Source organism: Paenibacillus sp. BR1-192, from assembly GCF_029542445.1.
In the GTDB taxonomy this organism is placed as follows: domain Bacteria; phylum Bacillota; class Bacilli; order Paenibacillales; family Paenibacillaceae; genus Paenibacillus_AQ; species Paenibacillus_AQ lautus_A.
Map to the genome: position 1 here is coordinate 3,978,504 of NZ_CP120718.1, position 115,343 is coordinate 4,093,846.

Sequence of the window (115,343 nt, forward strand, 5' to 3'; positions counted from 1 at the left end):
GCCGTACAGGCGGATGAAAAGCGACTCGTTCAAATTTTGCTCAATCTGATTCACAACGCCATCAAATACACGGAGAAAGGCTCCGTTACCGTCTCCGCCTTTACCAAGGGCAGTAAAATGACGATCACGATAACGGATACGGGGATCGGGATGGACCCTCAAACGCTAAACCGTATTTTTCTTCCGTACGAACAGGGGAATCAAGGGTTAAATGACGCGAAGGGGATCGGTCTAGGGCTTAGCATCAGCAAGGAGCTCGTTGAGCTGCATGACGGCGAGCTGACGGTCGAATCGGAATTAGGGAAAGGAACGACTTTTGCATTCACACTCCCGCTTGCGGACACAAACGCAGAGTACTCTGCTTCGCAGCAGGTTCCCGTACCCGCTGTAGACCCAGCTGTCTACAAAGAACTCGCAGCCAGCTGGGACGTTGCAACAGAAGGTACCCCTATGCAGGTACCAACTAGGTTATTGTCGAAAGAGCATCCCGTCAGTATCCTGGCCGTGGATGACGATCCTGTAAACCTGCGCATCCTTGCCGGCATTCTTTCAGCAGAGCCGTACAACCTGAATGTCGTTGCCTCGGCAGCCGAAGCGCTCGAGCTTCTCGGCTCGCAGCCGTGGGATCTCCTCATAGCGGATGTCATGATGCCGGAGATGTCCGGCTACGAGCTCACCCGCACCGTAAGGGAGCGCTTTAACGCCTCGGAGCTGCCCGTACTGCTGCTGACGGCTCGAGGCGAATCGGCCGATGTGTATGCCGGCTTCCAATCCGGCGCAAATGATTATGTGACGAAGCCGGTTGATCCTGTAGAATTGAGATACCGCATCCATTCCCTGATCACGCTGAAGCATACGGTGGATGATCGCATGCGCATGGAAGCAGCGTATTTGCAGGCACAGATCCACCCTCACTTTTTGTTCAACACCTTGAATTCGATTATGGCGCTTAGCGAAATGGACATCGATCGCATGCGAAGCCTTGGCGAGGCTTTCAGCTCCTATCTGCAGATCAGCTTCCATTATCGGAATCAGGATCGATTGGTACCGCTGCAGCAGGAGCTTGAGCTTATCCAAGCCTATTTATACGTAGAGAAGGAACGATACGGGGAACGCCTTAACGTGACCTGGGAAGTTGATTGGAATATCAATATCCTCATCCCGCCGCTGGCGATCCAGCCATTATTGGAGAATGCGGTTCGGCACGGCATTATGAAGAGGGCCCTTGGAGGCACGATACGGGTCAGAATTGCGATGCAAGAGGACTTTATCGTTGTTGAAGTGACGGATAACGGGCTTGGCATGGAACCCGACCAGGTTGCCCAGCTGCTGAATGCACCCGACCATCGTAAAGGCGGCATCGGTCTCTACAACACGAATCGTCGTCTGATCCAAACCTTCGGCAGCGGGCTGGTCATCAAGAGCACGATGAATCAAGGCACTACGGTTTCTTTTAAAGTTCCGATATAGCTCCCATTACATTCTTTATTAAAAAAAATCCCAACCTCAACATGTTGGGATTTTTTTATAAAGTGGGTGAGTACATTTACAGGTGAAGAGCGGCCTCTTACCGGCGCAGAGGACATTCTTCACCTTGTTCCTACGGCCTATTATCCTCCTCTGTTGCAAGAAGTTCCCTTGCCGCTTCTATGAACGACATCATGATTGGTGAAAGCCACTTGTCCTTATGCCACAACATTTGTGTATACACGTGCAAATCCGGAATTTGCCATGGAAGGGCAACCAGTTCCCCTCGTTCCACTTCGGCTTCCGCTACGATTTCAGGAAGAAAGGCAATGCCGATTCCCGAAATGGCACATTGTTTAATGGCTTCGGCACTTTGAAACTCTAAATACGTAATACTGTCAATGCCCTCTTTTTCAAAGGACCGGTCAAACATGGTTCGATAGGGACACCCCTTTTCATTCGTCAAGAACACTTCTTCGTGAAAATCTTCGAGCCGCAGCACAGTCCGTTTTGCGAGCGGGTGGTCTGGAGCGGCGAATAAGCGGAACGTTTCTTCCAGCAAGGGTTCCACGGCAAGTCCGCTTGAGCGAATGGGCTCGTCCAACATAAAGACAACGTCCGCGCTTCCTTCAAATAGTGTTTGTTTGAGCTCTTGATTGGGAACGGAGCGGAAGATGAGACGCACGCCCGGATGACGCGAACGAAATAACTGAAAGACGGCCGGAAGCCGATAGGCGCAAATCACCTCGTTGGCACTGATCGTTAGGGTGCCGCTTAGAACCTCGTTGTCATGAACGACGGTTTTAGCTTCTTCCAATTGGTCAAGAACACTCTGGACATGTGTTAAAAATCGTTTACCCGCCGTTGTGAGTACGAGCTGCTTGCCCAAACGGTCAAACAGGCGAACCCCCAGCTCATCCTCCAATGCCTTCATTTGCATCGTGACGTTGGAAGGAACGTAACTCAGCACTTCCGCAGCACGACTGAAATTTAATGTGGACGCCACCGTGCGGAACGTAATCAGTTGGCGTAATTCCATATACGATGCCCCTTTTACTTTCAATTTTATTGAATACTGTTTTGAATTCTATTCACTTTTATTGAGAGTACCATGACTCTATACTGAGTACAAGAACGACATTCTAAATATATGGATTCATTTTGAAGGGAGCAAACGATATGATGGATTATGAAATTTTTGATTTGGGTGACGTAACCTTGCAATCCGGAGTGACGTTACCGGACGCTTTTCTTGCTTATAAGACATATGGACGATTAAATGAGAAGAAAGATAATGTCATCGTCTATCCAACTGCTTTTGGAGATCAGCATATACAGAATGAATGGTTGATTGGAAACGGAAAGGCCTTAGATCCGCGTGAATATTTCATTATCGTTCCAAACCTGTTGGGTAACGGATTATCTTCCTCCCCCAGCAACACGCCTCCCCCATTCGACCGGGCTCATTTTCCGCAGGTAACCATCTATGACAACGTTAAATTTCAGCATCGGCTGGTGACCGAAAAATTCGGCATTCACAAGATCGCTCTTGTCGTTGGGTGGTCCATGGGAGGCATTCAAGCATTCCAATGGGGTGCGAGTTATCCCGACATGGTGGAGCGAATCGCCCCTTTTGCCGGCGTTGCCAAGACTTGCCCCCAAACGTACGTGGTCCTGGAAGGAATGAAAGCTCCGCTCATGGCTGCAGTCGGCTTCGATTCAAGCAAACTAAACAAGTTGACTTCCGCAGACATGCGCGCCGTCGGCCGCGTCTATGCCGGGTGGGGCGTATCGCAGGCGTTTTATAGAGAGGGACTTTATCGTGAGATGGGTTTTGACTCTTTGGCAGAATTTATGGAGGGCGTCTGGGAAGACAGCTTTATGAAGATGGATCCGCACAATGTCCTGGCCATGTTATGGACTGGTCAACATGCAGACATAAGTGCGAACCCCTCCTATGAAGGAGATTTCGATAAAGCGCTCAAAAGCATTTCGGCGCTTGCCTGCATCATGCCGGGTAGCACGGATCTCTTCTGCCCGGCCGACGACAATGAATACGAGGCTAATCTTATACCTCATGCTCTATTTAAGCCCATTGAGTCGATCTGGGGGCATTTTGCCGGACGTGGAATCAACAGCGCCGATAATCAATTTATAGATGATAACTTAAAACGCTTGTTAGCGCTTCGTACAAACGAATAGAACATCAATAGCTGAGGTCACCAGAGCTTGCTGGTCGACCTCTTTTTATCCATCGCCCTCAAGCCCGGACTAGGATGGGTAAAATCTCTCAATGCAAAGAGTCTATAAGAATATCCAGAATCGTCTTACAACGTTCCCATTCTCCTCCACATACTCCGACTCAAACTGACCACCATTCTTCAGAATCGTTTTTTCCGATGCCACATTTCCTTTATCGCAAACCAGCAGCACTTTGTTTAGTCCCATATCTCTCGTGATTTCAAGGGTTAATGCTAAGAGTACGGAAGCATAGCCCTTTCTTCTTTCCGATGGACGTATTCCGTAACCGATATGCCCGCCGCTATTCAAAAGTTTTTCATTAAGTCTGTGTCTAATATTGACTGCACCCATTACTTTTTTTGAATAGCTGTCGATAAGCCAGTACGTAGAATGTGGGACAAAGCTCTTGTTCTGTAATTTCTCCTCTGTATCCTCCGCATATAAAAATTCGATCATGGAATCAAAATCAGAAGGATCTTTCCTCACTACCCACGGGGTAATATCCTGTTCATCCGACATCCAATCTTCGTAAAAAGACAGATACTCCTTCTTATATGCAACTGAAGGTTTCACCAACTCAACGGAGTTCGACATTACACCATATCCCATCTGTTAAAATTTATGTAACTCCTAGTAAAATGCGTTTACCTTTATTGTCGTCCGACCTTTTTTATTGAAGTTTGGCTGAATAGACATGGTCAAGAAACTCGATAGAGATGCGTTCTGCTTCCGTTTTGGTTACAATTTCCGATGCCTGGCGTAAATTTTGGTACAACGCTATCGAATTCTTTAAAGCCTGGTAGCAACTATCAAAGTTGTGGAGGGAAATCGTTCCTTTAAGCTCCTCTAATTCCTGGACACCGTATTTCTCTAATTTTCGAACCCCTCGCGGTTGCTGGCCGTTACTCATGAGAACGAGCGGCCCCAAGACGGCGCTTCGCATAAATGTTAAAAGATCTATTACTTCAAACAACTCGCCTCTCCCTAGTTTTGTTGCACCGTAATGAACCCATACCCAAAAGCGGTCTTCAATCCATTGCGGATCAGGGTTAGGAAAAGACATCGTCGTTTTGTTCAGTATCGTTGTAATGTCAGAACCTCTCTCCCATAGAATTCTCGGATCTTCGATTCGAGATTCGAGCTCTTGCGGCTGTACAAATTTGAGGTCGACATGAAGCGGATCGGGGCCGTATAGGCAAATAACCAAACGAGGCTCACCAACATGCTCCCCGGTGAATGCCGACAGCAGGTTACCCAGCCCTTCCGCAATTTGAAGCCGTTGTTCCATGATCTCACTTCGGAATTCATTACGATAAACCACAATTAAATCTAAATCACTGTACTCATCCATAGCGCCGTGCACCATAGAACCGCCTGCGAGCAAACCTGCAAATCGTTGATCTTGGCGAAAATGCGCTATTGCCTGTTCAATGAATCGTTCATGCACGGGTAACCTCATACAAAACACTCCTTAAATGATGACCCATAAAATGGGTATTATTAAAAAGTAACATTGAAGCAATGCGGGTGTCAATCAAATGAAATCCAATTTACGAAATATGAAAAAAGCCGCAGTTTATGCGGCTTATCCATGTTTATCTGTTCTTGTCGTCCAACAATAGCAGTTGACAAGGTAGTTACCAGCTGGACGTCGTTATACCAGGAATTTGCCCCTTATGGGCCAGCTCCCGAAAAACAATGCGTGAAACGCCAAATTTACTGATATAACCTCTTGGCCGACCGCTGACCGCACAGCGATGATGAAGCCTGGTCGCGGAGGAGTCGCGGGGCAGTTTTTGGAGCGCTGCATAGTCGCCCTTCTCTTTCAGTTCCTTACGCTTCTGCGCGTATTTAGCAACCATCTGTTGTCTTTTCCGTTCTTTCACGACTTTCGATTTTTGTGCCACTTGGAACACACCTCCCTTCCTATTCGCGATTATTCATTCAAAGCCTGTGCTAAAGCGTCGAGATTTTGTCGCATAATGGCAATGTAATCATGGTTATCCGCGATATCTTCGTCGGTTAATCCTTCGATCGGATTAAGGACGGAAGTCGAAGCCCCGATCTCAGAGGCTATCGTCTCTGCAACGTTTGACGACACAAGCGTTTCAAAGAATATCGTTTTTACATTGTGCTCCTTGGCAAATTCGATCACTTCAGCCATTTGAGCAGCCGAGGGCTCTTGGTCCGGAGACAAGCCTGCAATCGGCACTTGAGTCAAACCGTATTCTCTGGCTAGATACCCGAACGCAGCATGCTGCGTAATGAAGTCTTTTCGTTTGGCATTTTTCAGTCCGTCTCGAAACTCCTTGTCCAATGCCTCCAGTTTACTAACATAAGCATCTGCATTTGCTTTGAATGCCTCTTGATGTTCCGGAGCAGCTTTGGCCAAACCTGCCTCGATGTTGCGCACTTGTTTGACAGCCATGGCCGGCGAGAGCCATACATGCGGATCCAGTCCACCGTGGTCATGGTGATGCCCCTCATCCTCATGATCATGGGCATGCTCATCGTGGCTGTGATCCCCCTCTTCACCATGATCATGGGCATGCTCATCGTGGCCGTGATCGCCCTCTTCAGCATGATCATGGGCATGCTCATCGTGGCCGTGATCGCCCTCTTCAGCATGATCATGGGCATGCTCATAATGGCTGTGATCGCCCTCTTCAGCATGATCATGGGCATGCTCATCGTGGCCGTGATCGCCCTCTTCACCATGATCATGAGAATGACCGGTACCTTCCATGATCTCTATTCCCTTACTGGCCTCAATGGCAAATACCCCGGTGCCTTGGATGCTCTCCAGAACCTGATCCACCCAGCCTTCCATGCCGGCGCCATTATACACCAGCACATCGGCATCGGAAATTCCCGCCATGTCCTGGGGTGTCGGCTCCCAATCATGCGCTTCAATACCCGGAGGAATTAAATTCTCCACATCTGCCAGATCGCCCGCTACCTGTCTAGTAAATTCATACATGGGATAGAAGCTGGTTTTAACTTTCAGCTTTGTAGTTTCCGTTGTGGAGGCATCTGTCGCTTGGTTATTGGCGGAGGAAACGTTTCCCTCATGAGTAACCGTCGATTTTTCCCGAGCCGCAGCCTGCAATAGCCAATACTGCGGATAGGGATAGTATGGTTAATACTCGCTTAAATCTCTTCATAATTCTTATGACTCCTATTTCTATTTATTTTTTGTATCGATCTTCGATTTTGTAACCGAAGTAATTTTTGAAAGATTACGGCCATGATTAGAAATCCTAATAGAATCAGGGCAATGGTACCTCCCGGCGGCGTATTGAGATAGTATGAAGCTGCAAGGCCCGAAAAAACACCACTCAACCCAACAACGACGGCGATCCCCATGGCTGCTAAAAAACCTGTTGCCATCCGCAGTGCGATCGAGGCCGGCAGCACAATTAACGCCGAAACCAACAGCACGCCGACTACCGGCATGGCGGCGGCAACCGTCATTCCCGTAAACACGGCGAATAAAAAAGACAGGAGAGAGACACGCATACCGGATGCCGCAGCGGTCTCCTCATCAAAAGCAAAGTTATAAAGCGGCCGGCGCAGTCCAACAAAAAAGATCATTCCCACTGCTGCTACCACCGCAATAAGCCGAAGCTGCGTATCGCTAACCGCAACAATCGATCCGAACAAATAGGAGCTGAAGCTCTTGCTCAGATTTTGATTCAAGCTCATCAGGACCACCGATAGAGCAAGCCCAGAGGTCATAATAATGGCAACCGGAACCTCGGTGTATGTACGATACACTCTTCTAAGCTGTTCAATCACAAGTGCCCCGATCATAGCCATTGCAAAACCGCTGAGTGCGGGATTCAGTTTCAAGAAAGAACCCAATGCGACTCCCGCCAAGGATACATGAGAGAGTGTGTCCGCCATGAGAACCTGGCGCCGGAGCATTAAAAACACGCCCAGAACGGGACCGATCACGCCGATCAGGCCTCCTGCCCAAAACGCGCGCTGCATAAATTCGTAACCGAGCATCGCCATCCCTCATTCTCCTTTCGCTCCAATTGGACGACCTGGTCCAGATATGGACCGATTTCATCAAGCGAATGGGTGACCATAATGACCGTGTTGCCTTTGTCCTTGACATAATCGTTTAATAGTCGGTACAGATCCGTACGACTCGACACATCCATCCCTGTCGTAGGCTCGTCTAGAATCAACACCTGCGGCTCCTGGGCCAACGCTCTGGCAACGCAAATTCGCTGCTTCTGCCCTCCCGATAACTCGCCGATCCTCCGATAACGATATTCCCACATCCCTACTTCCTTCAGGCTTCGCTCAACGATCTCATGATCTGCGGATGTGAAACGCTTGAACAATCCAAGTCGTCCGTAGCGGCCCGATCGTACAAGCTCAATCACTTTACTGGGAAAACCAGCGTTGAACGAGGCCACTTGCTGCGGAACATATCCAACAGATATCCTGGATCCGTCCTCCAATACTCGCTTGAAAACGATGGACCCGCTCCAGGGCTTTATCAAACCAAGCATCAATTTCAGCAAAGTTGATTTTGCGGCGCCATTTGGACCGGATATACCGATGAATTGTCCGCCATGAATGTCGAGCGACAAATTCTCAACGACAGCTTGATCCCCGTATCCAAACATAACGTCGCGCATGGAAGACAATAACATATCCCCATCTCTTCCTTCCTTGTGACAGAAAAACTGTTTTATTCAGCATGAAACCCGGTGTATCCTAAATCTAATCCCTTTTCCAACTCGGCAGCATGACAGCCGTCCCCCTTAAACCTTTGCCAGATCAGGGTTATATTCATCATAGGAATCTTTTATATGGCTTCTTAGCAGCGGCTGCCGTTCAATAATGGCTTTTCGCTTTGCTTTCAATACAATTTGCTCCATGTCGGCAAAGCTGCACCCTTCAAGCAGGTCGCATGCCTCCGTCAACGCTGACGCCTCACACCGGAAATCTCCGAGAAGAATTTCGATATAATGCTGCCTTCTGCCAAAGTCCGGCAGGGAATACGTCATCTTCGTGTCGAACCTGCGCCATATTGCCTAATCCAATTCCTTCTCCAAATTGGTCGCCGCCATCATGATGCTTTTGTCCCCAAAATCATCCAGACACTGCAGCAATGTATTTACGGCACGGGCCATCTCCTTCACTTCATCGTTGCTGTCCCTCGTCCTGGCAATGGCATCGAACTCATCAAGGAAAAGAACGCTGGGAAATGTGTCTGCATAATCGAAGATTTTGCGAATATTGCTCCCCGTTTCGCCCAGATGACTATGGATGATAGCATCCAGTCGAGTCAGAACGAGTGGAAGCTCCAGTAGGTTGGCCATATAAAAGGCCGTTAAGGTTTTACCTGTTCCCGGAGGACCGTACATGACGATCTTGTTAGGTATCGGTACGTGATGCTCCTCGAATTCCTCCCTCATCCCCAAAATGGCTATAAACTCATCCACAATTCTCTGATTGAAATCCGGCAAAATCAGGTGCCTCGCTTTTTTGCCGCACTCCTTAGGTGAATACACGGTTGCCATATCGATCCCTTTGGCACGCGGAATACGCTGGCTTGCATTGCTTTTGCTCATGATCAACTGCTGCTCCTTCACTGCATAAATCGAGTATCATGACGTGACCGTTCTTTCTCTGATTCGGTACGTTAACCTCTCTACCGTTTATAACTTAATCGTTTCTTGAACTTATCGACACGCCCGCCGATTTCGGTATTTTTCTGCTTGCCCGTGAAGAAAGGGTGTGAAGCCGAACTGGAATCTACGCGAATCACGGGGTAGGTTTGACCGTCTTCCCACTCCATCGTTTCTGTCGAAGTCTTGGTGGAGGCACTGAGAAATGAATAGCCCACGCTCGCGTCTAGGAATATGACTTTTTGAAATGTTGGATGTATCCCTTTTTGCATGGTAATGTTCTCTTCTTTCCGAGCCGATCGACTCTGTATTATTTGTTATTCGTAATATTTACGATTAACGTCATGGATGAATATTAAAATATAAAATCATTTCTGTCAACTCTCGGCTCCATACTGAAAAAACCGCATACCACGAATGGAATGCGGTCGGACTATGCAATCATAAAGGCTTTTTAAACATTTCTATTAAGCTGGTAAAGCTATCGTCAAGGTCAATAGATACTGAAAAAACTGGGAAGCCGTCAGCTTCGGAGGCGAAGGTTGTTATCAGAGCAGCGTGATTATTACGGAAAAGATGTTGGAATCGGAAGATAACGAGTGAAAATAAAAAAACAACGCGTCCACTCACTTCGAGCGGTCCTCGCTGTTTTTTTGTAATGTGGGTCTTACGTGTGGTCTAAAGCGCTCGCCGCCTGATTTCCGAAAGTGTGTGGGTCATGATAAGATCGGTTTGCACTTCATCCCCCATATAGAAAGCATGGGTCCCCGTCTGAACAAACCCCATTTTATTATAAAAGGTAATGGCATTCTCATTTTTTTCCCAAACCCCTAGCCAGATCTTCCTTAGATTGCGTTCCAACGCGATCTCTACGGCTTGATTCATTAGATATTTGCCAAGCCCCTGTTTATGAAAGCTTTGCTTGATATAGATCCGCTCGATCTCTAGGCAATCATCGCCCATTGCTTCAGACTGAGCATGCTGGGTGTTAATTTTTAAATATCCTGCAATTTCCCTGCCAGCATAAATAAAATAGAATTCCGAGAAGATATTCGATAATTCTTTTTCCAATTGATTCAAATGGAAAGCTTTATCTAAGTAGGCTTTCATATTTTCAGGCGAATTTTGATCCTTAAAAGTCTCGTTAAATGTTTTAATGCTTATTTCTTGAAGCAAGCCCAGATCTTTAATCGTGCACTTTTCTATAGTTATGGTCACTTTGCTTCGTCCTCCTTCGAATACATCAATAGTGTCGCTTGTTACCCTTTTTAACAAACTCCCAGTCTTTTTCCACATTGTGTCGGATTCTTTGGAGAAGCTCGAACATGACTTCTACTTCGCTTGCAGAGAATCCGGATAGTGCAACCAAATTGGAATAATCGTTCTCCCTTTTTATTAATGGATACACATGGCTCCCTTTCTCCGTAGGAAACAGTTTTTTGATTTTTTTGTTATATTGATCTTCTCTCTTATCAATAAACCCATTCATCTCAAGCTTCTTTATAGCCCGGGCCGTTGTTGTTCGGTCGACCTTTATCATTTCAGATAATTTTTCTTGAATAATTCCTGGGTGTTCACATATTCGCACGAGGTACAAATACTGTCCTTTTGTAAGGTCGTATTGCTTAAACTCAATATTGCTTATCGAATCCAATGACCTGGCGATCATACCAATCTCACGTAGTACGTCCTTCATATATGCAACTCACGCTCTTCTCGAATTTATTCAAATGAAGCAGTAAGAGAATAGTACACTATTTTTGTTGCATTTACAACATAAAATAAGCGCTCGTAGGTCCTGATCAAACACCAAGCCCTGCAGGATAACCATCAACCAAGGATAAGGCAAACAAATGGAACGATCATATGGTTATATTCTCCTGTAATGACCGGCAGTCAGAAATCATCGGGTTGCCGTTACTTTACATGTTCTGGCATAACTTTCTGGCCGAAAAACAAATACTGAAGGAGGGTCAACATGGTTAATATCAACCCTCTCTTTCAGCCCCTCCCTATCCGTTTGGGCATCGCCGATGCCCGTTTGCGTTTGCTTTAACGGCCGCCATCAACTTGGTGGATTGGGGCAATAATTCGCGGATAGTCGCAGGCATCCTACACCAAACCATCCTGCGCCATTTAAAATGGACTTTGCAAAAAAAGCGCCGATGGACTCGGTAAGATCCTCTAACCAAGCTCATCGGCGCTTCTCATTTCGCTGTTTATCTCTACAGCCTAACATATCTAATACGGATGATCTTACGAAGCTCTTACAGGATCCATTCGGTTACCCTTCTACGATATCCGCCCGCAAATTAGTTGCAATTTCGATCATGAGAGGCACAAGCTCTTGATGGGAAACGGCGACATACAGCTCTCCCATGTAGTGCCTGAATGGAATCAAGGCTTCCCCATGTTTCCACATAAAGAAATCGCCTTCTACCGACATGGTGCTCTCTTCCCCTCTCACAGTGAGCTCCGTTTGATAAATAAAATCAGCTTTGGATGAAAAATATTGTTGGCATTCTTCCAATGAAATCTCCTGATCGCCAGCGTTGGGTTGCATGGATCTCGTGATCCGAAAACGTTGATTCATTATTGATCCTCCAAAATAAAATAACTTGTATCTTCGATTGCTTTCATTGTCCGGCCCTTCTCTAACGGTGGTGGTGTCGAAGCGCCACCGACTTAGCCAATACTATTCATACCACGATTGGTGAACCTCGTCTACACTGCCTTAGACTTTCCATGCCGTTCAATTAAAATCCGATTGGTATGCGAAAATTTCTTTGATATGCTGAAATCAAACATATGAAACTGGAGATGAAGCATGTATGCATAAGATACTAATCGTGGACGATGAGGCGGATCTTCGAAAGCTGCTGGCCGATTACTTTGAAATCAATGGATATTTTGTCATGACGGCCAAGGACAGCCGGGAAGCTATGCGAAAAGTGGAACTAGGACCCGATCTCGTATTGCTCGATATCAACATGCCTGAGGAGAACGGCCTTGAAGTATGCGAAAGAATTAGAGGCTTTGTCTCGTGCCCCATCTTATTTTTGACCGCTCGAATCGAAGATGCCGATAAAATAGCCGGCTTTCGGGCGGGAGGTGATGACTATATCCTGAAACCTTTCAGTATTCGCGAGCTTGGCGCCAGAGTAGAAGCGCATTTGCGCAGGGAACAGCGAGTCCTAACCAAAGCCTCGGTGAGGTTTAACCATGATTTGGTCATTAATTATACGGCCCGGGAGCTCTATTTCCAGGATAAACGAATACCTCTGGCCAAAAAAGAGTTCGACATTATCGAATTACTGTCCATGAATCCCGGCATGGTATTCGAGAAGGAGCGCATTTACGAGAAAATTTGGGGCCTGGACGAAGAAGGCGATAGCAGCGTCATCGCGGAGCATATTCGGCGAATTCGCAACAAATTCAAGGAATACGGCTGCAGCGATCGAATCGAGACGGTGTGGGGAGTAGGATACAAATGGCTAAACTCGTAAATAGGCTGCTGCTAGAAAGACTTAATCTGCTGCAATCGTTCATCCTGTTATGCATTCTTACGCTTTTTGCTGTACTGGCCATGATCACTTTGGAATTTGCCTGGGCGGAGATCCTGCGGGAGCGTTTTGGAGAGGCCGATTGGTTGCTGCCCTCCCTCGTCGCGGCGGTGCTGTTGACGGTAGCCGCAGGAATTGTCGCCATGGCCGTTCTATTTTACAGATGGAAGCTAAAACGACCGCTGACGATTCTGATGCAAGCATCCAAGAAGATCTCGGCCAACGATCTAGGCTTCAGCATCTCCTATGACAGCCGGGACGAGATGGGCGAGCTCATCGCCGTATTTGAAAACATGCGGTCACAATTGGAAATCAATTTAAAGGCGCTCTGGCGTTCGGTGGAGGAGCGCAAGCAGCTCAATGCAATTTTTGCCCATGATCTAAGGACGCCGCTGTCTGTGCTGAAAGGGTACGCCGAGTTTCTCGCCACCTATGTTCCCGAGAAGAAATTGTCGGAAGAGAAGATTCTGGACCTGATCCATACCATGAACCTTCACATCGTTCGCCTGGAGAACTATGCGGAGGCCATGAGCTCGATTCAGAAACTGGAGGATACCCCGGTGCATCGCGATCCCGTGGATATCATCCCGTTCACGGCTTTGTTGAACGACAGTGCCAATCAAATAGCTAGTCAATTCGGCATAAACTTTGCCTCTTCCATTGATAACGCTGATTCTGAAATCAGCCTGGATGCCCATGTCGTCATGCAGGTATTCGAGAACCTGGTAGCCAATGCGGCGCGTTACGCAACCAGTCAGGTGAACGCTCGTTTTATCATTCGGGAAGCCTCTATGGATATTGCCGTCACGGACGACGGACCTGGTTTCTCGAACGAAGCCCTAAACAAGGCTGCTCTTCCTTTTTACCGCGGGGATATGTGGGATGCAACCGAACATCGTGGACTAGGACTGTATGTTTGCAAGGTGCTTTGCGAAATACATGGCGGGAGCTTGCAGGTCGAAAACGGACCTCAAGGCGGCGGCTGCGTAACCGCAAGTTTTGGATCGTAGTTGATAAATAGTTGAAAATTATCCGATAGCATATCCTTATCTTGATTGAAGGAGTGCTATGATGCCGAAAACAATACAAAGAATGTTTACCGTAATTACCTGCCTGCTGCTAACTTGGACCGTGATGGCGGAGTCCGTAACTGCATTGGAGGACGGGGACCGCACGGAACTTTGGCGGGACATTGACGAATACATGAGCCGGAGCATGAAGGCCAACCATATCGAAGGTGCGTCCTTGTCGATCTCCTTAAACGATAAAACCTTCTATGCCAAAGGTTATGGTACGTTTGGTGAAAACCAAAGCATAACGGACGAAACCCCTCTACCCATTGCTTCGCTTAGCAAGTCCTTTACCGCATTAGCCGTTCTGCAGTTGGTGGATAAAGGCCGGATTGATCTGGAAGAGGCTTACGTTTCCTATTTTCCCGAACTGGCTCCTCAGGATCCCCGAGTTCATGACATAACGGTCCGGCATTTATTGAATCAGACCAGCGGCCTGACGGATGGCTCCAATCCCGATATGACGAGGACTCCGCAATTCCAAGCACTGCACGAGGCGAACCGGTTATTAAATGAGGTTGAACTCGCCCATAAACCTGGAACAACTTACAGCTACCACAATCCCAATTACGTGCTGTTGGCGAACCTCGTGGAAAGCATCAGTGGAGAGCGGTTTTCGGATTACCTGAATCGTCATATTTTTAAACCCCTGGGTATGAACCATACGTACAGCGTCAGCACGACGCATCAAATCAATGGGAATGAAGCTATCCCGCCGGGTCATTACTCGATTCTGGGCCGCTCCGTGAGTCGCTCAGAGCCTCTGTGGTTTATTGACGGTCCCGCAGGGATCGTTTCAACCGCGGAAGACATGTCCAGGTGGATGATTGCCCAATATAGCGGCGACCTTCTTCCCCCGGCGCTGATGAAGCAATTTCATTCAGCCGGAGAAGCTTCGCCGTACGGCATGGGTTGGCTCGCAGACCATGATCCATCGGGAGGCCGAACGATCTCCCACAGCGGTATTTTCTGGACGTACAAGTCGGAAGAAACGGTTTTTTTGGACGAGCAAATGGGGATCGCGGTGATGTTTAATTCGGGATTGAACGCATTTGTGGATTACTCGGGAATCATCGATGGGGTCGCGGCTATGATGAGGGGAGAACAGCCCAACATCTCTTTTCTTAACGATCGAAACATGTCTATGATCATGGTGGCGTTGATTCTCGCAACGCTTGTATGGGGCGGCTATGCTTCTATTCGTATTCGTCGGAAGAAAAAACGCCTTACGATCGGCATGTTCATTCTCGTATCGGTCATTAGGCTGATTCCGGTCCTCATCCTCTTGTCTCTCCCCCCATTGCTGACGTTTATCGGCGGAGGGCGCGTGCTGCCATGGTCCGGTCTTTGGACTACCCTATCGTCACCGATCATCTGGCTTGTTATATGGTCGCTCGTCAATTTCGTGCATGTGGCTTGCTATTATAGCGTCTATGCGCATTACGCCAAGAATAGCCAATCGATGGCTAACAACCCATAATGCCACAAGTTCAACACAACTAAATGAAGAAAAGGCAGCTGCATCAGCTGCCTAATTAAATCGTTTACCTATACATTCACATGCTGGAATCAGAGCTGGTTTTACCGCTGGTTAAACTTTGTCCCCCTTGAATCAGGATGAGATAGGCAGCAATAGATAATACACTGGTGGAAAAGATGACAACTCCGAAAGGAATCGCGGAATTTTCGCCCGCAATTCCTACAAGCGGAGACGTAACGGCGCCTAATGCGAATTGTAAGGAGCCGAGCACGGCTGAAGCGCTGCCTGCAATATGCCCCTGCGACTCCATTGCTAGCGTAAAAGAGATCGGCCCGATGATCCCAATGGAAAAAGCGAATAAGAAAATCGAAATAAACATGGCAGACAATGCGCCATGTACCAATACGACGAACAAGACCGCTGCAGAAGATATGAACGCAATGATTAATCCAATCCTGAATAGCCGGCTTTCCGTTACCCGGCCTGCAAACAATTTGACGAATTGAGATCCCGCAATGATCGCAAGGCCGTTCAACGCAAAGAGGATCGAGAACATTTGCGCCGACACGCCGTACATGTTCTGATAAATAAACGGGGTACCCGCCACATAGGCGAAAACGCCTGCGAACAGTATGCCGTTAACTAGTGCATATCCCATAAACGACCGCTCCCGGAACAAGCTGTTATAATTTTTTATCAATGTGCTGAAACTGCTTGGAACACGCTGCTGTACAGGTAGGCTTTCCTTTAACCCTCCTAAGGTTATCGCGGTCAGTGCTATGCCTAGCGCCCCCAAGAACAGAAATACACTTCCCCATGAGCTGTATGACATTACCGCGCTTCCGAGCGTTGGCGAAATTAACGGTGCCACATTGCTGATCATCGTTAAGAGCGCGATAAACTTCGTCATTTCAACACCATGGAACCGGTCTCGGACAATCGCTCGCGAAATCACGAGTCCGGCCGACGCTGCAACCCCTTGAATGAATCTTAAACATATGAACCACTCGATGCTTGGCGCAAAAGCGCATCCAATCGAGGAAAGGATGTACAAGATCATGGAGGTCAGCAAAGGCGGACGCCTTCCATACATGTCGCTTAAAGGCCCCATGATCAACTGTCCCAATCCTAATCCTAACAGGCTGGTGGTTAAACTCGCTTGAACCGCGGCTGCGCTTGTTCCAAAAAATACAGCGATTTGCGGAAGCGACGCCAGGTACATATCGACCGTAAACGGCCCCAATGCCGAAAATGTCGCCAAGATTAGGGCAAAACCGAAAGAACTTTGTTGAGCTTTATATTTCATTTCTCTAACTCCTATGACTGATGAGATGTTTTCTTATAAAATAACGTCTCTGCTTAAGACGATTGCGCAGGTAGCCGTTCGTTCGACCGGCTCCTCATTTAACTAAAGGGCACACCACTCGGCGTGCCCTTCTTGATTCGGGGATGCAATGAATTCTTATTCGTTCTCCATCGTGCTGATATCAATGACAAATCGATACCGGACGTCCGAAGCCAGCACGCGTTCCCAAGCCTCATCAATCCGATTTGCGGAGATGACCTCGATCTCAGGCGTTATGTGGTGTTCAGCGCAGAAATCCAGCATTTCCTGCGTTTCTCGAATGCCGCCGATTGCCGATCCGGCAAACGAACGACGATGCGGGATTAGCGAAAATACTTGAACAGGCAATGCCTCCGGAGGTGCACCGACGTTGACCAAGGTACCGTCCACCGCCAGCAGCGAGAGATAAGCATTCAAATCAATCTTCGCGCTCACCGTATTCACGATGAGATCAAACGTGCCGGCCAACTTGTTAAATGTCTCCGGATCGTTGGTAGCATAATAATGGTCTGCGCCTAACTTCAAACCGTCTTCTTTTTTCTTCAAGGTCTGTGATAAAACCGTGACTTCGACTCCCATGGCATGAGCCAGCTTTACAGCCATGTGGCCGAGCCCGCCAAGTCCAACCACTGCGATCTTCTTGCCAGGAGCGGCACCCCAATGGCGAAGCGGCGAGTAGGTTGTGATTCCGGCACATAAGAGCGGTGCAGCGGCATCAAGAGCAATGCCGTCGGGAATGCGTACGACGAAATCCTCCGTTACGACGATATGGGAGGAATAGCCTCCTTGTGTATATTGACCATATCTGTCGGTAGCTGCGTAAGTACCCGTATGTCCTTTCAGACAATATTGCTCCTCTCCTCTGCGGCAGCTCTCGCACTCTCCGCAGGAATCAACCATGCAGCCGACGCCTACTCGGTCACCAACCGTGTACTTTGTGACATCCGAGCCAACCCGGGCGACAATGCCGGCGATTTCATGTCCCGGCACGAGAGGATATTGGACCGGCCCCCAATCGCCGCGAGCGGTATGGATATCCGAGTGGCAAATCCCTGCATATTTGATTTCAATGAGCACATCATGCGGCTTAAGATCCCTTCGCTCAATAGTTGTTAGTTGAAACGGACCTTCCGGACCGAACACAGCACGTGCATTAGCATTCATCATGTATAACCTCCAGGTAATCTTATTTTTCTCAACTAGTCCTCTTTAGAAAATGGGGGTAAACAGGCCATTAGCCGTCGTTATCCACAAAAAGCGAATAAACAATTTAAGTTGTTTAATCAACTCATGTCTATTATTATAGGAGATAGATGTTGAAGTTCAATGGTTAAATCAGCGCGATTTGTTGAGATATCAACAAGATCATCAAAAGTGTTCATTAAGTTTGGAAGGTCAGGGGGTTAATACAAGATGGCAAAAGTGGATCGTAGAATCCTAAAAACGCAAGAAGCCTTAAGAAAAGCCGTCATTGAATTGATGGCCGACAAAAACTTCGATGACATAACCATTCAAGACATCGCAGACCAGGCAAATTTGAATCGCGGCACGATTTATCTGCATTATCAGGACAAGTATGATTTATTGAATCAAATCATGGAGGCACACATTCATGAATTAAAAGAGATGGATACATGGGCGTGTGAAATGGAATGGGCGGATGCTCTCGTGCCGTATTTCGAATATTTTGAAAAGAACTATGTGCTTTTTTCAACCATGTTAGCGTCCAAAGGCGCCCCTTCCTCTTTCAGAACGCGGCTGCTTACGTCTTTCATGGAAGGATTCAAAGGTGAGATCGACAAAGAAAGCGGAAAAAACGCCGAATTGCACGAAGATGTGATGCTGCAATATGCCGGGACTGCTTATGTCGGGGTCATTGAATGGTGGATCCGAAACGGAATGCCTTACCCGCCGCAAGTCATGGCCAAACAAGTGGGGACCTTGTTAGCAAGAAGCCTCTAATCGGCGTACGTGCGGCCGGGGCAGCTGATCACGTAATCGAAACGTACGTCAAGTGGGAATGACACGAACGATAGTCCTGAAAATAAAAAAAAGCCGCATGATTAACGCGACTTTCAGAAGGCAAACCTCTCATCGTTCATCGTGTCCTCATGGCTTCTGTACGCATGCAAATCTCTATCAGGCATCACCGATCTACGGAAACGCAGGTTTACAGGTGCTTCTTCGAAGCTGTTATTGTTGCTGGCCTCCCTGATAGACCGTCTCGTCCTGACGTACTTTGCTTCCCGCCGCTTTGGCTAACTCAAGCAGCTTTGCTGCGTCGTCCTGAGGTTTGTATCCGATCAATTCTTCAAGATAATCGATGTTATAATAGTTATCCGTATTGGCGGAGGTGCCGTACAAGTTCAAATACGTTAGTTTGTCATCTGCTTCAATGCAGCAAACGATCAGTTGAAGCATATCGCGTTCCGATATCCAGATATGCCCGGCGCGCTCTGAATGAGGTCGATCGTCTCCAGGGAAGTTGCCGATTCGAATATTAATCGAAGAGATTTTTCCCTGATCTGAATACAGCCGGCCCAACAGTTCGATATAGCATTTGCTGAGTCCGTAAAAGCTATCCGGGCGGTACGGATCGTCTGGCTCTACCTTTTCGTAAACCTTGTAATAACCGGTCGCATGATTGGAGCTGGCAAATATCAAACGCCGCACGCCATTCTGCACGGCTGCCTCAAACAACTTGTACGCGCCGCTCACATTTCCCTCCAGTACCTTACCGAGAAAATCCCCGTTGTCCTTAATCCAGGCAAAATGGAGCACCGTATCGACTCCTTGCGTAAGCTCTGCCAGCCGCGCCTCGTCCACGATGTCCAGCTGCACGATACCCTGCCTATCGTCCGCCTCAATATCCGCACCGATGATGTCATACCGGCTGTCTTTTTGCAGCCCCTTGTAAATTACGTTCCCTATGGTGCCCGCCGCTCCGGTTATCAATAGTTTGCGTTTCATTCGTTTCAAGCCCCTTTCCCACTGATCGTCACGTTTTTGCTGTGCTGTTAGTTATTACCCGTTGGGAGAGGGATGTATACGATAAAGTTTGGGGTTCCCTCTTGAGGAAAGCGAAAAACGGCTAATGGATCATATCTCTTGGTACCCGTTAATGATCATCAGCTTCTGCTTTGGCAATTACAAAAAGCCGCAAAGATGCGGCTATTGTAATTGTATGTTCTTCTTTACGCGATTCTGACACACGAGTAATCCTTAGAATTTCTCAGGGAATTGCTTGACAATGCCTTCTGTCAGAATATCCGCTAAATGAATCATGTGGATCTCGTTTTTATCGGTTGCAGCAATATCCGCTTTCCAATCTCCCTTGATACAGCTAACGACGATTTCCGTAATCAATTGGAGATGCGTATATAACATATCCTGGAGCTCTTTAAACTGCCAGTTCGGATTCGCTGCGCTTAAGAATTTGGCGATATCGTCAGCGTTTCTGTGCCAATCCGCCTCTAATTTGTCCCTTCCGACTGTTTGCCGGCCTTGGCCGCAGCCACAATTTTCACTGCAATCAGAATATGTTCTCTCATTAGATCAGCAAGCTTATTCCCGGCGGCTTCCCCATAGAAAGGTTTGATCACGTTGCCAATGTCCTGCTGGTTTCGTAAAAGCCGGTCCAGAACGTCCTTCTGATCAGGACGATTGGATATGGCACTCAGGATATAGCTTCTTGTCCATATCGTATGATCGATCCAAACCTTCTCCATTTCGCCTTTCAATTGGACTACTTTGGGACTTATGCAATTCGTATTCTTCTTTTCGCCCACCATGGCTTGCACAGGCGCTACGGCCTGCGTCATGCTAATTACAAACACTAAGGTTAACGCTAGCAACCATTTGTTTTTCACCACGTATCTGCTCCTCTGAATGGTTTGGAATAAAATAGGCTGTATTATTATGAAGTAAGGTTCCAATTATTATGCAGAGGATCATGTTCACGGTGCCATGGTGTTCTGCAAAGCCGCTCAATAAGTAGATTCACCCATGAGATGCTTATAATGAGCAATTTATAATTCCTTGATTTTTGTCAGATCCCCGCTGCATAACGTTTCAAGATGGTCAAAAATTTTTCGAGCAGGCCAATCCCACCATTTTATGGCAAGGAGATGGTCGATGAGTTCGTCATCAAATCTTTTCTTAATAACCCTGCAAGGATTCCCGCCTGCAATATGATAAGGGGGAACATCTTTTACAACAACCGAATTGGCTGCTATGATGGCTCCGTCGCCAATGTGTACACCGGGCATTACAGTCACGTTTTGACCAATCCATACATCGTTGCCAATGACTGTGTCGCCTTTTAGGGGTAAGTCGGCCAGTGCCGGAGTCGATTTCTCCCAACCGTTGCCCATGATGTTGAATGGATAGGTAGTAACACTGCGCATTCTATGGTTGGCGCCATTCATGACGAATTCAATCCCCTTTGCGATTGCGCAAAACTTCCCGATAATCAGCTTGTCACCAATAAATTCATAGTGGTGCGTGACATGCTCTTCGAATTTTTCGGCACCGTTTAGATCGTCATAATAGGTATAGTCGCCGACAATAATATTGGGACGTGTCACTACGTTTTTAATATAGCAAATACTTTTTATGGCCTCATTCGGGTAGATTGCATTAGGGTCGGGCCCATATGGCATATAGAATCCCTCCTTCGTTTTATATCGATCCTGATGTTGTTCAGCGTCGTGTCTATCTATCCATGAGGTGTCCGATACCAGGAGACGAACTTTTTACATTTTCAATTTCGACGTTTTAATTGTTTATCCTGTTTGAATCTGCATAAAATCACTCAAGCTCGTCCCTCAAAATGAAAACATCCCATTTCCACTTTGGTGAGAATGGGATGTTTATTTGATTTCATCCATGGATGATTTGCCAATTCATTTGCTTTCATTTGTTTTTATATGCTGCTTACTCACGGTTATTTTGTGCCTTGTTAACCCCGGAAGCATAATAACTGATCACGACAATACCCAAGAAAACAATGCCTGTAATCAAGGAAATCCGAGTTTCATCGTTAATCCACATACCGACCAGCACCATAAGCAAAAAAGCAATCGTCACATAGTTGGTCACCGGGGCGAAAGGCATTTTGAACGGATGATCATCCAAGGCACTCCCCATGGTTCTTCTGAAATTGATTTGACTGATCAAAATGACGAACCACGGCACCATACCGGGAAGCACGCTGGCGCTGTACACATGCACAAACAGATTTTCCGGTGCGATATAACTTAAAAACACCCCAAGGCCCAACCCCGTGAGTACGCCGATCGTTCCCAGCAGGGGCACGCCGTTACGGGACAGTTTCGTAAATATTTTCGGTGCCTGTCCATTGACTCCTAACGTATAAAGCATGCGTCCTGCGCTAAATATCCCGCTGTTGCAGCCCGACATGGCGGCGGTGATGACAACAAAGTTGATAATTCCGGCTGCCGCAGTAATGCCGACTTTCGCAAACGTGGCAACGAACGGACTGCCGAGGGCTTGCAGCTGATTCCAAGGGTAGACCGTAACAATCACAAAAATCGCGCCGATATAGAAGATCAAAATGCGCCAGATAATGCTTTGCGTCGCGCTCATTAACGTTTTTTGCGGGTTTTTGGCCTCACCTGCCGTAATCCCTATCAGCTCGACGCCTTGATAGGCTCCGATCACTAACGAGAGAGCAAAGAAAAAGCCTGACCATCCGCCGGTAAAAAAGCCCCCATGCTGCCACAAGTTAGAAAATCCGATCGCATTTCCTCCATTGCCTAATCCGAACAAAATCAGACCGAGCCCGGCAACAATCATCAAGACGATGGTTACGATTTTAATCATGGCAAACCAAAACTCAAATTCACCAAACGATTTCACGGAGAACAGGTTGGCTGCACCGAGAATCGCCATGGCGACGAGCCCTGGTATCCAAGCGGGCAAATCCGGAAACCAGTACTTCATGTATGTCCCAACGGCAATGATCTCCGCCATCCCGACGATCACCCACTGGAACCAGTTGCTCCAGGCCGTCACATACCCCGCCAAGGGATGAATGTACTTATGGCCAAAGGTCGCAAACGATCCCGTGCTCGGTTCTATGTACTGCATTTCTCCCATTGCGCGCATAATGAAGAATATAAAAATCCCTACAATAGCATACGCAAGCATCACCGATGGACCTGTCCATTTGATCGTGCTTGCCGAACCCATAAATAACCCGACACCGATGGTGCCGCCCAAAGCAATCATCTGAATGTGGCGAGCTTCAAGCCCCCTCTTTAGTTCATTGTTTTTCATTCCAAGTTTCCCCCTCTGTTCCTCTCTTAGCTGTCAATTTGAACAAGAGCAAAATCAAAACGCTAATATGTAAGCCTTGATCCAATTGTAGTATCTTTTTCCTGTGAAAACAATTATATTCATTTGGTAATCCTGCAGCGGAGCCGGAAAAACCCTCCATTTACTCGACAGCCCCGTTCAATCATAATGAACGGATGTCGTTGAATGGAGGGTTCTGTTGTAGGCGTTTTCAATTATTCGGATTGCTCAGGGATGTTACATTCAAACCGGACATTCTCCAGCCACTTGCCTGCAGCGAAATCCCGGCCTCTGACGATTACACGATCTGCATAAACCTCGACGAACAGACCCTGACTCCCATCTTTATGTTCGTCTTTATCCGTCCATAGGTACGCGACAGAGGATCCGTTAAACATATAAGGCAGTTGTTCCTGTCCATCGAACATGGTATGCTGCGCCTCCAGCTCCCAGTGAGTATGCCCCGTGAACAGGATGGCATGCCGGTGCTTAGCCAGAACTTTCTTGAGCGCTTCGTCCTGAGCAACGCCGAACCATCGCTGCGACTCATAAGATCCTGCAACCGTGTCTTTGAGCGGCTGATGCAGGAAGACGAAAGCCGGTTGAACCGGATTCTTGCTCTCGGTTAGCTTAGTATCGAGCCATGTCAGCTGAGTTTCGGACAAGGAAGCAAACAGTTCCAGCCCCTCCTCGGTTCCGAGGAAGATAAAGTGGTACCCGTTAACCCAATGATCGTGATAGGGTCCCCTCATCCCCGTGGCATCCAGATAAGCTCCCAAACGTGAAGGCCAATGCCCCAGACCGACATCGTGATTGCCTGCAGCAAAATAACTGACCGGCAATCCTGCGCCATGCTCCCGCCATATTCTGCGAAACTCCGCATATTCCTCCGTACTCCCTTGGTCGGTTAAATCGCCTGCGTGCATAATGCCGTCACTGTCCTGCGCCATTCGTTTAATATCTTCTAATGCCCTCGCCAAATTACAATTGTAGGTATGTCCGGGGTCCGCTTTCACGTGCGTATCGGTGATAACCTGAAATCGGAGCAGCACGTCCCCGTTCCGGTTTTCTCCTTCTTGATTCCGCTTGTTCAAACTACTCAATCCTCCTTCAAAAATGATGTCGAATATGGCCGACGCGTTATCCCCCTGTTCACCGCAGCGGTAAAATGCCGTCTGCTAATCATATGCCCAGCATGCCTACGAGTAAGATTCCGATAAAGATAATGCCGGCCGATACGAGCCGCAGCCCTCCTTGACCTTCCTTCAGCAGCAATACGCCCAGCAAGGTTCCGAATACGGTTCCAATTTCTCGAAGAGGCGCTATGTATATTAACGGGGACATACTCATGGCAAACAAGAACAACAAATATGAACCTGGAGAAAGAATCGCGCCAACTGCAAGCCATTTTCCATGTTCCCTAATCTCTCTTACCCAGCGGATTTCGCCAAAACGGATAAACGGGGCCAGCCCCAGCATAAATCCGATATTGGATATTTCCAAAAGCAGCGTTGGCGAAAAATGCTGCAGATTCACTTTGTCTACCATCACGTACGCCATCGTACAAAACCCCACGGCTGCAGTATAGAAAAGAACTTTGTGCGGGGTATGAAATCTTTGCTTCCTCATAAAGATGCCGCTTGATAGAAAGAAGCCAAATGCAATCAATCCGAGTCCCAGCCATCCCCAGACGGATAACCGCTCGTTCAGGAGAATGACTCCGCAAAGAGGCAACAAGAAAGTGGAAATCCCTCTCATCATCGGGTAGACCTGGGATAGGTCGCCATAGGTTAAGGACTTGGACAAGAAATAGGCATATCCCCCTTGAATGAACACGGACAGGAATAACAAAAGGTAAGCCGACATGGGTGGATTCGCTGTGACGATTTCGATCATAAAGCCCGGGAGCAGCATAAGCGTGGTGGGGATATAAATGATAAATAAAAACAACTGCTTATTCCCACTCGTCTTTGCCAACATATTCCATATTGCATGCGCCATGCCAGAGCCTAGAACCAATAAAACTGCAAGTGAAATTGCTACACCCCCTCTAAAAACACTAATTTACACACTCTTATGCTTATAAACACACATTTTCACAACTCGATTTTGATCGTATCATGGGATTTTCTTACTGTCAATTGATATGATGCGCAAAAAAAAAGAACCTCGTCGAAAGGCTCTTCTTGTTCCTTTGAAATTATTAGCAATCGATGTTGACCCCTGCCTCCCGATATTGTTCCAGGACATCATGCCCTAGCCCGGAGTCCGTCACAATCCGTTCAATCTGATCCAATCCGCAGACCGGTGTGAGCGAAACCGCGTTAAATTTACTGCTGTCTGCAAGCACGATGACCTTGTGTGCCCGGGCCAGCATTTTCTTCTTCAATTGAATCTCGCTTAACCCATAATCCGTCAAGCCTTCGGTCAGGGATATGCCGCTCACGCTCATAAAGAAAAGGTCGGCATGAAACTGAGTGACAAAGGATTCGGCAAAATCGCCGACCACGCAATGTTCCGAGTTACGGACCACCCCACCGACAAAGATGATCGTGAAATGAGGTTTCTCCATAAGTATCGATGCGATCTGAAAGGAATTGGTCAGTATCGTCAATCGATCAAAGCGCGTCATCAAGGCCTTGGCGAATTCGGTATTGGTGGTGCTTACATCCATGAACAAGGATTGCCCTTCTTCCACGTAGCGGAGGGCAATCTGGGCCAACTCCCGTTTCTCTTGAAGCCTCTTCATTTCCCGCACGGTAAAAGGCAGTTCTTTCTGATAGTCCGCTGCCGGCAAGGTTGCCCCGCCATGAACCCTTTTTAAGAAGCCCTCTTGTTCCAGATATTCCAGGTCTCTTCTAATCGTCTCGAAAGAAACTCCGAATTGCGCGATTAAATCCGTTGTCTTGACCGATTGGATTTCGTGAAGCAGTTTCATGATTTGTTGATGCCGATCATGTGCAAGCATTGAATATTCCTCCAATAAACGACTACCGCGTTTGAATTACTAGTACAGAATACCACAAAAACACACAATCTCACATTGTTCTCTGATATTAAGACGTGATAAGAAGCGATTTACAATTGCTGGGGACTGGACATACTAGTTACAATCTCGAAAAAAGCCGCCATTACATGGCGACTTTTTCGTAAAATATTTAAAAAATCGTATCCGGTACATAGTAAATTTTCTGCGTGTTTTTCTTGTTCTTGGGATCCGTCACGATCGTAAAGTAAACCTTCCCGTTCTTGGTCTGAACGCCCTCGATTTCATGCTTTCCCACATTCGTAATTTTCACCAGGCTCTTGTAGGCGCCCGAGCTGGTCATCATGGCGATCTGCGGGGTTTGGCCTTCGGCACCTCCCGAAGTGTAAATTTTGGAGCTCCCCAGCATATCTGCACCTTGAAACGATCCATTCGGTCTAATAATACGATTGCCGGATTGAGTGAAACTCGCTATGCTCGCTTTTACCGCTGCGGCACTATCCATTCGAACCTGCTTTTTGCTGTCCAGAAGCTTGTTCAGGGCCGCTGTGCTGTATATGGACCAGGTGACGGTCTTTTCCTTGGTTTGTACGCGGAAGAACGTATATTTGCTGTTGCCGCCGCCGTCGACCCTATAGGTTGTGCCTAATCGTTTGCCGGTCTTGTTGGCATAATTCATATAGACGAACCGGTCCAGCTTCGTATAATCGACCTTTGATCCCGCCTTATATTTTAGTCTTGCCACTTGGAGGGACCAGAATTGCTTAGTGGAAGAATCGGCTTTGGAACTGAAGTAGAAATAATGTTCCCCTTTGTACGTATACATATCAAGCGTTTGACAATGGCCGGTATTGGTGACGGTCATTTCGTCAACGTACTTCGCGTCTTTCCCGCTAATAAGCAGCCTGGAAAGATAGCATGTACCCTTAGACCGCTGCGTAACGTAAACATACTTGTCTGCAATATATGCTTTTTGAACGGCCACATTGTGCTTAAGCCCTTTAAGATTATAGGCCAGCTTAGCCGAAGCATTCACGGTTTTGCCTGGTGATGCAGCTGCAGCCGGCAGGACCGGCATGATAAGTAAAATAATGGCGAGAACGAACGATGTAAAAATCTTTAAGTTCTTACCGCTGAGAGCAAAGCGCTCCTGAAACATTAAGATACCTCCTTTGGCATGATGTCTCACTGGGGTTGATATGAAGCAGGAATTATAGCTGACGACAGCTAATCACAATCCTCCTTTCGGTTTGCGCGTAATCAGCACTTTTTACTGGAATGTGATGGTAAAATAATGTGCTGTAACTAATGATTACCCTTTTTTTAAAATAAATCAATATCATCAAGTTCCGAAACATGAAAAAAAGCCGCTGTATTTAGCGACTTTTATTGATCACTTCGTCTTGTAAGAAGCAACATTATAAAGGAAATCATGATCATGGATGCTGTCCACGCCCATGCCATCGTCGTATTGCCCGCATCAACCGCAACGAATATGGCTGTAGGAATGGTCTGTGTTTTGCCCGGAATATTGCCTGCTATCATTAACGTCGCCCCGAACTCACCAAGTCCACGAGCAAATCCAAGAATATAGGCAGTTACCAACGAGCGATAAGTCAAAGGAAGCGTTATATACCTGAAGACCTGCCATTCGTTAGCTCCATTTGATCGAGCTGCTTCCTCGACATCCCGTTGGACAGAAGAAAATCCCACCTTCATCGTTTGGTAGACGAGCGGGAAGGCTACGACGACCGAAGCGATCACGGCAGCCCACCAAGTAAAAATGACGGGCGCGTCAAAGAGCCATTCTATCCATTGCCCAAACCAGCTTTTTCGACCAAGTATGACCAACAGTACAAAACCAACCACGGTTGGCGGAAGAACTAAAGGGAGCATAAAGGCGGTCTCAAGAACCGTTTTCCCTTTAAAGGATTTGCGTGACATCCACCAGGCAGCAGCCACTCCAAGCAGGACAACCGTTAGGCTGGACAGTACGGAAACCTGTAGCGACAGTTTAATCGGTAACCAGAATTCGTTCCAATTCATATTGGCCCTAATCAATTCAGAACGGAAAATCCGTACTTCACAAAGACGTCCAGCGCTTCTTGAGTCTGTATAAAAGTGTAGAAATCCTCAGCCTCTTTTCGATGTTTCGTTGCCTTTACGATTCCAATCGGATATTCAACAGGCGTGTATGTTGCGGGATCCACAGTAAATGCAACCTTCACTTTGTCAGAGGTTAATGCGTCCGTTTTATACACAAACCCGACATCTGCATTACCCGTTTCTACATATTGAAGAACTTGACGTACGTCTTTACCTTGTACGATCTTGGATTGGAGCGAATCCCAGAAGTTCGTTTTTGTAAGGGCCTCTTTAGCGTAGCTTCCCGCAGGCACACTTTCTGGAATGCCAATGGCAATGTTCTTTAGTTCGGACTTGGACAAGTCGGCAAAGCTTGCAACCGGTACTTGTCCATCCGCAGACACGACAGCCACCAACTCATTGCTAAGTACATTTTTTTGTTGATTTGCATCAATCAGTTGTTTATCCACGAGCGCTTCCATGTTCTTGGCTGCGGCTGACAGGAACAAGTCGGCTGGTGCTCCCTGCTCAATCTGCTGCTGCAATGCGCCGGATGCGCCAAAATTAAAATTTAATGTGATATTTGGATTCTTCGTTTTATAATCCTCCTGGATTTCCTTTAGAGCATCTGTCATGCTTGCTGCCGCAGATACGGTCAATTCAACCGTCTCCGCTGCTGCCAAAGTTGTCGTACTCTTATCCGCAGCTTGAGAATCGGTATGATCTTTTGCTGCCGTACCGCAACCCGCCATTACTAATATCATGGATAATACAAGAGATAAAACCACGCTAATCTTTGCCGGTTTAATCATGGGTCCCCTCCAAAAAACTATATTTAGTTATATTCAAGCATAAACATTATACTGTCATGCGCAATTCTTTGTAAACCAAATATATCTATTTATATCTAATTCAATGATATCTATATAATCCGGAAAGGGGAGAAATCAGGAGAATCGTTTGAATTCATTCAATTGTGTTATAATTAGCCTCAAATGTTAAACCATTTATACAGTTAACCGGGAGGAACATGATATGTCCAATGACATGTCTTATACAACGGAGGAAATTGCCAAGCTCTTAAAAATATCCAAACTTACCGTGTATGATCTGATCAAAAAAGGGGAGCTGCCCTCTTATCGGGTCGGCAAACAAATGCGGGTGGATGCTGCTGACCTGGAGGCCTACAAACAAAGGACAAGAACGGTTCCGGTATCCAACCAACCTGTTGAGGCGCTTTCGCCTTCACCTATCCAACCGCCTACATTCACCAGTGGGAATCGCCCGATCGTCATTACCGGACATGACATTAGCCTAGACATTTTGGCCAAACATATGGAACAAACAATCCCCGCCATTCGGCCCTTGCGTTCATTTGTCGGCAGCCTCGACAGCTTAATCTCTATGTACAGAGGCGAGTCGGATATCGTCAGCACGCACCTCTTGGACGGAGATACAGGAGAGTACAATCTTCCATATATTCGAAAGCTGCTCGTTGGTTCTTCCTATGTGGTCGTCAATCTTCTTTCCAGAAATGCAGGGTTATATGTCCAGCCTGGGAACCCCTTCGGTCTTAAAGGGTGGTCTGATTTAGACCGTTCCGGGCTGCGATTCGTGAATCGCGAGAAGGGATCAGGCGCCCGCGTGTTGCTCGACGAACAGCTCCGCCTTCACGGAATCAATCCGCAGCAGCTTTCCGGCTATGATCATATTCAGACCAATCATCTCGGTGTGGCGACGAAAGTTGCTACCGGTGAAGCCGATGTTGGCGTAGGCATTGAGAAAGCAGCCTCAATAATCGGTCAAATTGATTTTATTCCTTTGATTCAGGAGCGTTATGATCTTGTGATACTTAAAACCACGTGGAGTCAGACTTGGATTCCCGCCCTTTTGCAAATTCTGCAATCGGACACCTTCCAAAAGGAGCTGCGTTCGATTCCGGGGTTTGATGTATCCCGTACAGGAGAAGTCCTGTTTGAGACTTGAGCACGGCAGCAATTTGCATGCTTATAAATAAAAGCCGCATACAATGCGGCTTTTATCGTCTTCATGTTCTTGTTGTCCTACACCATTCAGAAGAGTCAGGTAAATCCGTAAATTACTTCTGCACGATCTGAATAAGGTTCCCGCAGGTATCGTCAAAGACAGCTATTGTGAGTTCGCCCATTTTTGTCGGTTCCATCGTAAACTTCACGCCTTTTTCCCTTAACCGCTCGTACTCTTTGCGAATATCTTCAACGCCAAACATGGTTGCCGGGATGCCTTCGGCAAAGATCTTCTTTTGATACTCCTTTGCGGCAGGATGCTCGTTCGGTTCGAGCAAAAGCTCGGTACCGTCTTGAACATCGGGCGAAACAAGCGTTATCCACCTGAATTCTCCGACAGGAACATCTTCCTTTTTAACAAATCCGAGCTTCTCTGAATAAAACTCCAGCGCCCTGTCTTGATCCTGCACGAATATACTGGTTACAATGATTTTCATGATTTTATGGCCTCCTCCAGGATCATAAAATTAAAAATTACTCAATCCATCCTTTCAGCAAATTCTTCAGTGGTAAGCAACCTTAGAGTTTCGTGAATAAAACGTAACTTATAATAAGCTTCCTAAGTCCGCCAATCGCCCCAGCCGATTTATTTCCATGCAAGGCATCTGCTTCCTAAATGCTGTTCAATAATTGAAAAAGCCGCGAAAATCGCGGCTTCATGTTGGTATTTATTATAATATTTCCACATACCCCTCTGTTCCATTCACGCGAATGCGCTGTCCATCCTTGATCCTTTTGGTTGCGTTCTCGACGCCGACTACGGCAGGCAATCCATATTCACGCGCAATAACGGCTCCGTGGGTCATCAGTCCGCCCACTTCGGTGATCAATCCTTTAATGGATACAAACAATGGCGTCCAGCTAGGGTCCGTAAAAGCAGTGACTAAGATGTCTCCTTCCTCCAGATCAGCGTCTTCCATGTTTAAGATGACACGTGCTCTTCCCTCAATAACGCCCGAAGAAACTGGCAGCCCTACAATGGCTTCAGCAGGAATATTTTGCCGTTTGTACTCACCAACAATGATCTCGCCATCCGATGTGATCACACGCGGAGGAGTCAGTTTTTCATATAATTTGTACTCGTCTTTTCGTTTGTTGATCATTCGATAATCCAATTTATTTGTGCGTACGACATCGTGAAGTTCTTCAAAAGAGAGATAATATATATCTTCTCTGTCATGAATAACGCCCGTTTCTACGAGTTGTTCGGCTTCTTTCAGTAAAGCCTGCTTATATACGAAGTAGCGATTAACCATGCCGTATTTCGGATACTCCCGATAACCAATGAAATTCCGGATAAGGTCGATCATTCGTTTGGTTTCTGCGGCTTTTTGTTCACCATCCGGCAATCGGCTTAATCGTTCCAGGAGTTCTTGTTCTTTGTTCAGCGCTTCCTGTCGTCCTTGCTCAAACTTTCGATGGCTGGCATTAGGCTCAAAGTTTTTGATGTTACCCAGAATCAACGGGATGAGCGTAGCGGGTTTTTCGCTCCAACGTGTTCTAGTGATATCGATTTCTCCGGCACATCGCATCCCGTATTTGCTGAGAAAATCACGGATCGCGTCTCGGGCTTCACGCCCGCCATCAAACGTAACCAGCTCATCCAAAAAGTCATCATGTTTGACTTGCTGCAAATAATCAATGACTTCAGGATAAGGACGAATCGCATCTGCGACATCGAGCAGCGCCAGACCCATTTCCGAAGTAATATTATGGGGTACAGACTGAGAAAGCGTGTCTGCTGCGTTTTTTTCACCTAGCCACTCGTTCATTTTTTCATTGATCCATGATGAAGCATTCATGGCAGCCATAAAGACAGCCGAACTTTGCGGGTCGAACAGAATCTTCTTCAATTGCTGGATATCTTCCAGAATGAAATCAAATAAATCCGTCCCGGATTTCGTCCCGATGTTATGTTTTAACTCTTCGATCGATGTTTGACTTCGTTGAATCAGATCATTAACGATTGTCGGCTCGTTTTCGAATTGTGGGGGGGCACCGGCAGACGGCATAGCATTACTGCTTTTAACGGGATTCGCTTCTTTTTTATCAACGGGTAACGATTTTATAAAATCTCCTCGATCTATGATGGTCATAAGTGCGTCTTTCATGAGCGGATCGTGTTGTTCCATGCTATTTAATAAAAATTCTCTGCTGTTAGGCGATGCCAGATGATGTGTGACATCAACAAACAATCTTCCGCCGGCTTTGCGCATGGGTGCAGGAGTCGTTAGCAGGAAAAAAGACAATCCCAGCGGTTTCATGGGATCCGTCATCATTTGTTGATGACCAACAGAGATATAGACGCGATTTTCTTGATCACTCGCTTCAGGAATCGGGTATAACGTCGTGATCGGCCGGCTCTGAACGATATAAAACACGTCATCGGCCAGGCACCATTCGATATCTTGCGGCCGGCCGAAATAAGCTTCAATCTGTCTTCCGATGCGTGCCAGCCGTAAAATTTGTTGTTCGGTAAGGGTTTGGATCTTTTGCTGATCGGGGGCAATCGACTGGGTCTCCGTTCCGCCCTCCTGTCGTCCATAGATCGCCAATGTTTTGGCGGCTATCCTCTTATCGACGATGACCTCATCCTGTACTTTGTAACAATCGGCAGATACCAAACCGGAGACCAGCGCTTCTCCAAGTCCAAAGCTGGCATCGATGGACAGCAGCTTTCGATTGGATGTCATCGGGTCTGCCGTGAATAGTATCCCTGAAGCCTGCGGGAAAACCATCCTTTGAACGATCACGGATAAATAAACTTGACTGTGGTCAAATCCATTTTGCATCCGGTAGATCACGGCGCGATCCGTGAATAGGGATGCCCAGCATTTACTGATATGCTTCAAGACGGCCTCTGTCCCGATGATATTTAAATAGGTATCCTGTTGACCGGCAAAGGAGGCATGCGGTAAATCTTCAGCTGTCGCACTGGAACGCACGGCATAAGCATGTTCCTCGCCATACCGAGAGAGATAATGAGTTACGGCTTTCACGACGTCGGCAGGAATCTCTGCGTCCATAATGATTTGCCTGATCTTCCTGCCGACTTCACCAATTCGCTCCCGATCCTCTGCTTTTAGCATGGCTAGCTGTCCCAGCAAATCATGATAGGTTTCGTTTTGTTCGATGGCTTTTTGATATCCCGCGGTTGTAACACAAAATCCTTCCGGTACGTGTATTCCTTCGATTTTTGCTAATTCTCCTAGATTCATTCCTTTTCCGCCAACGAGCAACAGCTGGTTTTGTTCCATGTCTTGAAAATCGAGAACCAAAGAACGCATTCAACATCTCTCCTAACCATTAATTTGAGAAAAAAAACATTTGACAAGGGTATTTTTAGCGTGGTACAATTAAACTGTAAGATGAGATACTTATACCCTCATATCTGATTGTTTCGCATTCAGATTGTATCATCGTGTCTATGTAATTGCAATAATAAAGAACCTGAAATCAGAGGATTCAGGTTCTTTTTTGGGTTTTCGTTATTTATTTGACTGCTCACCGCTTAGTATTCCTTTTTAATTACAAAGAACGAGCCCCGAATGGTGCCGGCTAATTTGGACTTCTGCCTTGCAAACTTAAACTTCCCTTCCAACTCCTGCGGTACCTCCATCCCCTCCGAAAGCTTAAAACCGACAGCCCGCTTCTTAGGATCATCAACCGTATACATGACATTGACCGCGAGGCCATCCTCATAAAAGACGAAAGCCCACTGGATATTTTCCACTTGAAAACGCGACGTCTCCAAAGGTTTGGCCGCAAACTCAAGATCTCGTTCTTCTTTCAATATTCGGTTCACATAATCCAAAGTCTCCTGGCTATCGCCGGCTGGTACAACCGTAAATTCATGCTTATATTTGTTCATGAAGTAACGCGCCTCATTCGCTCGTAAACCAGCCAGCGCTTCCGCTGCGGGCGAAGACTCCAAACCAACCGTAGATACATTTTTAAAATCAACGATATAAGCCATGCCGCTTCTCCTTTGATCTTATTTATTTCCTTACGACGGGAATCCACAATTCGCCACATACGAAGCCGTCCCGCTCTTCCATCTCCACCGTTGCATTAGGCCCGCCGACATAGGCAAAATCCTTGGCTGACGGCAATACTTGACCAAAGGCAATGCCGGTAAGTTTATTGCTCAACTCATCCGCCGTTTTCCCTTCCCCTTTTACAACGAGGTATTCCCCTTTAGGAAATTGAATAACTCTAGTGGCCTCTGGTAACGACTCCTCCGTCATGACGCCGGCATAATACATCATCTTGTTATTGACCGCCTCGTTTACGGCAAAAATGTAATCATTCGCAGCTATGGCCTTTAAGGTATCAAGCCTTCCATCTTGCTTCACCGACTCCCAAAATTCCGTTTTTTCCTTGTTGATGCCGGCATAATCCGTGTAATCGCTTTTAAGTTCGGTTCCAATACCTAATACGATAAAGCTGTCTTTTTCCTCAAGCGTATAATTCTCCATATTCAAAACCTTCCTTTTTTAAAATTTTTCAAATGATTTGTCTTTTCACTTGATAGGTTTATAATAACCTTAAATCATGTCAAAAAATGATACTGTTTAGGAGAGTCCGATGAAAAAAGTTGAGCGGATTAATACCATCATGCGGTATATCAACAACCGCGCCCACTTTACCATTTCTGAAATAATGCGCGAATTTAACATTTCTCGCTCGACGGCGATTCGAGATATTCGAGAAATCGAAGCCATGGGGATGCCGCTTGTCGCTGAAGTTGGGAGGGATGGGGGGTATTTTGTCATGAACAACTCCGTCCTGCCCACGGTCCGCTTTACCGACACTGAAATCAAAGCTTTGTTTATCGCCTTTATGGCCACTCGAAATCAACAGCTCCCTTATCTAAAGAGTCGCCATTCTTTGGCTGAAAAATTACTCGGCCTCATCTCGGAGAACCAACAAGACGATCTTGTTCTACTAAATCAAATATTGCTGTTTGAAGGAACCAATCCTCATAATCCCGACTTGCTTGATCTGTCCGACCTGCCCCATCCGATGTTAGAAAAACTCATCCAACTCCTTCTGCTGGACAACTATTTATTGGTTTCCATCCAGGAAGAGAAGGAAATTAAATCTTATCCCATTTATCTCCTGCACCTTTATCGTGAAAAAAGCTTATGGTTAATTGAAGGCTTTGACTTAGCGGAAGAAAAGAGACGGATTATTCCTGTCGACAATCTTTCTGACATAGAACGATTCCATACGAAAAAAAGAGTTGGCAAGAAAAAGATTTTAGAGCAGCTGAGTAAACAGGAAGAGTTCATCAACCTTGTCCTTGATCTTGGTCCAAAGGCGATTGCCCAGTTCAAAAAGTACCATCCTGTAAAGTTTTCCATTGCATATACGAATCCTTACCAAACCACAGCCGTTCTTAAGGCTTTTATCGATGTGAACAAGGTGGAAGAATTGACCGAAATCACGAATTGGCTGCTATTTCTAGGTGGGGATATCAAGGTTAGGGAGATACCCGAACAAGTCGTAGAAGGTTTGAAAGAAAGATTCAGCTTGTACTGCCCATAAACACCGCCAGTGAAACGATTAATTCAGTGATAGCCTTCCCGTGGCCTTTCATCGAAATGAGCAATAGGAGCTCCATCCAAAATTTGGCCCGCGACAATTAGCATAACTTTTGTTCCAGTTCGGCCTTCTGGAGCAGGTGGTATCTTATGATTCGTCCGCGCTCGGGCCATACATCCCCGGTACCGGTATGCCGAGCAGGCGGAGATAGACCGTCAACTGGCCCCGATGATGATAAACGTGGTTGAACATCAGCGTGCGCGCCATGTCGATCCGAGGCGCTTCCAAAACGGTCTCCCCCTTGCTGACGAGCCTCCAGGTATCTCTTAGACCGTCTTCTCCCCATGCCCGAAGCTTGGTCTCGGCGAGTGACATGCTATTTTCCAGTGCATCAAGCAATTCTTGCCGGTTAGTCGGCTCGGGCAATGGTACAACCGGAACCTCGCTGACCGAATCATCCAACAATATAGCCAGCCCTCCGGGTACTCCGGCAATATGCAGGGCAAGCTGCCCCAAAGACATCGATATCGGATGCGGTCTCCAAGAAAAATTGTCTTCCGGGAGCTTTTCGAGAAGCGCCCGTGTCGATTCGGCTTCCCTTTTCAATTCGATGATCCATTCCTCAATTACGCTGATGGTGATCTCCTCCTCCGGCCTATGCCGTTCATCTCTTCCACCTTATCATCCCATGCGGGTAATCGTTTCTTACGGATTGCGGAAATCGAATTGGATCCCAGAGAACGCAAAGCTCCAAGCTGCGAGTAACGCACCTGTACGCGCATGATCAACGTGTCTTTTTTGAAAGCAGGCTATTTTACGGGATCCGGTCCGAATACCGGCGCCAATTTTGATGCAGACAATTGCTCGCTCAGTCCGAAATATTCGCAAAAATTCATAATCATCGGATTCCATTTCGCTGGATCGATATAATTGGGGTTACCAGTCACAAGAAGTTCTTCTTCAATATGGATTTTTTCTATTCGAACTTCAATGGCAACCAGCGAGCTGGGTTCTTCAAATGCATGGAGCTTCACAAGTTTGGCTTCCAGCTGCACTGGGCATTCTTTGACGCGCGGAGCCTGAACGATTAGGGATGGAAGTGGTGTTAAGCCAGCGACTCCGAATTTATCCGCCTCATACCTGTAGCCCCTCTGTGCTTTAGAATCAGGGACTGGGTTGCTGCCCGTCAACAGCGTCAGCCGATCCACAGCAGGAATCAAGTCAACCGACGGAAGACTAAGTACGCACTCCCGTTCTCGGATCAGATTTTGAACCGTCTTCGATTTTCTGCTCATACCCAGCATACACGATTGGTTGAGCCACCAGGCTGACGACATCGGAGACAGGTTGGGCGTACCGTCTTCGTTCATTGTGCTGATTAACACAACCGAAGTCCCGAAGTAAAGGATTTTGGGTTCAATTACTTTATGCATGACAGATTCACTCTCCTCGATAATAAGCTTCAAGGGTAATGTATCACAAATTTCGGGATGTTCTGGGGAATATCGAATAAGAGCACAAGATACTGAAATTATGGATACACCGCAGTTACGACTGCAAAGCTTCTGACTTAAAAACCGCTTTGGCAACCATTTATAAGTTATTAGAAAGCTGCGAACAGGACTTGTACCCTTAATCCGATACTGGACTTTAGTCGAGGTCTGTTACCTGCCGCGGTCTGTTCCGAACCACGAAGATATTCGTTACAATATAGCGAAGACGTTTAGAGGAGCGATTGATCATGAATTACGAGCATAAAGTACAGAGGGAGATCGCCGACTGGGAACACCAGATGTTCAAACCGCCGGGCTGGCTGGAAAAAACATCGAAAACCATCGGCAGCCGGATTAATCATTGGATTCCCCCGAAGGTGCACACCATTATAACGACCACCATACGATCGATCGTGCGTACGGCACTGTTCGGAGCAGAATATACGCCTAGCCGGCCGGTCCAGCGTTCTCTGGAACTGGAAGCTGCCGATCAAGAAGCGAAAGCGTTGTTTGCTCTGTACCAAAAAATCGCGGTTGCCGAAGGAGCTGGTACCGGAGCCGGCGGCATCATGTTCAGCATGGTAGACTTTCCGGCTTTAATCGCGATTAAAATGAAATTTTTGTTCGAGCTGGCGCATGTTTACGGTTATGACACCAAACACTTCTCCGAGCGGGTATTCATCCTCAAGGTATTTCAAATGACGTTTTCGGGGCCCGAAAACCGTGCCAGGCTGCTCGATTCCGTCAAGCGTTGGCATATTGAAAAGGAACAATGGCGCTCCGATACCGAATATGCCCGGAATATGGACTGGGAAACCTTTCAGGTCGAGTATCGAGACGCCATGGATTTCCGGAAAATGCTGCAGATGGTGCCCGGGATCGGCGCTTTTGCAGGCGCTTGGGCGAATTACACCATACTTGAGGAGCTGCGCGAATTCGCCATGAACGCTTACCGCCTGCGCAGATTGCACGATTTCGAGGGATTGGGTTAGCCCTATCCCTCCCCCTAAACATCTAAGGTACATGAACGAAGCATACCAAAAAGCAGCTCATCCATAGGATAGCTGCTTTTTGGTTGTTTCCATTGTCATTGCCACGCGCATACTTCCATTTCCGAAATGGCGAACCCCATCCCGAAATTCCGCTACTACTAAATTTTGGAAAACGGAATTATAATCTTTTTGTCATCGCATGGTTTGACACTTACAGTCAGCCAACTATCACGCCAAAATAAAGGAGGGATGCCGTTTCAGTCCCGATTGCGAAGTTGTTTTAATCCTAAGTCCAAAGGAGGAAATTTGATGATGCAGAAGGGAATGCGTTACCTGCTGGTTCTGTCGCTGCTGCTGACCTGTTGGTCCGTTTTCGGTACGAGAGCCGAAGCTGCGGACTATACACAGGGGGTTGAATTATCCGGCAACGCAGCCACCGTATGGTTCAAATCCGCCGTCAACACTAGCTGGGTCGATGTCCATTATCGAGTAAACGGCGGTGAACAGCAAAATTTCAGAATGTCTTACCATACCGGAAAATCCCGATTTGAGCAGGCCATCTCAGGCATTGCCGCCGGCCAAGTGATTACTTATTCGTTTACTTACAATAACGGGATCCCTGCCTATGACACAGGTGTATTTTCTTACACCGCGGGTTCCACGCCGCCTCCCTCTTCTTCCGGCTCCATATATGACATTCTTCCATCCACTATCCCCATGCCGCCAAACGGTGCCGTCTCGGTCAAGATCATGAACGGGACCCATGGCGCTTATACCGACCAGCAAATATACTGGGGCGTTCTCGGCATCAATCCCGTCAACAACCAGTGGAGCTATTTGGACCTTAACGGCAATCTGGTCCCGATCTCCAGCGCCTTGAATGATGCGCCAGGCCATTTAACCAAGAACGGCATCAACTACGCCAACATTTATCATAAGGTCAGCGATGCTTCTTGGGTCACATTGCCCCAGATCACATCGGGCCGAATGTTCCTTAGCGTCGGCACTCCTCTGTACTTGAAGACCTTTAACGATGGATTCGCCGGCCCCGATCTGAACAATCCGACCGACCCGAACCGCGATATTTATTTTGATTTCGTTGAATTCACGATTGACGCCGCCGGCTATCACGGCAATACGACACGCGTCGACGGATTCGGTTTTCCCCTTCAGCATCGTCTGGTCAATAAATCCGGTTCCTTCGACCAGACTGTAGGCGAGCTGGAATCCGAAACCCGAAACGGAATCTTCGCCAAATTCCAGGCTGAAGTTCCTGCCGCCTTCAAATCGTTGGCCACGATTCAAGCACCGTATCGCATTGTCGCGCCGATTCACGGTTCTTTTGCCCAGGGTGGCGCGAATGCCAACTATTTCGGCGGGTACGCTCCGTACAGCACCCAGGATATTTTCCGGTGCGACGGCGCTTTAACGGATGCGGCAACTTGTGCCGCCATTCAACGTCATGTTTACAAGGCCAACGACTGGAATAACGTTTCGAATTACTATCAAGCCGCCCCGGCCAATTATTACGCAAAATTCTGGCACGACCACAGCATTAACCGCTTGGCCTACGGTTTTCCGTATGACGATGTCAACGGCCAGGCCGCTTACCTTGAAGTTGGCGACCCGAAAGGCCTGATCATCCGCATCGGTTGGTAAATCCCCCATGATACCTGAGTGACTGAGATTGGAAATAGCCTACTCGCTTTATCTATCATCTTTAGTGCAAAAAAGCCGCGATTTTGGCGGCTTTTCATTCGTTTATACCCAGTAAACCGGTTAGAAACCACATAACGCCGTGGAGAACAAGACCGGCCTGCCCATTAGGGAGCCTCATAGTTTTTTAACGGCATACCTACATATTCGCGGAAGGAGGCAATCCGCTCTCCCTCGAACTCGAAGACGATGGCAAGCTCATTACTAAAAGACCGGCCATTCAACAAACCTTCTGAGCGAAATACCACCATCCCGTGGTCCACATTCTCAATCAAGACGAGCGGAATCAGCTGCATCTGAAATACGGAACGCTCGAACCTGACCAGCTCCTCGAACCGCTCTTTGCCTTGCTGCTTGTGATCCCACCCATCTAGCGGGAGCGGAACAAAGAAATGAAAACCATCTGTAACCTTATCGAGAAAATCCGCTGTATGCCCTGTTTCTAAAGCCTGCTTAAAAGCTTCAAAACTTTCAGTCGTTCGGGTTGATACGGAGTCTACGGATTTTTGCATGTAGGCTTCCTCCTTATGGTTAATCGTTAAAATGATAGCTCCATTCATGAAGCTGTCGATCATTCGCCTTTGTTTACGCTTTCCAAGCTTTGATTAGCGTGTCTGAACCTTTAGCTGGCTTGATATCGTTCCGAGGTGAATGGCTTCGTGAAGCAGCGCGAAGTTGAATAGGTCCCCAGCCGTACTGAATTGGAACGGTCCCATGACAAACGGAGTTGAAAGCTTCTCGTCCAGCATATCAGAATTCAGCCCAGATAGGCGTGAAAGCTGAGCTGTTAACATCTCGACCAGCTCTTTTTTCGATGGAGGAGCCACCTTCCATTCCGAGGGCTTGGTTCCGGAGTTAAACAGTAAAGCATACGAGTCCGGTATGTCTGATGGGGAACCAAAGCTCAGGGCAGTATACGTATCCATCCAATAAATGATATGGCCGACATTCCAACGGATGGTGTTGTTAAATCCTGCAGTTTGTATGTCGAACTGCTCCTCCGGTATAGCCTGCACCTGCTGCAGCACCACTTGACGTCCAATCTTCGCCGTATTGATTATCGCTTCGGACATGTTCATTTCCTCCTTTGTCATAAAAACGTTTGTTATGCTCCCAAGTATAGGTCGCACGGAACGTTACATCAATACAGTGGACATTACCGGAACGTTAAGTATAAGTTAACGATAATGAATTGACAGATCAGGAAGATAACGCCACAATAATCGTGAAACATCCATTCAATGAGGGAAAGCAGGTGTGCAGGATGGAGTTAAAACAACTGCAGTATTTTATGGCTATATGCGAAGAGCTTCACTTCTCGAGAGCAGCCGAAAAAATGGGAGTCAGTGCTCCCAACGTAAGCCAGCAGATCAGGAGATTGGAAGAAGAATTAGGGGTTCTGTTGTTCGATCGCGTGGGAAAAACCATTGTTCTTACGGACGCTGGAGCGATTCTTCATGAACATGCCGCCGCCGTGTTCGGGCATCTGCAGCAAGCGGGCGATGCCATTGCCGATCTGAAGCAGATGCAAGGTGGATCGCTATCGATCGGCGTCTTGCCCGGTGACGCGGATCTCATGTTTAATGCCTTGCTGCTGGATTTCCATCAGACCTATCCCACCATCTCGCTGTCCCTTCTGGAAACCATGAAGGTCACGGAACAGGTTCTGGACCGAAGCATCGATATCGGCGTAACCATCGGACCCGTTAACGATGAACGTCTTACGTCAATTCCCCTGTTTCACGAGGAATTCTCATTGGCTGTACATAGGAACGATCCTCTTGCAGGGGAGAACTTCATCCCATTGAACAGGCTGCGCTCCATGAAAATGGTCATGTTTCCACCCGATCATCAATGCCGCAAGCTGATCGACCGCTTCTGCATGGACAACGGCTTTGCAGTGCAGCCGCATATGGTGACAACAACATTATCCTCCCTCCTCCAGATGGTACAGAGCGGTGTTGGCGCGTGCGTTCTGCCGCGACTTCTACTGGATAATCTTCGCAATGCGGAGATCAAAGTCGTGCATCTGAGGAATCCTACGCCTTCTCAAGACATTTGTCTGATCTACCGCAGCGACAGATTCGTGGGATACGCCATGCGCACATTCATAAAAAATTTGAGGGCTTATATCGAGACAGCCATCCGTCATTCGAAGTCTTCATGAGATAGGGATCTTTCCGTGTTCAGTTGTGCACATAACTTTTTCAAATGATTTGCTGCGCAATCTCCCACACATGCCCTGCCGGATCTGTGAAGGCAGCGGTTCGGACACCCCATGGCCGATCCATTGGACCGTTAAGCAGGGTAACGCCGCGTGTTTTCAATTCGCTGCATACTGCATCTACATCATCCAACCGGATCGTAAACTGGAACCGAGATCCGGATTCACGGCTCGCGACTGTTCCAGGACGGATCAGACCGTGGGCTTCGGAGATATTCAGGAGGTTAATGCTCATATTTCCGAAATTGAACACCGCAGAAACATCGTCTTCATAAACGGCGGAAAAACCGAATACTTCTTGATAGAACACCTTCACATTGTGCAAATCCTCCACAAACAATGTAATTACATCGACATTCAACGACCCTAAAGAACTCATACATACACCCCTTCACACTCAAATCAACTCATATTCATCATAATAGAATTAAGGAATTGATATTTCTTTTTATTTGCTATGCCATTCCTATGAATATCTCATTGTTTCTTCATATCATATAAATTTCACTTGCGGAACTTTGTTAAGTTGCTCTTTTATTACGCGAGCTATGGTTTGGACTCCGATTTCGATGAGCTCCTCCTCTACCTGCGACACGCTTAAGCGAATCACCGAATTCTGGGCAAACTCGGGAAGATACATTTTTCGGGCATCGTCTACGTATACGTTTTCCTTCTTCAAATCCTCAATCAACATCCCGGCCTTAAGCAGACCAGGCAACCGGATTGTCGAATAGAATCCCGATTGAGAAACCGAATATGCGGCGCTTGACGGCAGCATCTCTTGATAAGCCTTTTGCAATAAGGCCGCTTTCCGTCTGTAGATGGATCTCATGCGCTGGGTATGAGTCTTGAACATGCCGCTCTTCAAGTAAATTTCCAAAGCCCCTTGCATAAGGACCGGGGTATGGAGATCGGTAGCGAATTTGGCGCTAAGGAATGAGTCACGCAGGAAGTCCGGAATAACAGCAAGCCCCAATCTTAAGCCGGGCAGCATTACTTTGGAAAAGCTTTTGATATATATGACCCTTCCTGATGGATCGTAAGCAAACATCGGATCCTGGTTCTTGTCAGGATCGAGATCGCCTAGATAATCGTCCTCGATAATGTAAACGTCGTATTTTTGGGCCAGTTCCACGATTTTTCGTCGTTCCTTATTGGAATAACTGCAGCCTGTCGGGTTATGAAACCTGGTCACGGTGTAGAAACATTTAATGTCGTTGCATTTGAACAGTTGCTCCAGCCGTTCCATGTCGATTCCTCTCTCCGTTATTTCGATTCCGTATGTCGTGGCCTGCTGAACCTTGATCGACTCGATCATACTGACATGAGTAGGCTGTTCTACGCAGATATTTTTTTTGCCATTAGGAAAGGGAAGCGAAATCAATAGATGAATCGCTTGCTGTGACCCGGATACCACGCAGATTCGGTCAGGAACCGTAAACACTTGCAGTTCACGCAGATGCCGGGTCAGTTCCTCTCTTAACGAAGGCAGCCCCTGGATCTCCGAATAGGTAAACATCTCCTCTTTATATACATCAATCGCTTGATTGATGCAGTGCTGAAAGTCCCGGTAAGGCATGGCATTCTTGTCGGGGCCAGCTGACAGAAAATCTATGACTCCCGTGTCAGCTGAACCTGAATGTCCGGAAGGCACCCGCTCTACAACATAGTAACCGCTTTTCGAGACGGCATAGATTTTATGTTTTTTTTCCAATTCGGAATATGCTTTGATGATGGTATTGACACTGCAGTCGAACTGCTTGGCCAACACCCGTATGGATGGCAGCCTCTTCCCTGGTTTCAACTCTCCATTATCGATTTGCTGTTCGATACTCTTCATGACCTCGGCATAGATCATATGGCCCCCTCTTCCTCTCCTCAATCTGTATAGGTACAAACGTTAAATAATCAGATTTACTTGCAGCACCTGTAACCATAGACTAATAGTATCAAAATGCATTTGATATGGGGAATTTGTTCTGTTCGATGGCCATCGAGACCATCCCCGAAATAAGATGTACTAGGAGTGATGCAGCCGTGTTACAGATGAATAAGAAAAACCGCCTATCCGCTTTTATCTTTATATTCCTTGCAGTCGTTTGCTTGTTCGCATACTCGCCAAGTGCCGATGCAAAGCCAAGCTCCCATCGGCTTGAACTGGAACAAACCTTCCGGAAGTCCCACGCGACGCTGGTCCTCAAGAATTTGAAGACCGATCAAGTATACACATTCAATTCTGAAAGAAGTAAACAGCGGTTTACTCCGGAATCCAGCTTTAAAGTGGCAAATGCCCTCATCGGTTTGGAAGTCAAGGCTGTTTCTGACGAATACGAAGTCAAAAGATGGGACGGTATCGTAAGAGAGTTTCCGGTTTGGAACCGGGATCACTCACTTGCTTCGGCTATGAGGGAATCAGCGATTTGGTATTACCAGGCGATGGCTCGCGATATCGGCCAAGAGCTGATGCAGAAATACGTGAATCGAATCCATTATGGTAACCGCGACATAACCGGAGGCATCGATACATTCTGGCTGAACAGCAGCTTGAAGATCTCTGCCGTAGAACAAGCGGAGTTTATCGAAAAGCTCGTTGAAGAGAATTTGCCCTTTCAGAAGAAAACGATGAAAACGGTCAAGCGGATGATGATCGACGATGAACAGGATGAATATACGATTCATGGAAAAACCGGTTCGAGGCTGTCCGATATGGGGCTTGGCTGGTATGTCGGATATGTCGAGACGGATAAAGAGACCTGGGTATTCGCAACGAATGCAGCCGGCAGCGGTGCATTCGCGAAGGAATTAACGCTGACAACATTGGAGAAGATGAAGATCTTGAATAATTAATAAAGAATTCGCGTCCCATCTGATTGATTACCTTACAACTTAAGAGATACAGAATAAAGATTGGAGATTCATGCCACCGGACATATTATGGTAACAGGGTCCTGACGAATAGATCGTCAGGACCCTGTGTTTGTTTTAAGATTTCGAGCAGTATGACAAGATCATTGCTCAGCCTTCTATGGCTGAGCAATGAATGCTTGGACGGCAGCGGCCAATCCATGTAAATCATCGATTAGCGGGGAATGCCCTGCATCCAAGGATACATATTGAACTGGCTTTCCATGACTTGCAAAGTCTTCTTTGATTTCTTCCGTCATCTGCTGCGTGGTAATCAAATCCTTAACGCCCCAAATGACGAGGACCGGACATTGAATACGCTCCAACTCTCCTGTTCCATCCGCGAGTCCGTTGGATACGGAACTGATATTGAATCGGTTTGCGGCATCGGCAGCATCCACCATGTTACGCTGCTTCATGCAGGCATCGATGTACTTCCCACGGGTGGCAGCATCAGACTCACGTTCATGAAACAAAAGGTAGTCCATCGCCTGAGCAAAGTAAGCCCGGTCCTGCCTCTGATTTGCTTGAAACGTCATGGCAAGTCCTGGGTCTTTGACTATTTCCTCTTTAGTCTTCAGACGAATGCCATCGGCATTCACGGCTGCATATCCTCTAGTCGAGATAGAGGCAAGCAGAATCAACTTTCGTACGCGATCTGGATATTCTGCCGCAAACTGCATGGCGATGCCTCCACCATTCGACCAGCCCATAACCATAACATGGCGAAGACCAAGCTGTTCTACGAATTGATGCAGATCCGAGGAAAAGTCTTTCATGTCACCAATGGGATTCTGATAGCTGGACTCGCCGTAACCACGCAAGTCTACAGCGATGAAGCGTTGGGTCATATCGGCATGCGTCAACAAGGGTTCCCACAGCTCCGAAGAAGCCATATTCCCGTGAATCAACAGCATGCAGGGTTCCGTACCTGTTCTTTCTCTATAACTCAGCGTTTCTCCATTAGGTAACAAAGCCGTTTTCACTTCAAGTGTCATGATGCCACATCCCCTCCTTACAAATCTCCTAGTTTATTCACGAATTTAACCGATAAAATGACGCTTGCCACACCCAATACGCTGAAAATGGCATATAAAAAGTCAGGGTGCAACGTAATCCGCAGCAACCCGAGAAAATTAGGGAACTGCATCAGGAAGACGGCGCAAATGACCGTTGGGATGACCGCCCTTTTCCATATTCCGAACCAAAATAGCGGAATCAATGAGGCAAGCGCGACAACGATGGAGTGTAAAATCATTCGGAACGCATAATTCGCCAGGTCAGCTGCCGTCGGCGTTCCCGGGATGACATCCATCACTTGGTTGAGCGCATAAGTTGCAACACCGCCAAGTACGAAGGACACCAGCGTACCGAAGAAAACCGCCAACACAATGAACAGTACCTTGGCCATCACGAGCCTTTTTCGGCTGAGTGGATATCCGTAGGAAAGAGCCATCGTCTTGTTCTTATATTCTTCAATGAATACATGATTGATCAGGGACGCTCCGAACAATATAAACCCCATCTGAATGGGTATCATCAGTTCCAGAGCGGCAGCATAACTTTCGCCAAAACGAATCATCGGCATATCGGCAAAAACGACCTTGAGAAAAAATACCGGCAAGAACATAAGAATGATCCAATACGTAATCGCTTCACCGATCACTTTCTTGCGATCCAGCTTCTTCCATTCCAGCTCGATTAATTTCAACATATCGGATTCATTCCTTTCCCTGAATTTGATGATAGAAATAGTCTTCCAGTGTACTGTTATATTTTTGGATCTCCTCGATTTCAATCTCATGCGCAATCAGCAGTTTGGTAATTTGACTGGTCGATACGTCCGTATCATAGACTCGGATTCGCAGATCCTGTACGATTTTGATATTGGATATACGAAGCTCATGCTCAAGTAAAAAGGCTGCTTTCTGCACATTCGAGGTCATAAGTTCAATATAATCGGTACGCTGCTTTCGAATGTCGGACAACGTGACTTCGTCGACCAATTGACCGCGTTGAATGACGCCGATCCTATCGGCTACCTGCTCAATTTCCCCTAAGATATGGCTGGACAGGACAAATGTAATCCCATATTCCTGGTTCAGTGTTCGGATCAAATCCCTCATGTTTTTAATGCCGATCGGATCCAGTCCGTTCGTGGGTTCATCCAGCACGATCAATTCCGGCTTGGTGATGGCGGCCCTGGCGATGCCAAGACGCTGCTTCATGCCGAGCGAGAAATCCTTCACTTTTTTATCTTCGATTCCTTCCAATTGGACCAGGTCCAGGGCTTGACGTATAGCTCTCTTATCATAATAGCCCAAGTATTCGCAATGAATTTGGAGATTCTCCATGGCCGTCATGTGCTCGTAAAATATCGGGTATTCAATGATGCTCCCTACCCGCTTGAGGCCTTCTTTGGAGGTTTCTGAAAAATTCTTGCCAAACAGCATGATCGCTCCGGAGGTCGGAAGAATGAGCCCCGTCAGCATTTTCATGATGGTTGTTTTACCCGCGCCGTTTGGACCCAGCAAGCCATAAATCTCGCCCTTTCTCACATTGAGATTGACACGCGTTACAATGGACATCCCTTTTACGGTTTTGCTCAGATCCGAAGTTTGAATGACGTAATCCACGAAGACCACCACCGTGTTCACAATTTGATTTCCTTTGTTATCTTTATCATAGACCTGAAAATGGACTTATTCCTTTCCCGTTCCTTACATGTTTCTTAAGAATGAATCGAAACGCGCGGCTGAAAAAAAAAGAGACGTTGAACAGAGGACAACATCTCGTGGATCAAGGTTAGTAGGTTAATTGCTTGAATTTGCATGTGAAAATGGTCTTTTTGTCAGCCTCCGAGCTGCTTAGACTGATCCGTCCGTTCATTTCTTCCGTTAGGCGTTTAGAGATACTTAGTCCCAGCCCGCTTCCTTGAAATTGCGGGTTCCGGGCATCGTCCAGGGTATAAAGTCTTTCGAATACGCGTTCCTGATGAATCTCTGCGATCCCTTTCCCCCGGTCCCACACGTCTACGGCCACGTATTCTCCTTCTTCCCGAACCGTCAGCCCGAACACGCCTCCGTCGCTTCCATAGCGGATGGAATTCGATATGAGATTGCTCAATATTCGATGCAGCGCATCCTTGTTGCCAAGGAAATAAAAGGGCAGCTCCGGAATGTCGATCTCAACCCGAAGATTTCTGGAAACCAGCAGGTCGTAAAACTCAAGCACGCTGTTCCGGCAAACCTCGCTCAATGATATTTTGCTAAGCGGGGTATCATAATCCTCCGACTCGATTTTGACAAGGTCGAAGAATTGATTAAGCAAGGCGATCAGACTGTTTACTTTTTCATTCAACCGTTGAATGACTTCCTCCTCGTCTTGCGCGGTCAACGTATTCTTCTGATTCAGCTTTTCCGTGTAGCCGAGAATGACCGTCAGCGGCGTCTTCAAATCATGGGACATGTTAGAGATCATTTTCTTTTGGCTGTCCTTCGTTCTGGCATAATCCGCAAATACCTTCTGTTTGTTATCCAGCAAACGGTTAATCTGTGTGAGCAGCTGCCTGACGGCATCGTCGCCCGTGGGCATCAACACTTTCTCCGCTGTGTCCTGGTCCAGAATATCCGAGATTTTATTCGCTATCTCGAGGATGCTTTGATTTTGTTTCTTCCCGGATATAAATAGCAAGCCGATGATTGCAACCAATACGGCAATAATGACGGACAAAAGAAGGACCATGTGCTAATCCCCCATTTTATATCCGATTCCCCAAATCGTCCGAATGTATTGCGGAGCTGACGGATCCTCTTCGATTTTTTCCCGGAGTCTCCGGATATGTACATTAATCACGTTCTCATTCCCGTAATAATCTTCTTCCCAAATGAGTTGATAGATTTGCTCCTTGGTGAATACCCTGCTGTGATGGGTTAGGAGCAGCTTCAAAATATGGAATTCCTTCGCGGTGAGCGGCACGCTTTTCCCTTTGACTTTTACGGAGAACGAATGCAAGTCCAGGACGAGATCCTTATACGTAATGACGGGGGGTTCGGCAGGTTTACTTTCCGTTTCCGCGTATAACGTTGCCCTCCGAATGGCAGCTTGAACCCTGGCTGTTAATTCGATCATGGAGAAAGGCTTGCTTATATAATCATCCGCGCCAAATCCAAGGCCCATGGCCTTGTCGAGGTCGCTGCCTTTCGCAGAAATAATCAAAACAGGAACTTTGCTGGTCTCTCGGATATGTTTGAGCAGCTCCATTCCGTTTACCTTGGGGAGCATCAAATCGAGCAAGATCAGATCGAACTTCTCTTTTTGAAAAAGCGCGAGTGCTTCCTCGCCGTCGCGTGCAGATGCAACGCTGTAATGATCCTGTTTCAGCTGGCTTTCAATCAACTGATTGATGTCGTTGTCGTCTTCAACGAGCAGAATGCGTTTTTGCATATCCTATGTCCTCCTGAGCATGCTCTGATCCATTCCACGGTTCCGATCCGAAACAGTAGTTTTTTCGATTTTAACACAAATTGGCATAATCTAGTGATCAATAGGAATGAAGCAATTACAGAAAAATCCCTTTCGCAGCAATCGGGTGCGGCTTCATGGGTGAAACAAAAAAATCCGCGTTTTCCGCGGATTAATAATGCATGTAAGTTGACAAATTGCCGCTGTTTTTGTTATTTCCACCAAACGACAGCATGATCAGGCTCCGTAGAATATGCCGATGGAGCTATTACTACCGATTCCCCAATTTGAGGAGTGAGTATGTGCACTTGTTTTTGTTTAGCAGCCATAGTCACGCGTTCGATCGGTTCATTCCAGTCATGCAAGGCCAACGTAAACCCTGCCCAATGGATCGGAATCAACCATTGCCCTTTCACATCCAGATGAGCCTGTACCGTCTCTTCAGGCATCATATGAATATTCGCCCAACGTTTGTCGTATTGACCACATTCCATGAGCGTCACATCAAATGGGCCGTATTTTTCTCCGATCTCATGAAAATGTGGACCATACCCGCTATCCCCGCTGAAATACACTCGACTCTTGTTGCTGATAATGACCCAAGACGACCATAAGGTCGAATCGCGGTCAAACAGGCTTCGCCCTGAAAAGTGTCTCGCTGGCGTGCAGATGAGTTGTAGACCGTCTAACCCGGATGCATCCCACCAATTATGTTCGGTAACGCTCGATTTTGAAATCCCCCAGCGCTCCAAGTGACCACCAAGGCCAAGCGGCACATAAAAATGCTTAGCCTTCTCCTTAAGCTTCTGAATGGAGCTGAAATCCAGATGATCATAATGATCATGTGACAAAACGACGGCATCAATGGGAGGAAGCTTGTCCAGATCAATAGGAATATCCCTGCTATAACGTTGATTCCCAAAAACAGGGATTGGGGATGGAGACGTTCCTAACATAGGGTCGAACAGCAGCGTTTTCCCCTCGATTTCCAGCATGAATGCAGAATGCCCAAACCACGTTACACGTGTTAGCGCTTGTTGTTGTATACTTGTGGGATCTACTCGCTTTATCGGTAATGGAGAAGTCGGCTTCCGATTGGGATTCCGTTTCATGTAATCGCGTAACAGTGACATGAAGTCCGTTGTTCCCATCCTCATGGAGGTATGGATTGGATTCACAAAATGATTACGGTCGAAATTCGGGAGTTTGCGAAATTCGTTTCGTTTTTCCCTAGATACTCTTTGGCCGAATGGCGGATAATATCTCAGAAACAATGCAATGGATAGGATTAAAGCAGCGCATATTAAAAAAATGGTCATAGGGTTCTACCTCGATTTGTCCAATCTAGTCTAAGATAAAAGAATCGGATTACATAAATTGTAATGCTCCTTCTTACATTTAAGCTTTCACAGCATCCCAGCTCATAACGATAGCTGCTTCCAATTCCCGATTACCAAATCGGGTTCCGTACTTCAGATGTGATTTCGCCAATTCGGCTACGGGTAAAATCGAATAAACGATCAACATATCCACATCTTCCGCTTTCAATATATTCTGCTTCTTTCCCGTTTCAAACATCTCGAAAATGGGTTGGAACAGACTTGCGGTCTCGTCCAAACACCATTTCTGGGGCAATGGAGAATTCATGATTTGCTCTAAAAATAGAAAATAGTCTTTGTGCGTATGTATAAACTCCACATACTTCCGGATGATCGATTCAAAGCGTTCTTTAACCGATCGCGTATCATCGAATCCCTGTAACATGCTCTTACTCATCTTGCCCTTCACCTTTAAGTAAGTCTTAAGCAGCAGATCCTCCTTATTCTCATGATAAATATAGATCGTTGCAGCCGATACATTAGCCTTCTTAGCTATTTTGGATATCGACGTTTCCGCAAACCCAATCTCATTCACTAATTGAATCGTCGCGTCAAAAATGGCTTCCACTTTGTTATCGTCTCTATGTCTCATGAAGCTATAATAAACGATCATTCGTTTATAATCAAGAAACCGGGCCGGGAACTCCTCCCGAAACCCGGTTTTTGATAAGTTAGTCTGCCTGCTTCCTGAGTGCATTTTCTTTTTTCATGATGGTATGTTCATATCTTGCGATTTTATCGTTCAAGCGTTCCAGTGTGTTCGTCATTTCTTCGATTTTGTCCCCCAGTCGATTGCGCTGTTCAATCAACAATCCCTTTCGTGTTTCAAGCGTGTCGTCGCCTTGTTGAAAAAGCGAAACATACTCGATCAGTACCTCGACCGGAAGCCCCGCGCTTTGACGCATGCATTTAACAAAATCAACCCATTTGATGTCTTCCTCCGAATAATCCCTGATACCATTTTTGTTCCGGTTTACTGGCGGAATCAACCCAATTCGCTCATAATAGCGCAGGGTATCCTGGGAAAGCCCGAACCTTTCGCTGATTTCTTTAATCGTCACCGTCATGTCTTGATTCACCTTCTCTGTTCAATACCGTTTCCTGAATAAGTCAGTTGTTAAAGCTACAAGGCTCCCACAACCCGGTGAGGTATGTACGGCTCTTCCAGGGAGGCCATCTCCTCCGGCGTGAGTTTGACCGTAAGCGCGGCTGCGGCATCCTCCAGGTGAGATATTTTGGTCGCGCCGACAATGGGCGCCGTGATCGGTTCTTTCTGCAGCAGCCAGGCGAGCGCAACTTGAACGCGCGGAATGCCCCGCTCATTCGCAATGCCTGCAAGCCGTTCCACAATGATCCGATCGGCATCCGCCGTGGCATCATACTTGGATTTCTGAACCATGTCCGTTTCGGAACGCTGCGTCGTCTCCGACCAGTCTCGCGTCAATCTTCCCGATGCTAGTGGGCTGTAGGGGATCACGCCGATTTTTTCGGATTGGCACAACGGCAGCATTTCGCGCTCTTCTTCGCGGTAAATGAGGTTGTAATGGTTCTGCATCGAAACGAACCGGGTCCAGCCATTCTTTTCAGCGGTATGCTGGGCCTTGAGAAACTGCCATGCATACACGGCTGAAGCTCCGATGTAGCGAACCTTTCCGGCTTTCACCACATCATGAAGGGCCTCCATCGTTTCTTCGATAGGCGTATCATAATCCCATCGATGAATCTGGTACAGATCGACATAATCGGTACCCAGCCGCTTGAGGCTCTTGTCGATTTCGCTCATGATTGCCTTCCGGGACAGCCCCATCCCATTAGGGCCCTCGTGCATACGGAAATGAACCTTTGTCGCCAGGACGATTTCGTCGCGATTCGCATATTCTTTCAAGGCGCGGCCGACAATTTCCTCGCTTGTACCGTCCGAGTAGACATTCGCCGTATCAAAGAAATTGATGCCAAGCTCCAATGCCTTTTTAATAATAGGACGGCTGCTCTCTTCATTTAACACCCATTGATGCACCCAGCGCTCTGCTACGCCAAATCCCATGCACCCAAGACAGATGCGGGAAACATCGAGACCGGTGTTCCCTAGTTTCGCATACTCCATCATAATCCCTCCTTAGACTTAAGTTTATCACTTGGAGTTAACTCCAGGTCAATACGCAATAAACACTCATGATGTTCCGTTTGACGCTAACCTGCAAAAACAAAAACTCCGCGTTCATCACGGAGTTTTTGCTGCAGGATTGTGTATTGCCAACTTATGAATCGCTTTGAACCGTGGATAACGAAACGAGGACCGGACCGGCAAAGTCCGAAGCTTCCTCGCCTTAATCGTTAATCCCTTTATCGCTTGAGGCTTGAAGGTATAGCTCGGCGGAGCCCAGCGGATGCTCGACGAGTTCTCCACATAAATCGGAAACTTCGCCGGACGCCTCCAGTTCTTTCTTTCCTGCCGACTCAAGCTGCGTCAGGTCATAATTGGCAGGCAGTGCTTCAATGGTGACCTCGTATTCCGGATTGTCGCTTAGAAACAGGCGTCCTTCGGCAGCGTCAAAATTGAACTTTTCAAATACGTATAAGGAAAAGCCATCGCCTCCGACTCTACATGGTAGAGTCGGGTTCGCGTTAGAAAGAGACGGATTTTTCGTTTTTATTCCGACCTTGCCATAGCATAACCGGGATCAGCAGCAGGGCGAGTATGCTCCCGGCAAAGGAAAGTGCGGCATAACTGGAATGAGCAACCACCATTCCTGAAAGGGCCCCACCTGATGCCCCCGCGAGGGCAATCAATACGTCAACAGACCCTTGCACTTTCGCGCGGTTTGTTGAGGTTGTTGCATCTACGATCAATGCCGTTCCGCTAATCAAGCCAAAATTCCATCCCAACCCTAGAAGAGATAGGGCGACAATCAATACGGTCATGGAATCAGCCGGTGCTATGGCGGCAATGACCCCTGCAAGCAAAAGCGTAACTCCAGAAGCCATTGCCATTGCCTTACGTCCGATTTTATCGACCAGGATACCGGTTATCAGGGATGGAAGATACATCGATCCGATATGAAAACCAATGACAAGCCCCACTTCGCTTAGTCCATGACCATGATGTCTCATATGTACGGGCGTCATGGTCATAATAGCTACCATTATAATTTGCGTTAAGATCATAACCACAGCGCCGATTGCGATTCCACGCTTTCCTGATCCTGCAGTATCCATTTCTTTTGCAGAACCGGCATGCTCATCCGAATTTCCCTGCATGGCTATAGCATTCGCTACCAGCAAAGGATCGGGGCGTAGAAAAATTAGCAAAACGATGCCTGCGAGAATATATGCCGCAGCTGCCAATAAAAAGGGTCCGGCCAAACTCGGTATCCCCACCGACAGCGCGAAATCGCCAGTGACGTTGACTAAATTCGGGCCTGCTACTGCACCAAAGGTAGTGAATACCATGGCCGTACTGGCTGCGGTTGCTCGTTGCTTAGAGTTGGCCAGGTCCGTCCCGGCATAGCGTGCCTGCAAATTCGTTGCGGTGCCTGCACCATATATCAATAGTGAGAGTAAGAGCAGAGTCAGGCTATTCAACACGGCTGCTAACACGACTCCAATCGCTCCTATGCCTCCCGCCAGAAAACCGAGTCCCAATCCCAAACTGCGTCCATATCGCTGGGAAAGACGGCCAACCAGCAAGGCCGCACCTGCTGAGCCTAACGTAAACAGTGCCGTTGGTATACCCGTAAAGTTGTCGGTTCCCAGCATATCCTGAGCCAAAAGCGCCCCTACGGTAATGCCTGCCGCAAGACCAGCGCCCCCGAAAATTTGTGAAACAACAACGATGTTTAGTGTCCGCCGGTACAATTTACGTTGTTTTTCGGGTGAATTCACATAGCCTTGCAGCGAAGCCGGCAGCTTCGTCATGCCTTTTTTCGAATACATTCAAATGACATCCTTCCGTAGGAATACGATAGTTGCCCGTCTGATTACCTTGAATCGCGGCCGGTTCCACAGACCTTAAGCTCTCGTCGTCGTATACCTTCATGATTGGGTGAATTGATAAATTGAAGGAAACTTGTTTCACGAAATGGCCTGCTCTTCGCTGTTTCGCTTATTCGCAAATGCTTCCCAGTCCTGAACCCTCTTGCTTAAGCGAGCCGCATCGATTCCTTTGGACTTTAGCATCTCGATGGCTTGGATAGACATTAAACAGTGAGGACCCCGGCAATAGGCTACGACTTTGGCCTTCGCTGGCAACGCATGTAGCTGTTCGGCCAGCTCTTCTATAGGTATCGAGATAGCGCCAGGAATATGAGCAGCTTCATATTCGTCCTTCGGACGAACATCGATCAGCGTTACTTCCCCTGCTTCCATGCGGCTCATGAGTTCTTCAAACGATACTTCCTCTATTTCCGATAGCTGACCCAGGAATTCATTTTTAATATGCTGGACTTCAATAAGTTGTTTTTCAGATAAACCATACAGAGAATCTAAAAAGTGCAAGACTGCGGGATCGGCGATTTCATAAATAACGAAATTCCCTCGTTTCTTATAATCGACTAGCTTGGCATGATGGAGGGTCTGCAAGTGTTGAGAGACATTCGCTATAGACATGGATGTGATTTTCGATATATTTTCTACGGATTTTGGTCCTTGTGTCAAAACATCCAGAATTTCTAAACGTTTTGGGCTGGAGAGGCATTTTCCAATTCGTGTATATTCCTTGTACAATTCGTCTTTAAGCTCTCTTTCGTTCATCGATTCACCCCCTGAAATAAACTATTCAATTGATATATTGAATAGTTTAAGCGGCATTCTGGTTTGCGTCAATATTCTTTTGGCAAAGAAAACAGGCTGCCGGTTGAATGAACCAGCAGCCTGCTGCCTTGTCGTGTATTCTTGTCTGGAAGAACTCCGCGCTAGCGCAGCGTGTAATCCCCAATATGTAAAAACAACTAATCGTTTAATCCCTTTCCATTCAGGATATGCGGGATATATTTTTCAACCCTGGACTCTCGTGTTTTGGCTTGCTTAGGTGCGGAGAAATGCAGAATGTACGCTCTTTGCCGACCTGGCGTCAATGCTTCAAAAGCCTCTTTTAGGTTAGGCACTTCCTCGAACTTATTTTCCAGCTCTACAGGTATGGTGTAATCCGTATTCTTTTTAAAATTTACTTGCAGACCGGCTTTCTCCACTTCAATGGCTTCCGTAATATAGGCTCTCACGATCAGTTGCATTTCATCTATATCTTGAGCATTGGTAAACCGAATCTGGCGTGCGGCCTGAACGTTCTCCGTTTGCTGGATCAGGATCCCATGGGGATCTTTTAACAATGCGCCTTTGTGAAACAGAAGGGCACAGTAATCCTTAAAACCGTGGATCAACACGATATTTTTACCGTCGAACGTGTAACAAGGATGCATCCACTTAAAATCCTCGGTCAGCCCGCAGTCCAGCGCAATTTCTCTCAATAGCCCGAACTCTTCCTTCCACTTTTTAAGCTTATTAAAATACGGATCAATCTTTGTATTCCTTTCACCTTTTGTCATCAAGGTGCCTCCTCTGCTTTTGGTGGTTCTGGCTTGCTCGTTTGCGGTTCGATATATCTGATCAGTACAATACGGATTCTAATGTACTGGCACAAGCCCCTTTGATCTAAGTAACTCTAATTTCACTAGAGGTATACTTTTTTCAAGTTCGCCATTTGTTACTTCCAAACCCTCACGGTCGACAAACACAATAAAGTCTTCAGTTAGTATGAAGTTTTCGGACCAATTCGTTTCATTTAATGAATAGGCCACTTCCTGCCACAACTTCATACCTTCCTCCCACCAATCATCTGTATTATGCCAAAACATAATAAGATTTCTAAGTTTCTGAATTAGTTCTTGATCTGTAAGTTCTTGTTGGTACTTCCCAGGATGCTCTCCCGAATTCCAGATGGTCTCATAGTCCTTTTTGTTTTCCACTAGCTCATCTCGTATATTTTGCAAGCCAGGTTGGAAAATCGGCGAGTATACCGTATGAGCTTCATCATGTAGAAAGATGGCAAGAAAACAACAGCTTCTATCTACTAATACTCGGGACACATTACCAATTATCTCTCTTAAAGCTGCTATTAATCCTTTTTTAACTTCCTCTCGGAGAAGCGCCACGTCTTCAGCCAACATCATCACATAAATTACACCTTTTGTGCCATCTAATACTCGACTGAGAATGCCTTTCTCATCATACTCAAAATAGGTTCGGACTAAGTGATCAAAATAACCTGAATTACTTTCGTATTGAGGCTGATATACTTGGATCAACCGTTCACCCTCATATATGTAATCTTCGTACTGTAAATTATCATTCCGAGCAGAATATTCTATGCATCGCTTGATAAAACCATCGTATATCAAATATTCCTTTATAGAGTCCAATATTCCACGGACATATAATCTAGTGATGATTCGGTTGTCTTCGTAGAAGGTATAAGAGTATCCATCAATTAATTCATCACAAGCCGAAATGCGAAGTCTATCATGATTATCGAATTCATAATAAGTGTCCGTCTCCTCTTCAGTAATTTCCCCTGGAACCGTACTTTGTCGCCCATACCAATACGGAGAAATATCATAACGTTTGCTTATGGTGTATTCTCTCCTACAAATTGAAGACTCAGCCTCTTCTTTATAAAATTTATAATTATCTTGCGCTTCCTTACTTAATTTCAAATAGTATTCTTTATCAACCATTTTGGGCTCCTCTTTACATTATGATTGACAAGCAATTCGACACAAAGCTAAATTTCACCTTTTTTGTCCTCTTGCCCTACAGTGATTATTCACAATCTTTTTTTGCTTGATTGTCATAACAAAAAAATAACCTTGGCCGACTTAAGGCCAAGGTTATTGACATACAAGCAATTCGGAGACGATTCACGACGAGCGGAGGCTGCATCGTCCCTTCGGCTCCGATCGGTTTGGTTTTGCGTAAAGGACTTGCGTTGCTCCCTTACCTACTTCTACTGCTCTCATCGTATTCTAGATGGACAAATAGCCTGGTTAAAGAGCAAATTATGTTGTTTTCTCATACAAATGCTCAGGCACTGCTTGCACGAACGGAGACCACTCGCCAGTCGCGTAAAGATACAGTCGGTGCATGGCCCGCGTACAGGCCGTATAAAGAAGCTTGCGTTCGTTTTCCCTGCCGTAGGCTTCTGACGAAGCATCATAGACCAAGACCGCATCGAACTCGATGCCCTTTGCGAGATATACGGGGACAACCATCACCCCGTTTTGATAGGTGACGGTCTCCTTCGTAATGAGCTGCAAGGCTTCGCATCCTTGCAACTGTAATGATTCCAATGCTTGTCGGCTCTCGGCCGCAGTCTTCGTAATGATGGCAATAGAGTCGATTCCGTCGGCTTTAAGTGCCGCGATGTCTTTCAACAACTGCGCATCACGTCTCTCTCTGCCTTCAAACCTAGCAAGAACAGGCTTCGGTCCGCTCCTCTCAAAGGGTACGATGTCCGACTCATCGATAAGTAGTTCTTTCGTGAATTCCACGATCTCCCGTGTAGAACGATAACTGCGCACTAGACGAATCAAGCTTGTATCGGCTTCACCATAAAGCCGAAGCAGAGGCGAATCGTCCCCTTGCAGCTTTGTGGACTGCATGAAGATCGCCTGCCCGAAATCGCCGAGTACCGTCATTCGGGCACGAGGGAATAGTTTCTTGAGATACTCGTATTGAAACGGCGAGTAATCCTGTCCCTCATCGACGAAGACATGCCGAATCTCTGTGTTCGTCCGAACGCCTTCGATCAATTCTTTTAAATACAAATAAGGAGTCGCATCCTCATAGAATAATTCGAGCCGATCCAGCTTTTCTTTGGTTTGCTTGCAGATTTCAGGCCACATAGCAGGGACATCGGATTCCTTCGTTTTTTCCCGATATGCAGCTACATCGCCGAATAATTGGACGTATAAGCCGTGGGCATCGATAAACGATAATTTCCTCACGGTTTGCCTCAGCGGTTTGAAGCTCTTCTTCACGATCCGCTGGCTGAGCAATTCCTCTTCCCGTCCGGCGAAATCAAAGTCGCCTTCATCTCCCCGGCGTTTATTGCTTTTTATCTCGTTCACTACGGCGTAATGCTCGGCAATGTCAAAGACTTCCCGATCCTTGTGCAGCTCGCCGAACACTTCCGCATAGAGCTCCGTATCGAGGTAACTCAGCTCCTCGACTACCCAGGACGCCTTAAGCTCCTTGCGTTCCAGTAGCGATAGCTCCTTCAGCAGCCATTTTTGTAGCTGCTCGACCCGATTGGCCAAGCTCAAGGAAGGGTCGAAGCTGTAAAATCGGGTCCTCATTTCCTCCGCCGTAATCAGATCACGCTCCCGGAATCGAATGCCTTTGAATAGCATCCCTTCCCGGCCCAGCCACTGCGCATAATTCTGCAAGGCTTTCATGAAAGACTCCGATGCCTTGTATTGAATTCCCTGAAGACGTGTCTCGTAATTCGGGGTTGATTGTGCGGTCAGCACATATTCGATCTGATCAAAGGGATCCTCCAGTCGCAAGGATGGACCCAGCCAGTATTCGAGATATTCCTGCAGCGTCGTCTGCTGCATGTTCTCCTCGCCGAGCTCGGGAAGAACAGAGGATACATAGCTGTTAAAAATCGGGTTCGGCGAGAAAAGAACAATCTGGTCAGCCTTCAGCGAATCGCGGTTTTTGTACAGCAAGTACGCCACGCGCTGCAAGGCCGCAGAGGTCTTCCCGCTGCCGGCCGCGCCCTGTACGATCAGAAGCCGGCTGCGATCGTTTCGGATGATGGCGTTTTGCTCCCGCTGAATAGTGGATACGATGCTTTTCATCTGTGAATCTGCGCCCTTGGCTAGCATTTGCTGGAGCAGCTCGTCGCCGATCGTCAGGTTCGCATCAAACATATTTCGAATTTGACCGTTGTGAATCTGATACTGACGTTTCAGCTCCATCCTTCCCGAAATCTGCCCCATCGGCGTGATGTATGAGGCCTCGCCTGGGGAGTGGTCGTAGTAAAGACTTGCGATGGGAGTACGCCAATCATACACCAGAAAGTTCATTCCATCTTCATCAATGAAGGATGATACGCCGATATAAATCTGCTCGCTCAGGTTCATGCCGTCTTCCAGAAAATCGACGCGCCCGAAATAGGGAGAAGGCAACAACTGATTGAAGTTCTTCCATTGCTGGGTCAGAAGCCGCTGCCGGCGTTCCCGTTCGGATAATATCGCGGCCTGTTGTTTGATCGTATAGAATGTTTCTTCGAATTCTTCATCCGTGCTTGTGTTGACCGTTACTTCTTCCCAGAATCGTCTGCGAATCTCAGCAGCCTGGTCGCTTAGCCCGGTAACCACAGGTTCCAACTCGCCAATCCTTGCTTTCAGCTTTTCCCGGACCCGTTCCAGCTGTTCTTGTTCTGTCTGCCATTCTTTTGCTTCCATGATGTTCTGACACACTCCTTTTACCATTTTATGGGGATAAAAAAGAGCATTGACAAATCAGAGGTCACTGGTGTACAATCAAATTAGGAATAGTAATGATAATGCCAGTTAACTTGATTTTTTTCAATTGCGCTATTGATTATAACATAGCGTCTTTTTCATGTTCAATTATTTTTTATTGTCGCTTGGCTTTTCGGCCAAGCTTTTTTTTATTTCTGCATAAACCGAACTTCTCCGCTCTCCCTCATAATTCCTTGTCCCTTCGCGTATCCACTTCTCACCAACGATCCATTCGTCCGTTTCATCGAGGGAATTTAATAGTACTTAACAAAAAAAGCAGCCGATTACGCGTCGGCTGCCTTCTCAATATGGATCTATCGGATTTCTTGCTGTTCATTCACTTGCCTGTGAATAAGTTATTATCATACCCGGTATACATATGAACAATGCGATTAGCCGGTTACGCGATTCACGATTTTCAGTACGGCATCCCTCGTTAATTTGCTTCCGCCAGCAGATATGAGATTTACTGTGGCATGAGCTAAGGATAATGGGATTTTGCAAAATTTCAATGCTGGACCATCCTTCAAATCGGCAATATATGAATCGGCAATTTGTAAATTTCGGCGTGTGTATTGCTGCATCTCCTTAAATCCCCAACCATCCGGATAGAAGTCGACGCCGCGATGAAGATCCTCTTCTCTATTGCGAAGGATATTTACCGCTTGCAGTCCTCTTCCGAAGGCAATTGCTTTGGTTGAATCAGACTGCGTCCCGTCATGCCAGAGCCAAAGCTCGGATAACATTTCTCCAACCATCCCAGCCACGCTATAAGTATATCTGTCCAAATCCTCTTCCGTGTGGATATTCCACCCGCTTTGAACCCACTGCGCCATATGTAACGACATCTTGGCGATGTAGCGATATACGATTGGGGCACATGACGACGGACAAAGAAGCGCCCAGTCATCGATCTGCATCGTAACGTCCGGTAATATTTCTTGGTAAGGTGAAAGCAAATGTTGTGTTTGGGTTACCATCATATCCTCGGATTTGAATATATCATGAATGCCCAGCAGCAGTTTCACTTTCAATTCGTCCGTGAGTTCTTTATGGTCCTCGATTTCGTCAATTGCCCTCATGCATAGATAGGCAGATGTAACAGCCTCCTTTAATCCCAGTTCCAAATAACTTATGGGTATATAAAAAGTCCGGCTCGTCTTCTTTAACATGATCATCGCTTCATTCAGGGTAACGTTACTAATGAGTATTCCCTCCAAGTATCAGGCTCAACTTTATATTAATTATTACTATGATAACATACATAGATATGGTTAAAGCAAATTTGCTGACGTCCATCGTTAAAACAAAAAAAGCCGCGGTTTTGAACTTACCCCTGTCAAGTAGACAGCCTTAAAAAGCAGCCTTAAGCAACCTTAGTTCGGTACTCGATCGGACTAAGGTTGTTTAGTTTTTGTTGAAAACGTTCGTGGTTGTAAAAATGGATATATTGTTCAATCGCCTTAATAAGCTCTTCTTCGGTCGAGAAGGTGTCGAGTCGAAGACATTCCGACTTGAGGTGTCCAAAGAAGCTCTCGATACAAGCGTTATCCCAGCAGTTTCCCTTACGCGACATACTCACTTTCATTTTCTTGCGCTTCAACAAGGCATGGTACTCCTTGTGGGTATACTGGAAGCCTTGGTCGCTGTGGAGCAGTAGGTTGGTTACTTTGCGTTGATGTACAGCTGCTTGTACGGTCTCCAGCACAAGCTTTAAATTGTTGTGGCGTCCGATCCGAAAGGCAACCACCTCGTTGTTATACAGGTCAAAAATAACCGACAGGTACAGAAAGCGAGAACCGATTGGCAGATAGGTCACATCGGTGACCCATTTCGTATTAGGTGCCGTGGCGTTGAAATCCCGATTTAGCACATTGGTTGAGGTAATCCCAGCTTCCCGTCGGCCAAAGTATGGCTTCCTCCGCCTAATGCGTGCACGAATCCCCAGTTCTTTCATCAGCCGGTACACACGCTTGTGGTTGACGTTCAAGCCTAAGGTTTTCTTTAGCCAGACACGAACCCGGGGGTATCCGTAAATGCCCTTTAGCTGGGTATGGCACTCTAGAATCTTCTCTTTCAAAGCCTGCTCTTCGATCTGTTTAGGCGTTGGATTATTCTTTCTGGCTGCCCATTTGTAGTAACTGCTTCGAGCGATGCCTGCCAGTTCACACAGCAAGGCCACGGGGTAGTTGATGGTTAGCGCTTCGATGGCTTGGTAGGTTTGACGTCGCTTTGCTCTTGCCCCCTTTGCAGTTCCCATAGCTTTTTTAGCAAGGCATTTTCCGCTCTCAGCCGCAGGACTTCTTCCTCCAAGGTTTTGGCCTTCTTCGGTCTCCCGTTCTTTGAACCCGTCGAAGTGCCTCTCTTTTCCTTGAGCCCCTCAATTCCTTCCCGCTCGTAGTGAGCCACCCATCTTCGAACCATCCGATCGTCAATGCCTAGGGCCTTGGCTACTGTCTTGTAGCCAAGACCTTCCTCCAGGAACATCGCAACAGCCTTGCGCTTGAATTCGATGTCATATGTCTTTCGTATTTCACCCATGAAAAAAATCCCCTCCAAGTAGACTTTAATGCGCTTTTTACACACTGTCTACTTAAAGGGGATAATATCATTTCCACGGCTTTCTATGCATGTATAATCTTATCCTATTAAACACGACAAACTTAGCAGCTTAGCGGATTCCGTTCATCTTGTCTTGTTATGCAAATAGCTCCAGGCCAAGAAAGAGCAGCAAACCGCTAAGACTTGCATAAGCACTGAGGAAATGTTGTTTGGTATCCTTCATATAGCGTCTTTCTACAACGGAACGGAACGCATGCAGAATAGCAACAACAAGAATAATATCCTGATGAGCCCACACTCTCCATTCCAATACATATCTCATAACGAAAATGGCAATGAGGGCAGCGACTACAAGGACGAGCTCTCCAATTAAATGAAATCGATTGATATGCTTATACAGCAGTCCGTCTGACGTGGAGGATACCTTCAGCTTTTTTTTGATCCAAACATACCCGCAAATGAAGATGATTACATACAACATGATTGTCATGAGGAACATTCTTGAGGTCCCCCTTTCAAAAAGTAGCAGTCATTATCAGCTTAACATCTTCATGATAGGTTTTCCACAATTACATGATTATGGAATAAGTTTGATTTGTAATGCTGAACACCAGATGTCAAAAAAAACCGGCCATGATCCTGGCCGGTTCTTCCGCATGAAAATGCTAAAGCTTAGGTTTGTTGTGCAAGATGTCCGTGATCCGGCGCTTTTTGATTCATGATCGGCACCATGACCAGTGAACCAAGAAGAAATAATAGACCTGCCCCGCTATAGATCGTGCTCAGTGAGAAGGCATCCTTTAACGCGCCGGCGAAAGACATCGAAATGACCATCATGCCAACGAACATCGGATTCAAAACCCCGTTTACCCGTCCGACGATGGAGGCATTGGACCATTTCAGAATCATCGTGCTGATCCCGATATGAATGCAAGGGAACACGAGTCCATTGAGAAATTGAACGGTCAGTGTCAGCGGAATGCTCGTCGAATACCCGACAATTGTCGTGCAGACAGCGCCAGACAGCATGCCTATGGCAAGAAGTAATTGCGGCGGTACCCTCTTCGCAAAGACGGCTACGATCCCGCCGCCGATCAGCATGGCTGCGCCATTCACCATCAGCAGATATTGCAGGAACTCCTCGCTCCTGCCCAGCCGCTCGGTTACGATAAACAGGTTGAGGGCTTGAGCTACGCCAACCGCGAGTCCCGCGAGAATAAACGCGAGTCCAAGCATTCGCAGCACCTGGCTTTGCCACACATAGCGGAAGCCCTCAACGAAATCTCTGCGGAACTGGCCTTTAGCGGCGATGGTCTGCGGCTTCATATTATCCTCCGGCAGACGAACAAGGACGAGTGCGGACAGCAGAAATACCGCGCCCATGATCGCAATCGATGTTTCAAGGCCGAACGTGCTGTAAACGAAGGTGCCAAGCATAGGGCCGAGCACCATGAAGATGGCCATCAGCGATTGGAATAAAGCCATCCCTTGCTGCAGTTGTTCTTCTGCCACATGATACTTAAACAAACGCATGCTTGACGGCTGCGAGAATTGTGAAAGGATAGCCGAGATAAACGCAACGAGGTAGACGGAATGCCAAGAACCGTAATGTATGGTCAGAAGGACAACGAATACCGATACCGCGGATAACAAGTCGCACCAGATCATTGTTCGCTTAGGCCGCCAGCGGTCGGCAAATGTACCTCCGATGAACGAAAAAACAAAAATAGGAGCGAATTCTGCTACGCTGATTAACGAAATCGCATATGGATCATTATTCGTTCGATCCGCAACGTACAGGAGAATAGCAAAATTACGAACCCAGATCCCGATCTGCAGGAGCACGCTAGATAATAAAATCGTCTGCAAGGAACCGATTGCGAAGCAGGCTTGGTGCTTGGGTGCTTTTATCGTGCCTAGTCAATCTTTTCTACCTCCAATTTGTCAATGAAAATGCATTTCTTGTGTAATGGAATGACTCTCCTTTCATGATCTAATTATACGGACCGCATCATCGTTCACCTCCTACTTAAGACTGAATTTTTACTTATGTAGTTCCGCTAAATTAAGTTCAATTACAGCTTTTTTTATACCCATTCTCTCCCTTGTACCCGTTCGGAATCGGGAATTATAATGATGGTACCACGCCAGCTCGTTGAATAAACTCCGTAAGCTTGCTTGCATCGATCGGCAGCTTCGGTGAATGGATGCCAACGAAATCCAGAATCTGAAACGGTGTGTATTGAATAAACCAACTGTTGACTTTTATAAAAATTCACCCTAGGAGGCGTTGAGCGTATGTTTGAAATTACCACCGAACTTGTACGCCGGTTAATCCATAGTCAATTCCCCCAATGGAAGGATTTAACTATCAACCCAGTGGAAAAAAGCGGACACGATAATCGCACCTATCGGCTGGGTAACGATATGACCGTTCGTCTGCCAAGTCACGAACGCTACGCTTCAGCTGTCGAGAAAGAGCTGACATGGCTCCCTGTCTTCAAACCCCATTTGTCCTTGCCCATTCCGGCTCCGGTTGCAAAAGGAGAGCCAACGGAAGAGTATCCTCTTCCATGGTCGATCAATCGCTGGATTGAAGGCGAAACCGTAACGCATGCCAACATTTCGGATGTTAACGAATTTGCCGAAGACCTCGCTGCATTTTTGAAGGAGCTGGAGGCGATCGACGCAAGCGGCGGCGTACCGGCGGGCATCCAAAATTTTCATCGCGGAGGAAACCTTGCCGTCTACGACAATGAGACCAGATCCATCATCGAAACGCTTTCCGACGAATACGATCAAGTGCTTTTAACGGAAATTTGGGAACTCTCCCTTACGACAAAATATCAATCCGCACCGATGTGGCTGCACGGCGATGTGGCGGTAGGCAATCTGCTCGTAAAGGATGGACGGCTGTGCGGCGTTATCGACTTCGGGACGATGGGTGTCGGCGATCCTTCAAGCGACCTCGTGATGGCATGGAACTTTTTTGACGACGACAGCCGCCGGATTTTCCTAAACCGCATGAATTTTGATGATAACACCGTTCATCGCGCACGAGGATGGGCCTTGTGGAAAGCACTCATCACCTTCGCTTGGAACGAGCATGGCTCCGAAGCCTCGAATTGGGGGAAGCACGTGATGGATGTCATTATCCGAGACTATAAAAAGCACGGTTTATGATGATGTTTTCAACGCATACAGCTGCGAAACCGTCCTGTCGAGCCGATCTTTAATGAGAATCGCTTCCGCATATCGGGCTGGTATGCCTTCATACCCGTAGCAAATACCCGCCAGCCCGCCGGCGATGGCACCGATCGTATCGGAATCATTCCCTAGATTGGCCGCCTTCTGTACGACTCCTTCAAAATCTGGCGTGTTGAGCAAAATATGCAGTACCCAGCGGAAGGTATGCACCACAAAACCGCTTGCCGGACAATCGGGCTCGGCTTCAATCAAGTGTTCGTATTCGCTTCCCGCCACCTCGGCCATGACGGCAGCCCTTAAGTTTTCACCCTGCAAAAGGCGCCACGCGATTCGGTTGTACATGAGGCAGGCATCGGCGCACCTTGGATCGTAATGCGTCATCCTCGACTGCAGAATCGTCACTCGTTCCATGTCCGCCGGATCCTTATAGGCCAGAGCCGCCGGCAGGCAGCGCATGAGGGATCCATTCCCGCCGCTTTGCCCCATATCCATATGCGCAACAAAAGCCGCTTCGAGCCAATCCCCTTCGTAGGTTTGAAAAACATGACGGATGATATTCCCGATGTCTTTGGGACGCGATTGATACCATTCCATAAAGAAACGCCCGATCGCTTCCATCGGCTCTGCAGGATTCTCGATAATGCCTGCCGCGACGCAAAGCGTCATCATCGTATCGTCGGTCACTTCTCCCGGTTCCAGATTCCAGACCCCGCCGCCGATGATTTCCGTCAAATAACCGTACTGTGCTTCGATCTCCCGCGTACTCATAAACTCCGTCGTCCCGCCCAAAGCGTCGCCCACTGCCACACCGTATAGTCCGCCCTTGATGCGATCGATATATTTGTTGTCCATGCAAACACCTCACATTCTGTCCGTGTAAAACCACTCGCAGCATTATATCAAAGTTATAGAGGCGGATGTCTTCCCACAGAAGCGATACTCTGTAAAAAGCAGTAAACCCAGCCTTGGTAACGGACTAGGTTTAGTACTTAAAGTCAGTTTCGCAGTTCATGAAAAGGCATTAATCCTCAGTATAAATCTGGAAGGTCACGCCGAATTTATCGGTTACATCGCCAAAGCCTGGGCTAAAAGGCGCTTCCTCGAACGGCATATTCACTTGACCCTCTTGCTCCAAGGCTTCAAAAAATCGTTTGGATGTCTCCACGCTGTTCGTTGAAATGCAGATGGTGACCTGTTTGCCTTTCGGAATCGAGGTGCCGGTCGGTGCATCCGAGAACATGAGTTCAGCTTCGCCAATCCGCAGCTTCGCATGTGCGACAAGCTGATTTAATGCATCCGTGTATGTGTTCGGCATTTCCGGCATGTCTCCGTAAGTAATGATGGAAAGGACTTCGGCATCTAAAGCTTGTTCATAGAAGCGGATAGCTTCCCTTGCATTCCCTTCCATATTTAAATAAGGGGTAAGTTTGACTGTCATCCTCAATCAACTCCTTTCTTTCAATCATAGCAAAACAACCGAGAATGGGTTTCTTATGGATTGCTATCTTGAAAATCAGGCTAGCCATCCCCTTTATAAAAGCAACCCAAGCGAATGGGCTTGGGTTGCATCGTTTTTTTCAGCATGGATATTAAGCCGTGCACTTTATGAAACCGAAATTTCCTTTTCCATAATATAATCGTCCATCACGAATCCATTCCCGATATCCGCGATTTGTTCCCTCACGGTCCGATAGCCTTTTTTCTCATATACGGCGATGCTGGATTCATTATGTCGATTGACCGTCAGCCAAATATGGCTCAAGCTTCGGTCTTTACACAGCTCTTCCAGGAACACCATCGCTTGACTGGCATAGCCGCGTCCGCGTTGCTCCTTGCTAATGTAAAACTTGCTCAAGAAGAGCTTGTCCTCTTCTTGTCTGACCGACATATAACCGACGGTGGAGGAGTCAGCCGAATGGATCAAGTAATATTCGTAGTCCTGATGCCGGATCTGATTCGTAATCGCCGGGACAGCTTGATATTTGCCGATCATATATTCGATCTGCTCCATAGAAATGATGGATACGTAATATTCGCGCCAAATTTCTGCCGCCAGTCTGGCAACCTCTGCGATTTCTTCCACCGTTTTCACTTGTGTCAATTTCAGTTTCATGACATCTTCCCGCCTCTCCCGGATCGTTGGATCACGCTCTACTACCATATCATCCGATCCCCGGCAGGTTCAAGAACGGTTGGTTGAGCCGGGAAAGATTGTTATCGTAATACTCATCAGAATGATACCTTAAATCCGTTCTCCCGAGTACATGCTTTCATCCTGCAATCGAACCAATACCTTGCCGTAACGCCCACTCTGCCGGATCGTGACGTTGCCGGACGGATAAGCTTGCTCTAAATAATCCGTTATCAATTTACGCTTCTGATCATCTGGGGCTTGACCATGACCGCGAAGCCAGTTCATGATTTCCTGCAGCGCAGCTTCGCTTGAGACTTCCGTCGTTTTCGTTTCCCGCGTTACAAGGGACTCGTAGGAATATCCTTTGAGGTATAGCAGGTGAAGCAAATACCCAAATTCCATATGTTTCGATCGGTAAGGCTGATCGGTGATGAGCGGCCGGATTTCATTCATCAGGCTGATCTCGGTGGAACCTGCGGGCATACTGATATAACAAAACTCCCGGGCGCATTGCAGTACCTTCTCTACGCTCTGCCAATCCACGATGACCGGGCACATCGAGAGAAAAACGAGATCGAACGCCTGGCTCCACCCCTTGGCCTGTACGTCAATATCTTCAAAACGTTCGGGAACGATCTTCACCTGATCCTGTGGAAAATTTGTTATATTCTCTTTCAGCAGATCGATCAAGGGCTGCGAAGACTCCACGGCCGTTACATCCGCCCCGCGCTCCGCAAACGGAACCGAAAACACGCCCGAAGCGGCCCCGATATCCAGAACGGAGGCATTATCGAATCGAACGCCTTGCCCTTCAAGCCAGTTCATGATGCGCGAAGTCCTTTTTCTCCCTTCTTCATTAAATGATTGCTCATTGAAAGTCCGGGCCTTATGATCAAATGCTCGGGCCGGTTCGATTCCGGCTTTTTTCATTTTGTTGATGACGCTGTCGCCATGTTCCTTCCAAGCTTGTTCCCATATGGCTTCATTAAAAAAATCGTTCAAGACATCCCTCTCGCTTTCCGTTATGGTTTATGGTGCATGGTATTACAATTATGGATTTTATATATCCATAATTGTCGCGCACGAAAAGTATATTACTTCCCGTTTCAGCGTACTGACAAAAAGTTAATTACGGATCTACGTTATCCATAATATATGATTCGTTCCCCATTTGCAATGCCCTTTTTTGATTAATCTGCGGTTGGCACACTGCCGCTGGCAACATAGCTTAAAACATAGCCGCTCATAAAAAATGCTCGCCTATTCCACCAATCGTCTGAAATCAATATCTCCGTTAAAGTTATACAGCCGATCTTCCTCCGGAGGAAAATCGGCTGTGCTTCTGATAAATGGCAAGATCAGGCTTCGCCTATCATTTGCCGCTCAATTTGTTTCATTTCATAGAAGTAGCCCTTTTGCTCCATCAGCTGCGAATACGTGCCTGCTTCCAAGATCCTGCCTTGATCCATGACCACGATCCGGTCCATTTCTTCCAAGCCGGTCAGCCGATGACATATGAGAATAAGCGTATCATCCTGCGCTTGCTCCAGCAATTGTCTGAAAACGCGCTGCTCGGTGATGTAATCCAGTGAAGACGTCGGTTCGTCCAAAAGCCACAAACGCCCTTTCCGAAGCATGGCTCGCGCCAAGGCCAGCCGTTGCTTTTCTCCGTCGGACAAGTTCTCGCCCTTCTCATCTACCGCAGCGTCCAGAGATTGATTCGGCAGCTGGACTTTATCCAGTATAGCGGACAACTCATGGTCGTCGTGATGTTCGGCATCCAGCAGCAGGTTGTCTCGAATGGTTCCCCGGAAGAAATGACTGTGCTGCAGCACTACATTCGACGCTTCCCAAATGCTCGCTTCATCCAATTCCTGAATCGAAACATCATGCAAACGAATCTCGCCTTTTGTCGGTATGCGCAGCTTGAGCAGCAATTCGACGATCGTTGTTTTCCCAGACCCGCTCGGTCCGACAATGGCCGTTTTGGAACCAGCGGGAAATTGGAGGGATACGTCTTGAAGTGCAGGACGCCATTCGTCTTCATATTGGAACGAAACCCCGCGCAGCTCCACCGAAACGGCTTCGTTGACGGGTAGAATGCCGCTCGGCTGCGGCGCCATCACATCGGCAGCATGAACGATTTCCGCGAGCCGCTTGGCCGCGTGCTCGCTGTCCTGCTTATAAGCCGGCAGCGTGGCCATTGGCGCCGCCTCTTCGAACACCGTAAGCGAAGCCATGACCAGCATGGCGAGAAACACGCCGGCAAGGGAGCCGTCCATGATCAGATAAGCTCCGAGAATGAGCACGCCCCAAGAAATGAGATACGTCACAAAAGTATGCAGCGATTGCCCTCGCAGTAGGTGCACGGCAGATGCCTGCTGCTCCGCTGATAAAACTGCCGAGGCATGCTGCAGCAGCTTCTCTCGCTGCTTCAGCTGCCCATATACTTTTAAATCACGGAACCCGTAGAGCAGTTCGGTCACTTCCGTGGAAAATGCCGCCCGCTGCCGGCGAACGCGACCATGAATTCTTCTCTGTCCAAGCAATACCAGCACTGGAACCACAAAAGCCGTTCCCAGCATCCCAACCACAAACAAACAGGCAATCCAGATCGAGAAAGCGGAAGTAAACAACACCGTCGCCAAAAACACCATGACCACGATGATAGGGGGATAAGCAACGCGCAAAAAATAATGCTGCAAGCTTTCTACATCCCCGACGATCCGCGCGAGCAGCTCACCGCTCCGCTTCTTGCCCAGTATCCCTGGCGTTAACGGAACAAGCTTGGCAAAAAAAGACGTGCGCAAACGGCTGAGCAGAGAAAACGTCGCCCGATGGGAATACAAACGTTCTGCATAGCGGCTGCCGGCCCGCAGCAGACCCAGGATTTTCACCAGAGACGTCAGCACGATCAAGGTATAGAGCGGCGGGGCAAAAACCGTCTGCGAAATGAGGTATCCGCTAAGTGAAAAGAGACATACACCTGCGATGCCGGCTAAGAATCCGCCGATGATGGCCATGGCAATATCCTTGCGTTCCTCAATCATCGCTTTTGTTAGAATAGCCAGCTCATTCATGCGAACCTCCCTTTCCGATGGGCATCCACCATTTCGGCGTATTGCGGCAGCCGAGCAAGAAGCTCTTCATGGCGCCCGCATCCAAGCAGGGCTCCGTTGTCCATAAACAGGATCTTGTCGGCATCTTTTATCGTATACAAGCGGTGCGCAACGGTAATCATGGTCGCTTGGCTTGCAAGCTCGGCAATGGACAGCTGCAGCACGCGTTCGGTGTGGAGATCCAATCCCACGGTGGGCTCGTCAAACAAAATGACGGCAGGCCGCTTCAAAAAAGCGCGCGCCAGCGCAAGCCGCTGCTTCTCGCCGCCTGACAACCCCCTGCCCCCTTCGCCGACGAAGGTGTCATAGCCATGCTCGAGCTCGGCCGCAACCGCGGCAAGTCCGGCAGCTTCCGCCGCCTGCTCGACGTCAGTCCTAGAGACGTCCCTGCCCGCGCCAATCGCAATATTCTCGGCAAACGTGCCGGCAAAGATATATGGATGCTGGGTAATGTAGCTGACATGATCAAACCATGAAGCCTCATCGTCTGAATTAAGCGCCCTTCCGTTCACCAGCACTTCACCTGATACCGGCTTCAGCAGCCCGGCCACGAGATGCAGCAAGGTTGTTTTGCCGGACCCGCTTTTACCGACAATCGCAATATGCTCTCCTGGTTCAAACGATATGGAACCCACCGCAAGCTCGAAGGAATCCGGCGCATACTGAAACCGGACATCCCTCAGCTCGATGGACGGGGGCATTTGAATGAAACCCCCACCGGCTGTCCCTGGCTTGTCCAACGCAATCGTCCAATCTAACTCGCCTGTTCCATCCCTATGATCAGCACCCTCACGTCGAGTGCTTAACGCTTCTTCATCTTGCGTTTCCTCAAGCATCTCTTCCACCTTACGGATCGCCCCCATACTGGTGCGGCCCCCGTGAAAGGCGGTTCCCGTGTTTTTTAACAAACTGTAAAACTCGGGTACCAGCAGCAGGATCAAAAAGGCGGTGTGGAAGGAAAGCGATTTGAAGACCAGGAGCTGAAGCGCCAGCTCAAGCGCAACGATGCCAATGCCCAGCATGACGATGGATTCCAGCATGAAGGTATTGGTGAACGCAATTCGCAAAATGTCCATCGTCGCATCCCGGTACCCCAGGCTGCTGCGTTCGATGTCCTGCTGATGATGGCGGGCACGGCCGAAGAGCTTCAATGAAACGAGTCCTTGCAGAGAGTCGAGAAACGTGCCGGAAAACTCGGCCAACTGCGCGAATTTCTCCTCCGATTTGTTCTTCGTTTTGAGCCCCACCAATACCATGAATATCGGAATAAAGGGAGCGGTAACCAGCATAATGAACCCGGAATTCATATGCTGCGTAAATACTACGGCCAAGATCAGAATAGGAATGATGGCAGCTTCCATCATTCGCGGCACATACTGGCTGAAATAACTGTCCGCCTCATCCACGGCATCCAGCGCCACGCTCACCTTTCCGCCTGTTTGCCCGCGAAGCGCCATCGGCATGGAAGCCTTGGTCAGCTTTCGCAGCACGGCCGCTCGCATATCCGTTTTGGCCCGGGCAGCCATCTGCAAACCGATTCGTCCATTGCCATACGACAGCAGCGTACGCGCAGCCATGACGCCCAGCAGAATAACAAGAATGACGGCAACCGATGATAACGAAGCACGCTGCACAAATATCTTCTCCACCGATTCTGCGAGCAGCACGGCCTGGCCCACGATGGCGGCACCGAGCGCAAGCGACACGCCACCCATGAGAACAAGGGGTCTTCTTTGCGCGGACATTTGCTGGGAGATCAGTCCCGTTTTTTTCTTCATGATGACGTCCCTCCTTCATGCCGACCTCTGTATGTGATTTCACAACGCATCGGTTTATTTTTTGCCTTTTACATAATCCGCATCAAACAAGAATAGCCTGAAGACCAGGATAAGGGACGGAATCAGCAGACACAGTCCGCCGATAAAGGCGATCACCAGCGCAACGCCCATCGACTCATGCGTGGCACCGCTTTGAATGGTAATATACGGATCCAGAATATACGGATATTGTCCGATGCCATAAGCAAAAAAGGCACAGAAAAACTGAAGCATCACGCAAATAAAGGCTAGTCCGTAGCGCCGCCCGCTGTACAGAAGCCATACGGACATCATGAAAAAACCAACGGAAAGCGCCAGCAGCCACCATAAGTCCATCATGTTTTGAAAATGCCGCTCATTATGCTGAGAGAGATAAATGAATGCCGTTAGCGCGGCAATGATGGTTGGCATGCTCCAGAACAGGGCATAAGTCCGCATCAGCTTGAGCGCAGGCTGGTCGTCCGCCCGGGAAGCGTAATAAGACAAGAACGAACCACTGATAAACAGCACCGATACAATGGCCAATGCGACGATGCTCCACGACAACGGGCTTGTCATCAGCGACAAGAACTCTAAAGAAACGGCCCCGCCTTCCTCCACGATAAAGCCGCCCTCGGAAAGGGTCAGTGCCACCGACAACGATGCCGGGATCAGCAATCCCGTGGCCCCGTATAAAAACAGATACACGATGTTTTCTTTGGAGCCATAGTTCTCAAATGCGTAAAAGGACCCTCGAATGGCCAGCAAAATGACGGCGATGCTTCCCGGCACAAGCAGCGCAGAACCATAATAATAAGCCGTATCGGGAAAGAACCCGACGATGCCAACGAAGAAAAAGACAAAGAACACGTTCGTGATCTCCCAGACCGGCGACAAATAACGAGAGATCAAACGATTGAGCAGATGGTCCTGCTTCGTCAAGCGGGCATAGAAGGCAAAAAATCCGGCGCCGTAATCGATGGAGGCCACGATCAAATAGCCGTACAAAAACAGCCAAAGCACGGAAATGCCTATCAACTCGTAACTGATCATAACGGCTCACCCTTTTTCCATGGAATGAATTTGCTTCTCTTTGGACAGTTCTTCAAGCTCGGCTTCTGCCGGCTTGTTACGGAATAAGCGCCGCAGCACAAAAATACACATGACGCCCAGCACGATATACAGAAGGAGGAAAAGGAAAAAGAGAACCCTCACATTCGGCGAGGAGGTGGCAGCTTCCTCAACCCGCATGTATCCGCGGATAATCCACGGCTGTCTACCGACTTCGGCATAGAACCAGCCCAGCTCTACCCCTAAGAACGCCAGCGGCGCGCTAAGAACGATGGCCCGAAGCAGCCACTTGTTGAGCTCGTTCCGCTTCTTCCACATCACGAACAAGAAATACAAGAACGCAACGCCGAGCATCACAAAGCCGATGCCGGCCATCATATCAAACAAATAATGCACGAGCAGCGGAGGGCGCTCATCGAGCGGAAACTCCTCCAGCCCCTTCACCTCGGCATTAAAGTCGCCAAAGGCCAGGAAGCTGAGCGCCTTCGGAATGTGAAGAGCCCCCATGACCTTCTGCTCGGCGTTCAGCCAGCCCAACAGGATCAAATCCGCGCCGCGTTCCGTTTCAAAATGCCACTCTGCGGCCGCCAGCTTCTCCGGTTGATGCTCCGCCAAAAACTTTGCGGACATATCGCCGGCAATAGTGGTCAGCATACTGAAGACCAGCACCGCGCCCATCATCAGCTTCAACGCTTTTTTGTAATACGCCGACGCTCCTTTTCTGAGGATAATATAAGCCGCAATGCCCGCCAGCAGGGCTGCCCCCGTCAAGTAGGCCGAGGATAATACATGGAACACCTTGGAGGGCGTTGCCGCATTAAACATCGCCTGCAGCGGATTAACCGCCGTAAAGTGACCGGCTTCCATCACAAAGCCTTCAGGCTGATTCATAAAACCGTTCACCGACGTGATAAAAAAAGCGGACATGCTTGCGCCAGCTACAATGGGTAACGTTAGCAGCCAGTGAACATACGGATTGCGGAAGCGATCCCACGTGTACAAATAAATGCCGAGGAAAATGGCTTCAAAAAAGAAAGCAAAAACCTCCATGAATAATGGAAGAGCGATCACGTTTCCTGCCAACTGCATAAAGTTCGGCCATACCAATGCCAGCTGCAGGGCAATCGCCGTTCCGGTTACAACGCCGACGGCCACGGAAATGACAAATCCTCTCGTCCATCTCTTGGCCATCAGAATGTAGTGCGCATCCTTCTTTCGTATGCCGACGAATTCGGCAATTGCAATCATTAATGGAACACCGACGCCGACCGTGGCGAATATGACATGAAATGCCAAGGTTAACCCTGTTAACCATCTGCTCCACAGCACCGTATCTACGACCATGCCAGAATGTCTCCTTTCAAACGCAATTCATTCGAATCGGGTCAGACCCTAACCTATACTTACCCGATATTCAAAGGCTATTATAACGAAGCATGATCACAATTGAATCACATCAGCGCTCCGTTCATGAAAGGATCGAATCTTTCTGACATCTCGGTGAAAAACAAGAAAACCACTCGTTCGAGCCATTGCATTGTCAGACGATACATGGTATTCGCGGCAGTGGTAAATTACCGAAAAAGAACCCCATTTCTAGCCCATGAGCGGGTCAAGAAACGGGGTTCTTACAACTACAATTCTATTTGTGATGACGGATAACCATCCACCTGTTGATGTTACAAATTCACGCTTGAGCGGCTTCTTGTTTCTGCGAACGCTTAGCCTGCAACAGTGCAAAGGTTATGAGTATAAATGCTGCGAGTGCCAGCATCGGGATGGTCAACCAACCGAACCAATTCAAGTAGTCGTCCATACAGGACACCGGCCCGCATGCCGCCGCGCTCAGATCGTGCGGAAGTTTTTGGATGACAATATGGTAAGTCGATATCCCTCCCCCAATGAGGATCAGTGGCAGGACGTACGGGACGATATCTGTCTTTTGCCGGTACGCTGCGATTCCCAGCACAATGACTAACGGATACATGAAAATCCTTTGGTACCAGCATAAGACGCAAGGCGTAAAATGCCAAACTTCACTTAGAAACAAACTTCCGCTAGTGGCCACTGTGGCGACCGTCCATGCAAAAAACAACCAGACTCCGGTTTTGTTCATGGTTTCAAACTTCGTCCCTTCTATTGGTGTTTCGACATCATATCGAAATGGATGTATCTTATGGTCAGCGACTCGGTCCCACACTTCCTTCGAGCTGATGACATTTCTCATTTTCGCTTAATTATAAATATAATAAAATGGCTCCTTTGGGCTATAAGCTGCTCTGGCCAGCTTGTTCTGCGAATGGACACATCCTGTTAACGTATCAAGTAAACCAGCGAATAAAAAAAGATTTTGCCGCTGATAGGGACAAAATCTTTTTTGGTTTGTACACTCCTTTGAAGAATACCCACTTTGCATGTTCTGAGCTTTTGTTACATACCTATGAGGGAAACCTATGCTTTCAGGTGAAGGAAGGGATAGAATGAAGACCAGATGGGGGATTGCTCTGCTGCTGATCTGCACGATCGCGGCCATCCTGATGTTTCGACAGGTTCAGGATCGTACTCCAACGGAGGATCTTTATACCGATGGACAGCTGCGTATGGAAATACAAACCGTTTCGTCTGCTGCTGAACCCATGCAGGAAACCGTTTTTGAGCTCTTCGTGACCGAGCTTCCCGAGAAGCCGATTACCGATGCTGACATTGAACTTCACATCGCGATGCCGGATATGTTTTGCGGCGTGTTCCCCGCAGAGGTCGTCGAATCCAAGCCAGGCGTTTACAGCGCGACGGCAATCCCTGTGATGCAAGGCCTCTGGGAAGCCGAAGCCGTTCTGCGTTGGGAAGATCGCCATGTCGAAGTAAGGACGTTGTTCAAAGTTCGCTGAGCCCCTGTTACCATAGCCACGGGTGAATGCCCGGTATCCATCCATTGGCGCTTAGTCCTTTTAAAATAGACAGGATTCCCATCAGAAAAGCTAGAAATCCGCCGAATTTGCGCATGCCCCTGCGCCATTTTTTCGTCAGGCTGCCGGCAGACATCGCCACCACGAACAGGATCGGAAATGTCGCAAGTCCAAACACCAGCATAATCATAATACCTTCCAGGCCGGAACCGGATGCCGCTGCATTCATCTGCATCGCATAGGTTAAGCCGCATGGAAGAAAACCAAGCAGAATGCCGGTTAAAAAAGTCGCAAGCATCTCATAACGCTGACCAAGCCGTGCCAGTTTCGCTTGAAAAAATGGATGTCTCGGCAGATGAGCGTTATATATGGGCAATGTGTAACGGCGAATGGTCCAGAGCAGAATTAGCATTCCTCCAATGATGCTGGCTGCTCCTTGGAAACCGACAAAGCTGCCGGCCACATCCAGGAAGGAGCCCACCACTCCCATAAAACCGCCAATGGCCGCATAAGTGATAACTCTGCCCGCATTGTAGGCCAATACGGATTTCAGCGGAGAGCCTTGGTTTCCAAGTGCCAGAGAAGAAACGATTCCCCCGCACATGACCAGACAATGCGGCGCACCCATTAATCCCGCCAATGCCACTAACGGTAATCCGCTTCCGGTCAAGGCCATGCTCTCGCCCCCCGTTTTCCCCACAGCTGGAGCCGCAGCGAGTTGCCGACAACCAGCAGCGAGCTTGCCGCCATTCCAATACATGCAATGCGCGGGTCCAAATAACCGAATGCAGCCAAAGGTACGGTCAGGACGTTATATAATAGTGCAAAGAGTAGATTCTGATGAACATTCCGCATCGTATAACGACTCCAGGTGTAGGCTTCCGGAATTCGGGATAGCCTGCTTCCGATCAGGACGACGTCTCCTGCCTGTTTGGCTGCATCCGTTCCACCGCCCATGGCGATGCCGACATCGGCGGCGGCCAGCGCAGCCGCATCATTAATGCCGTCGCCGACCATGGCCACGGAACGACCTCGCTGCTGAAGCTCGCGTATGAACGCAAGCTTCTGTTCAGGAAGCATGCCGGCGCGTACCAGCTCAATGCCTGTCGCGGCAGCCACGGTCAGCGCCGTTCGCTCCTCATCGCCAGTTACCATCCACACTTCGGCTTTTTGCTTCAGCTCTTGTACGACGCCTCGCGCATCCCGCCTGAGTTTGTCAGCCATATCAAACGTACCGATACACGTCCCGTTCACGGCTATATAAAGTCTTATATGACCGGAGGCCGCTTCCTGATGAAATCCAAACCTTTTATCCTCCGAAAAGCGTATGCCCATTTCCTCCAGCCATTTCCGGTTCCCCACGCATACGTTGTTTCCTTCCACATCGCCTTCCATCCCCTTTCCCGGCCGTTCGTGGAACGAGGCTGCTTCCGGAATGGGGACCTGTTGGTCTTTCGCCGCTTTCACAATGGCTTGGGCCAGTGGATGCATGGACAGAGAAGCTAGAGCCGAGGTCAGGCGAAGTACGTCTGCGTCACGTTGTCCAGCCGCTTGGATGGCAACAAGCTGCGGCAAGCCTTCGGTCAGCGTTCCCGTCTTATCCAGCAATACGACATCGATTTGCCGCAGCCTTTCCAGGGAGCGCGCCTCTTTGAACAAAATGCCCTTTTGGGCAGATGATCCGGTTGCAATCAGGATGGAAATCGGGGTTGCCAGTCCAAGCGCACAGGGGCAAGCGACCAGTAAAACAGATAACGCGTGACGCATTGCGGTTTCAGAGAGATCAGGGCCATGGGAAAACAATAGCCATCCTGCAAATGTTACCGCCGCACAGCCCAGCATAACCGGTACAAAAACCGCCGCAATGCGGTCAACCGTTCTTTGAATGGCCGGTTTGCTCTGCTGCGCGGCTTCGATCAGTGCAATCATCTGGGAAAGTCGGGTTTCCTTATGCTTCTTATCGACCATGATATGCAGACTCCCGATCAAACAACGGGTTCCGGCATATACGCGGTCTCCGCTGCATTTGGTCACCGCCGTGCTTTCGCCTGTCATCATCGATTCATCCGCATCCGCCGTTCCCGAATGAACCACACCGTCAACGGATATCCATTCTCCGCTCTTCACCACTATGCGGTCCCCTGTTTGTGCCTGATCTGCCGTAATCCATTCTTCGCCATGCTGTCGCAACACCCGAACCAGCTTCACCTGAAGCGAATATAAGGCACTCAGTTGTTTCAGCGCTTTTCCCTTGGCAATGGTCTCCAGCCACTTGCCTAACAAAACCACGGTCATAATCATGGCAATCGTATCGAAATACAGGGTGGGGTGAGAGGTATCGTGTGCGGCATGAAACATCGCGTAGTGGCTGTAGAAGTAAGCAACGGACGTGCTGATGGCAACCAAGGTATCCATGTTTGCGCTGCGATGGATGAAGGCTTGATAAGCGCCGTAATAAAATGGATAGCCCACGCCAAACTGAAGAAACGTCGCAATCAGGAATTGAAACATGGGCTCCATGAATAAATTCGGCGTCCATGGTTGAAACCACACGAACATATGGGCCAGCATCGCCCACAAAAGCGGAATGGACAAGCACGCAGCGATCGCGAACCGGGTGCGATAGGCGCGAGTTTCGGCTTCTATTCCTGCTTGGGGATGCGAGAGCTTGCCCGTTGCCTTATAGCCGAGCTTTGCAATTTTGGCGGTGATCGCCTGCATTCCAATTTCCCTCGGTTCGTAGTGAACGGTAGCCCGAGACAAAGCCAAACTGACATGAACAGCTTGAACCCCCTTCTCCTTGCGAAGCGCTTTTTCGATTCGGGTTGCGCAAGCCGCGCATGTCATACCACTTACTTGTAGTTGCTCCAGTTTCATATTCGCTCACCTCCGGCGCTCGTTCATGGGATCGCTCGTCCATAAATTGTATGAAGGTGTTCGAATATTAAGAATAGCTATAAAGAGCCATGCAAATTACACCTGTCCTATCAACATGGCAAAGGCGGTCGATCACAAAGACTGGCCGCCATGAAATGATAGCTTTATTGTTCTTGAATCGAAAAAGCCGCGTATTACGTTACGCGACTTTTTTGAGTCATAATATGTTGTCTCTTCTCGATCCATTATTTCCTTAATGACAGCTTAGAAATTAAATTAAAGCTATCTTCCTTACGGCGAACCATAGTTCAACGTAATTAAGACCGTCTCTGCCGCCGTAGATTTCAAATTCCATTCCATCGACTTGTTCATATCCCGCCGTAGGAAGCCACTCTGAGAAGAATCGTCGATATAACGTCTCGATGATCTCATCAAAGCAGTCCCATGTGAATGGATCCGACGAAAAAACAGCCCAAGTATGCGCGGGTATCGTTATGTTCGTGTATCCGTTTGTATTACTGGAGTCACTTTTAAAAGCGCACAACATGTACGGAAAAGAGTCATTTTCCGTTTTTCTGTAACTGCAAACCGCATGTACTTTATATAAATCCTTGTTTAAAAAAGAAGGCAAATCGCCTGCATGGACAGCAAGTCTTTCAACCTCGCCATTAGCATGGCTTTCCTTCCAGAATTCTGCGGGCGAAGCCACCGATTCGCCATCTCCGTTTATTGGAAACACTCTTTCGATTCCAAAGATCTGTAAGGCTTCCTTCGTTTCAATACGATAATTCATAGCCTCTGCCCCTTTGATTGAAATGAGGAAGGAAATCCGAGGATAGGCCTTTAGAGCGGTCCCTTCTTGACGAGCTATTGCTGGATTGACACCATGCAGCATTTGAAAAGCCCGCGCAAAAGAAACCGGTGATTCATAACCGTATTTCAGGGCAATATCAATGACTTTGGCGTCGCTATTCTGCAATTCAAAAGCCGCAAGGGTGAGACGTCTTCGCCGAATATATTCCGCAAGTGTCACATTCGTTATGAACGAGAACATTCTCTGAAACTGATGTGACGAACAGCAAGCTTTACGAGCCACTTCAGCCAACTCAATTTCATCGGATAAATTCATCTCGATGTAATCTAATGCCCGATTCATCCTCATAAGCCAATTCATGTGGTTCCCTCCTCTCAACCAAAGTATAGTTTTGCTATGGCATTGCAGCGCAACTATTTGTGCGCAGTAAAGTTTCGTCTTCTGTTTCTACGGCCTAGGTGCTTTTTTCTCATCGCCAAAACGTCGTACAGTTTGCCTTATCCAGCATATTAAACTCGATCATTCTCTCCAGCAATGAGAAATCAACCGGACGATCCCACCGAATGCGGACTAGCTCCTTGGTGTGATCATAGCCGGCCTTGACGATTTCATCCGAAAACTGATGTATCCCTGCCTTCTCAGGGGCAACCGCCAAGTGAGGTTTGGCTACGCTAAAGCCAATGATAAATGTGCCGTGGTCGGTGAACATTGGCTGATTCCACGCCATTTTCGGCATCAGATTCGGAAATTTCTCAGCGACCCACCCCAAAACTTCTTCGGTTCGGGCCCGATGCTGCGGGTTTTCGATTTTCGCTAAAAAATCTGCAAAAACCTCCATGTTGTTTCCTCCTTCTAAGACGCCAGCTTATGCGGCGTTCATGCTTAAGCTATTCTCTATCCACGATTTCTTTGCTATGCATGGATTCCGCTTTCTACTATTAGTACATTCAATTGCTAATATCCAAAAAAAGCATCCTTTTTGATATTCCGCTTGGATACACCCTTACTTTGCAAGTACGCAGTAACCGACTCCACCATGGATTTCGGCCCAGCGACCAAATACTTGCCATGATCCTTATGCCGGGCGATGAACTTATCGATTTCCTGATCTAAATCATTTCTTGAATCAAGATAAGATACCTGGATCGAAGGATGGCTGGCTATTGCATCAAGTTCATCTTTATATAGATAGGACTTCTTGCTATCCATATAGAGAAGTTGTATGGGTTTCAACTCATTTCCGGCTGCCGTTATTTGTTTTAAAATTGACCGAAAAGGCGTCATTCCGATTCCAGCCGCGATCAGGAGCGAGGGACTTTGAGGATCCAAATGAAAGGACCCTACAGGACCGCTCATTTTCATATGCATGCCTGGTTTTAATTCCAGCAGAGCCTTCTTGAATTCGCTTGGGTTATCCCCGATGCGCGTTGTTATGTTAACAACGTTCTCTGTGGGAACAGAACTGATGCTGAATGGCTTTGTAGCATTCTTCATGGTTTTATGCGTAATGCTGAACAATCCGTATTGCCCTGCTTTCCATGTTAAATCTGGTCCTTTTTCGAACGAAAAAGTGTACACGTCTTCCGATTCTTTGCTGCTCTCTATAAATATCAATTTCCGCTTTTGGAATATGGATAGAAAATCTTTAATAAAACCCATGATCTCCCCCCTCGTTACATCAAATATCTTCCCGTAATCGACAGCTCCGCTTGAGTGATCTGCGCCGGCGTGCCCTCGAACACCACTTGCCCGCCCTTGCTGCCTCCGTCCGGTCCCATGTCGATGATCCAGTCCGCTTGGCTGATCACCTCGAGGTTATGCTCGATGACAATTACCGTATTGCCTGCGTCCACAAGACGGTTCATGATCTCCAGCAGGTGGCCGATATCCGACATATGCAGACCGGTGGTCGGCTCGTCCATCACGTAAATGCTGCCTTTCTTATGCAGCTCGCTTGCCAGCTTGATGCGCTGGCACTCCCCGCCCGAGAGCGTGCTGAGCGGCTGGCCGAGCGTAATATAGTTCAATCCCACATCGCTCATGGCCTGAAGCTTGCGAACAACCTCTTTGAGTTCAAAAAAGTCCAGTGCCTGCTCCACCGTCATCTCCAGCACTTCGGCAATCGACTTGCCGTTCAGTTTGTACTCGAGTACCTCATCCTTGAAGCGTCTCCCCCCGCACACATCGCATGGCAGCTTTACGCTGTCGAGGAAGGAAAGGTCCGTATACAATACGCCAAGCCCTTGGCAGTTCTCGCAGGCTCCCTTCGAGTTGAAGCTGAACAAACCCTGGTTCACCTTGTTCGCCGAAGCAAATGCTTTACGAACATCATCCATTATGCCCGTGTAAGTGGCTGGATTCGAGCGCGTGGATACGCCTACCGCCGATTGATCGATGACGATTGCATCCGGATGCTGGCTGAGAAATACTTCGTTGATCAGGGTGCTTTTGCCCGAGCCGGCGACACCCGTAACAACGGTCAGCACTCCGGTCGGAATATCGACGCTCACGTTCATTAGATTGTGCAGCGTGGCCTCCTTGATGGACAGCTTGCCGGATGGCTGCCTGCAGTCGTGCTTCAGCTGGAGCGGCCACTTCATATGGGTCCCTGTTAAAGTAGCGGACTCCAGAAGTCCGGAGTAGCTTCCCTCATATACGATGGTACCGCCGCGGCTGCCGGCGTACGGCCCAACGTCGACGATATGGTCCGCCACCTTGATCACATCGGGATCATGCTCAACGACAATCACGGTGTTGCCCTTGTCGCGCAGCTTCTGAAGCAGTTCATTTAACCTGTGTACATCGCGGGGATGCAAGCCAACGCTGGGCTCATCGAAGATGTAAGTGACGTCCACGAGGCTGCCGCTCAGATGCTTGACCATTTTGACGCGCTGCGACTCGCCGCCCGACAAGGTATCCGTCTCGCGGTCCAGCGTCAAGTAATCCAATCCGATATCCACCAGATGCTGCAGACGCTCCGTTAACGATTTGATGATCGGTGCGGCGATCGGATCATCGATCTCGCGTATAACGCGGATCAGCTGGCCCACTTCCATGGCGGACATCTCCGCAATGTGGAGTCCATTGATTTTGCAGCTCAGCGTCGCTTGGCTGAGTCTTGCGCCGCGGCAGCTGGGGCACGGACCCTCCGTGATAAATGGCATCACGGCTTTCTGCGTGCGTTCGGACTTCGTTTTCACATCCTGCTTGATGTATTTGTTGGTGAACTTCTCAATGACGCCTTCCACCGTAATGTTCGTTGCCTTACCGGCGAAATCCATCTTTACTTTTCTTGCCTTGGCATACAGGAGATGCTCCAATTCCTCAACGGAATAATCGCTCAGCTTTTTGTCCGGATCAAAATCGCCCGATTGCAGTATCATGTTCCACTCCCAGCCGTTCACCGAATAGTCCGGCAGCATCAGAGCGCCTTCATTCAGCGACTTGGTCATGTCCACCGCCTTGCTCATGTCGACGCCAAGCTTGCGACCGATTCCGTTGCACTCCGGGCACATGCCTTGCGGATCGTTGAAGGAGAATAAATGCGCGGGTCCGATATGGGGCTGACCCACTCGGGAGAATAAAAGACGGAGAATGGGAGAAATATCGGTAATGGTGCCCATCGTGGAATGGGAACCGCCGCCAAGCCGCTTCTGATCCACGATAACGGCCATGCTCAGATTCTCGATTGCGTCCGTATCCGGCTGGGGAACGCGGGGCAGGAACGTACGAACGAACATGCTGAAGTTCTCATTCAGCAGTCGCGTGGATTCTGCGGCGATCGTATCGAAGACAATCGACGATTTGCCGGATCCGGATACACCGGTGAAGATCGTGATCTTCCGCTTGGGAATGCGCAGGGATACGTTCTTAAGATTGTTTTCCCTCGCACCCGAGAGCACGATATACTCCTGATTTGTTTCGCTCATGCATAACATCCTTCCGATATGGGTGATTTAAGCAATTTTTCAAATGAATCGTTCAAGACTTAAACCGGCTGCAAGCAGCATGCAGCCGGTTATATCGATGCGGGCCGGCAGGTTCAATCAACATCCTCTATTCATTTAGCGCTTGGGTGCGTAACGTTAATATGGATGAGGTTAATCTGCCAATGCCTTTTCAAGCTTGGCGACCCATGCACTCCATCCATGCTTAGCCCCCTCGAGCCCATGAACGTTGGAAAATCCGATTTGTTCGAGATGGAGGTTAACCTTTCCGCCTCCTAAATCCTGCAGCGTCAAGGTAACCGTATGTCTTTCCTCACCGGTTGCCCAGGTATAGGATAGAAGATTAGGCTCGTCCACGATAAGCACTTCGCCTTCAACAATCCCATCCCACCATTCTGATGGCTCATGGCGAAACTGAAATCGGTGCCCTACGACGGGTTTAAAATCATTTTCCGTAATCCACTTGGCAAGCTGGTTTGAATCGGTGATGGCTAACCACAGCTTCTCGATCGATGTCTTGAACGGAAAATCCATAGACAATGATAAGCTCATTCATCTTCCTCCTCTAATAGCTGGCTTAAACGCAGCATGTTGGCATTCCAGTACTTGTTGTAAAAAGCCACCCAATCTTGAACTTCTCGGAGTGGCGAAGCGTTAAGCCTGAAACGCGTTTCTCTGCCGACTTTTCGGTCATGTACCAGATCGGCTTCCTTAAGAATCGTTAAATGTTTGGACACCGCAGTACGGCCCATGGGAAACTGTGCCGTTAACTCATGCAGCGGCAGCTCATCGGCTTCAGCCAACAGATGGATCAGTTGGCGCCTGGTCGGGTCTGCAATGGCGTTAAACACATCGCGAGACTGATAGTTCTCGTTCACAACACCCTCTCCTCCATATTACTGCCGAGGGACAGCCGTTCATTTTCCATCCCTATAGAGTGCGGCCCTTCGGACGAGCGTTCGCGGGGCATGTCCTTGCGAATCGAAGCAGCAAATAAACGGCAAATTTAAAGCCCCGTATCCTGCCACGCGTCCATGAAATGGAGTTGTGTCCGTCTGATCAAAGTGTAACCCTATCATTGATAAGCTGCTCCTCGGTGCTGAATTTCTACATATTCGATATTTTTGATAATCGGACACCATTTAGTGACATTTTGATTATAGGTCACCATTTGGTGTCATGTCAATCCATCGGGCTCGGGATTTTTATGAACGAAAAAGTATAAAACGAGGCAGTGGAATTCGATTCCACTGCCTCGTTTACTTAGGTCAACCTAAAGCGGATCAGGTTGAGTGTGCCTTTTATTCGAGGGGGCAAACCAACCGAGAAGGGCGATGGCGACCAAGACCCCGTAGAAAACGATGGTCCAGCCTGTGCTGTGCGGGAAATGATGAGCCAACACGCCAATATCTTCATGGGCCAGGGTGATCACAGCGAGCTTGACGCCGACCCATGCCACGATGGCATATGCCGTGGTCTCCAGTGCCGGCCGTTGAGCAAGCAGCTTCACAAACCATGTGGCCGCGAATTTGATCAGGACAAGCCCTGCGATCCCGCCAAGCACGACAACCAGGAATTGTCCTCCGTCCATCCCGCCGAAATCCGGTAGCGGCGAATCCGGGAGGCCCAGTGCCAGAGCCACAGCAGCAAGAATGGAATCAATCGCAAACGCGAGATCCGCAACCGCAATCTTTCCAACGGTCGGCCAAAAGCCTTTTCCCGCGGCATCTTTCTTTATGTCCTCGCGAATATTTTTGTTTTCCTTGCCAAAACGGGCTTTGATGATGTGCTTTAATCCGAGGTATAGGAGATAAGCCGCTCCAATCGCCTGTATTTGCCAGACGTTCGCGATAAACGATATCGCAAACAGGGCCGCGAAGCGAAATACAAAGGCCATGATGATTCCGTAATTGATGGCTTTCTTCTTTTGTTCCTCCGGTAAGTGCTTCGCGATAACCGCCAGCACAAGGGCATTATCCGCCGATAATAAACCTTCCAAACCGATAAGAATCAGTAATGCCCAGGCATACTCCAACCAAAGTGATTCCAACGGTACTTCCCCTCTCTTATGTTAGAATGTTCAGGACCCATTTGTTGCTTCAAGCTCCACGTTTCAGCTCTTGAATTTTGATTGCACCGCTGCTCCCTGTCGTTATTACGTTGTCAAGTAATGTCTCGTTTCATTCATTAGGCATCATAATGAAAAAAATTTTATAGGTTATGCTATTTTGAAACAAAACGCTTCGCATTATTCGGCGGGCCAAAACATCAAACCACATTTTGGGCTGATGGTAACATCACTTGATCGAACATGGATCGATATGCTCGGGGTTATTACAACTGCACCCTATGGCTAATAACTACAGCCGGCCTTTGGGCCGGCTGCTGTGCAATGATTGATTTTATGAAAGAATACTGGAATCATGTTCAACAAAATCCACAGACCTCTCTCGATATGGTTATCTTTCGCTAGCGCTTACTTGATAGTAGCGTCGAATCCTTGAGCTCTTTTGGTTTCATTCTAATGCCCAAGAGGATGAAGATGACATAAATTACGATGGCAACCGAATCGACTACCGTGTCCGTTAATGCCGAAACATTTTGAACTGCCGTTATGCCTAGAATGACCATCAGTCGTACGATCAGCAGCGATACGATCATCCATGCAACGGCCCGGATTTTCGATCGTTCGCGTTGGAATGCCATGCAAATGAACGCGATACCGAAGACCAGATTCTCCGTCGTGATGATATGCCAGACATACGTGAATATGATCTCGGAATCCAAGGCGATCTCGCTCGCGCGAAGTATCGGCAGTACAGCGGATTGCCCGTTCCAAGCATGCGTAATGGCAAAAAGCACGGCAAGGATACCGGCAATTAAATAATATGGATTCTTAATCTTCATGTCCAAAACATCCCTCCTCGGGTATACCATTCTCCTTCCTGCGAATCGTTTGGTATATCTCGCGAACGAACGCTGCCAGCCGCTGGTCGCTTTCATGATTAAGGTCCCTTAGCGTTTCGGCTGCTAGCTCAAGCAATTGACTGACCTTTTCCAGACGAGCAATCTTCTCGCGCGTTTCCGCATTCTTGGCATCAAGGAACGAAGCTACCTTCAGGCATTCTGCTGGGTCAACCTCCTCCATTCTGTGGAATCCAAACTTCCCCTTGATTTCGTTAAGCGACAAGTCAGCAAACTGCAGGATTTGAATATTCATTAAATCCATGAGGTCACTCCTCGAATACCTGCGGTACCGATTGTCTTCCCGGGCCGGCGATACGATTCCAATTCGGTCATAGTAGCGAAGTGTATCCTTGGGAATTCCAAGGATCTGCGAAACTTCTTGTATTGAATATAATGGTTTCATGCATTCAAAATAACATTGGAGTAAACTCCAGTGTCAAGTCGCTTTTTTACGAGATCACCATTACCTTATGTCATATCTCATTTAGACCTACTAGTGCCACCATGATTAGAAGAACAAACAAACGTCGCGGAAAAGAGTGTTGAGGATAAAAAAGACTGCCGGTACCTTTCACCGGGCAGTCTTTTGATTTCCAAGTAGTATGCTCTCCAACCTATTCGCTGGACAGTTCCTTGAGCGATTTGATTTTACCATGGGGATGCTGTTCTTGCTTACGCGACTTCCAGGCAGCTTCTTTCCTTCTCTTCTGGTGAGCCATGACAGATATCCTCCTTTGGAAACAGAGATGTATACTACCATCTTATATTGTCATTCCCCGGCTTGGTTCATTCATGAAAATAGGATGCACAACACCACGCGTTATACTCGCGTGAAGCCCAGGACCTTCAAGGCATTATGAAGCTCATTGGATCGCTCATCTCTCGCTCAATTCCTGCTTGGTCCTTTAAGCGCATGTCCTACGCTGCTTGTTCCGTTTATAATGGAATAATGACAACCCGTCGTTACCGGAAGAACGGATGCAACCCGCGTCGAATGAAAGGAGCAATCCATGGACAACAAACAAATGCGCATGTTGAAAAAGCTGTATCACCATACCAATTACAACTATGACCGGGAGCGTGAGGTAAGCGTATATAATACAGAAACGCTTACTGCGGCAGAGCAGGAGCTGCTGGAGGCCAGCGGATGGGTCGTAAACGATCTGCAGTATATTCGGCATGACGAAATCATAGGCCGACTGATCGAGCTGCGTTCGAACGTTCGCTTGACCTGGTCCAGCATAGGCAAGGCCTTTGTTGCTGGGGTGGGTGGAAGCTGGCCCCGAGGCATATCCACGCTGGCCAGTTATCACGCCATGATTCATGCACGCCCCCACGCTTACGAGGAACCCGAATGGCTTCGGGCTTGCAAGGTCTGTGGCTTCAGCCACAGCCATGAAGGCTGGGACAATCTGTCTTACATACGTTACGCGATGCATTTGGGCAACAATTACAGCGGATCAAGCTTCGGCGCATACGTGGATATGGCCGAGTTGGTCGAACTGCTGGAGCAAGAGCCCGTTGAGGCAACGGACAATGACAAGCACGCCTTCAGACAGCTGCTGCAGAGCTTGGACCGGGCCGAGGCTGGCGAAACGCCAGGGCAGTATGAAAAGCGGTTAACCGGCGAAAAAATCTTGAAGGGTCATGCGGGCATTCGCCGTGGCATGCTCCAGGCGCTAGCCAGGGTCGGCGTGCTACCCAACCGCATCCTGGAGCTCTCTCAGGACCGCTGGACGGACACGGCAACCATCATACATGCCGAGTTTGAACTGGACAACACCAAGGGCCGTTCCGACATGGAGATGCCTTGGGCTGGCTGGCAAGGCAGCTTGGGCGTCGATTGGAACAAAGCCCGCACGATTTTCGGCGATTGGGTTTGAATGTCGGTTCAGGAGGTTTCCTATTAAGTTTCGCAGGAAGCCTCCTTTTTGATCATGGCGACTTCTGTCCCGTATGATCCATCTATGATAAAACGGTTTATGGCTTTTAGTTATTTAAAATAGGCATCTCGCCCAGCAGTTTCTTCAAATAGATAGAATCCCATGGCAGATGCTCCGTGATCCCTAAACCCACGACATCGGTCTCTTCAGACAGTTCCTTCAGCAGATGAAGCAGTTGGGGCAATTGCATGGTTCCCTGAGGAGATAAATTAAAGGGTTCTTCAGGGTTCGCGAACAGCAAAGACCGGAATGCCTTGGGATCAAGCACGTCCAGATCGAGGTGAATCGCCAGGTGCTTAATGCCGCGTTCTTTAATCCACGCTTTAATAGACGAAGTACTGTTCTTCAACTCCTCGGTGCCAGCAGTACGAATGCCCAGCCTCTGAATCATGTCCGTGTCCTGCTCCGCAAAACCGATGCCTAGCTTTTGGAATCCTTCCGAGATCACCTTGGCTTCTTGTTCGGTAGGCGTTGCTAATCCTGCAATAAAGACGTTTTCGGGTTTTAGAGGGATGTTCACATGTTTGGCAAACTCCTCATCCCCTTCTCCCAACAGATTCCCAAGCGGTACCGTATGCCCGTTGTCATAGCCTACATACCTCACCAAATCACTGTGAGCATCGATCCAGATTAAACCTAACTCCCCGTCGTATCGTTCGTTCAAATAGGCAAAAGGAGCTTGTTCGACCAAGCAGTCGCCGCCAAACATGACAATGCGATCCGGCTTATGTGCATGGATAAGATGATGAGCCGCCTTTAACTGTTCGAGCAGCTGTGTTCTGCCATTCATACCGTTCTCGTTTTCAAGAGGCGTTCCATCATAGGTTTGGACGGGAACATGGATAAGGGGTTGATCATTATCCGGAGCCAGCCAAGCAAGCAGTTCGGCTCCAAAAGAGTAGTTGGGGTTGTTCCCCCCTTGCCATTGCGGCATTAACAGGCGTATCGTTTTCGTTTTTTTAGTCATGCTGTCGTCTCCTTTACTTCAAAGTAAAGTTAGTATAGACTGAGCACAAATAAAAAAGTAGTACGCACTTATTTGAAAGGTACTACCCGAAAGGATAGTGTAAATATGAGCATGGCTGAATTTAAAGGTAAAGTTAAGAATATTCAAGATACGCCTTTTGGTTATACGGTGTCCGTGATCGGCGGCAAATGGAAAATGGTCATTATCTACCTTCTTGCAGAAAACCAAACGGTCCGCTTCAATGATCTGAAAAGACAGATCGGCGCCATTACTTACAAAACATTGAGTTCGCAGCTTAAGGAATTGGAGGCGGACGGACTCGTGAAACGGAAAGAATACCCTCAAGTCCCCCCTAAAGTCGAGTATAGCCTCACGGATAAAGCGGTAACGCTATTACCCGTTTTGGAAGGGTTATGCGAATGGGGAGTAAAGAATCAATACGAATAAAATCGTAACGGCTGGCTCCTTGACTACGCTCCGCGAACGACCCGAAACCCTTGATCCGGGCCAAAGCCATTGGCATCGAATTTGCCTACGAACGAGATCTCGTTGTTGCTGACGTCGCCGATCCAGCCGCCGCCCTTCACCACCCGAAAGATGCCGCTCTGGCTGTTCGAGTCGCTGTACCAGTCCCAGCACCACTCCCTAACGTTGCCTGACATATCGTATATGCCTAACTCGTTGGGCTTCTGGGTGCCGATCGGTTTGGTTTGATTATGGTTGTTCTCGATGACGGGCCAGTTCCAATCTCCGGTTAAGTATTGATCTCCGGCGTTTCTCCAATACCATGCAACCTCGTCGGCATTATGGCTTCCGCTGTATGCGTAACCCTTGCTAGCCTGGCCACCGCTTGCAGCATATTCCCACTCCGCTTCAGTAGGCAGCCGGTAGCCGTCAGCTCCCTCATTGATCGTGACGGTCCATTTGATATGATCATTATCATTCTTATTATTTGCGTCTTTTTCATCCTTGTGGATGTTGTAATACGGTTCGAATCCTTCCTGTATGCTTCTTCGATTGCAGTACTCCACAACGTCATACCAACTCACCATTTCAACCGGCAATTGATCCCCTACGAATTCCGAGGGATTGCTCCCCATGACTTCTTCCCACTCTTTTTGAGTGACCTCATATTTGCCGATATAAAAGCTCGATAACGACACGCTTTGTCCAGCGTGGTTGGACTTGTCGTTCTTAATAGGCCCGCCTTCTACGAACACAAGATCTTCCTTCTTATCAGGTTTATCCTGCGAACAGGCGCCGATCACAAGCATTGCTGCTATGAAAAGAAACATGAATAGCTTTCTCATGGATAGATCTCCTTTAAGCTGATAGAAGAACCGATAAGTCATGCCCCGGTCTGCAACTCGCCTCCGGCAACGTCGAGGCCGCTGCTCAGACAGAGAACGGCCTGCAACGCATCCGGATAACGGTTTGGTTAGGATGACGGCTTACTTATGATTGATGGTCAGGAAGTTACCACACCGTTACGTTGGAGCTCCCGCTGCTTTGATATCCCTCTGTCGCTAACACCTGGTAAGACCAGCTGCTTCCCAGATTCATTCCTTTGCTTGCCCATGCGTTCACGTGGTTGCTGAACGTGATGCTGGAGTTTACGCCTGTAGCTCTCTTCGATTGCCGAACGCTCCAATACTGGGCAAATGTTTGTGTGCCGTCAATCGAGGGCGCGTTGTATCGCATCGTTGTATAGATGTCATAGGTGCCCCCATCGCTGGTCACGGTGCCTTTATGCGTTCCGGTAGGCCGGTAAGTCCCCCAGCTGTCAACGACGTAATATTCGATCAGCGAGTTTCTCGTCCAGCCGTAGAGCGTCAAATACCCGTTGCCGGAAGGCGCCCAGACGCCGGCATTGTAGTTAATCGTCCGGTTCGGCGATCCGGTATTCCAGCCTTTGCCGACAACGAAATTCCCGGTATTTTGCCACGTTACGCTGTAATTGCCTCCGGAGCCGTTAACGGCATTGACCGTGCCGCCGCCATCGGTCCAATTCTGCCAGTAGTCCGTCGCTGCGTTTGAGGTTGTTGCAAACAAACCAAAACTCATGGAAGCTGCCAGCACCAGCGTCATTACCTTTTTACTAAACTTAATCATAATCTACCTCCTCTTTTGTGTTTGCTCTGTACAACCAAATGTCGAACGATTCTCTTTTTTTACTTTTACCTCCTTTCTAAACAAATTATAGAATGACAGCGGTTACATAAAAAATTAACAAATTAAATATGATGTCTAGATTATCTTGGTAATTATAGTAAGTAATGGGGCGATCAGGATTCGTTGATAACTTGCCGCTTACCTTGCCGATAACATAAACAAAAAAAAGCCGCGTTTACCGCGACTTATGCATGCTTATATTTTGTCCCTATTCGATTGAGCTCGATTCTTCCTATTGCAGACGTTCCTAACACCTTACATATTTGCGTTTAAATCCGATCTTCCCTCTCTCGATCTCTTTTTGAATATTGTCGGAAGCCAGCAGGATGCTGCTCTTCTTCTTGTCCCTTTTGATTTCGACTGGTCCGACGGCCTTCGCGATTTCTACCGCCTTATCATGGCTTGGCAAATAAGAAACCCCTACAGTGTACATAAAATTGTTCATAGCGGATTTCGTTCGTTCAGGGGAGTCGTGGATCGTGTTTTTCACCTGTTCGAGCATGCTCTCGATCTTGACGGTATCAAATGCAGCGTCCGCACGGTTACCCAAAAGCCAGCAGTAGCAGCTCCAGCCTGCCGACATTTTAAGCTCTTCACCGCTAGCGATCCACTTATCGGCAACAGCTTGCGCAATTTCCGTTTCGGCCAAAGTCACGGCAACCACATAATCTGACAACATATAAAAATAAGCGCGATCCATCCAACGATCGAAATCGGCTTCCGTCATGATCATGGGGTCTGCAATAATGCCGGCAAAATACATCGCATCATAATTGCCGGTGGCGTAAAGCTGCTCTGCTAAAGGTTGATTTTTCTTGATTTGCTTTGCTAATGGCTTCATTGCGCCAGTAGCAACCCCAAAAAGCGGCTCCTGCGCACCATTGCTCATATAGGTTTTTTTAATCCGTTCCTTGCCGAGTGCCTCCAGTTCCTGCATAACCACGTCGAATTCCAATATAATCCACTTCCTTTTTTGTACAGTATTCATTCACAAATCACGAAGATATCCGGGTAAGGATGGAAATATATTAATTACGAAGAATTATATCATAAGTCGGCTTGTGCAGCCTTACCACCAAAGTTAACCATGTTGCGTCTTTCTCTTTAAAAACACCCCGCTTCTCCTTATGGTGGACTGACCCATCTTCATTGACAGGTATAGCCGTCAATGTTAGAATTCAACGTATCATTGATGAGGAGGCTCGTGATCTATGTTACATTCCATGCGTATAAGATAAGCTGGCAATCAAAAAAGCGGATGTTCCAACCACAAATGTGGGCTTTTTTTGAGCTGCTTATTTCCTGCGTATGTAGACATAGATTGCGACACGGTTAGCTTTTTTGCTATGCCTTTGTGTCGCCATCTTCTCTCGTTATCCATGCAGATTTAAGCCCCGTTGTGGACTCGCATCTGCATTTTTTATTGCCAAAAAACGGCCGAACATCGGACATGGTACAATCCAACCTCATGGGAAACGACATCCCTGCGATTTGGGCTGGACAGGTGTTTTTTTCTCTATTAGGCGTATGGTCAATAAAAACGTAAAGGGGCAAATCTTATGAGATCCATGCATTGGTTCTTCTTTATTTAATCCTCTCTTCTTCAATCGCAGGCGATCCTGCGAACAGAAACTGCGATTTTTGAAGGAGGAATCCATATGGGATTTTTGATAAAAGCAAAAGATATGGTTGTGGAATATTCGGGGCGCGATGTACTGGACATTGATGGACTGGAGCTTTACGACTATGACCGAATCGGTCTCGTAGGCGCGAACGGAGCAGGTAAAAGCACACTGCTAAAAGCCTTGCTGGGGGAAATTCCTTTGTCCCAAGGTACTGTCATTCGGGAAGGCAACTTCCGTTATATTCCCCAATTGGATGATGTCATTGTACAGGAGATTCAAGATTACGCTTTAATCGGCAAGCTGGGAATTGAGAGCTGTGAAGCGGAATATATGAGCGGCGGTGAAGAAACACGGCTAAAAATAGCACAGGCCCTCTCCGGAGAGGTGCACGGAATTTTTGCCGATGAGCCGACATGTCACCTGGATCGGGATGGCATAGACTTTCTGATCCACCAGCTTAAATATTATTCCGGCGCCTTGCTCATCATCAGTCACGACCGTTATTTCCTTGACCAAGTCGTCGATAAGATCTGGGAGTTGAATGAGGGGAAAATCACGGAGTACTGGGGCGGATATTCCGATTTCCTGCGCCAAAAAGAAGAGGAGCGGCATAGTCAGGCTGAAAAATACAAGCAATTTACTGCGGAACGGGAGCGGCTGGAGAAAGCCATTACCGAAAAGCTTAGCCAGGCTCGAAAAGTGGATCAAAAGGCCAAAGGCGCTTCACGAAAAAACAGCTCCGAAGGCGGCGGCCGCCTGGCTCATCAAAAATCGACGGGAAGCAAACAGAAAAAGCTCCATAATGCCGCTAAAAATATGGAGCATCGAATCGAAGCGCTTGGTGAGGTGAAACCTCCTGAAGCCATGCGATCCATCCGTTTTCGGCAAAGCAAAGCCTTGGAGCTTCATCATCCGTTTCCGATTACAGGGAAAGACATTTGCAAACAGTTTGAGGGCAAGGAAATTTTCGAGGAGGCCTCCTTCCAGTTTCCATTGGGCGCCAAGATCGCGGTCACCGGCGCGAATGGATCCGGGAAAACGACGCTTTTCAAGATGATACTCCATCGTGAGCATGGTATTTCCGTATCCCCTAAAGCGGAAATCGGCTATTTTGCCCAAACGGGTTACAAGTTTGATCGTGATCAAGGGGTTATGGAGTTCATGTTGGAAGACAGTGATTATGAAGTGTCGGACATCCGAGCCGTTCTGGCATCGATGGGATTTTCTCAACAGGACGTAAGAAAGTCTTTATCCGTGTTGAGCGGCGGAGAAATCATGAAATTGCAGCTTGCCAAAATGCTGTTAGGACGGTACAACATCCTGCTGATGGATGAACCCAGCAATTTTCTGGATCTTCCTGCGGTGGAAGCGCTTGAACAATTGATGAAGCACTATGCGGGAACGATCATATTCATATCGCACGATGTCCGTTTGATCGAGAATGTAGCCGATACCGTATATGTAATCGAGGACAAAAAAATCATTCAGAGGGCTTAATCACCGATCGCTCTTCAAGCGGATGATAGGGTATGTTGTTTCGCTGTTTAAACCGTTTGGCTTAGGGCAGCCTTTTATGGCGGGTCCTAAGCCTTTCTGCGTTTAATTAGGATGCTCCATTTTTATTCCAGCTGGTCTTCGTCCATTCGATATTCTAAAATATCTCCGGGCTGACATTCCAAAGCCTTACAAATCGCCTCTAATGTCGATAATCGAATCGCTTTCGCCTTTCCGTTCTTCAATATGGAGAGATTGGCCATCGTTATTCCAACCTTCTCCGAAAGCTCCGTAACGCTCATTTTTCGTTTAGCCAGCATCACATCGATATTGATTATTATGGCCATGTCGTTTCACCTCAGATTATTAAGTCGTTTTCCGATTTGATATCAATCGCTTCTTGTAACAGCCTTTGAAGGACGGCGGCTAAAACGGCAATCACCATGGAGGCGAAAATCAAGACCAATCCGATCAAGATGATGCCCGGGGCATCGTCTTTCTCCGCGACAAGATAGAACAGCGGCAGGCCAACCACGAACAAGCTGCTGATTGTGATTGCACAGTATTTTATACGCTTTAAAGCTCGTACAGACCATTCCGAGAACGCCTTGTTCTTATCAATATAACTTAAAAGCTTAAAGGCTTGATACAGCGCATAGTAAAACGGGATCGCCGCGGCATAAAAATCGATGAATACCAGATATTTAATATAACTCATATCCGGATACAGCTCGGCAGCAAAATTCGCGATCTCCGGCACCAAAAAGATGCACAAAGCAAGAATCGGAATACCGATAAGAATAACAGCCACCTTTAAAAAGAGCGTTGAAACTTGTTTCATTAAGAGCACCTCACTTCGATATTTTCATTTTTGACTTTAACATATAATTTATCGATTTACAATAAATCATTATTGTTTTTGATTATATTATTACTGTTACTCGAATATACCTTGTATTCTGCAAAAGAAAAAAAGCATTCTTCAATACGAAGAATGCTTTCATCCAACAATTTGTCACCGGAACAGGGATTCAAGGATGCCTGGAGCAAAATCGCTCACGATTTTATACTCCTTGCCGTATCTTTTATGCTTGCTCGAATGGTTATAAATCAGTATATGGTCCGGACTATAAACGACTAGCGTGAAGGTCGGCCCGTTTTCGGTACTCAACAGGATCTCATATTCGTCGCCGCTGTGATCCCTTACGCTGTTCTTACGCAGTTTGAGATCCGAGAAGCCGTTCATGATGCGATCAATCTCCGCTTGATCCGTCATTTTCAGCTGCTGCTCGTTCGGGCGGTTCCGGTTTCTTACAATGTCCAGCTCACGGTTCGAGCCGGACTCCTTCAGCTGATCAAGGACCAGCTCCTTGAACGAGGTACGGTTTTGACTTGCCGAATATACCGTCGCGCTAAGCAGCATCAGGACGCAAATTGCCAAAAAGACATACCAAAAGCGCTTGCTCATCCGCATCTCCTCCCTGGTGGCGGGTCATAAAATTACAAGATTGTTTTCGAGTGTTCGCGGCAGCTTCTTCCATAACTATATCAAAACACAAGGCACATCGTTAGGTAAAACGTCTTAAAAAAATGGTTCCTGTTAAGGAGTTGTTGAACCCATGCGTTTCTTCCCGATGTTTCAAGCCGAGTTGCAATACCCGCGTGATGATCTATAAGAAAAACAAAATAACAGACGGAGGAAAGTCGTAAGACTTCGCCCCCGTCTGTTAGAGGATGTGAATTGTACTCCTGCAACCGAAATAAATAACCGTATCTCCAGTTAATAGCAATGATCTGCCGAAGTATCGATTTACTCCGGCGTTCCTTGGGTCACGCCATGGATATAGGTGAGCCAAGGGGTATCCAAGGCTCCTTGTCCCGGGTTATAGGTGAAAAAGTACTCGACGGTGTCCCCTTGCTTGAGATTGTTTACAGGGTAAGTATAGTTGCCGTTCCCCGTTGGGGTCATGGCTACGTTCAGCTGCCCGCCGTTATTGATCTTGTAATGCAGATCGGCAAAGGTTGCGCCGTTGATATAGAACAGCAGGTCATTGCCGATTTTTTTCAGTCCCCTCACCTCATCGCCGATGACAATCACGCTGGATGGCGCCGGTACCACCGTGATCGTGGAAGAAGCGGTTTTCCGGCCATCGACGCTTGTAGCCGTAACGGTTGCCGTACCCGGAGCGAGCCCCGTCACGACGCCTTCCTGACTCACAGAGGCAACACTCGCACCCGAAACGGACCAAGTGACCTGCTTATTCGTTGCATTGGAGGGCGCTATGCCGGCGTTTAACTGAAGACTCTGCCCCACTTCCACTTGTCCGGAGGTTGGATTCAGCGTGACGCCGGTAACCGGCACATTTCCGGGATTTCCGTTGCCGTTTTCTTTATAAACCCGCACATAATCGACCTGCATCGTAGCAGGAATATCGGACGGATTCGGAGAAATGCCGCCGTCAAAATTTCCGCCGAGCGCCAGATTCATGATGAGGTAGAAAGGCTGATCGAAAGGTGCGTTCGGATTGTTCGGTGCCGCCAAGGAATACCATTGTTCATTCGTCACCTTGAAGAAGAACTTGCCATCCACATACCATTTGATGTTGTCCTCTTCCCATACGACGGAATAGACATGATAGTCATTGTTGATGTTCTGCCCTTCCGGGAAATGATATTCGCCAGAAATATGTTGGTTCGCCGGCCATGTTCCACCGAAGTGCACGGCACCGCTCGTCGAGCCTGGCAATCTCCCTCTCGCTTCCATCACGTCGATTTCGCCGGATGCTGCCCATGTTCCGTAAGGGCTGTCTTGCGGCAGCATCCATAGTGCCGGCCATACGCCATTTCCTGTCGGCAGTTTGGCACGGAAGTCGACTCGTCCGTACTTCAGGGTAAAATGATTCTTCGTGTTAATCTTACCGGAGGAGTATTGGGCATACCGGTTTGGATCCTGCGGGAAAGACTTGGGATCGTTCAATGCGCGGATGTTCAGCTTCCCGTCCTGCACGAACACATTTTGCGCACTATCGGTATAATGCTGCAGCTCCGCGTTGCCCCACCCCCAGGTGTTTGGATCATCATTGAGATAATAACCTTGTTCATAGTTCCATTTGCTTGTATCCAATGTCGTGCCATTAAATTCATCCTGCCAAATGAGGTTCATGCCTTGAATGGCCGGGTCGCTTGGTGTCCCGATCGCAATATCCTCTTGGTCGCTTACATCCGGACGAGGAGCATCGGGATTGCCGATCAACGTGTAGTTGACGTAATTGCTGCCCACGCTGCCGCCTTTTTTGCCCGTTCAGTGGATAGCCGATCCGGATCTGCATATCTTCCTGGATGGGCTGAAACCACAGGCCGTAAATATAATCGGCCCAATATCCCCACTGATTCGCATCGGACATGTTGTTGTAGCCATTGGCAGCGTATGTAAATCCGCTCTGGCCGGAATTCCCCAGCTCAACCCACTGCCCGTTGATGTTAATCTGGTATACGAAATTATCAAGCTCCTTGCCTATCGGCGCTCCCCCGTCAATTTTAGGCAGCGGAATGCCGATCGAACCGTTTGCATCTGCCGTAAAGGTCGTTCCCTCATAAGGCGTAATGACATATGAGTTTCGTACGGCTTCATTAAAAGTGATGGTATACACAACGTTAACCCCGGAGGCTTTCGATTCCAATTTGACGTGGATCGACTCCGTAACGTTAAACCAGTACCCGCCGCCTCCATCGGTGAATTGTCCGAAATTATGATCATAGATCCAGCCGCTTGCAGCGTTGTTGTCGATGTCGATCCAGGTGCTGCTGTTAACCGGTTTCACATACACCTTCAAATCATCAGCGACGGCTGCATAGGTCACGGCAGGATCGTTATTGAACGTAGGGTAGGTAAAACCGGCGCCACCCGTAAAGCTTGCAGTAATCTGCGGCCCCTGGGTCGGCGTCATGGCTGTGATCGTGGTTTTGTTAATGTTCTGAAACACCAGCCTGTAATCCAGGGTAACCCCATTCGCTTTCGAGTACAGCTGAATCTCTGTCGTTGCAGAAAGCGTGAACCAATAACCTGTAAATCCTCCGTCGCTCCAATGTCCCCAATTCTGATTGTAAATAAAGCTGCTCAAACTATCGATATCGACCCAGTTGCCGCCCACTTTCACTTTGACGCCCACGTCTTGGGCTACATCATTCCAAGTAGCTGCGCCTCCGTTGAATATGGGCATGACAAAGCCATAGCTGGCCTGTCCGACTCCTGATTTGGAGATGACCGGTCCGTCAGCCGCCGAAAAGTAATCCATCGAGGTAACCGTGGAATCTGCTGCCTTGACCTTCGAAGCTGGCCATAATCCGACACTTGCCAGCATGACAACCGCGAAGAACAAACTCAATCCCTTTTGCAAGTACCGCCTTTCCGCCGCGTAAGATCTCTTCATGAATACCCTCCCTTGTTCATATTGTGTGCTCTCAGCATGAGCGCCTGTAGGAAAACGCTTACAGCTGAGGACGTCTTCATTCTATCGAATTCCTAATCTGATGAATAGGTACCATATTTAGGGTGAGGTCTCAATATTTTGGATAACCCAAATACAAGACTTGGTTTTCCGTCAGAAATTAACGAATCATGGTGCGTAGAGTTATTTTCCATACGACAATGAACAGAAGGCTGCCTCTTCGGCAGCCTTCTGTCTTTTGGATCAGTTGACATAATATCAATTGGGTAAACTTTAAAGTTCATGATCGCCTGATATCGATTCCCTCATTTTTCTTGCCCTAATAGATAAAGGATCTGTAGACCTAATGCTCATTAGCTCCTTTTTCTTATAGCACCAACTTTGTGGTTATCATGTGGTGGACGCCAACAATTACGTCCCTTGGTTCGCTTGCTTGCTCAAAATTCGGTTCACTTTCTCGGCGCTTAGCCACATGAAGATGAGGAAGGCAAGCACAACGGAAGGGAACAATCCGATGCTTGTCTGCGAAGCGACCAATCCAAACATGGGGGGAAGCAGCGTGGTCCCCGTGTAGGCGACGGCCATTTGATAACCCATCAGCTTGGCCGAATGTTCTTTTCCGAACCGAGACGGCGTTTCATGAAGAAGTCCAGGATAAATGGGCGCAAGGCCAAGTCCAATCAGCATGAATCCCGTCAGAGAAAAGGAAGCACTAAGAGGTAGCACAAGGATAATCCCTCCTAGAATGGTGATGAGCTGTCCATAGCGGATCAACAGACGATTGCCAACCTTCAGCGTGATAAAGCCGGTAATCAGTCTGCCTAGCGTAATACCTCCGTAATATAAAGAAATCCATATGGCAGCCGTATCGGCTGAAATATGTTTAGCACCGACAAGGTAACTAGCTCCCCACAACCCCACCGTGGTTTCGACTCCACAATAGAATAAAAATGCCGTAAGCGTTGGTTTAACGCCTCTGATTCGAAATATGCCTGCTTTTACGATCTGCTCCTGTTGGCGCTTTTCATTATCGACTACATTTTCGGTTTGCGGCCGGTCAATCTCCCGCATAGCTGCGACGCGTTTCCATAAAGGGAGCGTAATGAGCAAAATGATTACGAGCGAGAACTGGATTATGGATACAGCTGTATATCCGCTTCTCCAAGAATTATGATCTGCAATGTAAGAGGACATAATCATGGGCCCCATTGTTGCCCCGACACCCCAAAAGCAATGTAACCAGTTCATATGATGCGCCTTATAATTTTCAGCAACATAATGATTCAAAGCGGCATCCACAGCACCCGCCCCTAATCCCAGTGGAATGGCCAGAACGACAAGCCATGCCATAGAGGGAGCCAAGGAGAAACCAAGAAGTGCTCCTGCAGTCAGGAAGCAGCTGAACAGGGTGATTCTCCCTGTTCCTAACCGCTTTATCATAGAGCCGCTTGCCAGACTAGAAACAATGGTTCCTCCTGCAATAACCATGGACACGATTCCTGCAGAGCCGACGGAAGACCCGATGTCGGGCCATATCACCGGCCAGGCCGATCCAAGTAAAGAATCGGGTAGTCCCAAACTAATAAAAGCCAGATAAATGATAATCAAAAACCAGGTTGCCAAGCGTACACCTTCTCCCATTATAAATGCATCGTTTCCACTAAATAAATTGTCTTTATAAAGTGTATTAATTTAATATGCAGCAGCATCTTTTTTTTGTCAAGATTCTAGACGCAAAAACCCCCGGAATTTCAATTCCGAGGGTTCCGGTCAACTGTAAGATCAAGGGTCGGTTCCAATTCTTGCAGGGTTAGCCAGCGCATGCCTGCTTCAAAGTCCTCTTGAAACGTCTGCTTCAACACCACTTCAGGGTAAGAAGGCATGGGATGTTGAAGCCGATAAGCTTCCCAAGCCTGAGACCAGGCATCTGCCTCCATTCGGTATTGATATATCACGATTTTGTCAGGTGCCAGGACGGCATTAACAGTATGTATGATTTTACACACAGCTTGCACAAACTTCTCCGTTGTCATCTCTTGATTCCAATCCAGGCCAATGGGCAGAAATTTGATCTCGCCCGACATGCCGTTCTTCCCTTTAACGATCCTCCCATCGAGATAAATAGCTAGGCCGGGTGGATATTTCATAGGAAAGTACATGCCTAGCACGCATTGGTCCCCTTCCAAATCTTCCTTCATCGAATAACCGCTAATGGCTGCATTCACATCATTCTCGACCATTACGGGCAGCCCGAATTGAGATTCGATCTCTTCAATCATGCGAAACCCGGTTAATTCTCGATGACTGCTTACCGTAATTTCTCCATTGACGGCCTGTCCCGGTATGCCGATGCCAATCACCTTGATGGAGGGATAAAGCCCAATGTAATGCTCAATGATTTCATAGAAGCGCTGTCGATCGAACACAGGCATGGTGTATTCTTCTTTGGTCAACAGATCATTTTCCAAATTCACGACGGTTGCCGAGATCAGCTCTTCTCCCTGTTTCTCCTTCAAATAAACGACAAGAGCCAGGCTGAAATTATAATTATATCTATAGGTAAGCGCGGGCCTCCCGCCGTTGGACGGAACGATATCGTCTTCAAACAATTCCCCAAGCTCGTACAGCTCCTTGACCAACGAATTCACCGTAACCACACTCAGCTTGGTCAATGACGCCAATTGGGGCTTCGTCGCCGTTTCTACTCGCTTCATGGTTTTGCGAACATTATTTAAATTGATTTCTTTCATTAAGTTAGCGTTTGCTTTTTTCATAAGCCCCCCTGCACACATGTTTCATCTTAATCTATGTTATCCCTATGATATACTACTTTTCCTGGTATACAAAACGGCATAATTATGCGTTAAGAACAAAAAAACCGCATATGTCATGCGGCTTTCATGTTACTGAGATGAGATCCGGTAAATTAATTCGGTGAGGCTTCTTCCTGCGGCAGCGGCTTGCCCGCTTCAACCAATCGCTTATTGCGCATGAAGAAAACGGTAAGCACGAGCATAAACAATCCGGTACCGACCAGCAGCCATTCGATTTTGACCACGTCGGCAAGCGGACCGAATATCAGCATCCCGATAGGCATCATGGAAGTCGAAATCATCCCGAAGACACCGAATATACGCCCCAGATAATTTTCATCCACCTTCTCCTGCAGCATGACGGTCGTTGGCGTATTAAATATGGGCATCGCTACTCCGAATACAGCCATGATGGCCAAATAAATCCAGAAAACAGGCACAATGCCGAGCGCAAACGTGGACACGGCCATGACGAAGCTGGCTATAGCCATCGTGTACACTTTATTATTAAAGCCGCCCCAGGAAGCAATGATCCCCCCTCCAGCCATCATGCCGACGGAAAACGCGATTTCGATTGCCGTCAAGCGCCATACATCGTCCCCGAAGCTGCGGGTAACCTGCAGCGGGGTCAGAAAGGCTGCAGGCGCCATAAGCACGAAGAAAAAGGCGAAGAAGATAAAAAACGACTTGAGAAAAGCATGCTGTTTAATGTAGGCCAAGCCCTCTTTGAAATCGTCCAGATAGCCCGTGCTTTGCGTGTCCGACGCCTTTTTGTGCAGCGGGATTTTGAGAAAGGCAAACAATGTAAAGATCGCGATCGCAGCCGTAACGACGTCGATAAAAAAAATCGCTTCGATCGTTGCTACGGTAAGCAATCCCGCGCTGACGATGGGCGCTACGAACATGATCAGCGCTTGTAGGCTGCCGTTAATACCGTTTACTTTCGTCAGCTTATCTTGCGGCACGATTTGAGGCAATATGGCTCCGACCGCTGGAGTCTGAATGCCGGCCCCGAGCGCGCGTACGGCGGAAATGATAAACAGCAGCCAAACCGCCTGATAGCCAAGCATAAACGTAATGGCCAACATCAGCGTAACCACCGCGATCATGGAATCCGCGATCATAATGAGCGTTTTACGGTTGAAGCGGTCCGCCCATACCCCGGCAAAAGGCGACAGCAGGAACGTCGGAATGAATCCGCAAATAATATACAGCGTCATCATGATGCCCGACTGCGTCGTCAGCGTAATGTGCCACATAATGGCATATTGAACCAAGGCAGACCCGAACAGCGAGAGTGTTTGGCTGCTTAAAAAGAGAATGATGTTCCTTTTCCAATGGATTTTCTGGGCATCTTCGGTTTCTGACATCGTCCCACCCTTTCGTATGGTCTCGCTCACGCGAATTACACTCATTATAACGTTTAACGTTAGGCGACATTTCTTTTTAATTGCTCATTATGGATTATCTACGATACATATACCCTACATATTATTTATAATTTATCCTTTAACCGCTTGATGAAAACATGCTTCGCTTTTTCTTATTTGCTGCCGCGCTCCACCCTTCGTTCCGTCAAAAAGTAGAGCAATGCCAAGGCCGGAAAAAGAACGCCCAGCCACATCGCCGCTTTCCAGCCGCCTATAGCGTAGGCCCATCCCCCGGCTGCGGAGCCTATGGCCCCGCCGGCAAAAAAGATCGCCATATACAAGCCGTTCAGCCGGCTCCGCACCTCGGCTCCCAACGTGAAAATCGCGCGTTGTCCCAACACCAAATTGGCGGACACGCCCATATCCAGCAGGATGGCGGCAAGTACCAGGATCACGATAGAAAGCAGAGAACCGCCGGCAAACACGATCGGCAAAAGTCCGGATAGTATCACCAGCACGATGGCAATTCCGGTTGCGGGCCGGATCAGACCCTTATCCGCAAAGCGGCCGGCAAGCGGTGCGGCGGCAGCGCCTGATACTCCAGCCAAAGCAAACAACGCAACGCCTGCAGAGGAAAAGTGATACAGCGGACTTGTTAATACAAGCGGAACCGTTGTCCAGAACAGGCTGAACATCCCGAACAGAAAAGCGTGATACAGCGCCCTGCGACGTAGTATCGGCGTCGTTTTCAGCAGCCCCAGCATGGATGTGATGATTGCAGGATATTTATCGGTTGTTTGCGGCTTCCTTGCCGGCAGTACTTTGATCAAAACCAGAGCCAGCACGAAGAGAATGGCGGATGACATCATAAAGATAGCATGCCAGCCGAAGTAATTTTCCACCAAACTCGAAACCGGACGGGCCAGCATGATTCCTAACAACAGTCCGCTCATGACATTACCGACATTGCGTCCTCTCGTCTCCTTCGGGGAGAGATGCGCTGCATAAGGGACCAGGATCTGGGCCGCAACGGACCCCACGCCGATAAACAAGGAGGCGGCAAGAAACAGAGCGGCGTTTCGGGCTGCGGCGGCAAAGATTAAGACGATGGCCGTCAGCATCAGCAGCGTAACCACCAGTTTGCGATTTTCAAGCAAATCTCCCAAAGGAACGAAGAACAGCAAGCCGATCCCGTAACCGATTTGGGTCAGCGTGACGATAACCCCTGCGGCTCCTGAAGATAATCCTATAGATGAACTGATCGACTCAACTAAAGGCTGAGTATAGTAAAGATTGGCAACGATCAAGCCGCACGCAACAGCAAGAATCAGCATAATCCAGGGGGACGCGGAAATCTCCAACTTGCCCTTTGCATTTCCATTAACATTTAACATTCATGAGAAGCACTCCTTTTATAAAAATGATAGTGTAATCATATTGGAACGTTCATTCCAATATGGGAATACGTTCCCCCTTCATGCTTAAGCAAGGGGGATCCAATCGGAATGATTGTTCCGGAATGATGAAAAAAAAAGCTCTACAGCGACTCGATAACGGCGTTCATCATGCCGCGGACTTTATCGCTGTCGCTTTGGATCCTGGCCATCACGTTGATGCCGTGGTTGAGATTAAGCAGCAGGAACGACAGCATCTTTATGTCTTTCTCGGGGGAAATTTCGCCCGTTTCCTGGCCCTTTTTTAATTTCTCGTAGAACAGCTGCTCCAGCTCCGTAAAGCTTTGGCGAATCGTATTCTGCAAGGGCTCATCCATGGCATCCAGACCCACGGAAGCGTTCGTAATCAGACATCCGTTCGGGTAAGCTTCACCGTGCGTCGCAAACGCGTTCGTGATATGCAGCTCAAAATATTGGCGGATCCCGGCGATCGCAGAAGGGGCATGGTTCATCAGATCGCGTTTTTTTTGCGACATTTTTTTGTATTGCTGGATGGCCTCATAATAAAGCGTTTGTTTATCCTGAAATGTTTCGTACATGCTGGACCTGCTTAATTCCATCGCTTGCAATAAATCCGGTATGCTTGCCCCCTCGTACCCTTTCTCCCAAAAAACGATCATCGCTTTGCGAAGCACCTGCTCACGGTCAAATTCTTTGGTCCGTCCCATTCATACCTCCTCCTTCTCAACACGAGTATAGACTATTCGGAACGAACATTCCAGTATTTTTTTTCAATCACTTATTTTCGCCGTACCTCCATTCGAAGCAAAATAGATGGGGTTTGTCACTACAGCCATCGACATGCTATCCGCCTGTCCGAACTGCCGCCAAACCTCTGCCCGTAAGAAGCATCTATGCTTTGCGTCAAACGCCAGTATAACGCCACCTTCCGAGTCGACAGCAGTTTCTGCCTCAAGACCGCGCTCGCTGTACAGGCGAATCAGATCGCCCGCCATTAAATCATCCAGTTGAACGACCACCTCGTGACTGGCTTGCTCATATGGCACTTCATCTCCAATCCCGTAATCACCGCACTGAAGGTTGGCAAAAGGGCCGTCTGGCGAATTGGTAATCACGACGCGGCCATCCTTAATACCGTTTAGAACACCCTCCACCGTTTTTTCATGGGTCCAGACCCATACGCATGGCATCGCATGCTTCACATAGGAATCCGGTCGATGCACATCGCTTCCGCCTACGGCTACCAGGCGTCTCCCTGCGACAAGCTGCTCCTGCCACCAAGAAAGCGCGCGTCTGTTGTGCTCTCTCCATGGCCCGTTCCAAATTTCTACCCCGTCGTAATCCACATCGAAATCCCACACCCACGGGCAGTGATCACAGTGCGTATGGTTCAGCACAATCTTGGCCCCCCGCTCGCGGGCGATTCGAAACTTCTCGTGAACATCGGATATGCCCGATACGCGAAAATCATCCATGGGGCTCGACACGCCAAGGAAATTACTATGACCATAATTCGTCGTAAACTCCGTACCCGGTATCATAAGCACCGAGGTCCCGCGCGGATAGGCAAGGTTCTGGCTGCTCGTATTATGATCGGTCATGGCCATAAAATCGCAGCCTAGGCTTTCCATGATGGCCGCATTTTCTTCCAACGTATAAGACCCGTCGCTATGAACGCTGTGCGTGTGAAGATCTCCCTTCAGCCAGCGCCATGTTTTGTAGGTAAACTCGATTTCGATCGTGACCAAGCAACCCTCAGCGGGCACCTTGTAGGCATTATGGAGAATAGCCCATTCTCCTGTGGCCAATAGTCCGGGCAGATAACCCGGGGTGGCTGTATTCGGACCGATATTGAATTCCTGACGAGCCCCTCCGCTCCAGCCTCTTACTTTCTCCGCGTCCCGTATCCCTAGATCAATGACCGCTTCGGCAGGGTCGCCGCCACGGGAATCCACCAGATAGCTTACGTGAATTTCTTCGACATCCGGTGGCATTTGGAACGGAATTTCAATGTACGAACTTTGTTCCGAATGTTCAATGTATCGTTTGTAAACCGATGTGGTCCTCCGCTCGATTTGTTGTGTCATATGAATTCCTCCTCTTCTCTGCCTATTCTTTATTTGCGCCGACAAACATTCCTTTGACAAAATACTTTTGCACATACGGATAGATGATGATGAGCGGGAGCAGGGCAATGACAATCCCCGCCATTCGGACATTGGTCGTGATCATGAAATTGCTCGAGGTCGAATCGGTATCGACGATGAGCGATTTCAGCGCGATTTGCAGCGTATATTTGGACGAGTCGTTGATATAAAGGACGGCCGGCGTGAATTGGTTCCAGCGACTGACGAACTCAAACAGCGTAACCGTTGCCAGTCCTGCGCTCGCAAGCGGCAAGTACATCGTAAAGAAGATCCGAGGATCTCCGGCTCCGTCAATCCGGGCAGATTCCGACATTTCGTAAGGAACGCTCAAAAAGAAATTTCGCATGAGGATGACACTGAATCCAGATACGAAACCTGAAAGTATTAATGAGGACAGCGTGTTAAGGAGTCCTAAATCCTGATTCACGATATAGAGCGGTATCATGATGGCCTCGCTTGGAATCATCATCGTTAGCAGGATCGCGGATAACATCCACTTTTTACCGGGAAGTCCTTTCTGTATCAGGACATAGCCCGCCATGGAACTTAGGAAGACATGACCTAAGGTACCGACAACGGTCACAATGACATTGTTCGTAAAAGGCAAATAAAGCTTCATGCGGTTCCATACGGTTGAGAATCCCTCAAGGCTGAATTCCTTGGGCCAGAGTACGATCCCCGGCTGCATGGAAGCAAAATTGGATGAGAATGCAAGCGCGAGTGTATTTATGAACGGAATAACCATGGTCAAAACGAGCAGAAGGAGGAACAGAACATTGATCATATCAAACAAACGGCCAGGCAAGCTAAATTTATTCGTTGATTTCATATACCGACTCACCCTTCATCATAGCGGATCACCGCTCTTGTTACATACGTCAGCGTGAATGTTGCCAAAATCACCAGGAAGCCGGCCGCCGTTGCAGGTCCAACGCTAAATTCCAATATCCCTTTTTGATAGGTGTACATCATAATGACGTCAACTTTCTTGGCAATGGCGCCATTACTCATCACGAATATTTGATCGAACAAACGCAGGATACCCAATACATTTAACATGATGACCACTTTCATGGTGGAACGAAGCATCGGAACGGTGACGTAACGGACCTTCTGCCAGCGACTGGCGCCGTCCATGCTAGCAGCCTCATACAGCGAGGGATTAATGTTTACGATGGCGGCCAGGTACATAATGCAGGTATATCCCATCTCCTTCCAACCTGAAGTAAGGATCATGACGATGCGGGCATAACGATCCGAAGAGAGGAACCCGACCGACTGGCCGCCGAATAGCTGAATGATCTGGTTCACGATGCCTGTATCCGGAGACAACAGCAGAATCCACATCCCGCCTACGACCACCCAAGAGAATAAATGAGGTAAATAGACAATCATCTGGGTCATTTTTTTGAACCAGGCGGAAGCCACTTCATTTAAGGAGAGCGCAAGAATCAGCGGCAAAAAGAAGTTGATGATAAAGCCTCCCGCACCGATCACGATCGTATTTTGAAAAACTTCCCAAAACACCGGATCCTTCAGTACCCTCAGATAGTTATCGAAACCGATAAAGGGCCGGTCACCGATCAGCCGGTAATCTTGAAAGCTGATGGCAAGTCCCCGGGCCAGCGGATAAAAGGAAAAGATGAGGAAATAGGCCAGGATGGGAAGCATCATAAAATATAAGGTTTTGTATTTGAATATGGCTTTCACGGAAATTCACCACCATGATCGAAAAATAAAGAGGGAGCGGCGTGATCACCGCCCCCTGCTCTTAAAGCTTTTAATCGATATACCCGCCGGCTTTAAGTGCTTCCCGCATTTTCTTTACGGCGTCGGCTGCCGGCATCTCGCCCATGATCGCTTTGAAGGAATGTTCATTGATGATCTTCTCGGCATCTGCCCAATGGGAAGGCGTCATTTCCAAAGCAGCGTATTGATCTACGAGATCCTGCGCTTCCTGCACGCCCGGCAGTTTACCGAAAGGCGCTTCGACATTACGGTTGTACCAGAAAGGAACGCCATGGTCGGAAGCATGCTCTTTACCGGTTTGCGTCAGCGTAAACTTGCCGTCGTCAACCGTATAATCCACATCCTTGATGCCTAAGCTGCCCAGGGTTATCCCTTCCTCGGAATGCCACCATTCAATGAATTCGAAAGCTGTTTTCGGATGGTCCGCATTAACGGGTATAACCCATACGTCCGGATCGCCCCTGCGCAGCATGTGGTTGCCGTTCGCATCGGCTGCACCCGGCAAGCCCTTCGCTTCGAATTCCGTATTCGGGTCTTGTTCATGGCGCGTGTTGTTCAGCATGCCCACCCAAGCATCCCAATACGTAATCATGCCAACGCGATCTGCAAGGAACAGGTCGCGCATTTTACCGGTGTCATTCGTGGTGAAGTTCGGATCCAGAATGCCTTCCTCAAACAGCTTGTTCAGCCATTCATAAACCGGGATGGCCGCATCCGTGGAATACGGAACGTCCAGCTTGCCGTCAGCGGATTCCACGTATCGCTGTTTTAGGCCTGCGGCGCTGAAGAAGCCCTGCAGTTCGTACATGCCGGCCGTGCTGAGTCCGTACGTGTCTTTTTTGCCGTTGCCGTCCGGATCTTGTTCGGTGAAAGCTTTGAGGACGGTGTAATAATCGTCCAGCGTTTCAGGCTCGGGCAGATTTAATTTGTCCAGCCAGTCCTTGCGAACGATCGGCATCGTTCCTCCTTGGTACTTGGTGAACACGCCGTAGATCTCGCCATCCTTCGTCTTGACTTGTTCCCACTCCTTGGCGGGAATGACATTGGGATCCGAAAGCACCTTGGAGCCGTTCACTTGATCGGTCAACGGTGTAAGAATTCCTTGATCAATGAAAGTGGACATTTTCTCCTTGCTGATCTGCAGCAGATCGAACTTTTCCCCGGAAGCGATGGCTGCCAGCAGCTTCTGGTCATAGTCGGCAGCCGGCTTGTTCATCGTAACCTTGATGCCGGTTAGACGCTCGATTTCCTGCTCGAACTGCGTATTCTCTTCAGGCGTTTTACCGCCGATGACACCCGTCATGATTTTGAGCGTGCGTTCTTCGGCATTCGATGCAGCTTGGGACGCGGCATTGCCGCCTTCCTGTGTACTACTGCTGCTTGCGTTCGGGGAACAACCCGCAAGCAGCCCGCCGAACAGAGATACAGCCATGATTGCACTCATGATCTTGATTCTTTTTACCAAGCTAACCACTCCTTCATTGTCGTTAAGAAAGAAATTTGCAGGATTCCCTCACAACCAGCTGCGCGGGTATGATGATTTGCCTGTGGATACGTTTATCGCTTATTTTCTCGAACAACAGCTTGGCTGCTTCCGCTCCGAGCGTCTCTGCCGACAATTCCACGGATGTCAGCTTTGGATTCATATCCTGTGCCAGAATAGCATCATTGCTGAGAGCGATGACCGACAGCTGTTCGGGCACCTCGATATCCAGCTCCCTGGCAGCCCTCAGCACGCCAAGCGCCACTCGATCCGTGTCCGTAATGACTGCCGTATAATTCATGTTTCCATAAGTGTTCATGATGGACATATATCCGTATTCCGTTCCGTTGGCATGCAGCTTGTGGTCATAGTACACCACATACTCTTCGGGCATCGGCAGGCCGTGTTGGCTATAAGCCTCCGCCAAGCCAAGTTGTCGATCGTAGGACACGGTCATATCGGAGGATGCATTCAGGAAGAGAACAGTTTGATGTCCGCTCCGGAGCAAATAATCTCCAACCATTTGAGCCACGTTTGCATTGTTGTTATCTACGTAACTGATCGTATCGTCATAAGGATCCGACCGCCCCACCAGCACTAAAGGAGTGCCCATCATCAGGTACCGTTGAATTCGCAAATCATTTTTTCGCGGGTTGAGCAGAATGACGCCATCGACAGGATCCTGCGAATACAAAGTGGGATCCTCCTGCTCGGGCAAGGTGTCCAGAACTAGGCGGTACCCTTGCTTGGAGCATTCCTTGATGACACCGTTAATCAACTGAGTATCGAATGCCGTCATCGTCCCATCAGGCGGGAGAGGTATCTTGAGGCCGATGCTCATCGTCCTCTTGATCGCCAGGCTTCGGGCCAGGTGATTCGGGAAATATCCCAGCTCTTGGGCTACCTCTAATACCCGCTCCGTCACTTGTTGGCTGATCGGCCTTTTTTTGCTGAACACACTGGACACGGTTCCCTTGGATACTCCAGCCATCCTGGCAACGTCATCAATGGTAGCCATCTATCGTTGTTCCTTTCTCTAGCAGATTCTGATGGATTGCTTGATCATTAAACCGGTTTAATAACCCTACGTGATTGATTTTAAAAAAGAATAATTGAATAGAATGCAGGTTTATGTTAATTGAAAATTAAATCTTAGGTATAAAACTCGTTTCTTTTTGACAAACCAAAAAAGCCGCCTATCAGGCGACTTGGTATGCACGTATATGATAGAAAAGCTATCCCTACTGAGCTCAATTACCGTTAAAGTTTATCCTTCCCGTGCATCACCTAGGCTTTCTTTGAGCGCATCGCTTTACATTGAGTAATGCTTTGATCGTTCATGAGTTTGAGGTATTCGTCTGACTCTAAGGCGTAGATTGCGACTTTCCCTTCAGCGTCATGATGAATCCCCCAGCCATAGCGCTTGCCTAAGGACGAAGTTCGGAGACAAGGCTGCCCTTTCGAAAAAAACTTCTCGCGAGCGGCTGCTCTTTCCGTTTCCGGAATCTGATTACGCTCGGCAAACACTTCGAACAACACATCTTCTTGCGTGTATCGGTAAGGGTGGTTCGACAGCAGCTCATACTGAATCACCGGTATGGTCTTAGACTCGCCTTTTGCTTGCGGAATGACGGCCTCGCTGACAGGGCAGTCTTCGGCAATTTGAATAAAGGTGTCGTATTCATTCATGTCTTTCATATGTAAGAATAACCTCCAATTCTTTTAGTCGTCTCGTGCAAACCTTCCGATAACAACATCATATCCTCTTTGGGTTGGGAACGATAGTCCCAGACGTGACTGAAGCGTTGCCGGCTTACATCGGTTCGTCCTACCGTCTGCATTGTATCGAATTTCCTTGCTGGAAATCGATTTTTGGATGGTAATGTAACGTAATGTAACGCTATTCTCGGGTGTATCTGTCAACGTTATTTGAATACGATTAAATGGTGAATCACCGTGATGTGCGCTATGATTTAAGGCGTCTATATGGACGACATGCCTTCTTGTATCGCCAAGATTGAAACCAATGATGCTTTAGGAGGATTCTAATGAGGAAGAAGCTGTTAGACTAACAGCGTGCGGACTCAGGTTCCGCTATTATCATGCAAAAGTGCTAATTATAAGGAAATGCGGACACAGGTTCCGCTATTGCCCAGCATACCACCGCAAAAACAGGAAAAAGCCGAGAATAACGGATTCTGTGTCCGCCAAGCCTTCAATTTGGTACACTTTTGGGGAAATAGCGGATCTACTGTCCGCATGCACCAGTGCACCCAGCCCATTTTTAATTCCAACATGAAAATAGGCTATTATTAACGTTAGCTCAGTTCATCCGTTAGAAGAACCCCATCTATTTATCCAAATAACCATCTTATCAAACCTAACTTCTTCATATCCATCACTTTGGTTGAATATACGTAGAAATCTCTTACGTACTCTTGACTTGTATCCATAAAAGCCCCTCCCTTCTATATGTCCCCCCTGAAGTTCTATTGCATGTACCTTCTCCCCGTATGGATAATAGAATCCAACGTATAGAAAAACTGTAGAGACCCATCGATAGACGGGTCCCTACAGCTTCTTTGCATACCTATTCCGTACAAAGTATAAACGAATGTTTCCATCGAAATGCCATAATTATGCCAGATTGATGCCTCGGATAGCTTCCACGTTTACTTTCGGTTTACGGTCTTCCGTCAGCAAGCCGTTCACTTCCTGCTGCACGTCCGTAATTTGCGTATAACAGAAACCGCACACATAAGGCAAATTCTTGATCGCTTGTGTGATTCCTTCGTACCGCTTCAAGAATTCGTCCTCGCTGCGAACCTGATTGCCGTAACCCCAGCCCTCTTCGCTTGTAAAAGCGATGCCGCCGTATTCGCTGATGATGACGGGCTGGCCCCGATAGCCATATCCCTGCGCGAATGGATAACGGTGTGTATTATGCGCGATTTTGTTGCCTAACAGCGCATCCTTGTCCCGATACCGCTCTTCCAGCATAGCGCCGATTTCTTCATAATCATGGAGCGTAATGATATCCGAAACCGTATGCTCCCAGCCGTCGTTCACGATCACCGGCCTCATCTGGTCGAAAGCCTTGGTCAGATGATAGATCGATTCCGTAAATTGCTGCTGCTTGCGGTTGGTCGCTATATCGGAAATTCCCCAAGACTCGTTGAACGGTACCCAGGTGATGATGGAAGGATGGTTGTAATGCTGCCGGACGACGTCCATCCACTCTTGCGTGAACCGCTCGACCGCATCGTCTCCGAATTCGTAAGTCGACGGCATTTCCGACCATACCAACAATCCTTTGCGGTCACACCAATATAAATAACGGGGATCCTCCAGCTTCTGATGCTTGCGCACGCCGTTAAAGCCGAGCGCAATCGTTTTGTCGATGTCTTCCAGCAGCGCTTCCTCCGACGGAGGGGTCAAATGCGTATCGCTCCAGTATCCTTGATCCAACAGCAAACGCTGATAAATCGGCGTATGGTTCAAGATAATTTGATCCCCTGCGATCCGAATGCTCCGCATGCCGAAATAAGAATAGGCGGTGTCGATCGGCTTTCCATTTTGCTTCAGAATCATCTCGACGTCGTATAAATTCGGATGGTTCGGATGCCACGGCTTGACTTTCCATTCGCCCACGGCTTCGTTTACGACGCTCACATCGACCGTTACCGTTCCGCGTTCCACGCTCGTTTCCGTCGAACGGATCAGCTTCCCGTCAAACCGGATGATGGTCTGGAGGGTTAACCCGTCGTAACCGTGCGCGGCATTGCCCAGTTCATAGCCGAAATTCGCCGACCCGCGTTCCAGT

Annotated in this window: 108 protein-coding genes and 4 pseudogenes (2 of these 112 cut by a window edge); 17 read left to right on the top strand and 95 right to left on the bottom strand. The window is 48.0% G+C overall.

Translation table 11 applies throughout. The features are described 5' to 3' along the window. Nucleotides 1-1,470 carry the 3' end of an ATP-binding response regulator gene (locus tag P0X86_RS17595; protein WP_277746042.1) on the top strand. Its footprint begins 1,665 nt before the window's first position, so the window shows 1,470 of its 3,135 coding nt (coding positions 1,666-3,135); the start codon falls outside the window, past its left edge; it ends in the stop codon at nucleotides 1,468-1,470. 130 nt (nucleotides 1,471-1,600) lie between these two features. On the opposite strand, the gene P0X86_RS17600 is transcribed toward P0X86_RS17595, so the two are convergent. Beyond that, nucleotides 1,601-2,506, bottom strand: a complete 906-nt coding sequence (locus P0X86_RS17600) for a LysR family transcriptional regulator (RefSeq protein WP_192571682.1) — start codon at nucleotides 2,504-2,506, stop codon at nucleotides 1,601-1,603. Nucleotides 2,507-2,649: 143 nt separating this feature from the next. Here P0X86_RS17600 and P0X86_RS17605 point away from each other — a divergent pair, with 143 nt between their 5' ends. Continuing rightward, complete coding sequence (locus P0X86_RS17605) at nucleotides 2,650-3,669, top strand: alpha/beta fold hydrolase (protein WP_277749050.1); 1,020 nt, start codon at nucleotides 2,650-2,652, stop codon at nucleotides 3,667-3,669. 102 nt (nucleotides 3,670-3,771) lie between these two features. Here P0X86_RS17605 and P0X86_RS17610 read toward each other — a convergent pair whose 3' ends face one another. The 11 genes and pseudogenes from P0X86_RS17610 to P0X86_RS17660 all read right to left on the bottom strand — a co-directional run bounded on the left by P0X86_RS17610 (nucleotide 3,772) and on the right by P0X86_RS17660 (nucleotide 11,952). After that, nucleotides 3,772-4,302 carry a GNAT family N-acetyltransferase gene (locus P0X86_RS17610; protein WP_277746043.1) on the bottom strand — a complete coding sequence of 177 codons (531 nt, stop codon included), beginning with the start codon at nucleotides 4,300-4,302 and terminating at the stop codon, nucleotides 3,772-3,774. A gap of 76 nt (nucleotides 4,303-4,378) precedes the next feature. Continuing rightward, entirely contained in the window at nucleotides 4,379-5,167 is a 789-nt protein-coding gene (locus tag P0X86_RS17615; protein ID WP_096773974.1) for a nucleotidyltransferase domain-containing protein, read from the bottom strand. A 178-nt stretch (nucleotides 5,168-5,345) separates the two neighbouring features. Continuing rightward, entirely contained in the window at nucleotides 5,346-5,615 is a 270-nt protein-coding gene (rpsN, locus tag P0X86_RS17620; RefSeq protein WP_277746044.1) for a 30S ribosomal protein S14, read from the bottom strand. A 29-nt stretch (nucleotides 5,616-5,644) separates the two neighbouring features. Beyond that, nucleotides 5,645-6,872, bottom strand: a pseudogene (locus P0X86_RS17625) (metal ABC transporter substrate-binding protein). After that, nucleotides 6,859-7,725 carry a metal ABC transporter permease gene (locus P0X86_RS17630; RefSeq protein ID WP_192571677.1) on the bottom strand — a complete coding sequence of 289 codons (867 nt, stop codon included), beginning with the start codon at nucleotides 7,723-7,725 and terminating at the stop codon, nucleotides 6,859-6,861. The pseudogene P0X86_RS17625 and the gene P0X86_RS17630 overlap by 14 nt, the downstream one beginning before the upstream one ends. Further along, nucleotides 7,671-8,378, bottom strand: coding sequence for a metal ABC transporter ATP-binding protein (locus tag P0X86_RS17635; RefSeq protein ID WP_277746045.1), 708 nt, complete (start codon nucleotides 8,376-8,378; stop codon nucleotides 7,671-7,673). Before P0X86_RS17635 ends, P0X86_RS17630 begins: the two co-directional genes overlap by 55 nt. 111 nt (nucleotides 8,379-8,489) lie before the next feature. After that, nucleotides 8,490-9,302: pseudogene (locus P0X86_RS17640) on the bottom strand (AAA family ATPase). 80 nt (nucleotides 9,303-9,382) lie between these two features. Beyond that, complete coding sequence (locus P0X86_RS17645) at nucleotides 9,383-9,631, bottom strand: type B 50S ribosomal protein L31 (protein WP_096773980.1); 249 nt, start codon at nucleotides 9,629-9,631, stop codon at nucleotides 9,383-9,385. 406 nt (nucleotides 9,632-10,037) lie between these two features. After that, nucleotides 10,038-10,577 (bottom strand): spermidine/spermine N(1)-acetyltransferase, encoded by a 540-nt coding sequence (paiA, locus tag P0X86_RS17650; RefSeq protein ID WP_277746046.1) that lies wholly within the window; start codon nucleotides 10,575-10,577, stop codon nucleotides 10,038-10,040. A gap of 25 nt (nucleotides 10,578-10,602) precedes the next feature. Continuing rightward, on the bottom strand, nucleotides 10,603-11,055 hold the full coding sequence (locus P0X86_RS17655) for a MarR family winged helix-turn-helix transcriptional regulator (protein ID WP_277746047.1): 453 nt from the start codon (nucleotides 11,053-11,055) through the stop codon (nucleotides 10,603-10,605). A 588-nt stretch (nucleotides 11,056-11,643) separates the two neighbouring features. Continuing rightward, nucleotides 11,644-11,952: a hypothetical protein gene (locus tag P0X86_RS17660; protein WP_277746048.1), complete on the bottom strand. Its 309-nt coding sequence runs from the start codon at nucleotides 11,950-11,952 to the stop codon at nucleotides 11,644-11,646. A gap of 238 nt (nucleotides 11,953-12,190) precedes the next feature. Between P0X86_RS17660 and P0X86_RS17665 the strand changes: the two genes are divergently transcribed. Genes P0X86_RS17665 through P0X86_RS17675 form a run of 3 tightly spaced genes read left to right on the top strand, consistent with a single transcriptional unit; the run spans nucleotide 12,191 to nucleotide 15,472 of the window. Further along, nucleotides 12,191-12,865, top strand: a complete 675-nt coding sequence (locus P0X86_RS17665; protein WP_277746049.1) for a response regulator transcription factor — start codon at nucleotides 12,191-12,193, stop codon at nucleotides 12,863-12,865. Next, nucleotides 12,850-13,932: a HAMP domain-containing sensor histidine kinase gene (locus tag P0X86_RS17670; RefSeq protein WP_277746050.1), complete on the top strand. Its 1,083-nt coding sequence runs from the start codon at nucleotides 12,850-12,852 to the stop codon at nucleotides 13,930-13,932. The genes P0X86_RS17665 and P0X86_RS17670 overlap by 16 nt, the downstream gene beginning before the upstream one ends. A 58-nt stretch (nucleotides 13,933-13,990) precedes the next feature. Next, nucleotides 13,991-15,472: a serine hydrolase domain-containing protein gene (locus P0X86_RS17675; protein WP_277746051.1), complete on the top strand. Its 1,482-nt coding sequence runs from the start codon at nucleotides 13,991-13,993 to the stop codon at nucleotides 15,470-15,472. A gap of 76 nt (nucleotides 15,473-15,548) precedes the next feature. Here P0X86_RS17675 and P0X86_RS17680 read toward each other — a convergent pair whose 3' ends face one another. After that, complete coding sequence (locus P0X86_RS17680) at nucleotides 15,549-16,778, bottom strand: multidrug effflux MFS transporter (RefSeq protein ID WP_277746052.1); 1,230 nt, start codon at nucleotides 16,776-16,778, stop codon at nucleotides 15,549-15,551. Nucleotides 16,779-16,934: 156 nt separating this feature from the next. Further along, nucleotides 16,935-17,984 carry an NAD(P)-dependent alcohol dehydrogenase gene (locus tag P0X86_RS17685; protein ID WP_277746053.1) on the bottom strand — a complete coding sequence of 350 codons (1,050 nt, stop codon included), beginning with the start codon at nucleotides 17,982-17,984 and terminating at the stop codon, nucleotides 16,935-16,937. 246 nt (nucleotides 17,985-18,230) lie between these two features. Here P0X86_RS17685 and P0X86_RS17690 point away from each other — a divergent pair, with 246 nt between their 5' ends. Next, nucleotides 18,231-18,779: a TetR/AcrR family transcriptional regulator gene (locus P0X86_RS17690; protein ID WP_277746054.1), complete on the top strand. Its 549-nt coding sequence runs from the start codon at nucleotides 18,231-18,233 to the stop codon at nucleotides 18,777-18,779. 231 nt (nucleotides 18,780-19,010) lie between these two features. On the opposite strand, the gene P0X86_RS17695 is transcribed toward P0X86_RS17690, so the two are convergent. The 10 genes and pseudogenes from P0X86_RS17695 to modA form a co-directional block, all read right to left on the bottom strand. Next, on the bottom strand, nucleotides 19,011-19,787 hold the full coding sequence (locus P0X86_RS17695) for an NAD-dependent epimerase/dehydratase family protein (protein ID WP_277746055.1): 777 nt from the start codon (nucleotides 19,785-19,787) through the stop codon (nucleotides 19,011-19,013). Between the two features lie 252 nt (nucleotides 19,788-20,039). Continuing rightward, nucleotides 20,040-20,686: pseudogene (locus P0X86_RS17700) on the bottom strand (glycosyltransferase). A gap of 159 nt (nucleotides 20,687-20,845) precedes the next feature. Beyond that, nucleotides 20,846-21,478 carry a Vat family streptogramin A O-acetyltransferase gene (locus P0X86_RS17705; RefSeq protein WP_277746056.1) on the bottom strand — a complete coding sequence of 211 codons (633 nt, stop codon included), beginning with the start codon at nucleotides 21,476-21,478 and terminating at the stop codon, nucleotides 20,846-20,848. A gap of 274 nt (nucleotides 21,479-21,752) precedes the next feature. Next, nucleotides 21,753-23,117: an amino acid permease gene (locus P0X86_RS17710; RefSeq protein ID WP_277746057.1), complete on the bottom strand. Its 1,365-nt coding sequence runs from the start codon at nucleotides 23,115-23,117 to the stop codon at nucleotides 21,753-21,755. A gap of 233 nt (nucleotides 23,118-23,350) precedes the next feature. Beyond that, entirely contained in the window at nucleotides 23,351-24,229 is an 879-nt protein-coding gene (locus P0X86_RS17715; RefSeq protein WP_277746058.1) for a metallophosphoesterase family protein, read from the bottom strand. A gap of 88 nt (nucleotides 24,230-24,317) precedes the next feature. After that, a complete protein-coding gene (locus P0X86_RS17720; protein ID WP_277746059.1) occupies nucleotides 24,318-25,154 on the bottom strand; it encodes a DMT family transporter in 837 nt (278 codons plus the stop codon). A 184-nt stretch (nucleotides 25,155-25,338) separates the two neighbouring features. Continuing rightward, nucleotides 25,339-26,103 (bottom strand): DeoR/GlpR family DNA-binding transcription regulator, encoded by a 765-nt coding sequence (locus P0X86_RS17725; protein ID WP_036660720.1) that lies wholly within the window; start codon nucleotides 26,101-26,103, stop codon nucleotides 25,339-25,341. Nucleotides 26,104-26,293: 190 nt separating this feature from the next. Continuing rightward, nucleotides 26,294-27,280 (bottom strand): phage baseplate protein, encoded by a 987-nt coding sequence (locus P0X86_RS17730; RefSeq protein WP_096774000.1) that lies wholly within the window; start codon nucleotides 27,278-27,280, stop codon nucleotides 26,294-26,296. Between the two features lie 227 nt (nucleotides 27,281-27,507). Beyond that, nucleotides 27,508-28,167: a molybdate ABC transporter permease subunit gene (modB, locus tag P0X86_RS17735; protein WP_277746060.1), complete on the bottom strand. Its 660-nt coding sequence runs from the start codon at nucleotides 28,165-28,167 to the stop codon at nucleotides 27,508-27,510. An 11-nt stretch (nucleotides 28,168-28,178) separates the two neighbouring features. Beyond that, entirely contained in the window at nucleotides 28,179-29,018 is an 840-nt protein-coding gene (gene modA / locus P0X86_RS17740; protein ID WP_277746061.1) for a molybdate ABC transporter substrate-binding protein, read from the bottom strand. Between the two features lie 223 nt (nucleotides 29,019-29,241). Here modA and P0X86_RS17745 point away from each other — a divergent pair, with 223 nt between their 5' ends. Then, nucleotides 29,242-30,192 (top strand): helix-turn-helix transcriptional regulator, encoded by a 951-nt coding sequence (locus P0X86_RS17745; protein WP_277746062.1) that lies wholly within the window; start codon nucleotides 29,242-29,244, stop codon nucleotides 30,190-30,192. A gap of 112 nt (nucleotides 30,193-30,304) precedes the next feature. On the opposite strand, the gene P0X86_RS17750 is transcribed toward P0X86_RS17745, so the two are convergent. The 4 genes from P0X86_RS17750 to P0X86_RS17765 all read right to left on the bottom strand — a co-directional run bounded on the left by P0X86_RS17750 (nucleotide 30,305) and on the right by P0X86_RS17765 (nucleotide 34,729). Next, nucleotides 30,305-30,688 (bottom strand): VOC family protein, encoded by a 384-nt coding sequence (locus P0X86_RS17750; RefSeq protein WP_036660724.1) that lies wholly within the window; start codon nucleotides 30,686-30,688, stop codon nucleotides 30,305-30,307. Between the two features lie 234 nt (nucleotides 30,689-30,922). After that, nucleotides 30,923-33,538 carry a phosphoenolpyruvate synthase gene (gene ppsA / locus P0X86_RS17755; RefSeq protein ID WP_277746063.1) on the bottom strand — a complete coding sequence of 872 codons (2,616 nt, stop codon included), beginning with the start codon at nucleotides 33,536-33,538 and terminating at the stop codon, nucleotides 30,923-30,925. Nucleotides 33,539-33,762: 224 nt separating this feature from the next. Beyond that, on the bottom strand, nucleotides 33,763-34,227 hold the full coding sequence (locus P0X86_RS17760) for a hypothetical protein (RefSeq protein WP_009592531.1): 465 nt from the start codon (nucleotides 34,225-34,227) through the stop codon (nucleotides 33,763-33,765). A gap of 22 nt (nucleotides 34,228-34,249) precedes the next feature. Continuing rightward, nucleotides 34,250-34,729 (bottom strand): GyrI-like domain-containing protein, encoded by a 480-nt coding sequence (locus tag P0X86_RS17765; RefSeq protein WP_192571651.1) that lies wholly within the window; start codon nucleotides 34,727-34,729, stop codon nucleotides 34,250-34,252. Between the two features lie 109 nt (nucleotides 34,730-34,838). Here P0X86_RS17765 and P0X86_RS17770 point away from each other — a divergent pair, with 109 nt between their 5' ends. Continuing rightward, nucleotides 34,839-35,801 (top strand): helix-turn-helix transcriptional regulator, encoded by a 963-nt coding sequence (locus tag P0X86_RS17770; protein WP_277746064.1) that lies wholly within the window; start codon nucleotides 34,839-34,841, stop codon nucleotides 35,799-35,801. Between the two features lie 144 nt (nucleotides 35,802-35,945). Here P0X86_RS17770 and P0X86_RS17775 read toward each other — a convergent pair whose 3' ends face one another. After that, nucleotides 35,946-36,404 (bottom strand): DinB family protein, encoded by a 459-nt coding sequence (locus P0X86_RS17775; RefSeq protein WP_228468903.1) that lies wholly within the window; start codon nucleotides 36,402-36,404, stop codon nucleotides 35,946-35,948. A gap of 203 nt (nucleotides 36,405-36,607) precedes the next feature. Next, nucleotides 36,608-37,231, bottom strand: a complete 624-nt coding sequence (locus tag P0X86_RS17780) for a flavin reductase family protein (RefSeq protein ID WP_277746065.1) — start codon at nucleotides 37,229-37,231, stop codon at nucleotides 36,608-36,610. A gap of 308 nt (nucleotides 37,232-37,539) precedes the next feature. Between P0X86_RS17780 and P0X86_RS17785 the strand changes: the two genes are divergently transcribed. Further along, nucleotides 37,540-38,283, top strand: coding sequence for an EcsC family protein (locus P0X86_RS17785; protein WP_096774010.1), 744 nt, complete (start codon nucleotides 37,540-37,542; stop codon nucleotides 38,281-38,283). A 309-nt stretch (nucleotides 38,284-38,592) separates the two neighbouring features. Further along, complete coding sequence (locus P0X86_RS17790; protein ID WP_277746066.1) at nucleotides 38,593-39,942, top strand: glycoside hydrolase family 64 protein; 1,350 nt, start codon at nucleotides 38,593-38,595, stop codon at nucleotides 39,940-39,942. A 164-nt stretch (nucleotides 39,943-40,106) separates the two neighbouring features. Here P0X86_RS17790 and P0X86_RS17795 read toward each other — a convergent pair whose 3' ends face one another. Together P0X86_RS17795 and P0X86_RS17800 are read right to left on the bottom strand one after the other, a co-directional pair. After that, entirely contained in the window at nucleotides 40,107-40,511 is a 405-nt protein-coding gene (locus P0X86_RS17795) for a nuclear transport factor 2 family protein (RefSeq protein ID WP_277746067.1), read from the bottom strand. Between the two features lie 93 nt (nucleotides 40,512-40,604). Next, entirely contained in the window at nucleotides 40,605-41,072 is a 468-nt protein-coding gene (locus P0X86_RS17800) for a DinB family protein (RefSeq protein WP_096774012.1), read from the bottom strand. A 191-nt stretch (nucleotides 41,073-41,263) separates the two neighbouring features. Here P0X86_RS17800 and P0X86_RS17805 point away from each other — a divergent pair, with 191 nt between their 5' ends. Beyond that, entirely contained in the window at nucleotides 41,264-42,166 is a 903-nt protein-coding gene (locus P0X86_RS17805; protein ID WP_277746068.1) for a LysR family transcriptional regulator, read from the top strand. A 40-nt stretch (nucleotides 42,167-42,206) separates the two neighbouring features. On the opposite strand, the gene P0X86_RS17810 is transcribed toward P0X86_RS17805, so the two are convergent. Both P0X86_RS17810 and P0X86_RS17815 read right to left on the bottom strand, forming a co-directional pair. After that, on the bottom strand, nucleotides 42,207-42,602 hold the full coding sequence (locus P0X86_RS17810; RefSeq protein WP_277746069.1) for a VOC family protein: 396 nt from the start codon (nucleotides 42,600-42,602) through the stop codon (nucleotides 42,207-42,209). Between the two features lie 114 nt (nucleotides 42,603-42,716). Beyond that, nucleotides 42,717-44,081 (bottom strand): aminotransferase-like domain-containing protein, encoded by a 1,365-nt coding sequence (locus P0X86_RS17815; protein ID WP_277746070.1) that lies wholly within the window; start codon nucleotides 44,079-44,081, stop codon nucleotides 42,717-42,719. Nucleotides 44,082-44,269: 188 nt separating this feature from the next. Here P0X86_RS17815 and blaOXA point away from each other — a divergent pair, with 188 nt between their 5' ends. Next, on the top strand, nucleotides 44,270-45,070 hold the full coding sequence (blaOXA, locus tag P0X86_RS17820; RefSeq protein ID WP_481858302.1) for a class D beta-lactamase: 801 nt from the start codon (nucleotides 44,270-44,272) through the stop codon (nucleotides 45,068-45,070). A 176-nt stretch (nucleotides 45,071-45,246) separates the two neighbouring features. On the opposite strand, the gene phaZ is transcribed toward blaOXA, so the two are convergent. From phaZ to P0X86_RS17915, 19 genes and pseudogenes are all read right to left on the bottom strand, one after another. Continuing rightward, the gene (phaZ, locus tag P0X86_RS17825; RefSeq protein ID WP_277746072.1) at nucleotides 45,247-46,125 is read right to left on the bottom strand and encodes an intracellular short-chain-length polyhydroxyalkanoate depolymerase; all 879 of its coding nucleotides are present in this window, start codon (nucleotides 46,123-46,125) and stop codon (nucleotides 45,247-45,249) included. Nucleotides 46,126-46,142: 17 nt separating this feature from the next. Next, nucleotides 46,143-46,841: an ABC transporter permease gene (locus tag P0X86_RS17830; RefSeq protein WP_277746073.1), complete on the bottom strand. Its 699-nt coding sequence runs from the start codon at nucleotides 46,839-46,841 to the stop codon at nucleotides 46,143-46,145. Nucleotides 46,842-46,848: 7 nt separating this feature from the next. Next, on the bottom strand, nucleotides 46,849-47,763 hold the full coding sequence (locus tag P0X86_RS17835; RefSeq protein WP_277749051.1) for an ABC transporter ATP-binding protein: 915 nt from the start codon (nucleotides 47,761-47,763) through the stop codon (nucleotides 46,849-46,851). A gap of 169 nt (nucleotides 47,764-47,932) precedes the next feature. Then, entirely contained in the window at nucleotides 47,933-48,871 is a 939-nt protein-coding gene (locus P0X86_RS17840; RefSeq protein ID WP_277746074.1) for a sensor histidine kinase, read from the bottom strand. Between the two features lie 3 nt (nucleotides 48,872-48,874). Continuing rightward, nucleotides 48,875-49,573, bottom strand: coding sequence for a response regulator transcription factor (locus tag P0X86_RS17845; RefSeq protein WP_096774019.1), 699 nt, complete (start codon nucleotides 49,571-49,573; stop codon nucleotides 48,875-48,877). A gap of 230 nt (nucleotides 49,574-49,803) precedes the next feature. After that, entirely contained in the window at nucleotides 49,804-50,748 is a 945-nt protein-coding gene (locus tag P0X86_RS17850; protein ID WP_481858303.1) for an MBL fold metallo-hydrolase, read from the bottom strand. Between the two features lie 241 nt (nucleotides 50,749-50,989). Continuing rightward, nucleotides 50,990-51,538 (bottom strand): TetR/AcrR family transcriptional regulator, encoded by a 549-nt coding sequence (locus tag P0X86_RS17855; protein WP_277746076.1) that lies wholly within the window; start codon nucleotides 51,536-51,538, stop codon nucleotides 50,990-50,992. Between the two features lie 103 nt (nucleotides 51,539-51,641). Beyond that, a complete protein-coding gene (locus tag P0X86_RS17860; RefSeq protein WP_217993022.1) occupies nucleotides 51,642-52,037 on the bottom strand; it encodes a MerR family transcriptional regulator in 396 nt (131 codons plus the stop codon). A gap of 56 nt (nucleotides 52,038-52,093) precedes the next feature. Beyond that, nucleotides 52,094-53,074, bottom strand: coding sequence for an aldo/keto reductase (locus tag P0X86_RS17865; RefSeq protein ID WP_277749052.1), 981 nt, complete (start codon nucleotides 53,072-53,074; stop codon nucleotides 52,094-52,096). A 521-nt stretch (nucleotides 53,075-53,595) separates the two neighbouring features. Then, complete coding sequence (locus P0X86_RS17870; RefSeq protein WP_277746077.1) at nucleotides 53,596-54,903, bottom strand: MFS transporter; 1,308 nt, start codon at nucleotides 54,901-54,903, stop codon at nucleotides 53,596-53,598. A gap of 138 nt (nucleotides 54,904-55,041) precedes the next feature. Beyond that, the gene (locus P0X86_RS17875) at nucleotides 55,042-55,719 is read right to left on the bottom strand and encodes an ArsR/SmtB family transcription factor (protein ID WP_096774024.1); all 678 of its coding nucleotides are present in this window, start codon (nucleotides 55,717-55,719) and stop codon (nucleotides 55,042-55,044) included. Nucleotides 55,720-55,916: 197 nt separating this feature from the next. Next, the gene (locus tag P0X86_RS17880) at nucleotides 55,917-56,510 is read right to left on the bottom strand and encodes a YdeI/OmpD-associated family protein (protein WP_213578867.1); all 594 of its coding nucleotides are present in this window, start codon (nucleotides 56,508-56,510) and stop codon (nucleotides 55,917-55,919) included. A 78-nt stretch (nucleotides 56,511-56,588) separates the two neighbouring features. Beyond that, nucleotides 56,589-57,698, bottom strand: coding sequence for a hypothetical protein (locus P0X86_RS17885; protein ID WP_277746078.1), 1,110 nt, complete (start codon nucleotides 57,696-57,698; stop codon nucleotides 56,589-56,591). A gap of 321 nt (nucleotides 57,699-58,019) precedes the next feature. After that, nucleotides 58,020-60,434 carry an RNA polymerase recycling motor HelD gene (gene helD, locus P0X86_RS17890; RefSeq protein ID WP_277746079.1) on the bottom strand — a complete coding sequence of 805 codons (2,415 nt, stop codon included), beginning with the start codon at nucleotides 60,432-60,434 and terminating at the stop codon, nucleotides 58,020-58,022. A gap of 452 nt (nucleotides 60,435-60,886) precedes the next feature. Continuing rightward, the gene (locus P0X86_RS17895; protein ID WP_277749053.1) at nucleotides 60,887-61,672 is read right to left on the bottom strand and encodes a squalene/phytoene synthase family protein; all 786 of its coding nucleotides are present in this window, start codon (nucleotides 61,670-61,672) and stop codon (nucleotides 60,887-60,889) included. A 188-nt stretch (nucleotides 61,673-61,860) separates the two neighbouring features. Continuing rightward, complete coding sequence (locus tag P0X86_RS17900; RefSeq protein WP_277746080.1) at nucleotides 61,861-62,754, bottom strand: IS3 family transposase; 894 nt, start codon at nucleotides 62,752-62,754, stop codon at nucleotides 61,861-61,863. Continuing rightward, nucleotides 62,691-63,035 (bottom strand): transposase, encoded by a 345-nt coding sequence (locus P0X86_RS17905; protein ID WP_277746081.1) that lies wholly within the window; start codon nucleotides 63,033-63,035, stop codon nucleotides 62,691-62,693. The genes P0X86_RS17900 and P0X86_RS17905 overlap by 64 nt, the downstream gene beginning before the upstream one ends. Nucleotides 63,036-63,192: 157 nt before the next feature. After that, nucleotides 63,193-63,555, bottom strand: coding sequence for a DUF4181 domain-containing protein (locus P0X86_RS17910; RefSeq protein ID WP_277746082.1), 363 nt, complete (start codon nucleotides 63,553-63,555; stop codon nucleotides 63,193-63,195). A gap of 173 nt (nucleotides 63,556-63,728) precedes the next feature. Beyond that, nucleotides 63,729-64,980, bottom strand: a pseudogene (locus tag P0X86_RS17915) (MFS transporter). A 374-nt stretch (nucleotides 64,981-65,354) separates the two neighbouring features. On the opposite strand from P0X86_RS17915, the gene P0X86_RS17920 reads away from it, so the two are divergent. Beyond that, nucleotides 65,355-66,239, top strand: coding sequence for an aminoglycoside phosphotransferase family protein (locus P0X86_RS17920; RefSeq protein WP_277746083.1), 885 nt, complete (start codon nucleotides 65,355-65,357; stop codon nucleotides 66,237-66,239). Here the strand turns inward: P0X86_RS17920 and P0X86_RS17925 are convergent. The 9 genes from P0X86_RS17925 to P0X86_RS17965 form a co-directional block, all read right to left on the bottom strand. Further along, entirely contained in the window at nucleotides 66,234-67,115 is an 882-nt protein-coding gene (locus tag P0X86_RS17925) for an ADP-ribosylglycohydrolase family protein (protein ID WP_277746084.1), read from the bottom strand. The two genes, P0X86_RS17920 and P0X86_RS17925, sit on opposite strands and share 6 nt — an antisense overlap. Nucleotides 67,116-67,284: 169 nt before the next feature. Further along, the gene (locus P0X86_RS17930) at nucleotides 67,285-67,701 is read right to left on the bottom strand and encodes a VOC family protein (RefSeq protein WP_036660759.1); all 417 of its coding nucleotides are present in this window, start codon (nucleotides 67,699-67,701) and stop codon (nucleotides 67,285-67,287) included. Between the two features lie 165 nt (nucleotides 67,702-67,866). Next, a complete protein-coding gene (locus P0X86_RS17935; protein ID WP_277746085.1) occupies nucleotides 67,867-68,376 on the bottom strand; it encodes a GNAT family N-acetyltransferase in 510 nt (169 codons plus the stop codon). A gap of 129 nt (nucleotides 68,377-68,505) precedes the next feature. Further along, complete coding sequence (locus tag P0X86_RS17940) at nucleotides 68,506-69,399, bottom strand: class I SAM-dependent methyltransferase (protein ID WP_277746086.1); 894 nt, start codon at nucleotides 69,397-69,399, stop codon at nucleotides 68,506-68,508. Nucleotides 69,400-69,755: 356 nt separating this feature from the next. Continuing rightward, nucleotides 69,756-71,477, bottom strand: a complete 1,722-nt coding sequence (gene cydC, locus P0X86_RS17945) for a thiol reductant ABC exporter subunit CydC (protein ID WP_277746087.1) — start codon at nucleotides 71,475-71,477, stop codon at nucleotides 69,756-69,758. After that, on the bottom strand, nucleotides 71,474-73,294 hold the full coding sequence (gene cydD, locus P0X86_RS17950) for a thiol reductant ABC exporter subunit CydD (RefSeq protein ID WP_192571633.1): 1,821 nt from the start codon (nucleotides 73,292-73,294) through the stop codon (nucleotides 71,474-71,476). Before cydD ends, cydC begins: the two co-directional genes overlap by 4 nt. A 54-nt stretch (nucleotides 73,295-73,348) precedes the next feature. Continuing rightward, entirely contained in the window at nucleotides 73,349-74,365 is a 1,017-nt protein-coding gene (locus tag P0X86_RS17955; protein WP_277746088.1) for a cytochrome d ubiquinol oxidase subunit II, read from the bottom strand. A 6-nt stretch (nucleotides 74,366-74,371) separates the two neighbouring features. Beyond that, complete coding sequence (locus P0X86_RS17960) at nucleotides 74,372-75,727, bottom strand: cytochrome ubiquinol oxidase subunit I (RefSeq protein ID WP_192571632.1); 1,356 nt, start codon at nucleotides 75,725-75,727, stop codon at nucleotides 74,372-74,374. A gap of 343 nt (nucleotides 75,728-76,070) precedes the next feature. Further along, nucleotides 76,071-76,499, bottom strand: a complete 429-nt coding sequence (locus P0X86_RS17965) for a disulfide oxidoreductase (RefSeq protein ID WP_213578879.1) — start codon at nucleotides 76,497-76,499, stop codon at nucleotides 76,071-76,073. 364 nt (nucleotides 76,500-76,863) lie between these two features. Between P0X86_RS17965 and P0X86_RS17970 the strand changes: the two genes are divergently transcribed. Continuing rightward, on the top strand, nucleotides 76,864-77,271 hold the full coding sequence (locus P0X86_RS17970) for a FixH family protein (RefSeq protein ID WP_213578880.1): 408 nt from the start codon (nucleotides 76,864-76,866) through the stop codon (nucleotides 77,269-77,271). Between the two features lie 7 nt (nucleotides 77,272-77,278). Here P0X86_RS17970 and P0X86_RS17975 read toward each other — a convergent pair whose 3' ends face one another. The 12 genes from P0X86_RS17975 to P0X86_RS18030 all read right to left on the bottom strand — a co-directional run bounded on the left by P0X86_RS17975 (nucleotide 77,279) and on the right by P0X86_RS18030 (nucleotide 88,613). Then, complete coding sequence (locus P0X86_RS17975) at nucleotides 77,279-77,965, bottom strand: sulfite exporter TauE/SafE family protein (protein WP_277746089.1); 687 nt, start codon at nucleotides 77,963-77,965, stop codon at nucleotides 77,279-77,281. Then, nucleotides 77,956-80,166: a heavy metal translocating P-type ATPase gene (locus P0X86_RS17980; RefSeq protein ID WP_277746090.1), complete on the bottom strand. Its 2,211-nt coding sequence runs from the start codon at nucleotides 80,164-80,166 to the stop codon at nucleotides 77,956-77,958. The genes P0X86_RS17975 and P0X86_RS17980 overlap by 10 nt, the downstream gene beginning before the upstream one ends. 271 nt (nucleotides 80,167-80,437) lie before the next feature. After that, the gene (locus tag P0X86_RS17985; RefSeq protein WP_277746091.1) at nucleotides 80,438-81,340 is read right to left on the bottom strand and encodes an AraC family transcriptional regulator; all 903 of its coding nucleotides are present in this window, start codon (nucleotides 81,338-81,340) and stop codon (nucleotides 80,438-80,440) included. Nucleotides 81,341-81,449: 109 nt separating this feature from the next. Next, on the bottom strand, nucleotides 81,450-81,818 hold the full coding sequence (locus tag P0X86_RS17990; RefSeq protein WP_096774043.1) for an iron chaperone: 369 nt from the start codon (nucleotides 81,816-81,818) through the stop codon (nucleotides 81,450-81,452). A 116-nt stretch (nucleotides 81,819-81,934) separates the two neighbouring features. Continuing rightward, nucleotides 81,935-82,639: an FAD-dependent oxidoreductase gene (locus tag P0X86_RS17995; protein WP_277746092.1), complete on the bottom strand. Its 705-nt coding sequence runs from the start codon at nucleotides 82,637-82,639 to the stop codon at nucleotides 81,935-81,937. A 14-nt stretch (nucleotides 82,640-82,653) separates the two neighbouring features. After that, entirely contained in the window at nucleotides 82,654-84,909 is a 2,256-nt protein-coding gene (locus P0X86_RS18000) for an excinuclease ABC subunit UvrA (protein WP_277746093.1), read from the bottom strand. Between the two features lie 171 nt (nucleotides 84,910-85,080). After that, complete coding sequence (locus P0X86_RS18005; protein ID WP_096774046.1) at nucleotides 85,081-85,479, bottom strand: SRPBCC family protein; 399 nt, start codon at nucleotides 85,477-85,479, stop codon at nucleotides 85,081-85,083. Beyond that, nucleotides 85,476-85,805 carry an ArsR/SmtB family transcription factor gene (locus P0X86_RS18010; RefSeq protein WP_009592507.1) on the bottom strand — a complete coding sequence of 110 codons (330 nt, stop codon included), beginning with the start codon at nucleotides 85,803-85,805 and terminating at the stop codon, nucleotides 85,476-85,478. The genes P0X86_RS18005 and P0X86_RS18010 overlap by 4 nt, the downstream gene beginning before the upstream one ends. Nucleotides 85,806-86,200: 395 nt before the next feature. Continuing rightward, a complete protein-coding gene (locus P0X86_RS18015; RefSeq protein ID WP_096774047.1) occupies nucleotides 86,201-86,977 on the bottom strand; it encodes a TerC family protein in 777 nt (258 codons plus the stop codon). Nucleotides 86,978-87,396: 419 nt separating this feature from the next. Then, a complete protein-coding gene (locus P0X86_RS18020) occupies nucleotides 87,397-87,834 on the bottom strand; it encodes a hypothetical protein (protein WP_277746094.1) in 438 nt (145 codons plus the stop codon). Then, nucleotides 87,824-88,297 carry a MerR family transcriptional regulator gene (locus P0X86_RS18025; RefSeq protein WP_277746095.1) on the bottom strand — a complete coding sequence of 158 codons (474 nt, stop codon included), beginning with the start codon at nucleotides 88,295-88,297 and terminating at the stop codon, nucleotides 87,824-87,826. The genes P0X86_RS18020 and P0X86_RS18025 overlap by 11 nt, the downstream gene beginning before the upstream one ends. 211 nt (nucleotides 88,298-88,508) lie before the next feature. Continuing rightward, nucleotides 88,509-88,613: a DUF6254 family protein gene (locus P0X86_RS18030; RefSeq protein WP_015735743.1), complete on the bottom strand. Its 105-nt coding sequence runs from the start codon at nucleotides 88,611-88,613 to the stop codon at nucleotides 88,509-88,511. A 291-nt stretch (nucleotides 88,614-88,904) separates the two neighbouring features. On the opposite strand from P0X86_RS18030, the gene P0X86_RS18035 reads away from it, so the two are divergent. Beyond that, the gene (locus P0X86_RS18035) at nucleotides 88,905-89,777 is read left to right on the top strand and encodes a hypothetical protein (protein WP_277746096.1); all 873 of its coding nucleotides are present in this window, start codon (nucleotides 88,905-88,907) and stop codon (nucleotides 89,775-89,777) included. A 106-nt stretch (nucleotides 89,778-89,883) separates the two neighbouring features. Here P0X86_RS18035 and P0X86_RS18040 read toward each other — a convergent pair whose 3' ends face one another. Beyond that, nucleotides 89,884-90,804 (bottom strand): arginase family protein, encoded by a 921-nt coding sequence (locus tag P0X86_RS18040; protein ID WP_213578887.1) that lies wholly within the window; start codon nucleotides 90,802-90,804, stop codon nucleotides 89,884-89,886. A 105-nt stretch (nucleotides 90,805-90,909) separates the two neighbouring features. On the opposite strand from P0X86_RS18040, the gene P0X86_RS18045 reads away from it, so the two are divergent. Then, a complete protein-coding gene (locus P0X86_RS18045) occupies nucleotides 90,910-91,251 on the top strand; it encodes a winged helix-turn-helix transcriptional regulator (RefSeq protein WP_096774052.1) in 342 nt (113 codons plus the stop codon). A 23-nt stretch (nucleotides 91,252-91,274) separates the two neighbouring features. On the opposite strand, the gene P0X86_RS18050 is transcribed toward P0X86_RS18045, so the two are convergent. The 3 genes from P0X86_RS18050 to P0X86_RS18060 form a co-directional block, all read right to left on the bottom strand. Beyond that, entirely contained in the window at nucleotides 91,275-92,114 is an 840-nt protein-coding gene (locus P0X86_RS18050; RefSeq protein ID WP_277746097.1) for a formylglycine-generating enzyme family protein, read from the bottom strand. Between the two features lie 166 nt (nucleotides 92,115-92,280). Further along, nucleotides 92,281-92,916 (bottom strand): glycoside hydrolase family 11 protein, encoded by a 636-nt coding sequence (locus P0X86_RS18055; protein ID WP_009592475.1) that lies wholly within the window; start codon nucleotides 92,914-92,916, stop codon nucleotides 92,281-92,283. Between the two features lie 307 nt (nucleotides 92,917-93,223). Beyond that, nucleotides 93,224-93,931 carry a DNA alkylation repair protein gene (locus P0X86_RS18060; protein WP_277746098.1) on the bottom strand — a complete coding sequence of 236 codons (708 nt, stop codon included), beginning with the start codon at nucleotides 93,929-93,931 and terminating at the stop codon, nucleotides 93,224-93,226. A 703-nt stretch (nucleotides 93,932-94,634) separates the two neighbouring features. Here P0X86_RS18060 and P0X86_RS18065 point away from each other — a divergent pair. Continuing rightward, nucleotides 94,635-96,098, top strand: coding sequence for an Msr family ABC-F type ribosomal protection protein (locus tag P0X86_RS18065; protein WP_277746099.1), 1,464 nt, complete (start codon nucleotides 94,635-94,637; stop codon nucleotides 96,096-96,098). Nucleotides 96,099-96,220: 122 nt separating this feature from the next. Here the strand turns inward: P0X86_RS18065 and P0X86_RS18070 are convergent, their stop codons facing one another. The 17 genes from P0X86_RS18070 to P0X86_RS18150 all read right to left on the bottom strand — a co-directional run. Continuing rightward, nucleotides 96,221-96,442 carry a helix-turn-helix domain-containing protein gene (locus P0X86_RS18070; protein ID WP_015735752.1) on the bottom strand — a complete coding sequence of 74 codons (222 nt, stop codon included), beginning with the start codon at nucleotides 96,440-96,442 and terminating at the stop codon, nucleotides 96,221-96,223. 11 nt (nucleotides 96,443-96,453) lie between these two features. Further along, nucleotides 96,454-96,936 carry a DUF2975 domain-containing protein gene (locus P0X86_RS18075; protein ID WP_277746100.1) on the bottom strand — a complete coding sequence of 161 codons (483 nt, stop codon included), beginning with the start codon at nucleotides 96,934-96,936 and terminating at the stop codon, nucleotides 96,454-96,456. A 174-nt stretch (nucleotides 96,937-97,110) separates the two neighbouring features. Further along, a complete protein-coding gene (locus P0X86_RS18080; protein ID WP_277746101.1) occupies nucleotides 97,111-97,563 on the bottom strand; it encodes a hypothetical protein in 453 nt (150 codons plus the stop codon). Between the two features lie 342 nt (nucleotides 97,564-97,905). After that, complete coding sequence (locus tag P0X86_RS18085) at nucleotides 97,906-99,258, bottom strand: family 16 glycosylhydrolase (protein WP_277749054.1); 1,353 nt, start codon at nucleotides 99,256-99,258, stop codon at nucleotides 97,906-97,908. Further along, nucleotides 99,236-100,525 carry a hypothetical protein gene (locus tag P0X86_RS18090; protein WP_277746102.1) on the bottom strand — a complete coding sequence of 430 codons (1,290 nt, stop codon included), beginning with the start codon at nucleotides 100,523-100,525 and terminating at the stop codon, nucleotides 99,236-99,238. Before P0X86_RS18090 ends, P0X86_RS18085 begins: the two co-directional genes overlap by 23 nt. A gap of 429 nt (nucleotides 100,526-100,954) precedes the next feature. Then, nucleotides 100,955-102,166 (bottom strand): MFS transporter, encoded by a 1,212-nt coding sequence (locus P0X86_RS18095; protein ID WP_277746103.1) that lies wholly within the window; start codon nucleotides 102,164-102,166, stop codon nucleotides 100,955-100,957. Between the two features lie 128 nt (nucleotides 102,167-102,294). Beyond that, nucleotides 102,295-103,317 carry an ROK family protein gene (locus P0X86_RS18100; RefSeq protein ID WP_277746104.1) on the bottom strand — a complete coding sequence of 341 codons (1,023 nt, stop codon included), beginning with the start codon at nucleotides 103,315-103,317 and terminating at the stop codon, nucleotides 102,295-102,297. A 152-nt stretch (nucleotides 103,318-103,469) separates the two neighbouring features. Beyond that, entirely contained in the window at nucleotides 103,470-104,726 is a 1,257-nt protein-coding gene (locus P0X86_RS18105) for an MFS transporter (RefSeq protein ID WP_277746105.1), read from the bottom strand. A gap of 173 nt (nucleotides 104,727-104,899) precedes the next feature. Further along, on the bottom strand, nucleotides 104,900-106,120 hold the full coding sequence (locus P0X86_RS18110) for an MFS transporter (RefSeq protein ID WP_277746106.1): 1,221 nt from the start codon (nucleotides 106,118-106,120) through the stop codon (nucleotides 104,900-104,902). A 143-nt stretch (nucleotides 106,121-106,263) separates the two neighbouring features. Then, nucleotides 106,264-106,848 carry a TetR/AcrR family transcriptional regulator gene (locus P0X86_RS18115; RefSeq protein ID WP_096774064.1) on the bottom strand — a complete coding sequence of 195 codons (585 nt, stop codon included), beginning with the start codon at nucleotides 106,846-106,848 and terminating at the stop codon, nucleotides 106,264-106,266. 63 nt (nucleotides 106,849-106,911) lie between these two features. Next, nucleotides 106,912-108,228, bottom strand: coding sequence for a CehA/McbA family metallohydrolase (locus tag P0X86_RS18120; protein WP_277746107.1), 1,317 nt, complete (start codon nucleotides 108,226-108,228; stop codon nucleotides 106,912-106,914). 22 nt (nucleotides 108,229-108,250) lie between these two features. Next, entirely contained in the window at nucleotides 108,251-109,117 is an 867-nt protein-coding gene (locus P0X86_RS18125) for a carbohydrate ABC transporter permease (RefSeq protein WP_213578895.1), read from the bottom strand. An 8-nt stretch (nucleotides 109,118-109,125) separates the two neighbouring features. After that, nucleotides 109,126-109,998: an ABC transporter permease subunit gene (locus P0X86_RS18130; RefSeq protein WP_009592462.1), complete on the bottom strand. Its 873-nt coding sequence runs from the start codon at nucleotides 109,996-109,998 to the stop codon at nucleotides 109,126-109,128. Between the two features lie 70 nt (nucleotides 109,999-110,068). Next, entirely contained in the window at nucleotides 110,069-111,511 is a 1,443-nt protein-coding gene (locus P0X86_RS18135) for an extracellular solute-binding protein (RefSeq protein WP_481858148.1), read from the bottom strand. A gap of 13 nt (nucleotides 111,512-111,524) precedes the next feature. Next, a complete protein-coding gene (locus tag P0X86_RS18140) occupies nucleotides 111,525-112,538 on the bottom strand; it encodes a LacI family DNA-binding transcriptional regulator (RefSeq protein WP_096774069.1) in 1,014 nt (337 codons plus the stop codon). A gap of 269 nt (nucleotides 112,539-112,807) precedes the next feature. Beyond that, complete coding sequence (locus tag P0X86_RS18145) at nucleotides 112,808-113,218, bottom strand: DUF6157 family protein (RefSeq protein WP_277746109.1); 411 nt, start codon at nucleotides 113,216-113,218, stop codon at nucleotides 112,808-112,810. A gap of 939 nt (nucleotides 113,219-114,157) precedes the next feature. Beyond that, on the bottom strand, nucleotides 114,158-115,343 hold the 3' portion of the coding sequence (locus tag P0X86_RS18150; protein ID WP_096774078.1) for a glycoside hydrolase family 2 protein. Its footprint extends 581 nt past the window's final position; the window shows 1,186 of its 1,767 coding nt (coding positions 582-1,767); its start codon lies off the right edge, out of view; its stop codon occupies nucleotides 114,158-114,160.

What these genes read in the sequence shown, in the direction of transcription:
- P0X86_RS17840 (WP_277746074.1), bottom strand. Translation starts at nt 48,871, where the DNA reads ATGGTCCTTCTTTTGTCCGTCATTATTGCCGTATTGGTTGCAATCATC.
- ppsA (WP_277746063.1), bottom strand. Translation starts at nt 33,538, where the DNA reads ATGCGTTCTTTGGTTCTCGATTTTCAAGACATGGAACAAAACCAGCTG.
- P0X86_RS17635 (WP_277746045.1), bottom strand. Translation starts at nt 8,378, where the DNA reads ATGTTATTGTCTTCCATGCGCGACGTTATGTTTGGATACGGGGATCAA.
- P0X86_RS18040 (WP_213578887.1), bottom strand. Translation starts at nt 90,804, where the DNA reads ATGACTAAAAAAACGAAAACGATACGCCTGTTAATGCCGCAATGGCAA.
- P0X86_RS17675 (WP_277746051.1), top strand. Translation starts at nt 13,991, where the DNA reads ATGATGCCGAAAACAATACAAAGAATGTTTACCGTAATTACCTGCCTG.
- P0X86_RS17865 (WP_277749052.1), bottom strand. Translation starts at nt 53,074, where the DNA reads ATGGAGTATGCGAAACTAGGGAACACCGGTCTCGATGTTTCCCGCATC.
- P0X86_RS18140 (WP_096774069.1), bottom strand. Translation starts at nt 112,538, where the DNA reads ATGGCTACCATTGATGACGTTGCCAGGATGGCTGGAGTATCCAAGGGA.
- P0X86_RS17600 (WP_192571682.1), bottom strand. Translation starts at nt 2,506, where the DNA reads ATGGAATTACGCCAACTGATTACGTTCCGCACGGTGGCGTCCACATTA.
- modA (WP_277746061.1), bottom strand. Translation starts at nt 29,018, where the DNA reads ATGATTAAACCGGCAAAGATTAGCGTGGTTTTATCTCTTGTATTATCC.
- P0X86_RS17730 (WP_096774000.1), bottom strand. Translation starts at nt 27,280, where the DNA reads ATGTTTCAGGAGCGCTTTGCTCTCAGCGGTAAGAACTTAAAGATTTTT.
- P0X86_RS18120 (WP_277746107.1), bottom strand. Translation starts at nt 108,228, where the DNA reads ATGACACAACAAATCGAGCGGAGGACCACATCGGTTTACAAACGATAC.
- modB (WP_277746060.1), bottom strand. Translation starts at nt 28,167, where the DNA reads ATGAATTGGAACGAATTCTGGTTACCGATTAAACTGTCGCTACAGGTT.
- P0X86_RS18085 (WP_277749054.1), bottom strand. Translation starts at nt 99,258, where the DNA reads ATGAACCTCATTTGGCAGGATGAATTTAATGGCACGACATTGGATACA.
- P0X86_RS17745 (WP_277746062.1), top strand. Translation starts at nt 29,242, where the DNA reads ATGTCCAATGACATGTCTTATACAACGGAGGAAATTGCCAAGCTCTTA.
- P0X86_RS17630 (WP_192571677.1), bottom strand. Translation starts at nt 7,725, where the DNA reads ATGGCGATGCTCGGTTACGAATTTATGCAGCGCGCGTTTTGGGCAGGA.
- P0X86_RS17845 (WP_096774019.1), bottom strand. Translation starts at nt 49,573, where the DNA reads ATGCAAAAACGCATTCTGCTCGTTGAAGACGACAACGACATCAATCAG.
- P0X86_RS18080 (WP_277746101.1), bottom strand. Translation starts at nt 97,563, where the DNA reads ATGAGCAAGCGCTTTTGGTATGTCTTTTTGGCAATTTGCGTCCTGATG.
- P0X86_RS17645 (WP_096773980.1), bottom strand. Translation starts at nt 9,631, where the DNA reads ATGCAAAAAGGGATACATCCAACATTTCAAAAAGTCATATTCCTAGAC.
- P0X86_RS17965 (WP_213578879.1), bottom strand. Translation starts at nt 76,499, where the DNA reads ATGAACAAAACCGGAGTCTGGTTGTTTTTTGCATGGACGGTCGCCACA.
- P0X86_RS18070 (WP_015735752.1), bottom strand. Translation starts at nt 96,442, where the DNA reads ATGGCCATAATAATCAATATCGATGTGATGCTGGCTAAACGAAAAATG.
- P0X86_RS17705 (WP_277746056.1), bottom strand. Translation starts at nt 21,478, where the DNA reads ATGCCATATGGGCCCGACCCTAATGCAATCTACCCGAATGAGGCCATA.
- P0X86_RS17900 (WP_277746080.1), bottom strand. Translation starts at nt 62,754, where the DNA reads ATGGGAACTGCAAAGGGGGCAAGAGCAAAGCGACGTCAAACCTACCAA.
- P0X86_RS17800 (WP_096774012.1), bottom strand. Translation starts at nt 41,072, where the DNA reads ATGTCCGAAGCGATAATCAATACGGCGAAGATTGGACGTCAAGTGGTG.
- P0X86_RS17955 (WP_277746088.1), bottom strand. Translation starts at nt 74,365, where the DNA reads ATGATCAGTTACGAGTTGATAGGCATTTCCGTGCTTTGGCTGTTTTTG.
- P0X86_RS17790 (WP_277746066.1), top strand. Translation starts at nt 38,593, where the DNA reads ATGATGCAGAAGGGAATGCGTTACCTGCTGGTTCTGTCGCTGCTGCTG.
- P0X86_RS17765 (WP_192571651.1), bottom strand. Translation starts at nt 34,729, where the DNA reads ATGGAGAATTATACGCTTGAGGAAAAAGACAGCTTTATCGTATTAGGT.
- P0X86_RS17870 (WP_277746077.1), bottom strand. Translation starts at nt 54,903, where the DNA reads ATGTATTCGAAAAAAGGCATGACGAAGCTGCCGGCTTCGCTGCAAGGC.
- P0X86_RS17885 (WP_277746078.1), bottom strand. Translation starts at nt 57,698, where the DNA reads ATGGTTGATAAAGAATACTATTTGAAATTAAGTAAGGAAGCGCAAGAT.
- P0X86_RS17810 (WP_277746069.1), bottom strand. Translation starts at nt 42,602, where the DNA reads ATGAGTTCTTTAGGGTCGTTGAATGTCGATGTAATTACATTGTTTGTG.
- P0X86_RS18005 (WP_096774046.1), bottom strand. Translation starts at nt 85,479, where the DNA reads ATGAGCTTATCATTGTCTATGGATTTTCCGTTCAAGACATCGATCGAG.
- P0X86_RS17685 (WP_277746053.1), bottom strand. Translation starts at nt 17,984, where the DNA reads ATGATGAATGCTAATGCACGTGCTGTGTTCGGTCCGGAAGGTCCGTTT.
- P0X86_RS17710 (WP_277746057.1), bottom strand. Translation starts at nt 23,117, where the DNA reads ATGAAAAACAATGAACTAAAGAGGGGGCTTGAAGCTCGCCACATTCAG.
- P0X86_RS18025 (WP_277746095.1), bottom strand. Translation starts at nt 88,297, where the DNA reads ATGAAACCATTATATTCAATACAAGAAGTTTCGCAGATCCTTGGAATT.
- P0X86_RS17850 (WP_481858303.1), bottom strand. Translation starts at nt 50,748, where the DNA reads ATGAGGATGGGAACAACGGACTTCATGTCACTGTTACGCGATTACATG.
- P0X86_RS17970 (WP_213578880.1), top strand. Translation starts at nt 76,864, where the DNA reads ATGAAGACCAGATGGGGGATTGCTCTGCTGCTGATCTGCACGATCGCG.
- P0X86_RS18000 (WP_277746093.1), bottom strand. Translation starts at nt 84,909, where the DNA reads ATGAGCGAAACAAATCAGGAGTATATCGTGCTCTCGGGTGCGAGGGAA.
- P0X86_RS17680 (WP_277746052.1), bottom strand. Translation starts at nt 16,778, where the DNA reads ATGAAATATAAAGCTCAACAAAGTTCTTTCGGTTTTGCCCTAATCTTG.
- helD (WP_277746079.1), bottom strand. Translation starts at nt 60,434, where the DNA reads ATGGAAGCAAAAGAATGGCAGACAGAACAAGAACAGCTGGAACGGGTC.
- P0X86_RS17660 (WP_277746048.1), bottom strand. Translation starts at nt 11,952, where the DNA reads ATGAATCAACGTTTTCGGATCACGAGATCCATGCAACCCAACGCTGGC.
- P0X86_RS17690 (WP_277746054.1), top strand. Translation starts at nt 18,231, where the DNA reads ATGGCAAAAGTGGATCGTAGAATCCTAAAAACGCAAGAAGCCTTAAGA.
- P0X86_RS17990 (WP_096774043.1), bottom strand. Translation starts at nt 81,818, where the DNA reads ATGGAGGTTTTTGCAGATTTTTTAGCGAAAATCGAAAACCCGCAGCAT.
- P0X86_RS17805 (WP_277746068.1), top strand. Translation starts at nt 41,264, where the DNA reads ATGGAGTTAAAACAACTGCAGTATTTTATGGCTATATGCGAAGAGCTT.
- P0X86_RS18075 (WP_277746100.1), bottom strand. Translation starts at nt 96,936, where the DNA reads ATGAAACAAGTTTCAACGCTCTTTTTAAAGGTGGCTGTTATTCTTATC.
- P0X86_RS18105 (WP_277746105.1), bottom strand. Translation starts at nt 104,726, where the DNA reads ATGTCAGAAACCGAAGATGCCCAGAAAATCCATTGGAAAAGGAACATC.
- P0X86_RS17880 (WP_213578867.1), bottom strand. Translation starts at nt 56,510, where the DNA reads ATGACAAAAGGTGAAAGGAATACAAAGATTGATCCGTATTTTAATAAG.
- P0X86_RS17960 (WP_192571632.1), bottom strand. Translation starts at nt 75,727, where the DNA reads ATGGTCGTAGATACGGTGCTGTGGAGCAGATGGTTAACAGGGTTAACC.
- P0X86_RS18145 (WP_277746109.1), bottom strand. Translation starts at nt 113,218, where the DNA reads ATGAAAGACATGAATGAATACGACACCTTTATTCAAATTGCCGAAGAC.
- P0X86_RS18020 (WP_277746094.1), bottom strand. Translation starts at nt 87,834, where the DNA reads ATGAAGATTAAGAATCCATATTATTTAATTGCCGGTATCCTTGCCGTG.
- P0X86_RS17605 (WP_277749050.1), top strand. Translation starts at nt 2,650, where the DNA reads ATGGATTATGAAATTTTTGATTTGGGTGACGTAACCTTGCAATCCGGA.
- P0X86_RS18035 (WP_277746096.1), top strand. Translation starts at nt 88,905, where the DNA reads ATGGACAACAAACAAATGCGCATGTTGAAAAAGCTGTATCACCATACC.
- P0X86_RS17895 (WP_277749053.1), bottom strand. Translation starts at nt 61,672, where the DNA reads ATGATCATGTTAAAGAAGACGAGCCGGACTTTTTATATACCCATAAGT.
- P0X86_RS17995 (WP_277746092.1), bottom strand. Translation starts at nt 82,639, where the DNA reads ATGGGTTTTATTAAAGATTTTCTATCCATATTCCAAAAGCGGAAATTG.
- P0X86_RS18090 (WP_277746102.1), bottom strand. Translation starts at nt 100,525, where the DNA reads ATGAAGAGATCTTACGCGGCGGAAAGGCGGTACTTGCAAAAGGGATTG.
- P0X86_RS17780 (WP_277746065.1), bottom strand. Translation starts at nt 37,231, where the DNA reads ATGCATAAAGTAATTGAACCCAAAATCCTTTACTTCGGGACTTCGGTT.
- P0X86_RS17615 (WP_096773974.1), bottom strand. Translation starts at nt 5,167, where the DNA reads ATGAGGTTACCCGTGCATGAACGATTCATTGAACAGGCAATAGCGCAT.
- P0X86_RS18055 (WP_009592475.1), bottom strand. Translation starts at nt 92,916, where the DNA reads ATGATTAAGTTTAGTAAAAAGGTAATGACGCTGGTGCTGGCAGCTTCC.
- P0X86_RS17910 (WP_277746082.1), bottom strand. Translation starts at nt 63,555, where the DNA reads ATGTTCCTCATGACAATCATGTTGTATGTAATCATCTTCATTTGCGGG.
- P0X86_RS18110 (WP_277746106.1), bottom strand. Translation starts at nt 106,120, where the DNA reads ATGTTAAATGTTAATGGAAATGCAAAGGGCAAGTTGGAGATTTCCGCG.
- P0X86_RS17925 (WP_277746084.1), bottom strand. Translation starts at nt 67,115, where the DNA reads ATGGACAACAAATATATCGATCGCATCAAGGGCGGACTATACGGTGTG.
- P0X86_RS17860 (WP_217993022.1), bottom strand. Translation starts at nt 52,037, where the DNA reads ATGACGGTGACGATTAAAGAAATCAGCGAAAGGTTCGGGCTTTCCCAG.
- P0X86_RS17830 (WP_277746073.1), bottom strand. Translation starts at nt 46,841, where the DNA reads ATGTTGAAATTAATCGAGCTGGAATGGAAGAAGCTGGATCGCAAGAAA.
- blaOXA (WP_481858302.1), top strand. Translation starts at nt 44,270, where the DNA reads ATGAATAAGAAAAACCGCCTATCCGCTTTTATCTTTATATTCCTTGCA.
- P0X86_RS17750 (WP_036660724.1), bottom strand. Translation starts at nt 30,688, where the DNA reads ATGAAAATCATTGTAACCAGTATATTCGTGCAGGATCAAGACAGGGCG.
- P0X86_RS17920 (WP_277746083.1), top strand. Translation starts at nt 65,355, where the DNA reads ATGTTTGAAATTACCACCGAACTTGTACGCCGGTTAATCCATAGTCAA.
- P0X86_RS18100 (WP_277746104.1), bottom strand. Translation starts at nt 103,317, where the DNA reads ATGAAAAAAGCAAACGCTAACTTAATGAAAGAAATCAATTTAAATAAT.
- P0X86_RS18030 (WP_015735743.1), bottom strand. Translation starts at nt 88,613, where the DNA reads ATGGCTCACCAGAAGAGAAGGAAAGAAGCTGCCTGGAAGTCGCGTAAG.
- P0X86_RS17725 (WP_036660720.1), bottom strand. Translation starts at nt 26,103, where the DNA reads ATGCTTGCACATGATCGGCATCAACAAATCATGAAACTGCTTCACGAA.
- P0X86_RS17980 (WP_277746090.1), bottom strand. Translation starts at nt 80,166, where the DNA reads ATGAAACTGGAGCAACTACAAGTAAGTGGTATGACATGCGCGGCTTGC.
- phaZ (WP_277746072.1), bottom strand. Translation starts at nt 46,125, where the DNA reads ATGACACTTGAAGTGAAAACGGCTTTGTTACCTAATGGAGAAACGCTG.
- P0X86_RS17905 (WP_277746081.1), bottom strand. Translation starts at nt 63,035, where the DNA reads ATGGGTGAAATACGAAAGACATATGACATCGAATTCAAGCGCAAGGCT.
- P0X86_RS17975 (WP_277746089.1), bottom strand. Translation starts at nt 77,965, where the DNA reads ATGGCCTTGACCGGAAGCGGATTACCGTTAGTGGCATTGGCGGGATTA.
- P0X86_RS17795 (WP_277746067.1), bottom strand. Translation starts at nt 40,511, where the DNA reads ATGCAAAAATCCGTAGACTCCGTATCAACCCGAACGACTGAAAGTTTT.
- P0X86_RS17770 (WP_277746064.1), top strand. Translation starts at nt 34,839, where the DNA reads ATGAAAAAAGTTGAGCGGATTAATACCATCATGCGGTATATCAACAAC.
- P0X86_RS17610 (WP_277746043.1), bottom strand. Translation starts at nt 4,302, where the DNA reads ATGTCGAACTCCGTTGAGTTGGTGAAACCTTCAGTTGCATATAAGAAG.
- P0X86_RS17785 (WP_096774010.1), top strand. Translation starts at nt 37,540, where the DNA reads ATGAATTACGAGCATAAAGTACAGAGGGAGATCGCCGACTGGGAACAC.
- P0X86_RS18045 (WP_096774052.1), top strand. Translation starts at nt 90,910, where the DNA reads ATGAGCATGGCTGAATTTAAAGGTAAAGTTAAGAATATTCAAGATACG.
- P0X86_RS17670 (WP_277746050.1), top strand. Translation starts at nt 12,850, where the DNA reads ATGGCTAAACTCGTAAATAGGCTGCTGCTAGAAAGACTTAATCTGCTG.
- P0X86_RS17935 (WP_277746085.1), bottom strand. Translation starts at nt 68,376, where the DNA reads ATGAAACTGAAATTGACACAAGTGAAAACGGTGGAAGAAATCGCAGAG.
- P0X86_RS17875 (WP_096774024.1), bottom strand. Translation starts at nt 55,719, where the DNA reads ATGAACGAAAGAGAGCTTAAAGACGAATTGTACAAGGAATATACACGA.
- cydD (WP_192571633.1), bottom strand. Translation starts at nt 73,294, where the DNA reads ATGAAGAAAAAAACGGGACTGATCTCCCAGCAAATGTCCGCGCAAAGA.
- P0X86_RS17815 (WP_277746070.1), bottom strand. Translation starts at nt 44,081, where the DNA reads ATGATCTATGCCGAGGTCATGAAGAGTATCGAACAGCAAATCGATAAT.
- P0X86_RS17665 (WP_277746049.1), top strand. Translation starts at nt 12,191, where the DNA reads ATGCATAAGATACTAATCGTGGACGATGAGGCGGATCTTCGAAAGCTG.
- P0X86_RS17930 (WP_036660759.1), bottom strand. Translation starts at nt 67,701, where the DNA reads ATGACAGTCAAACTTACCCCTTATTTAAATATGGAAGGGAATGCAAGG.
- P0X86_RS18115 (WP_096774064.1), bottom strand. Translation starts at nt 106,848, where the DNA reads ATGGGACGGACCAAAGAATTTGACCGTGAGCAGGTGCTTCGCAAAGCG.
- P0X86_RS18065 (WP_277746099.1), top strand. Translation starts at nt 94,635, where the DNA reads ATGGGATTTTTGATAAAAGCAAAAGATATGGTTGTGGAATATTCGGGG.
- P0X86_RS17760 (WP_009592531.1), bottom strand. Translation starts at nt 34,227, where the DNA reads ATGGCTTATATCGTTGATTTTAAAAATGTATCTACGGTTGGTTTGGAG.
- P0X86_RS17985 (WP_277746091.1), bottom strand. Translation starts at nt 81,340, where the DNA reads ATGAATTGGCTTATGAGGATGAATCGGGCATTAGATTACATCGAGATG.
- P0X86_RS17655 (WP_277746047.1), bottom strand. Translation starts at nt 11,055, where the DNA reads ATGAAGGACGTACTACGTGAGATTGGTATGATCGCCAGGTCATTGGAT.
- P0X86_RS18050 (WP_277746097.1), bottom strand. Translation starts at nt 92,114, where the DNA reads ATGAGAAAGCTATTCATGTTTCTTTTCATAGCAGCAATGCTTGTGATC.
- P0X86_RS18125 (WP_213578895.1), bottom strand. Translation starts at nt 109,117, where the DNA reads ATGAAATCAACGAATAAATTTAGCTTGCCTGGCCGTTTGTTTGATATG.
- P0X86_RS17695 (WP_277746055.1), bottom strand. Translation starts at nt 19,787, where the DNA reads ATGAAACGCAAACTATTGATAACCGGAGCGGCGGGCACCATAGGGAAC.
- cydC (WP_277746087.1), bottom strand. Translation starts at nt 71,477, where the DNA reads ATGAATGAGCTGGCTATTCTAACAAAAGCGATGATTGAGGAACGCAAG.